The following is a 111,470-nucleotide window of genomic DNA, read 5'->3' as shown; positions in this document are numbered from 1 at the left end:
ATATATTTCATAAAACGCTTATCAATTTTCTGCTTCAATCGATCAACCCAAAAAATCTACTACCAACGTTTGAGCAAGGTACTCGTATTCGAATGGGCCAACACCGGAGGTGGCATTTTCAAGCGCACCGAATACGGCGGCTCATCATTCAGCACCAGCTATGCCCTCGCTTTCGCCCCCCGCCGGGAAGACGGCAGCCTGCATCAAAAAGACTGCCTCTGGGTCGACAGCAACGAACCCACCGAACCCGGCGTCAAGCATGTCGCCGAAGTGTGGGAATACCTGCGCCACTTCATGGACCACGGCCCGGACAAACTCCCCCCGCCCGGTGAACCCAACTGGTGGCACAAGCCACTTCACGCCATCTGCCTGACCCCGGCAGAAGCCTGGCGCCACTATGCCCCCTGGCGAACCGGCGAGCCCGGTGAAATGCAGGGCAAAAAGAACTGGCAATTGCCGTTCTGGGCCGTGCTGTTTCCCTACAACCTCTCCGTCGCCATTTGCTGGTACGGCATCTGCCGCCTGTTCAACGTCCGAGCAGCGCCACCGCCACCCGAAGCATTTGAGGAAGCCCCCATTCAACCCGGCAAAAGGAAGCGCAAATGAAACCCATCGTACTGGTAGGCCATCGTCATAGCTGCCCGCTACATGGCGAAGGCACTGTGGAAACCGGCGCAAGTGCAACATTCGTGGATGGCAAGGCCGTCGCTCGTATGGGCGATCGCATCAGTTGTGGCGCCGTTATCGAAACCGGCGCTGCCTGCACGATCATCGAGGGCCACCCCGCAGCAAGGGAGGGTGACACTACCAGTCATGGAGGGACCTTGATCGAGGGGGACCAGGGTTGGCTCATTGATTGAAAGCCACTCCCGGCCACCGAGCCGGATGCTGAAGCCTGCCTGTCAACAGGTTTGGGCCGTCCAGCGGCCCAAAAGGCGAGCAAAGCCACCTTTCCGGGTGACCCGTTCTCACATCCATGGCGCCAGCCCGCCGACTGCGCCATGTCTGCGTCAATCCAGCACTGGCCGAAGCAACGCCTGTGCCTCATACAGGGTCGGTAAATACCGCAACCGTATCTCATCAATACTCAACCGCGAAGCATGAGTCGTGATGGTCAGCGTCGCTTTCAACTGACCGGCCCGTCCCAGCAATGGCACCCCCAGCACCCGCATACCGATTTCATACTCCTGATCAACGATACAGAACCCCTGCCCCTTCACGCGTAACAGCTCAGCGTCCAGCTGCGCCCGGTCTGTCAGTGTGTAAGGCGTCAACGCCCGCAGCGGCTGACGGGCAAAGTATTCGTCCCGTTCCCCCTCATCCAGCCAGGCCAGCCAGACACGCCCGCCGGCCGTGCAATACATGGGTACCCGCGAGCCCGGCCTGATCGACAAAGACGCCACATGGCTATACCGGCTACGCACCAGATGAATGATCTCATCGCCATCGCGGGTACCCACCGATACGTGCTCCTGGGTCTGCCGCGCCACCTGTTCAACAATCGGCCGCAGCATGCGCGGCAGTTGCGCCGAGTCCACATAGGCCTGGCCGATGCGCAAGGCCTTGGGGGTCAGCCAGTACTCCCGGCTGTCAGTTTCGGCAAAGCCCTCGTGCACCAAGGTCAGCAGAAACCGCCGCACCGCACTGGGCGTAAGGCCAGATAACCTGGCCGCCTGCGGCACACTCAGGCGCGGCTGCTCGGCGCTGAACAGTTGCATCAGCGCCAGGCCTTTCTGCAAGCCCGCGATCAAGTCACGGGGATGGATGGCGGGTGTGTTCATGCATTCGACTCGCTACCAGAGGAACAAAAACAGCCGATTACTGCGATAACCGGATCATGACTGCGATTATCGCATTAAGTGGCCGCTTGACGCATTGTTGCACGCGTCCCTCTGCCTCACCCTTGCCTCCATAACAACGCCAATAAGGAGGTCAGCATGATTCGAGGTTCCACTGAACTGGTCGCCATCGTCGGTTCGCCCATCGCCCAGGTGAAGTCTCCGGAAAACTTCAACACCTGGTTCAACCACAACAACTGCAACCTCGCCATGCTGCCCTTCGACCTGCACGAGGCGGCGCTGGACAGCTTTGCGGATACCCTGCGTGGCTGGCAGAACCTGCGCGGTTGCGTGGTCACCGTGCCTTACAAGCAGGCGCTGGCCAACCGCGTGGACGGCCTGAGCGAGCGCGCAGCTGCCCTGGGTTCGGTCAATGTGATACGTCGCGAGCGCGACGGACGCCTGCTGGGCGACAACGTGGACGGCGTCGGCTTCCTCGGCGCTGCGCACAAGCATGGCTTCGAGCCGGCGGGCAAACGGGCACTGGTGATCGGTTGCGGCGGTGTTGGCAGTGCCATTGCCTATGCACTGGCTGAGGCAGGGATCGCCAGCATTACCCTCAGCGACCCCAGCACAGCACGCATGGATGCTGTATGCGAACTGCTCGGCAACGGCTTCCCCGGGCTCACGGTCAGCACACAGTTCAATGGGCTGGAAGACTTCGACCTGGTGGCCAACGCGTCCCCAGTCGGCATGGGCACCCGCGCAGAGCTGCCGCTGTCCGCCGCCCTGCTGGCTACCCTGCTGCCAGACACCCTGGTCGCCGACGTGGTCACCTCACCCGAGATAACCCCGCTGCTGAACCGCGCGCGGCAAGTAGGTTGCAGGATCCAGACTGGCCCGGAAATGGCCTTCGCCCAACTGGGCCACCTTGGCGCCTTCATGGGCGTCACACCGTTGGAGATCTGAAGCCATGACGACTCTGGAGCACACACACAACAGCTTCGACCTGGTTGTGCTGGGCAGCGGTGCCGGTGGTTTTGCCGCTGCCGCCACCGCGGCCCGCCGCGGGCTGAAGGTGCTGGTGGTGGAAAAGGCCGAACGCTTTGGCGGCACCTCGGCGATTTCTGGCGGCGCGGTGTGGCTGTACGGCACCGACCAAGCCCGTGACGCGGGCGCCAAGGACTCCCCCGAGGCAATGCGCACCTACCTCAAGCAGGTCATCGGCGACGGCTACGATCCCGCCTTGGGCGATGCCTTCATCGAGCATGGCCACCAAGCGCTGCGCTGGCTGGAGCAGAACACCGAACTGCGTTATGCCCTGCGCCCACTCTCGCCCGACTATTACCCGGATGCACCCGGCGCCACTCAGTTCGGCCGGGCGCTGGAAATGGTCGAATACGACGGCAAGCACCTGGGCACACGCTTCAAGGACCTGCAGATGCCACCGCCCGGCATGCTGCTGTTCGGCGGCATGATGGTCAACCGGGTGGATATCCAGCATTTCCTCAGCATTCGCCGCTCACCCAAGTCGCTGTGGCATTGCCTGAAGCTGATGGCGCGTTACGCGCGCGACCGCCTGCAGCACCCACGCGGCACCCGGCTTACCACCGGCAACGCATTGATCGCCCGCCTGGCCACCAGCGCCTTCGCCCACGGCACGCAGTTGTGGTTGCGCAGCGAAGCCGTGGAGCTGATCGCCGAGCACGGCGTGATCACGGGCGTGGTCGTACAGCGCGAGGGCCGCCGTGAGCGGGTAATGGCCCGTGGTGGCGTAGTGTGCGCCATGGGCGGATTCGCAGCAGGCGCAATGGCCGCCGGCTACCGCCCTGCTCAAAAGGCGCCGCACCTGACCATGTCACCACCGGCCAACGACGGAGCCGCCCTGCGCCTTGCCCAGGCCGTGGCAGCAGCCGAGGGCGAGAGCCTGGCGGCCAACTTTTTCTGGGCACCGGTTTCCGAACTACGTCATGCCGATGGTGAACGTGAGCGCTTCCCGCACCTGGTCACCGACCGCGCCAAGCCGGGCGTGATTGCGGTAGACCAAGCCGGGCGGCGCTTCGTCAATGAGTCCGACTCCTACCACCACTTCGTGCACACCATGTTCGCCAACGGCATTGCCAGCTGCTGGCTGGTCTGCGATGCCGAGGCAATGAACCGGTACGGGCTTGGCCTGGCGCGGCCCAAGCCCGTCAACAACCAGGCGTTGATCGACGCAGGCTACCTGTATCGGGCCACCACATCGCAGGCACTGGCCCTGGCCATCGGCGTCGATCCACAGGTGTTTGCGCAAACACTTGCACAGTTCAACAGCGATGCCAGCAATGGCATCGACCGCGCATTTGGCAAAGGCGGCAACAGTTACAACCGCTACATGGGCGACCCGCAACATACGCCCAACCCATGCTTGGCCCCCCTGACCAAGGGGCCGTTCTATGCCATCCGCATTCACACCGGCGACCTCGGTTCAGCCCGTGGCCTGGTGACCAACGCCGATGCCAACGTGCTGAACCGCAGCGGTTTGCCCATTCCCGGGCTCTATGCGGTCGGCAACGACATGAACTCACTGATGAAGGGCACCTACCCCGGCCCCGGCATCACCCTGGGCCCTGCCCTCACCTTCGGCTGGCTTGCTGCCAACCACATCACCGCGCGCCTGCAGGCGCCGGCTACCCCTACGGAGAAACCGGCATGTACTACGAACTGAGAACCTACACCCTCGACCCATTGAAAATGGCCGACTGGCTGGCCCTGTACCAAAGCCACGCACTCGAGGTGCAGAGCGAACACCTGGGCAACCTGGTGGGCTTTTTCACCAGCGAGTTCGGCGACGTCAACCAAGTGGTGCACATCTGGGGCTATGCCAGCCTCGACGACCGCATGGCGCGCCGCGCAGCCATGGCGGCAGACTCGCGCTGGGCGGAATTCTCGCGACGCAACCGCGAGCTGGGCGCGGTACTGCGCCTGCAATCGCGGCTGCTGCGCCCGACCGGTTTCTCACCACTGCAGTAAGCCACACACCACCTCTTCCAACAGCCGAGCGGACCCCTTCCATGCCCCCCCTTGAATGTGACGTACTCGTCATCGGCTCCGGCGCCTCTGGCCTGGCTGCCGCCGTAACCGCCGCGCATCATGGCCTGACAGTGGTCGTCGCGGAAAAAGCCAGCCAGCTGGGCGGCACCAGTGCCTGGTCGGGGGGCTGGTTGTGGATACCGCGCAACCCTCTGGCCATCGCCGAAGGCATCGTCGAAGCCGACGATGCCCCGGAGCGCTATTTGTGTGCGCAAACCCACACCCGCGAGCTGGACCCGCGTCAACGCGCCTTCCTGCGCCATGGTCCGGAAATGGTGGCGTTCTTCCAGCAACACACTGCCGTGCAGTTCCAGTGCGGCAGCCGTATGCCCGACATGCGTGAAGGCGATGGCAGTGCACGCGGTGGTCGCTCGCTGTGTGCATTACCTTACGACGGGCGACGGCTAGGGCCTTGGCTGCACACGTTACGCCCACCGCTGGACATCGTCAGCCTGGCCGGCATGGGCATTGCCGGAGGTGCCGACATGGCTGCCTTCTTCAACGCCACACGCTCGCCGAAGGCAGCGCTGCATGTTGGCAAGCGCCTGTTGCGCCATGGCCGCGACCTGCTGCTGCACCGTCGCGGCCTGCATCTGGTCAATGGCAACGCGCTGGTGGCGCGCCTGCTGCGCAGCGCCCTTGATCGTGGCGTGACATTGCTGACCGAGAAAGCGGCCAGCCGTCTGTTGTTGTGCGAAGAACGGGTCAACGGCGCGCTGTTTGCCGATGGCCAAACGATCTACGCACGGCGTGGTGTGGTGCTGGCCTGCGGTGGCTTCCCACATGATCGCCAGCGTATCTCGCAGCTGATGCCGCACGCGCCGGACGGTGACCAGCATTACTCCGCTGCGCCCAGGGAGAATAGCGGTGATGGTTTGCGCCTGGGCGAACAGGCGGGTGGGCGGGTGTCTGCGGCAGGCGCCCACGGGGGCGCCTGGGCGCCGGTCTCGCAGGTACCGCGCCGCAATGGCCATTTCGGCCATTTCCCACACCTGATCGACCGTGCCAAGCCCGGTTTCATCGCCGTGCGCCGCGATGGTCGGCGCTTCGTCAACGAAGCCGATTGCTACCACGACTTCATGAACGCGCTGTTCGCCGCCACGCCGCAGGCTGAGCAGCCGGAGGCCTGGCTGATCTGCGACCATGCTGCGCAACGGCGCTATGGCATCGGTTGGGCCAAGCCCTTTCCCTTCCCTACCCGCTTCTATCAGCGCCGTGGCTATTTGCACAGCGGCGCTACCCTGGCGCAACTGGCGCAGCGCTGCGGGATCGACGCCGAGCAGTTGCAGCGCACGGTGGAGGGCTTCAACCATCATGCGGCACAAGGTGAAGACCCTACCTTTCTACGTGGCGCGTCGGCCTACAACCGGGCCCAAGGCGACCCGCAGCAGGCACCTAACCCGTCGCTTCGGCCGTTGCTGAAGGGGCCGTTCCATGCGGTGAAACTGCTGCCAGGCAGCCTTGGCACCTTCGCCGGCCTGGACACAGACGCCTCAGCCCGCGTACTGGACCACGCAGGGCAGCCGATACCCGGGTTGTTTGCAGTGGGTAACGACATGCACAGCGTGATGGGTGGGTACTACCCGAGCGGCGGCATTACCCTTGGCCCTGGGATGACCTTCGGGTATCTGGCCGGTAGAGCGTTGAGCGGGAGCTGTGCACATCATTGATGTCGGTGTTGCGCGCATCAGGCAACCAGGGCCAAAGCCTTCTACCCTTCAGTGAGGTGAATACCTGCCGCGCCCGCAGGCCAACGCAACCGTTCGATAACCGAACAGTAGCCCGTCTCTTGAATTGACGCTGCCGTCTTCACTGCTCACCATGCACCGGCCTTGCGTGCCCCCCCTGCCTGGGAAACGGTCACGTACCCGTAGCACCGCAGCTGAATACAATTTCAAGAAACGAGCAGTCTATGAACCACTCCAAGATCCCCCCCGCCGCGCCCCGGATGTCCCAGGGCTCGATCGGCGACAAGCTCCGCGGCGCCTTCGGCGTCGGCAAGACCCGTTGGGGCATGCTGGCCCTGGTGTTCTTCGCCACCACCCTGAACTACATCGACCGCGCCGCCCTCGGCATCATGCAGCCCGTGCTGGCCAAGGAAATGAGCTGGACGGCGATGGACTACGCCAACATCAATTTCTGGTTCCAGGTCGGCTATGCCATCGGCTTTCTGCTGCAAGGCCGGCTGATCGACAAGGTCGGGGTCAAACGGGCCTTCTTCTTCGCTGTACTGCTGTGGAGCCTGGCCACGGGTGCCCACGGCCTGGCCACCTCGGCGGCAGGTTTCATGGTCTGCCGCTTCATCCTCGGCCTGACCGAGGCCGCCAACTACCCGGCCTGCGTCAAGACCGTGCGCCTGTGGTTCCCGGCGGGTGAGCGGGCGATTGCAACGGGGCTGTTCAACGCCGGTACCAACGTTGGTGCCATGGTCACCCCCGCGCTGTTGCCGCTGATCCTGGCTGTGTGGGGCTGGCAGGCTGCGTTCATCGCAATGGGCAGCCTGGGCCTGGTGTGGGTCGTGTTTTGGGTGCTGAAGTACTACAACCCTGAAGACCACCCCCGCGTGCGTCAGAGCGAGGTGCAGTACATCCAGCAGGATGACGAGCCCGAGCCGACCCGCGTGCCGTTCAGCCGTATCCTGCGCCTGCGTGGCACCTGGGCTTTTGCAGTGGCCTATGCGATTACCGCGCCGGTGTTCTGGTTCTACCTGTACTGGCTGCCGCCGTTCCTGAACCAGCAATACAGCCTGGGCATCAACGTGACCCAGATGGGCATCCCGTTGATCATCATCTGGCTGACGGCAGACTTCGGCAGCATCGGGGGTGGCATTCTGTCGTCGTGGCTGATCGGCCGTGGCGTGCGTGCCACGACAGCGCGCTTGGTGTCCATGCTGATCTTTGCCTGCACCATGCTCAGCGTCATCTTTGCCGCCAACGCCAGTGGACTGTGGGTCGCGGTGGCGGCCATCTCGATCGCGGTAGGTGCGCATCAGGCATGGACGGCGAATATCTGGAGCCTGGTGATGGACTACACACCCAAGCATCTGGTGAGCACCGTATTCGGCTTCGGCAGCATGTGTGCGGCAATTGGCGGGATGTTCATGACGCAGATTGTCGGCAGCGTGCTGACCGCTACCAACAACAACTATGCCGTGCTGTTTACCATGATCCCCGCCATGTACTTCCTGGCGTTGGTGTGGATGTATTTCATGGCACCGCGCAAGGTCGAGAGCGCCTGAGAGCGCTAGCTACTTACCTCTACGGGGCCCTTGCGGGCCCTTTTTTTTGGCTTGGTATTTCTTGAGAAACAACAACGACAAGGCAATGTTCGGTGTGGGAGCGGGTTCACTCACGAACGTGACGCAGCCGGCGCCATGCGCCACGTTCGCTCGATCAGACGGTGGCCAACACCGCCTTGGCTTTCTCCAGCGCCATGCGCGCGCGCTGTTCGCCGCTGATGCCCTGCTCCAGCAATTGCCGCGTGGGGATTTCCAGGCTCAGCGGCACGCTCGGCGGCAAGGCGCGCAACAGGCCAATCAGGTCGGCGTCGCCATCACCCGGGAAGCGTCGCTCGTTACGCGCCTGGCGCAGGATCTCGTCCATGTCAGCCGGTACCGGGCCAGCAACGTCACACAGTTGGGCATAGCGCATGCGCTGCGGCGCCAGCTGCGCCAGGTCGTCCAGCGAAGAGCCGGAGCGGTTGAAGTGAAAGGCATCCACCAGTACGCAGCCATTGCCGCGGTCGGCGTTGGCCACCACCCGCATGGCCTGGCGCAGGTCACGTACGTCGGTCCAGGGCATGAACTCCAGGTGAGGGTGAATGCCGTATTGCGCCGCCAGCTCGCACAATGCGGCAAAGCGTTCGGTCAGGCGCGCTTCGTCGGGGTCGTTGCCCGCTACCAGCAATTCAGTGCCACCCAACCCGGCGCCCACCGCCAGGATCGCTTCGAAATCGGCCACACAGGTGGCCGGTTCAAGACGCAGGATCTCCAGGTCGAGCACCTTGATACCCGTGTCGCGCAAGCGCGCCTGGGTTTGCCGGCGCAGTTCGGCATCGGCGACCAACGGGAAATGGCGCTCCTGTTCGGTGGCTGGCACCAGCCGTAGGCCGACATGGCTGTAACCCGCCCGGGCGGCGGCCTCGACCATGTCCGGAGGAGACAGCTCGAGCACCGTCAGGGCCGCGAGGGAAAAAATTCGATCAGTCATTTATCATCACCCGCAATAGTAAGGTTGTATCAGCCAATGTGCTCGGGCGCGCAAGCCCGACCGCTTTGGGCTGCCTGCCTTATCGCTTCGATCAGCGCCAGTGTGCGCCCCCCGTCGGCAGCGTCGATCAGCGGCGCCTGTTCACCCCGGGCAACCCGCACAAAATGTTGCAATTGCAGGGTCAATGCCTCGCCGGCGGGGATGCTTTCCGAGCTTTGCAACAGGGGCGTATGCCAGCCCGAGCCTGCCTCGGCGTAATGCCAGCGCTTGAGCTGGGGAATGCTCAGTGCTCCTTGGGTACCGGCCAGCAGATAGCACGGCTGGCCATCCTGGCGCGGGTACACAGGGCTTTCGCCAGCGTCCAGCTCCCAGCTCCACGGTGCAGCCACCGCGTCGGACCCGGTCAGGCTGCCCAGGGCACCGTTGGCAAACTGCAGCAGCACCGCGGCGCTGTCTTCGTTGGCAAAACCGCGGACATCGTTGCGGGTGAAGGCCTGCACCTGCACCACCTCGCCGCACAGGTAACGCAACAGGTCAAGGTCGTGGATCAGGTTGGTCAGCAAGAAACCGGCCCCTGGCTCGCGGCGCCAGGGCGTTTCGAAATAGCTGTCGGGCTTTTGCAGCTGCCACAGCGCGGTGACGTTGATCAAACGGCCCAGCTTGCCTTCGTTGATCACCTGGTGCGCCTTGGCGATCAGCGGATTGTGTCGGCGATGGTGCCCTACAAGCACCGGCACACCTCGGCGGCGTGAGGCTTCCACCAGAGCACGCACTTCATCCAGGTTCACGCCCACCGGTTTTTCCACCAGCACCGGCACCCCGGCCTCGACACAATCCAGGGCGGTGGCGACATGCAGGTTGTTGGGGTTGGCGACGATCACTGCCTCGGGGCGCACATGCGCCAACATTTGCCGGTGGTCGGCAAAGCAGGGCACACCGCACTCGGCAGCGAAGGCCTCGGCCTGCGGGCCGGGGTCGGCTACCGCACACAGTTGGGCTTGCGGCACATTGCGCAAGTGCTGGTAATGCTGCCGGCCCATGATGCCGGCGCCAATCAAGGCAATACGAAGGGGTGCGTTCAACAGCCTGTCCTCTTGTCATTGTTGTTATGAAATTCTGAAACCGAGTTCCAAAATTCATACTCGACAATCTAGAACCAAGTTCAGCTTTTCAGAAGAACGGGCGCAACAGACTGTGCGGTAATCGACCGGAATATCCTCTCAGGCAAACAGCTCGCTGGCGGGACTGGCCGCCGACAGCTCTTCTGCCGCCGACAGCAATAGCGGTGCCAGCGCTGTAAGGCGGCTCTGTGCCAGCCGCGCGCTGGGCCCGGCGATGCTCAGCACGCCGATTACCTCGTCGCTTTGCGGCCGGCGCACCACTGCGGCCAGGGCTGAGGTGCCGATGGCGGAGGTTTCCTCGACCCAGGCATAACCACGCTCGCGGGCGCGGTGCAGGTAGGCGAGCAGCTCGTCGGTGGAGCGTGGCGCATTCGGGCCGAACTGTTCGGGGTCGGCAATACCTTGGCGCAACACCATCTGCAGCGCCTGCTCATCGTCCAGGCTGGCCAGCCAGGCATGCCCGGAGGCGGTATAGAACAGCGGCGCGTCGCGCCCCATATCCGGGTCGTAGCGCAGCCCGGAGCGGGCCCCCTGAGACTTGGCGATCCAGGTTTGCCGGGCACCGTCGATCACCCCAAGGCGCACCAGCTCACCGCTGTCCTGGGCCAGGCGGTCAAGAATCGGCTGGATGATGTCGGCACCGTTGCTGGCGAGGTAACGAAAGCCCAGCGCTACCAGCTTGGCCGACAGCTGATAGCGGCTGTTTTCCCGGTTCTGGCGCACGTAGCCCAGCCGCACCAGCTCAGTGAGCATGCGGTGGGCAGCGCTTTTGGGAATGTCCAGGCGCTCGGCCAGGGTTTGTAACGGCAGCCCTTGGGGTTCACCGGTAAGGCTTTCTACAAGACTGAAGGCGCGTTCGATCTGACTACCAGCCATGTCACAGGTCCCTGATTTTTTTGCGGATTCTAGAAGATGATTCCACATCGTCGCTAGCCAGCGCAGCTCGGGCCACCTCGAATGTCCGATGATCGCCCAGTTCTTGCCTGACATGACCAACCTGACCTTGCAGGACCACCCGCTGCTGATAAGAATGTGGAACATTGTTCTAATAAAAGCACAGGAAACCCGCAATGCCTTCCGCTCCTCTCGAAACCGAATGCGATGTACTGGTCATAGGTTCTGGCGCCGCCGGGCTGGCGGCGGCCGTCACGGCTGCCTGGCATGGGCAGAAGGTGATCGTGGCGGAGAAAGAGCCGGTGTTTGGCGGTGCCACCGCCTGGTCCGGCGGCTGGGCCTGGGTGCCACGCAACCCGCTGGCGCGCAGGGCCGGCATCGAGGAAGACATCGAACAGCCGCGGACTTATCTGCGCCATGAGCTGGGGGCAAACTACAATGCCGAGCGCGTCGATGCCTTCCTTGAGGCGTGCCCGCACATGGTGGCGTTTTTCGAGAAGTACACGGCGTTGCAGTTTGCCGACGGCAACGGCATCCCGGACATGCATGGCGATACGCCGGGGGCAGCCCTTGGCGGCCACCAGGTGATCGCCGCGCCCTACGATGCCCGCGAGGTTGGCGCCCTGCTGCCACGCTTGCGCAAGACCATGCGCGAAACCTCGTTCATGGGCATGCCGATCATGGCCGGAGCCGACCTTGCCGCCTTCCTCAACATGACCCGCTCACCCAAAGCCCTGCTGCACGTGTGCAAGCGCTTTGGCCGACACCTGTACCACCTGGCCCGCCATGGTCGGCCCATGCACCTGGTCAACGGTGTGGCACTGGTGGCGCGCCTGGCTAAATCGGCACAGGACCTGGGTGTGCACCTGCAAGCGTCGGCGCCGGCCAAACGCCTGCTGATCGAGGGTGGCCAGGTACGCGGGGCGTGGGTCGCGACGCCACAGGGTGAGCAACTGATCCGCGCCAAGGCCGTGGTGCTGGCGGCAGGTGGTTTCCCCAATGACAACGCCCGGCGCCAGCAACTGTTCCCGCGCGATGCCAGCGGCCACGACAACCTGGCGCTGCCGCCCAAGGGGTGTTCTGGCGATGGCCTGCGCCTGGGCGAATCCGCCGGCGGTGTGGTTGCCACCGACCTGAAGTCGCCGGTGGCCTGGGCACCGGTTTCACAGGTGCCGTATCGCGACGGCAGCGTCGGCCACTTCCCGCACATTATCGAGCGCGGCAAACCGGGCGTTATCGGCGTGCTGGCCAACGGCAAGCGTTTCGTCAACGAAGCGCATGGCTATTACGACTATGTGTCGGCCATGGTCGCTGCAGTGCCGGAGGGCCAGGAGGTGTGCTCGTGGCTGGTTTGCGATCATCGCTTCTTGCGCCGCTATGGCCTGGGGCATGCTCGCCCGGCACCGCTGCCGGTAGGGCCGCATGTGCGCAACGGCTACCTGAAACGCGGCGCCACGCTCGAGCAGCTCGCCCAGGCCTGCGGCATTGACCCGTCCGGGCTGCGCGCCACGGTCACTGACTTCAATAACCATGCCCGTAACGGCCAGGACCCGGCGTTTGGCCGTGGTTCCACGCCGTTCAACCGCAAGCAGGGTGACCCACAGCACAAGGGCCCTAACCCTTGCGTGGCGCCCATCGAGCACGGGCCGTTCTATGCGGTGAAAGTAAAGCCCGGCTGTTTTGGCACCTTCGCCGGGTTGCGCACCGACGGCAATGCCCGTGTACTGGATGAGGCCGGGCAACCGATTGCAGGCCTGTACGCAGCAGGTACCGACATGGCCAGCGTGTTTGGTGGCTGGTACCCGTCGGGTGGCATCAACCTGGGGCCGGCGCTGACCTTTGGCTATGTCGCCGGGCGGCACATTGCCGGGGTGCAGGGGTATGAGTGAGCTGACCCACAATACCCGGGTGGTCGGCGCTCTGCAGGAGGACGCAGGGAAAGGCCGTGGCGCTTGAATCGAGCGCCACGCGGTCTGATTTTTCAGCGCTGTCGCCCCTCAGCGCACAGGCCTCGCGGCGCTGCGCTCCTGAAGTTGCGCCAGCCAGTAGGCCACATCCACCTCGTCGATCTGCTCGGTGCGCAGGAAGCGCTCGGCATATTGGCGGTATACCCCGCTGCTGAGGAACAGTTGTAGCAGTTGCCCGTCGACGTGCCCCTCGCGGGCCATGGCCACCAGGATATTCACCGATTCGGACAGCGTCTTCGGGGGTTTGTATGGCCGGTCTGCAGCCGTCAGTGCTTCGAAGATGTCGGCAATCGCCATCACCCGCTCGGCGATGCCCAGATCCTGCCCGCCCAGACGACGCGGATAGCCGCTGCCGTTCATCTTTTCGTGGTGGTTGCCGGCGATGTCGGGTACCCGCTTGAGCTGGCGCGGGAGCGGCAGCGCACTGAGCATGATGATGGTCTGCACGATGTGTTCGTTGATCTTGAAGCGTTCTTCGTCAGTCAGCGTGCCACGGCGGATCGACAGGTTGTACAACTCGCCGTGGTTGCTGGCGTGGCCTGGCAGGTGCATGTCGAACCCCCAGATATTACGCGGGTCATCCTTGACCACCGGCGGCGTGCGGGTGCCCCAGGGCACGCAGTGCTCGGGGCGATCAGCCAGCAATGGCTCCTCTGTCGGCAGTGCAGGCTGCGGCACGCCGACAAGGCGTTCCGCCTCGTCACGGGAGATGCCCAGGCGGTTATCGAAATGGCGCAGCCAGCGGCGCTTGCCGATCACCTGCAAGCGCTGGATATCGGTGTCCTGCATGAACTCGCCGCCGATGTTGGCCTGGGCGACGAAAGCGAAGTCGTCCTGCAGCTCGGCCTGGCTTCGCTGCAGTGCGGCTTTCAGCACCTGCTGGTCGGCGCCACTGGCCAGTCCTTGCCAGTAGGCCAGCTCCGCATCGCGCCACAGCACTTCGAAACGCATGCGGACTTCGTGGATGCGGTTGTACAGGGTCTCCAGCTTGGTCGCCTTGTCCACCACGTACTCGGGGCTGGTGACCTTGCCACAATCGTGCAGCCACGCTGCCACACGGAACTCGTACCGTTCTGCCTCGGTCATGCTGAAGCTGGCGAACGGGCCGCTGTCGGCTGCCACTGCCTGATCCAGCAGCATCTGCGCCAGCTGAGGCACCCGCTCGCAGTGACCACCGGTATAGGGGCTCTTGGCATCGATGGCGTCTGCCAGCAGCTTGATCATGGCGTCCAGCAGGCGTTGCTGGGCTTCGACCAACTGGCGGGTTTCGATAGCCACCGCAGCCACTCCGGACAATTCCTCGACAAAGCGCCGGAATGCCTCGCCCACCCGCTCCTGCGCCTGCTCTTCGTCCATTTGCAGGACCAGGATGCCCAACAGTGCCTGGCTACGGTCATTCAGCACCACGGCCAGACTGCGCTCATGCAGGCCGAGGGCCTGGGTCACTGTTACAGCCAAGTGCTGCCGGGCGCCCTCATCCACTGCCAGCTCGCTTGGGTAGTGTTCACCGCGGCACGAGGCGGCCAGGCGCAGCAAAGCCTGTTCAGCGTCATACAGGTAAACCCCGCCGGCGTCGCCCCCGGCAGCTTCTACCAGATGGTTCAGCACGCCGTCGAGCATGCGCTCCAGGTTTCGCTCACGGCTGAGCGTAAGGGTAATCGCCTGAAAGTGGCGAATGGTACCGGACATGCGGCTCAGCACGCGGCTCAGTTCACGCACCTCGGAAACCCGCGAGTGCACGCCCACCTCACGGCTGAAATCAAAACTGGCCAAGCCTTGAACCTGCTCGCGCAACAGCCGCAGCGGGCGGCCAATGCGCCGGCCAAGCACACCGCCGAGCACCAGCAGCACGGCCATCAGCGCCATGGTCCAGAGCAACTGCTCGTACAAGACTTTGCGCGCCCCCACCAGTAACTCGTGGCCGGGTACGGCAATCAGCACGTACAAGTCGTGCCCGGCCAGGGTGGTCAGATGCACACGAATGCCATACCAGGTCTGGCCATCCACCTGATAAGGCTGAGGCTGGTTGCCCTTGGGCAGGTCAGCGTATAGCCGCGCCAGGCTGGGAGCGCCCAGCTCGGCGACACGCGACAGGCGCACGCCTTGCCCTTCGTGCACGATTGCCCGCTGCGGGTCCGGATAGGCCACAACGTTGCCCTGGTCATCGACCACCACGATCTCGGTACCCGGGGTCATGCGCAGGTCCTGAGTCTCGCTGGCCAAGTCGTTGACCGAGACATCCAGGCCGATCACGGCGCCACCGTCGACGCTACGTTGGGCCATGGTCAAGCCGACCTCGCGGGTGGTGAAGAACACATAAGGGCGAGTCAGCACCGTAGAGGGTTGTACCGTGGCTTCAGCGAACCAGGGGCGCAGGCGTGGATCGTAGCGATAGTCAGATTTGGCCTGGGCCTGCAACAGGTTCAGCGCCCGATCATAAAAACGCCACTCGCCCTGCACCTTGGCGCCCTCGCCATGGCTGACGCTCTGCACCAGAAATGCCGTGCCCGGTGGAGCGGCGAAACGCTGCATCAGCTGCGGGTCATGCAGGCGACGCACCAGCAGGAACTCGCCGCTGGGGTAACCCAGATAGGCGGCGCTGAGCATGCGGTTGGCGTCCAGCATTTCCACCAGCTGTGGCAGCCGATCCAGGCGCTGTGCCTGGGTGTGCACAGTCGGGTTGTGGGCAAGCAGGCGAATGCTGCTTTGCGCCGGCTCGATCAGGCGCCTGGCGCGCTCGTCGATCGTCTTGGCAACCTGCTGGGCGGCATCGCCAGCAGCAGCCACAAGGGTTTGGCGAATACCGCGGTACCCCTGCCAGGCCAGGGCAGCGCCGAGCAGCAGCATGCCCAGCACGATGGCCAGCGCCACCAGCCACTGCAGTGAAATACCACGTCCTCTATTGCCAACGACACGCCCCGTCGACACGCAGCCCATCCCAGGTACTCCATGTGCGGCACATTGCCTTGGCTGATGTCTGCAGCAGTGTAGAGTGCATGTGAGCGTTCTGCCGGGCCGGCAACACGTTTACAGACGATCGTGCAAGGCTTTGTACCGCGACGCAGGCGACGTGGGCCATGATCAGGAGATCAGCCGCGCAACTGGTACCAGGTGGTCTTGAGCTGCGAATACTTGTCGAACGAATGCAGTGACAGATCGCGGCCAAACCCCGACTGCTTGCCCCCACCGAACGGCACCGTCACATCCAGCGCATCGACCGTGTTCACCGATACGGTACCGGCTTTCAACGCACGCGCTACCCGGTGCACCTGGTTGAAGTCGTCGCTCCACACCGAGGCTGCCAGGCCATAGATGCTGTCGTTGGCCAGGCGCACCGCTTCTTCTTCGGTGTCGAAGGCGCTGACCGCCAGCACCGGGCCGAACACCTCCTCCCGCGCCAGGCTCATGCGGCCCTCGACACCGGCAAAAATGGTCGGCTCGATGTAGTTGTCCGAACCTTCGACGGTCAGGCGTCGGCCGCCACACACCAATCGCGCGCCCTCTTGCCCGGCACGCACGATGGCGGCCTCGATGCGGCCGGTCTGCTCGGCATCGACAATGGCCCCGGCGCGGCTCGCCGGATCCAGCGGGTTACCGGGCAGCCACTGGCGAGCCTTGGCCTGCAGGCGCTCGATGAACTCATCGTGGATGGCACGCTGCACGTACAGCCGCGAGTTGGCCGAACACACCTCGCCCTGGTTGAAGAAAATGCCGAAGGCGGCCTTTTCCGCAGCCAGGTCCAGGTCCTGGCAGTTGTCGAACACCAGGTTTGGGCTCTTGCCGCCGCACTCCAGCCACACCTGCTTGAGGTTGGACTGCGCCGAGTACTGCATGAAGTACTTGCCCACCTGGGTGGAGCCGGTGAAGACCAGGCAGTCCACATCCGGGTGCAGGCCCAGCGCCTGCCCGGCCTGCTCGCCCAGGCCCGGCACTACGTTCAGTACGCCTTCCGGCACACCGGCTTCCAGCGCCAGTTGGGCCAGGCGCAGGGCCGAGAACGGTGATTGTTCGGCGGGCTTGAGTACCACGCTGTTACCGGCAGCCAGCGCCGGGGCCAGCTTCCAGGCGGCCATGTCGAGGGGGAAATTCCACGGCACCACAGCCGCGACCACACCGAGTGCTTCGCGGGTGATGGTGGCCAGCGCCGTGGGCGCCGTGGGCGCCACTTGGTCGTACAGCTTGTCCAGCGCTTCGCCGTACCAGCCGAACACATGTGCAGAGCCCGGCACGTCGATGGTGTAGGCGTCCATCACCGGCTTGCCCATGTTCAGCGAGTCCAGCAAGGCCAGTTCTTCACGATGGGCCATGATCAGCTCGGCCAGGCGCAACAGCACCTTCTTGCGCTCGCCCGGCGCCATGCGCGGCCAGGGGCCGTGCTCAAAGGCTCGACGGGCGCTGGCGACGGCCAGGTCGACCTCGGCCTGGCCGCAGGCGGTAACCTGTGCCATTACGTTGTGGGTGGCGGGGTTGATGGCTGCGAAGGTGGCGCCATCCTCTGCGTTGACGGGTTTGCCATTGATCAGCGCTTTGGATGGCAGGTACAGGTCCGAAGCGCGTTGTTGCCAGAATTCGAGGGTATACATGTGTACTCCTGGTAAACATGGGAGCAATCTTTTGGATGGGGGCGTCGTCCCACGGATGAATCGCCGGGGCTGCTTTGCAGCCCAATCGCGACACAAGGCCGCTCCCACAAGAACAGCGTTGCCCCTGCAAGCGACGCGATTGCTGTGGGAGCGGCCTTGCGTCGCGATCGGGGCGCGAAGCGCCCCCAGAAGGCTTAGAGCTTGCCGACCAGCCGCGCCGTGCGGTCTACGGCTATCCGGGTCTTCTCCACCAGCTCATCCAGCTCGCTGTGGTTGGCGATCAAGGCCGGGGCCATGATCATCCGGCCCAGGGTCGAGCGAATGATCACCCCTTCCTCGAAACCAAAGGTGCGGCACTGCCAGGCCAGGTCGTTCTCGTTGGCAAAGCGCTTGCGCGTCGGCTTGTGCTCGGCAAACTGCAGCGCCGCCACCAGCCCGGCCCCTTGCACCTGACCGATCAATGGGTGGTCGGCAAACACTTCCCGCAGAATGCGCTGCAGGTACGGCCCCGTGTCGTCCTTCACCTGGCGCACGATGCCTTCGTCACGCAGCGCCTTCAGGTTGGCGATGGCCACTGCCGCCGCCACCGGGTGGCCGGAATAGGTCAGGCCGTGGGCAAATACCCCGCCGCGCTCCACCAACGCCTCGGCAATGCGCTTGCTCAGCACCAGGCCGCCCATGGGCACATAGCCGCTGGTCAGGCCCTTGGCAATCGACAGGGTGTCGGGCTCGAAGCCGAAGTATTCATGGGCGAACCATTCGCCGGTGCGGCCAAAGCCACCGATCACCTCATCGGCGCACAGCAGCACGTCGTACTGGCGGCAGATACGCTGGATTTCCGGCCAGTAGCTTTCCGGCGGGAAGATCATGCCGCCGGCCCCCTGGAAGGGTTCGGCAATGAAGCCGGCAACGTTCTCGGCACCCAGTTCGAGGATCTTTTCCTCCAGCTGCAGGGCGCAGCGGCGGCCGAACTCGGCCGGGGTCAGTTCACCGCCCTCGGCGTACCAGTAAGGTTCGTCGATGTGTGCCACATCCGGAATCAGCCCGCCCATGTCGTGCATGAACTTCATCCCGCCCAGCGCCGTGGCCGCCAGGGTTGAGCCGTGGTAGCCGTTCCAGCGGCCGATCATGATTTTCTTGCCTGGCTGGCCAACCACCTGCCAATAGCGGCGCACGGTGCGGATCAGTACCTCGTTGGCCTCGGAGCCGGAGTTGGTGTAGATCGCGTGGCTGTAGTGCCCCGGCAGCAGGCTGAACAGCAACTCGGACAGTTCGATCACCGCCGGGTGGGTGGTGTGGAAGAACATGTTGTAGTAGGCCAGCTGATCCATCTGCGTGGCCGCGGCGGCCGTCAGGTCACGACGGCCATAACCGAGCTGGGTGCACCACAGGCCAGACATGCCATCCAGGTAACGCTTGCCCTCGCTGTCCCACAGGTGCAGGCGTTCGCCCCCGACGATCACCCGCGGCCCTTCGGCGTTCAGCGCCTTCTGGTCGAGGAAGGCATGAATGTGGTGGGCGGCATCGGCTGCCTGGTAGTCACGGGTCTGGCGTTGCGGGGCGAAAGGCGCGTTCATTGTTGGTTTTCCTTTGCGGTGGGGTTGCAGGGTAGCTGGCGCTCAGCGCAGCTTGCCCATGTAGCTTTCCAGCGGGTCCTTGCCCAGCACGCCCTGGGCATTGGCCAGTGCGTCGATGAACAGGGAGAACAGTTCGGACTGGGTGCCGATGTCGAGCTTGACGTAGACGTTCTTGCGGTGCGACTTGATGGTGTCTTCCGACACCCCCAGCCGCTCGGCCAGCGACCTGGTCGAGTGACCACGCAGGATCAACTGGGCGATACGGCATTCACGCTCGGTCAGCAGCGAGCTGCCGAAGTTGTTCAGCGCGGCATGGATACGTTGCTCGAGGATGTTCTCGAAGCGGCCTGCGCGGCTGTCCAGCCCGGCAAAATGCTTGCCGAGTACCGCCAGCACCCAAGGCGTGATGAGCCCGAACCGCGTGCGGCTTTGCTCATCCAGCTTGTCGGTGAAGGCCAGCGACACCGCCAGGCTTTGCCCGGGCGCCACCTGCAGGATGTAGTTGAGCTCATCCTCCAGGTGCGAGTGGCGGTAGAACGATTGGTAGTATTCGCTGACCTCGAAGTGATCGGGCGCCACTTCGAACAGGCCGTAGCAGCCGGATTCGACCTGTTCCACACAAGCACCGTAGAACGGGTCAAGCAGGTAGAAACCCGACAGGTAGCGGCTGACATTGCCTTCGGGCTGCCAAGGTGCCTTGTCATCCTGCTCGAACAGCGCACAGGGCATGCCGTCGTGCGGGTACAGGTACACCGTGGTCGCCTGGATCGGCCGTATCACACCCAGTGCAGCAAACAGGCTGGCGGCAAAGCCCGGTCGGCCAATCGCCTCGGTGACCTTGGCCTGGTGCTCGAACCATTGTGCTGAAAGCAATTGATTAGTCACTGTAAGCCTGCCGTTTCTTCTCAGTGGCACCGCCGCCAGTGCGGTGCGTCGTTGAGCAGATACTCCCACGGGCCTGCAGGCACCGGAATCACCCTTTGGGGTGAGCCGGGCAAGGGCAGTGGCCGCTCACCCCAAAGGGTGATTCCGGGTACCTGCAGGGTGTGGGAGCATCAACCCGCCCCAGCGCTGCGAGCTTTCCGCTCGACCTCCTTGCACAGCACCTAACGGTCGCGAGCCTGCTCGCCTGCCGCGGTGTCCTGCATCCCTTTTCAGGAGTTAGCAATGCATACAACAACAAGTACAGCCCATAGCCCCGCCCCGCATGCACCCTCGCAACCCGGCACCAGCACCGGCCGCTTCCGCAAGTCCATGAGCATGACCGCCCTGGTGCTGTTTGGCCTGGCCTACATGGTGCCCCTGGCCGTATTCACCACCTACGGGCTGGTCACCCAGATGACCAAAGGGCACCTGCCCACCGCCTACCTGCTCACGCTCGCCGCCATGCTGCTGACCGCCTACAGTTACGGCCGCATGGTCCAGGCCCACCCCTACTCCGGCTCGGTCTACACCTACACGCGCAAGGCCTTCGGCAGCCATATCGGCTTCATCACCGGTTGGACACTGCTGCTCGACTACATCTTTCTGCCGCTGCTCAGCTACCTGCTGATCGGCATCTACATGTCGGAATACTTCCCGACCATCCATGCCTGGGTGTGGGTGGCGGGCTCCATTGCCCTGGTCACCTTCCTCAACCTGATCGGCATCGAGTCGATCACCCGGGTCAACTGGATCCTGGTGGTGGTGCAATTGGTGTTCATCATCGTCTTCGTCGCCCTGTCCATTCTCAAGCTCAGCGGACAGGCGGAGCCGGTGTCGCTGCTGGCCCCCTTGCACCACGAAGGCTTCAGCGTGCCGTTGATCATGACCGGCGCCGCCGTGCTGTGCCTGTCGTTCCTCGGCTTCGATGCGGTGTCGACCATGGCTGAGGAAACCAGTAACCCGACCTACCGCATTCCCGTGGCGATTCTGGCGGTGTCGTTGATCGGCGGCCTGCTGTTTCTGGTGGTGTCTTATTGCGCACAGATGGTGTTCCCCGATTGGGGCAGCTTCGCCGATCCGGATTCGGCGTCGGTCGACGTGATGCGCCGGGTGGGCGGCGAGCTGCTGGTAACCGCCTTCACCGCGACCTACGTGGCCGGCTGCTTCGCTTCGGCCATGGTGTCCCAAGCCAGCGTGTCGCGCGTACTGTTCGCCATGGGCCGTGACGGCGCATTGCCGCGGGCATTCGGCCAGCTGGTGACGAAAAAGCGCGTGCCGGCCACTGCCATCCTGGTGGTCAGCCTGCTGTCGCTGATCGCCCTGGTGATCACCCTGGATACCGTGGCGAACATGATCAGCTTTGGCGCACTGTTCGCCTTTTCGGCGGTGAACCTGGCGGTGGTCAAGCACTACCTGGTGGACCAGAAACTGCGCGGTTGCCGCAACTGCCTGCTGTACGGCGCCATTCCCAGCCTGGGCTTTCTCAGCACGCTGTGGCTATGGAGCAGCCTGACCAGCCTGTCGTTCACCATCGGCCTGTGCTGGATGGGCCTGGGCCTGTTGGTGCTACTGGGGCTGACCCGGGCGTTGCGCGTGAAGCTGCCAGAGTTGCAGATGGCCGAGTGAGCCCTGACGCCTTGCGTGACCGCTCCTGCCGGGCATCGCGAGAACCCGGGTGATAACTGTTCGTTATCACCCGATCCGGATTAATCATTATTCAGCCCCCCGTTCGCCCCCCTACAGTCCTGACCAACGATTGTCATTGCCAACGGGAAACGAAATGTCCATCGAACACCGCCTGAACCACATCGCCGGCCAGCTCAGTGGCCACGGTGACGTGCTGCTGCACAGCCTCGACGCCCACACCGGTGAAGCACTGCCCTACGCCTTCTACCAGGCGACCGGCAACGAAGTCGAGGCCGCCGCCCAGGCCGCCGAGGCGGCCTACCCGAGCTACCGCAGCACCCGCCCGGACCAGCGCGCTGCTTTTCTCGACGCGATCGCCAGCGAACTGGACGCGTTAGGTGATGACTTCATCCAGGACGTGATGCGCGAAACCGCACTGCCTGAAGCACGCATCCGCGGCGAACGCAGCCGCACCAGCAACCAGCTGCGCCTGTTTGCCGAGGTGGTACGGCGTGGCGACTTTTACGCTGCACGCATCGACCGCGCCCTGCCCCAGCGCACCCCACTGCCGCGCCCGGACCTGCGCCAGTACCGCATCGGCGTGGGCCCGGTGGCCGTGTTCGGCGCCAGCAACTTCCCTCTGGCCTTCTCCACCGCTGGCGGTGACACCGCTTCGGCGCTGGCCGCCGGCTGCCCGGTGGTGTTCAAGGCACACAGCGGGCACATGCTCACTGCGGCCCATGTGGCCGCGGCCATCGACCGTGCAGTGACCGGCAGCGGCATGCCGGCAGGCGTTTTCAACATGATCTACGGTGCCGGTGTGGGCGAAGCGCTGGTCAAGCACCCAGCCATCCAGGCGGTCGGCTTTACCGGCTCGCTGCGCGGTGGCCGCGCCCTGTGCGACATGGCCGCAGCGCGCCCGCAGCCGATCCCTGTATTCGCCGAAATGAGCAGTATCAACCCGGTGATCGTGCTGCCGCAGGCTCTGCAGGCTCGCGGTGAGCAGGTGGCGACCGAGCTGGCCGCCTCGGTGGTGCTGGGCTGTGGGCAGTTCTGCACCAACCCGGGCCTGGTGGTGGGTATCCGGTCGCCACACTTCGAGCATTTCCTGCAAACGCTGGTGGCACGCATGGCCGACCAGAGCCCGCAGACCATGCTCAACGCGGGCACCCTGCGCAGCTACCAGAACGCTGTGCAGCACTTGCTGGCGCACCCGGGTATCCAGCATCTGGCCGGTCAACCGCAAACGGGTAACCAGGCTCAGCCGCAGTTGTTCAAGGCCGACGTGAGCCTGCTGCTCAATGGCGACCCGCTGTTGCAGGAAGAAGTGTTCGGCCCTTGCACCGTGGTGGTTGAAGTGGCCGATGCCCAGCAACTGGCCGAAGCATTGCGTCACCTGCAAGGTCAGCTGACCGCCACCCTGATTGCCGAACCTGACGACCTGCACGCCTTTGCCTCACTGGTGCCGCTGCTGGAACGCAAGGCCGGGCGCTTGCTGCTCAATGGCTACCCGACCGGCGTGGAGGTTTCCGATGCCATGGTGCATGGCGGCCCCTACCCGGCCACCTCCGACGCCCGCGGCACTTCGGTCGGCACCTTGGCCATCGACCGCTTCCTGCGCCCGGTGTGCTTCCAGAACTACCCGGACGCACTGCTGCCGGATGCGTTGAAAAACGCTAACCCGCTGGGGATTGCCCGGTTGCTGGAGGGTGTGAGCAGCCGCGAGGCGGTGTGATCTTTCATGGCTGCAACCCGTGCCGGCCTCTTCGCGGCTCAAGCCGCCAAGAGGCCGGCACGGGTACTTCGAGCTGTATACAATCAGTAAAAAGCTTGCTTACAATACCGAGCGCCTATGACATCGGTAATCGCCGATGCGTATTGCGCAGGCTTGCACCATGTCATCTACAAACCCTGCAAAAACGCTCCTCGTCAAAAACGCCGCACTGCTGGTCACCATGGACGGCGAACGCCGCGAAATCAAGAACGGCGGCCTGTTCATCGAAGACAACCTGATCAAGCAAGTCGGCCCCAGCGAAACCCTCCCGCAGCACGCCGACGTGGTTCTGGACATGGCCGGCAAGGTGGTCATCCCAGGCCTGGTCAACACCCACCACCACATGTACCAGAGCCTCACCCGCGTGGTACCGGCAGCTCAGGACGGCGAGCTGTTCAACTGGTTGACCAACCTGTACCCGATCTGGGCGCGCCTGACCCCCGAGATGATCGCGGTGTCGACCCAGACCGCCATGGCCGAGCTGATCCTGTCCGGCTGCACCACCTCCAGCGACCACCTGTATATCTACCCCAACGGCTGCAAGCTCGACGACAGCATCCACGCGGCGGCCGAGATCGGCATGCGCTTCCATGCCGCGCGCGGCAGCATGAGCGTGGGCCAGAGCCAAGGCGGCCTGCCACCTGACGCGGTGGTGGAAAAGGAAGCCGACATCCTCAAGGAATCGCAACGCCTGATCGAGGACTACCACGATGCCAGCCACGGCTCGATGCGCCGCATCGTGGTCGCGCCATGCTCGCCGTTCTCGGTCAGCCGCGACCTGATGCGCGAAGCTGCCGTGCTGGCGCGCCAGTATGGGGTGTCGCTGCACACCCACCTGGCCGAGAACGTCAACGACATCGCCTACAGCCGCGAGAAGTTCGGCATGACCCCTGCCGAGTACGCCGAAGACCTTGGCTGGGTCGGCCATGATGTATGGCATGCACACTGCGTGCAGCTCGACCAGCACGGCATTGAGCTGTTCGCCCGCACCGGCACCGGCGTCGCCCACTGCCCATGCTCGAACATGCGGCTGGCCTCGGGCATCGCCCCGGTACGCAAGATGCGCGACCACGGCGTACCGGTGGGCCTGGGGGTCGATGGCTCTGCCTCCAACGACGGCGCCAGCATGATCGGTGAAGTGCGCCAGGCCCTGCTGCTGCAACGGGTGGGCTTCGGCCCTGACGCGATGACCGCACGCGAAGCACTGGAGATTGCCACCCTGGGTGGCGCGAAAGTGCTCAACCGCAATGATATCGGCGCCCTGGCCCCGGGCATGGTCGCCGATTTCGTCGCCTTCGACCTGGGCCATGTGGCGTATGCCGGCGGCCACCATGACCCATTGGCGGCACTGGTGTTCTGCACCCCGACCCAGGTGCATACCAGCGTGATCAACGGCCGCGTCGTGGTGAAAGACGGCCAGCTGGCCACCGTCGACCTGCCGCGCGTACTGGAACGCCACAACCAGCTGGCCCATCAGCTGGTCAGTGGCACTTGAGGCCAGGCATCAGTTCGGCATCGCCGGGTTGAATGAAGGTCATGCGCAGCCCTTTGGGCTGCGCTGTCACATAGAGAACAAAGGCAGCAAGCCACCAACGTCAATCAAAGCGTTACCTGTTTTCCCATGAGGAAAGCCGGGTGCGTGGCTAGAAGCTGCGGGTAGCGCACACTACGATTTCACGTTCACTCAAAGGCCCATGACCATCTCATGCCAGGCCATGCCGCCGTGGTCCGACGGCGACGGTTTCACGTATCGGTAGCCCAGCTTCTGGTACAGGGCCACATGCTGCTCCTTGCACATCAGGTGAATGGTCTGCTTGCCCGCCGCATGCATGCGCCCGATGAATTCGTTCATCAACAGTTTGGCGTAGCCTTTGCCCTGGTGGGCCGGGTCTACAACCACCGACATGATCACCACGTTCGCTGCCGCCGGGTCATGGCCGACCAGCTCTTTGAAGGCCTCGTCGGACATCACGACCTCGTGGGCGCAGCCACTGTTGATGAAACCCACGATCTCGCCGTCACTTTCCAGCACCAGGAAGCCTTGTGGGTACTGCGTGATACGCGTGCGGATTTTCTCCAGCGTGGCCGCCTCATCCCCTTCATAGGCGCCAATTTCGATGGCGTAGCAACGCTCGGCATCGGCGGGAACGGGGGTGCGGAACTGAAGGGCGCTCATGGCAAGTATCCTTGGCAATGGTAAAGGCAGCCGCCATGATAAATGAGCCTCGACCTTGCGCTCCATCATTGCGAACTCGGTCAGGTCGGGCGTGTGACGCTTGATGCTTGCCAAGGATGGCAAGCATCATGGGGACCTTGCTCTATTGCCACGGATACGCCGATGACCGCTGTAACTTCCCCCTTCACCGAACCAAGCCGCTGCAAACGCCTGAAAGCGGCCAGCAGCAGGGATCATGACAGCGTCGATCAACTGGTAATGGCAGCGCGGCCCTTCGAGAACCGCGAGCGTTATGGTCGTTTCCTGCAGGTGCAGCACCGCTTTCATGGCAGCCTGCTGGCGTTGTATCAGGATGAACAGCTCAACCAGCAACTGCCGGGGCTGGCGGCGCTGTCACGTTTTGCGGCAGTCGAGGCCGACCTGCGCGACCTGGGCCTGTCGCTGCCAACGTCCACCCAACCGGTCTGTGTCAGCTCGGCCCAGGCCTTGGGATGGCTGTATTGCAGTGAAGGCTCGAACCTGGGGGCGGCGTTTCTCTACAAGCACACGCAACGTCTTGGGCTGGAGGGTGACAAGGGCGCCCGCCACCTGGCCCCCCACCCGGATGGCCGAGCGCTGCATTGGCGCGCATTTGTTGCCAGGCTGGACAGCCTGGTGCTGGGGGAGCAGGAAGAAGCAGAGGTGGTGAAAGGGGCGATTGCTGCGTTCGACAGTTACCGGCGGCATTTGCGTGAGGTGTTTGCAGGCCTATGACTGTCCAGTGGGGCACTCACGGCGGCTACTGCACAGCGCCAACCACCCCGGCAAAGTTCTTCAAGTTGTTGCTGTAGCGAACTTTTTCTTGATTCCCTGTCTATGTGTGAGGCACAGAAAGGTAGCGGAACGCGAGACAAGGTTCGCCCCACACCTGCTGGCCAGATGGCTCATTCGTTATCAGAGGTTGGCTACGCTCATGAAAATACATGTCGCAAGGTTGGTGCTGCTCGGCCTGTTCTCGCTCGCGGCGGTGGGCACGGCATCGGCAACGCAAATGAAAGCCGCCGAACCGGTTTCACCGGCTGTCCAGTCACCGTTAAAGCCAGCCGGCAACCCTTGGTCGAGCGTGGCCAGCGTGGCCGTTGAACAGCCAGCCACCCTCCTGGCGCATGATGACGATCGCTGGCACGACCACCGAAGCGACTGGCGCCGCGAACAGTGGCGGCGTGAACAAGCCCGCCGGGACTGGGAGCGGCGGCGCGACTGGGAACGGCGCCGTGATTGGGAGCGCCGCCATGAGCGCGCCATGCGCCAGCGTCATCATGACGCGCATCATTACTACCGCCGTTGAAGCCCAAGCGATCGGTTTTAGGGGCAGTGTCAGTCGGCCAGCTGCGGAGCCTCCCCCGCCGCCTCTGCCTCCATCTTCAAGCGGTCCGCCTTGCAGATGTACTTGGGCTTGCGTGGCGCCAGTTTGGCACTGGCCTTTTTGGCATGCGCCTGCAATAGCTGCTTGATCTTCTTACGACGGTTCATACTCTACGGGGCCTTTCAGGACGTTTCGCTGCCGCCATCATACCCCGGCAGCCTGGGAAAGCGCAGTGAACAGCCCAGCTTATGCCTGCTACGGCCACGCAGGTCACAGGATTCAACGCGTTGACGTATTTTTCACAGTCCGCAGATTAGCGTCACGCCCTTTCCGGTCACGCGCACAACCGCTGGCCGCCAAGGTACGACGAGGCATACGTGTCAAACACTACATCCCCCGCCGCGCACAAGCGCGTGGACTGGGCCGGGCTCGGCTGGCTCTTGCTGTTCTTCTGGTATTTCTCCGGTGTAACCCAGGCGCTGCTGCTGTTCAGCGGGACGACCGGCTTCGCCGGTTTTCGCGATGCGTTATTCCTCAGCAGCCTATGGCTGGCGCCCGTCCTGTTGCTGCCGCGCTTCACCCGCGCCACCGCGGCAATCATTGGTCTGGTGCTGTGGGCTGCATCGCTGGTGGGCCTGAGCTACTTCGGCATCTATCGCCAGGAATTTTCACAAAGCGTCATCTTTGTGATGTTCGAGTCCAACACCGCCGAGGCTGGTGAGTACTTCAGCCAATACTTCAGCGTGGGGCTGGGCCTGGCACTGGTGCTGTACACGCTGGTCGCGGTAATGCTGTGGCGACGCGTGCGCCCGGTCAGCCTGCCGCTGCGCAGCCGACTGCCGGTGGTCGTGCTATTGCTGGTGGCCAATCTGGTCATGCCGTTCTACAAGCAGATGGTCACCCAGGAGCGCAACTTCGCCGATGCGCTCGAAAAAGTGCAGCAGCGAATGGAGCCGGCCGTCCCTTGGCAGTTGCTGGTCGGCTACCGACAGTACCGCCAGCAACTGGACAACATGCAGAAACTGCTGGCCCAGAATGCCGCACTGCCACCGCTGCAAAACCTGCGAGACAGCAGTGGTACAGCGCCACGCACCCTGGTATTGGTGCTCGGCGAGTCGACCACCCGCGAGCACATGCACCTGTATGGCTATAACCGCGATACCACGCCCAACCTCGACGCGCTGGCCGCCAGCGACAAGGGCCTGACCGTGTTCCGCGACGTGGTATCGCCGCGCCCGTACACCATCGAAGTGATGCAGCAGATTCTCACGTTCGGCGACGAGCAGAACCCGGACCGCTTCCTCAGCGACCCGTCGCTGATCAACCTGCTGAAACAGGCAGGCTACAAGACCTTCTGGATCACCAACCAGCAGACCTTGACCAAGCGCAACACCATGCTCACCACCTTCTCGCAGCAAACAGACGCGCCGGTGTACCTGAACAACCAGCGCAACCAGAATGCCAGCCAGTACGATGACGTGGTGCTGGCACCGTTCGAGAAAGCCCTGCAAGACCCTGCGCCCAACAAGTTCATCATCGTGCACCTGCTGGGCACGCACATGGACTACCGCTACCGCTACCCGGACGACTATGCGCACTTCAACGACAAGCAAGGTGTGCCAGCCAAGCTGACGGCGGACCAGGTAGAAACCTACAACTTCTATGACAACGCGGTGCGCTACAACGACTATGTGGTGTCGACCCTGATCAAGCGTTATGCGGCAGGCAACCCCAACGGGTTCCTGATGTACCTGTCCGATCATGGTGAAGACGTGTACAGCTCCGGTGACCACGACCGCCTGGGGCGCAATGAAGGCGCACCGACCCGGCCGATGTACACCATCCCGTTCCTGCTGTGGACCTCGCCTAGCTGGCAGGCCGAACACCCGCGTGACTTGCAGGCAATGGCCAACCGCCCCTACAGCAGTTCGCATCTGATCCATACCCTGTCAGACCTGGCCGGATTGAGCTACGACCGCTATGAACCGGCCAAGAGCCTGGTGAGCCCACAGTTCGTGGTAGCACCACGCTGGATCGGCGACCCGTACCGCAAGGATGGCTTGCGCGAGTTCGATCAGCTGCCGCAGGACAAGGCCGACGGGGCACAGGAAACAGCCAGCACCCGGCAGTAATAAGGCCGGTTCATGCCCGGCAGCTACCCTGCAGGGCACTCCCCCGCACCGCCTCGGCCAACTTGCGCAGGTTGGCCTGGTGTGCATTCACCAGGCTGGTGATGCTGTTGTCCGCGGCAGTCTGCACAGACGTACGGCAGGTCAGCTCGGCCTGCCCTTGCTGCTTCAGGCGCCACACCGCCTCCAGCGAGGCATAGCGCCCTGGTACCGTGTCGAAGCGCTGCACATCCACCCGCAGCGACGCCTTGCCACCGCCTGCCGGGCCGCCCAACAGGTCCTGCAGGGCGCTGCGGAATTCATCCACCAGGTTGGCGCCCCACCACTCCGTCTCCAGGATGGCCAGGCCGCTCTGCCCTTGCCGCACCACCAACTGTGGGCGGTCGACCTGGGGCGGCACAGCCACCCTGACCACCTGGATGCGCTGGCCGCTGTCACGTACCGGTTCGCTCGGTACCAACGTGTGGTAGTTGTTCGGCGTACTGCTGCAGCCCCCGAGCCACACCAGCAGGCTGGCCACACATACATTGCGCAGTCGTTGCATCGGCTGTCTCCTCAGGGTTCAAGGTCTGCGGGCCCGGCCGCTTTCGGCCGGCCACGAATCAGCGACTCGGGGTGGCGGCCCAGGTAGTCGGCAAGGTCACGTAGCGACCGCGACATGCGCTCCAGCTCGTCCAGTGTTTCGCCCATTCGCTCGCGCTGCGGCGAATCTTCGGAAATGGCCGAGTTGGTCGTGCGCAGGGTCTTGTGCACCTCGTCCAGCGCCACCTTCACCTCCGGCAGCGTCTGGCCATTGAACTGCCTGAGGCTGACGCGCAGCTCACGCAAGCTACCGTCCAGGTTACCGGCGATGCTTTCCAGCGGCAGCTTGGCAATGCGCTCCATCACCCGCTGCAGCTGTTCCTGCAACTGCTCAAGGCTGCCGGGCAGCGTCGGGATCATGATGGGGTTGGCAGCCATGTCGAAGGTCACCTTCGGGGCATCCGGGTAGAAGTCCAGCGAAATGAACATCTGCCCGGTGATCAAGTTGCCGCTACGCGCCTGGGCCCGCAGCCCATGTTCGACAAACGTGCCAATCAGTTTCCGCGCCCCTTCCATATCACCCTCGGTGTGCTTGAACACCGCCAGCATCTTGCGGTGCACCGGCCCTAGCCGCTGCGGGTAAATCACCGCATCGACCACTACCGGGAAGCTCTGCCGCGTAGCATCGTAATCGAGCTGGATCGAGGTGACCCGGCCAAACTCCACCCCCTTGAATTCCACTGGCGCGCCCACCGACAGGCCACGCATGGCCTGGTCGAAGCGCAACTGCAGGTACTGCGCCTGGCCATGCGGAGGCGACAGCGCCATGTCGCGGTCCGCGAATAGCTGGAAGCGGGCCTGGTCGGCAGCAGGCTCGGCTTGCGCGGCGAAATCGGGCGAGCCGAAGGCCAACCCGCCCACCAGAATCGACGACAGCGATTCGGTATCGACCTTCAGGCCATTGGCACCGATCTGCATGTCGATGCCACTGGCATTCCAGAAGCGCGTGTCAGCAGTGACGAACGTGTCGTAGGGCGCCTGCACGAACACGCCAATCTCTACCCCCTTGCCATCGCCCTGGAGGGCAAAGGACACCACTTCGCCCACCGGGATCTTGCGGTAGTAGATCGAAGAGCCGATATCCAGCGAGCCAAGGTCGCTGGCGACAAGAACAAAGCGCTTGCCCTTTTCGTCATAGGTGATCGGCGGTGGCAGCTCCAGGCCGACAAAGGACTTTTCCGGCACCTTCGACTCGCCGGAATCGGCCCCGATGAAACTGCCCGAAAGCAGCGTGTCCACCCCGGAAACCCCGCCCACGCCGATGCGCGGTCGCACCACCCAGAAGCGCGCCCCCTGGGTAGCAAACGAACGGGCATCGTTGGAGAGCTGAACCTTGGCCACCACGCTCTTCTTGTCGTCGGCCAAGTCCACCGTAGTCACTTCGCCAATCACCACGCTGCGGTATTTTACCTGGGTCTTGTGCGCCACCAATCCCTCGCCACTGTGGAAAGAAATGGTAATCACCGGCCCTTGCTGCATCCAGTTGCGCACCACCAGCGAAGCGCCGATCAGGATCGCCAGGATCGGCACGATCCATACCAGCGACACACTCCAACGTCGGGTGCGCACTTCAACCTGCCCAGGGCCCTCGCGCTTGTCAGTCTGTTGCCCCATCAATGCGGCCTCCCCTCGTTGGCATGGCTATCCCAGATCAAGCGTGGATCAAAGCTCATCGCAGAGAACATGGTCAGCACAACCACCATGCCAAAAAACAGAATGCCCACACGCGGCTCGATGGTGCCCAGCCCGCGCAGTTGCACCAGCGCAGCCACCAACGCCACTACCATCACATCGAGCATGGACCAATAGCCGATCAGCTCGACGAAGCGGTACAACTGCGAACGCTGCCGGCAGGCCCAGGAAGAACCACGCTGGGCAGTGAACAGCAGCAGGCCAAGGGAAAAGAACTTGATGGCGGGCACACCCACGCTGGCAATGAAAATGATCAGCGCGATGTCCCAGGCCCCGGCTTCCCAGAACTCCAGCACGCCACCGCCAATGGTGCTTTCTGTACCACTGCCGAGCATTTCGGTGTGCATCACCGGCAGCAGGTTGGCGGGGATGTAGAAAATCAGGGCGGCCAGCAGAAACGCCCAGCCACGGCTGATGGCATTGGCCTTGCGCCGGTGAATGACGGCGCCGCAACGGTTGCAGGTGTGCGCGCCACTGCGCGTGTCGCATGCCTGGCCACAGCCATGGCACAGACACAAGCCAAGGTCGTGCGCCATGGCTGGGACAGTCATACCTGTTCCCACAAATCGCGGATGTCCTTGCCGGCAATGTGGATGATCAACATGCTCAGTGCGGCCAGGGCCAGCAGGCCGATACCGGGGATCACATCGAGCAGCCCCGCCAGCTTGATCACCGCCACCATCGCCCCCAGCAGACACACCTCCAGCATGCTCCAGGGCCGCAGGCTTTCCAGGCCACGCATGCACAGGGCAAAGCCGGGGGCACGCTGACCGGCAAGGGCAAAACTCAACACCCAGCACAACAGGGCAATTTGCAGCAGCGGCGCAAAAATGATCGACAGCGCCATGACCAGGGCGATGAAGGTGATACTGCCGTGACTGAGGATCTGCACGGCGTCCCACAAGGTGGCCGAGTGGGTCAACCCCTGCATGCCGATGGTCATCACCGGGTAATAGTTGGCGAACACCAGCAGGACACCGCCAGTCACACTCAATGCCAGCCGCTGCTCGATGGTCAGTGCCCTGTGCCGGTACAGCACGCCGCCACAGCGCTGGCAAAGGGCACGTTGATGTTTGAGCAGCGGTGCACGGTGGTACACCGTGTCGCAATACTCGCAGATGATCAGATCTTGCGTCTGGCTCATGGTTTGCCCGCAGGTAGCCTTGGATCAGGCCAAGAGGCTAATCGGAACGGCGTCTGATATCCGGTGTAGACCATCTGGGCAAAACTTCCATCACGACCTCAAAGGCGAACTATCCTGTGAGGCGGGCTTTCCGCCCGGTGGAGGTGTGCCATGCGTACGTTCACGTGGAGTTACCTGTTGATGCTGCTGTGCGCAGCATCGGCCGCCCAGGCGCAGTCGGTGGTGCCGCTCAAGGGCCAGAGCAGCCAGCAGATGCAACTGGATATCAACGATTGCAATACCGTCGCCACCAATGCCGCAAACGGCACGGCGACGTCCAGCGACCCCCATGTCGGTGGCCGGGTTCGCGGTGCAGCTGCGGGTGCCGCCGCCGGTGCTGTAGGCGCGCAGGTGCGCGGCAACCAGCATGACGCGTTGTATGACCGGGTGGGTGACGATGCCAAACAGCAATACCGGCAGAACCGTGCTGGCGAAGTGGCCGCCGCCGGAGCCGCGGTCGGTGGCATGCGCCAGCGTCAGGACCGGCGCCAGGACCGGCGCGGCCAGGACGAAGCCAAAACCCAGGCCCATGCCAGTGCCTACAGCGGTTGCCTGCAGGGGCGCGGCTATCAGGTCAGCCCCTGAGCAATGCCACGCCATGCGCCTCCTGCCGGGGTAGCATGGCGTGCTCAGTTCAGAACTTCGCCAGCTCTTCCCGGCAAAACTCCACGAACAACTGCGCCGGCTTGGTCAGCTGGACTCGCTTCAACCACGCCGCAGCCAGCCCCGACAGCGCCACCGGCTCGGCAATGTCGAGCATTGCCAGGCGCTGGCCGTCATAGGTGTATTCCGAGTGCGGACGGGTTACCAGCAACGAAAAACCGAAACCCTGACCGACCATGCCGCGCACCATCTCGATCGACGGCGAACTGAAGACAATGTTCGGTGCCAGGCCCATCTCGTTGAACAAGCTGACGAAGTAGGTGCGGCTAGGGGCCACGTCCAGCAGGATCATCGGCTCGGGGCACAGGTCGCGCAGCGAGACCTGGGCCTGGCTGGCAAAGCGGTGGTTCTCGGGTAGCAGCACATAGGGCTTCTGCGGCGGCATCAGCGGCTCGGCCTCGATGGTGCCATCCAGGTCGTGGTCATAGAGAAATGCCAGGTCGAATGTTCCGGCGGTCAGGCCCTGGATCAGGTCCTGCTGTTCACCGTCGCGCAGGCGAATGTCCACCCCCGGGTAGCGCTGACGAAAACCGGCGATCAGGCGCGGCAGGTAGAGTGGCGCCACGGTTTCGAAACAGCCAATGTCGATTTGCCCGGCGACGGTATCGTTGTCGGCCAGGGCATTCTGTTCGAACTCATGGGCCATCTGCAGCAGCGACTTGGTCTTGGCGTAGAAGCGTTTGCCGCTGGGTGTCAATGACACGCCCTGGGCGTGGTGGCGGATGAACAGCTGCACACCGAAACTTTCCTCCAGGCTCTTGATGGCCGTGGAGATGGACGGCTGGGCGATGTACAGCTGGCGTGACGCTTCGGCCACACTGCCCGCTTCCACGGTGGTGACGAAGTACTTCAGTTGTCGCAAGGTATAGGCAGCCACAGGGTACCTCTCTGACGCGGGTCTGGGCAGGCTGGGATCATGCCTCACACTTTACCCTTGGCTGCCGCTCTGCGGGGGCTGAGCGCTGAAGGATTTACCTATGCCTTGAACAGGTTTTTTGTAGGGTCTGCCAGTACCTCGTCTCACAGGCCTGCGTAAACCGGCGCCGCACCACGCTTGCACCTGTAACGGGCCCCCGTGGCACTGCAACCACTGGTCAAAAACGCCCGAACGTCTTTACTGATAGTCATCGGCCCCAGGTAAACGGTGTGTGCTTATGAAGATCGTGGTCACCAGCATCCTCGTCGACGACCAGGCCAAGGCCCTGGCTTTCTACCACTACGTACTCGGTTTCGAGCCCAGGCACGACATCCCCATGGGCCGGCACCGCTGGTTGACCCTGACTTCGCCCAACGACCCCAATGGCGTCGAACTGCTGCTGGAACCCGACGCGCACCCGGCGGCAAAGGTGTACAAGGCCGCGCTCAAGCAGGATGGCATCCCCGCCACCTCGTTCGGCGTGCGCGATATCCAGGCCGAATATACCCGGCTCTGTGCAGCCGGTGTGCAGTTCATCCGGCCACCCACCCCAATGGGGCCGGTTACCGTGGCGGTGTTCGATGACACGTGCGGCAACTTGATCCAGATTGCCCAGAAGCACTAGCCGGTTGCCCTTATCCCAATGCGCACCCACAAGGAAAAAAGATGCGCCACGAATTCAGCGAAGTGCTCAACGACCTGGTCGACTATTTTCTGCTCGGCGATATCCAGTTGCTCGAACGCTTCAAGCAAGACCATCAACTGCCCGACGACCTGGCCGGTGCGTTCACCCACGGTGACAGCGGTGACCAGGCGGTGCGCGAAGGCATCGTGCTGCCGCTGGCCGGTGTCGACAACCTGCCCTACCGCATCCTGTTCACCCTCGATAACCACACCCCGGCCCTGCGCGAGGCCGGCAGCCGCCTGAAGCACCGGCGCAATGGCTATGTACTGCGGGTCGAGCACGGTGCGCTGATGCTGTACACCTGGCGCATCCTGCAGCACTTCACGCCCAAGACCCTGGGTGACCTGATGGCGCGTTACCAGGTGCCAGGGCGGCCGATCATCGAACTGGACAATGGCTGGTACGACGTGGAGGTGCTGGCGGGGGCACTGGTGCGCGACGGGTTGTACGAGCCGGCATTCGAGTTCGTGCTGAAGAAGCGCTGGAGCCGGGGTGAGGCGACAGCTGTGGATACCGGGTATGCATTCGGGCTTCGTGGCTACTTCGACTGATTGATCGCCTGTGCCGGCCTCTTCGCGGGCAAGCCCGCTCCTACACAGCATTCGAGGCCTGTGTCGGCCTCTTCGCGGGTGAACCCGCTCCTACACAGCGTTCGAGGCCTGTGCCGGCCTCTTCGCGGGTGAACCCGCTCCTACACAGCGTTCGAGGCCTGTGCTGATCATTTCGCGGGTGAACCCGCTCCTGCAGCGAAGGGGCCAGCACAGGCAAACTCGACCTTCAGGTGTGAGTGATATCCCGATCCTTGGTCTCCGGCAGGAAGAAGATCCCCAACACCGCCGTCATCACGGCAATCACGATCGGGTACCACAAGCCGTAATAGATATCCCCGGTCGCTGCCACCATGGCAAACGCCACGGTCGGCAGGAAGCCGCCGAACCAGCCATTCCCGATGTGGTAAGGCAGCGACATCGAGGTGTAGCGGATGCGCGCCGGGAACAGCTCCACCAGCCAAGCGGCAATCGGCCCGTAGACCATGGTCACGTAGATCACCAGAATGGTCAGCAGCAACAGCACCATCGGGTAGTGAATCTTCGCCGGGTCGGCCTTTTCCGGGTAGCCCGCCTCTTTCAATGCACCACTCAGGGTTGCGGTAAACGCTTCGCTTTGCACCTTGAAGTCGGCCGCCGCCAGGCTGCTGCCATCAAAGCTCGGCAATACCCGTTCGCCAATGCGGATCTGTGCCACGCTGCCGGGCTCCGCCGCTTCATTGGTATACGGGATGGCGCGCTTGGCCAGCAGGCTCTTGGCAATGTCGCAGGAGCTGGTGAATTTGGCCTTGCCCACCGGGTCGAACTGGAATGCACATTGGCCCGGGTCGGCCACTACCACCACCGGGTTCTGCTCCTGGGCAACGAATACATCCGGGTTGCCGTACTCGGTCAGCGCCTTGAAGATCGGGAAGTAGGTCAGTGCAGCGATGATGCAGCCGGCCATGATGATCTTCTTGCGGCCAATCCGGTCGGACAGGCTGCCAAAGAAAATGAAGAATGGTGTGCCGATCAACAGTGAACCGGCAATCAGCAGGTTGGCGGTCTGCGGCTCGATCTTGAGCGTCTGCAACAGGAAGAACAACGCGTAGAACTGCCCGGTGTACCACACCACGGCCTGGCCGGCGGTGCCGCCGAGCAGCGACATGATCACCACCTTGAGGTTGTCCCAGCGGGCGAACGATTCGGTCAGGGGCGCCTTGGATGCCTTGCCCTCGGCCTTCATCTTCATGAACACTGGCGACTCGTTCAGCTGCAGGCGGATGTACACCGAAATCGCCAGCAGCAGAATCGACAGCAGGAACGGTATCCGCCAGCCCCAGGCCTCGAACGCTTCCGTCCCCATGGCCGTGCGACAGGCCATGATCACCAGCAGCGACAGGAACAGCCCCAGGGTGGCAGTCGTCTGGATCCAGGCAGTGAAAAAGCCGCGTCGGCCCTTGGGCGCATGCTCGGCCACGTAGGTGGCCGCGCCGCCGTACTCACCGCCCAGCGCCAGCCCCTGCAGCAAGCGCAGGGAGATCAGGATGATCGGCGCGGCCACGCCGATCGTGGCGTAGCCCGGTAGCAGGCCCACCACTGCGGTGGACAGGCCCATGATGACAATGGTGATGAGAAAGGTGTACTTGCGCCCGATCATGTCGCCCAGGCGACCGAACACGATGGCGCCGAACGGTCGGACGGCAAAGCCGGCGGCAAAGGCCAGCAAGGCGAAGATGAACGAAGTGGTTTCATTGACCCCGGCAAAGAAGTGCTTGGCGATGATTGCCGCCAGGGAGCCGTACAGGTAGAAGTCGTACCATTCGAACACCGTGCCCAGGGACGAGGCGAAGATGACCTTGCGCTCCTCCCTGGTGATGCCGCGTTGGGGCGCGCTGCTGCCCGTGGATGCGCTGTCGAGAACCGCCATGGGTTGCCTCCGTCATGTTGTCATGCAGGCCGGAGCACCTCACAACTACTTCACCGTCGCACCCAGGCCCTTGAGCTTGCTTTGTTTGCGCGAAGCACGACGAGGCGGGCCGCCTCGGATCGCAGCAAGGTTCATGAAGCATAATCGGGATTGGCTGGATATCCACCCGCCGGGCCCTGCACGAGAGGGCGGCCTGGACGACACGCCGCACCGGGGTGCTGGGCGATAGCGGGTTGGCTGACGATTTTGGTGGGTGTGGTTTCACCCGCCAGGCACTACCGGCCCCTTCAACTCGACCTGATTACCATCCGGGTCGTAGCAGTACAGCGAAAGCCCCTCGCCTTCGGCACCATACCGCTTCTCGGCAGGCTCCACCTTTACCCCGGCGGCTTCCAGATAGGCCGTCAACGCGGCCTCGTCGAACGGCTCGATGCGCAGGCAGAAATGGTGCAGGTTGCGCCCTTCCACGCCCGGGGCAGCTCCGCCTGGCTGCCCCAGCGGGCCATCCAGGGTCACCAGGTCGATCATCGCCGTGCCCGTGGCCAGGTGCACCATGCCCAAGTCTTCGCGCACGCGGCTGACGGTGCAGCCGAGCAGCTCAGTGTAAAAGGCAACACTGCGCGGCAGGTCGCTGACCCGCAACACAAGGTGGTCGATGTGCTTGATGGTGAAAGGCCGCATGCCGGGCTCCCTGTGGCGTGTTTGCGAATACGTTCGCCACCATAGCGCAGGTTCACGCGGCGTGACCAGAATCAGCTACTCGTTCACCAAGCGTTGCAGAACGCCCCCTTCATGGCGCGTCAGGATACGCAGCAACTGGTCGACCAGCGCCCGGTCCGGCGCATCAAGGTGGAAGTGGTGCCCGCCTGGGTGCCAGGAGACTTTCGCCTGGCTGGGCAAGGCGGCCTGACGCCGGGTAAAGGCCTCGCCGGTGAAGGCCCCCTGGCGGCCGAACAGCAGGTACAACGGGCAGCGGATCTGACTGAGCAGGTCGCAGGCTTCGCGCTCGGTCAGGGGCATGGGTTCGGGCAATACCAGCCGCGGGTCGTGGCGCCAGCAATAGCCATCGTCCAGCTGCAGCAGGTCGCGCAGCGCCAGCAGCCGAGCGGCACCTTCCGACAGTTCGGTGTCCAGCCGCTCGCGGCGTTGTGCCAGGGCGGTGTCCAGGTCGTCGAAGCGACCAACATCCGGCTCGGCAAAACCCGGCAACTGGCTACGCTGTACCATGCGCTTGAGCCGGTAAGCCCGCGCCAGGTGCTGCACGCGGTCATCCTCGGCCACCGTGAACGGTGCCCCCATGCCGTCGAGGAAGGTCATGCTGGCAATGCCACTGGTCATGGCCGCCAGCAGCGACGCTATACCGGTGCCCATCCCATGGGCCAGCACATGAAATTGCGCCAGGCCCAGGCTGTCGGTCACCGCCAACATGTCTTCGGCATGCTCCCACAGGTAATAGCCGCTGTCGTGGCGACGATGCCCAGAACGGCCATGGCCGATCAGGTCGGGGGCCACCACGAAGCAGCCGTCCAGCATCGGTGCCAGGCGCTCGAACGAGGCAGCGTTATCCAGCCAGCCATGCAAGGCCAATATGGGAATACCGTCTTCTGCCCCCCAGGTGCGAACCGCTATTTCAACGCCATCGAGGTCTAGCAGGTGGTCTTTCGGACTGCACAGCGAACGCATTGCGATTCTCCTTGGCTGAAGCCTGCACCATGGCCTGCCTCACCCTCTCGCAGATGCTCCCTCGCTGCCAGCCCCCCACCGACCCGCGCATACGCAGGACCGACTGCTGCCAACAACTATCTACCGCACCCCGGCGCCTTGATCAGCGTGGACTGTCTCCCCCCACAAAAGAGATGGTGACCATGACAACCCCGACACCGTTGCATCAGAACCAGATAACCCGATCGTTACCGAAATGGAGCAAGGCGCTCCAACCCACGCATACGCGCAAAGTGGTGCAGAGCCTGTACAAGGAGTACCTCGATGAAGATGGCACCCCTTACTCGTGGTATGCCACTGCCGATGGGCCAATGCGTGAGCAGTTGCACAACGCGTTGCAAACCCGTAACAAACGGCTGGCGCAGGTCAAGCAGGCGCTAGGCGAGTTCAAGGACATCATCGCGTTCTGCGGCCCTCTGTTGACTGAGCGGTTGAAGCTGAATGTACCCGTAGACAGGGCGCAGTATGTGTTCCAGCCCTTTGAGTCAGAGGCCAACATCTGGGTTGGCGTTCCCGATGTGGAAACGCCTTTGGTCCCGGACGTGGAAGCGGACGTGCTGGCCACCCGCCCCGTCGGCCAGCCGCAAACACGCAGTTTGCTGGAGGCTGCCCTGCACAACTTCGAGGGGCTGGACGAAGTCGGTCCCTACAGCAGGCTCACCGACGCCGCTGGCAGCGACACGCCCCTGGCAGGCCTGACGATGGCGGACTTCGTCAGACATTGTCGGGCATTGGACCTTGGCAAACGCTATCAAGACCATTTGCTTGCGACCCATGAAGGCGCCAATCGCGCTGAAATCCAGCGCCTGTCGATTGCAGCGAACCGTGAGGCCTTGAGGGTCCAGGCATTGATCGCCAAGCTCAAAGGCCTGCTGAGCGAGGCCGGGCTCGATGCGCTTGGGCAACTGTGCGACGGCAAGCCTCACCCCACCTATGAAAACGAGGCGTTGCATTGCTGGCACTTCAACCTGTTCGATACCCCCGTCCACGAAATACTGTTCATCGGGCCAGACAACCCTTACCGCAAGAACCCCTGCATTGTGTATATCCCTGGCGACAGCGAGCACCCGGTAAGGGAGTTCGCTTCTCGTCAGGAAGCGGGCAAGCACCTGCGCAGCCGGCTATTGCAAAGCGAGTTTCGCCGCGCTTTGGTGCATTTAGCCTACAAGGACAGGCAAAAAGAACTCGCCGTAAAGCTGGAAATCGCGCTGTTCGAAGAGGATGAAGCGGGCATACGCAAACCCCGCATCATGCCAGTGATCCCTTTTACGCTCTCGCCCATCAGGACCGACCCTTGGACGTCCTTGTACAACGCACACCTTGCGCGCATGAAGGCCGACGCAAAAACCATTGCTGTGCCTACCGCCGAAGTCGACGCCAACGCCCGCAATGAGCGTCTGAAATACTGGTTCGACCTGGGGATGAACGTGCTGAATGTCGCCGCGTTCTTCGTGCCGGGTTTGAACACGGTCATGCTAGGCGTTTTTGCTTACGACCTGATGAGCTCTGTTTTCACCGGGTTCGAGGCCTGGGAAGAAGGTGATACCCGGCAGGCACTGGCGCAGTTGGAATCGCTGGCCATCAACGCGGGCGTGATTGCCGGCTTTGCAGTGGGCACCAGGATCGTCCAGGCGTCTGGCTTTGTCGATGCACTGAAAAGTGTATGGCATGAAGACAAGGAGGTGCTCTGGCACCCCGACATGAAACCCTATGCGAGCACGGCGGTTATTCCTGAGGGGGCTCAACCCGATTTGCTCGGCCATGTACACGTCGATGGGAAGACCTACCTGAAGCTGGATGGGACCCTGTACGAGGTGTTTCAGGGCACTGATCAGCAATGGCGCGTGCGCCACCCCGATGACGCGCAGGCCTATGCCCCACGCTTGCTGCATCAGGGTAACGCCCGCTGGCAACTGGCCCATGAACAGCCTCTGGAATGGGACCGCGAACAGCTCGCGCGCCGCCTCGGCAGCCATAGTGCAGGCCTGGACGACAGCGAACTGGACCATGCCATGCGCAGTACCGGTACCGATCCAGACGTGCTGCGCCGCACCCAGGCAACGGGCCTGCGTCCACCCGCTTTGTTGATCGACACGCTGCAGCGGTTGCAACTGGACAATCAGACACAGCAAATCATCAACTGCGTACGCCATGGGTTGCCGCTGGCTGCGTACAAGAACTTTGCCTTGCCTGAGTTGCTGCGCCTGCCGGGGTGGCCCGAGGGGAACGTGCTCAAGGTTTACCAAGGGCCAGAACCCTGGGGCGAATCTGTGCGCTACGGCCCCCCTCACACGCTGGGCCAGACAGAAATCGAAATTACCCGTACCGACCTGGACAATGGCCAATTGAGCCAGACCGTGCTGGATCAGATGGATGAAGAAGCCATTGGGCATTTGCTCGGTGACACACCAACCGAGCACCGATCGTCCGCACTGAACAACAAGCTCGCGCAACACCTGGAACAGCACCGCGAAGCGCTGTTCGAGAGCCTGCAACAAAGGCACCGTCCCACACGCCCAGCAACCGCACAAACCCTCGCCCGGCAGTTTCCTGGGCTGCCGGACAGCGCGCTTGAAGCATTGCTTGGCAACATCAGCAACGCCGAACGGGAACGCCTGACCAACGGCCGGGTGCCGCTTCGCATTGCCGAGGAAGCGCGCCTTCTGCAAGCTCGAGCGCGGCTTGACCGCGCCCTCCTCGGCCTGTTCAGGCCTAGCCTGGCCAACGACGACAGTCTACGCATCAAACAGGCGCTGCAAGCCGCGCACCCGCAGGCTGACCCGGCCCGGTTGCTGCAACTTGCCCTTGACGATCGCCAGCACTGCGCCTCACTGATCGGCCAGCAACCCATCAACCCCAGGTTCCGCTCCCCTTTGCGGTTGGCCAACGGCCAGCTGGGCTATCCTCTGAGCGGCCGTGGCCTGCAAGGACGAGCCTTGCCGGCTGCACGTCGACTCCGGGCGCTCTACCCCGAACTCAACAGCGAGCAAATCAGTGGGCTACAAGCCGAACTGGCTCGAGGAGGTGACCTGGGTAGCGCCATCAACCGGCTGGAGGTCGAGCAGCGTACCCTCAACCGGGATCTCAACCGCTGGGTAAGCACCGCCCGCACCCTTGAAGAGCGCTTTGATCGCCAGCAATGCACCGAGCGATTGATGAGTGCTTCCCGCCGTGAAGGCGGCGCGCACGCCAAAACACTGGTACTGGACCGCATGCAGCTCGAAGCGCTACCCGCTTTCACTGCACGCATGCCGCATATCCGCAATCTCAGGCTCGAGGGGCTGCAGATGCGGCGCCTGGAGGGCAGCTTCCTGACGAACTTCCCTAACCTGGAAACCCTGGAAATCGTCGGCAACCCGGACATCGATGCCGAAACATTGTTCGAGGCGCTCAGGTCGGCACCACGGCTACGCGAGCTGGGCCTGACAGACAATGGCTTGACCACCCTTTCACCCACCGCCCAACAGGTCATCGGGGCAATGCCCGGCCTGCGGCTACTCTGGCTCAGCCGCAACCGGCTGCAACTTGACACCAACAGTTTAGGCTTCCTGACGCGCTTGCCCCTGGATGTCCTCGGCCTGGGCCACAATCAGATCACACTTGACGAAAGCCTTGCCGCCCAGTTCCAGGACATGATCCACCCCACTGTACTGCACCTGTCAGGCAACCCACTGCAACTGGCGCCCGACCTGCGCTTCATGGCCCGTCTTGTCCACCTGGAGCTTGAGCGTTGCGAACTGCAGCAGTGGCCCGACAGCCTGACCGTCCTGATGAGCCAGCCCCAGTACCAACTGCGCTACCTGAACCTGTCGTCCAACCGCATTCGTACCCTGCCGGACTTGCCTGGTGTGCTGCGTACCCCGTTTGCCCGCGATGTCGCCGCGCACTTGCCGGAGCGCCGCTGGCTTTTCAACTACAACACCCTGGAAGCCCAGACACGAGCACGCCTGGGCAGTAGCGGCGTCAACGTATTCGAGCACGCAGAAGACGTGCCACTGTGGCAAGGCATTTTCCGTGGCGAGGCGAGCAGTGCCGAGGAGCAACTGTGGAGCGACCTGTTCGACCAAGGTGAAAACGCAGCGCTGCTGGGCGTACTCGAACGTCTTGCCCAATCGGCAGAAGCGCAGCGTGATGGCGAGGCCCTGAGGGCACGCGTCTGGAAGCTGTTGGATGACGCGGCCCGCGACACCGCGCTGCGTGAACGCCTCGCCACCGTGGCCGGCGACTTCCCGCCAACCTGTGGCGACGCAGGTGCCGACGCGTTCAGTGCCTTGGAGATAGAAGTGCTGGCCCACGAAGCGGCAGCCGTCGCCGGTAGTCGACCCGCTGATCTACTGAGCCTGTATGGCAAGTTGTATCGACGCAGTCAGGTCAATCAACTGGCCGATCGCATCAGCTGGAGAAGGTCCTTGCGCAAACAGGCGCTGCTCGACGGGGCCTTCGATGAAAACCTCCCCCCCTACGATGAGCTGGACGACCCCTCAGCCTTTCCAGACAGCGAACTTCAAACGGGGCTGGTGGACGATGTCGAGGTACGTTTGGCCTTGCGCCAGTCGTTGGCCAGCGCGCTGGACTACCCTGAGCCGAGCCGAGGCATGCTGTACCGCAATACGGCCAGAATCAACGACACAATCATCGAAATGGTGAAAGCTGCGGTCCGTTCCCTGGACAAGGATGCCATCGCTCGAGAGCAATGGTTGACCCAGCAGCCTGGCTGGGTCGAGTACTTGAAACGAGAGCATGCGGCACAGTTCAGCCTGATCACCGACTTCTGGCGGCCAGGCCTTGACTACCTCTATTACTGCCTGGATGAAACCGCCGACCCAGTGACATCACTGGACAGCTCTGTGCGACGAGCCTTGGCCAGGGTCATGCCCGAAAGCCCGGTGGATGCTGAGGGCAGGCTGCGGCGCGTCGTGCTCAACGAGCAGCAGTATCGCCAGGGCGTGGACGCGCTGACTGCCGAGCAGCAGCAGGTTGAAACCGGTCTGCTGATCAGCCTCACCCGCCAGACGCAAACAATCGGCCGCTGAACCCCACTCACTGCCCGCGCAGGTCTTCGAAGAAGGCCTGCTTGCCGTCCACCTGGCTGGACGCCCGTGGGGCCGCTGCGGCGTCACCGCTGGCGGTCTCCACGTGCCAATAGCAGTGCTGCACTGCGCGGGTCACCGCCACGTAGGCCAAGCGCTGCACTTCTTCCTTCTGTGCCGAGTCGAACGGTTGGGCATCACCTGCCTTGCCCAACCCGGCCTGACGGTATACCTGGTTCTTGTAGGGTGAGCTGGTCAGGTACTGGCAGTCACCCAGCATGAACACCGCATCGGCCTGCAAACCCTTGGCACTGTGGTAGGTCAGCTGGCGCAGCCGGCGCTGCTCGGCCGGAAGCGCCGCGTCGGCGTGCAACACGCTTTGCAGGTGCTCGTTCATCAAGGCCCGGTCACTGCCCTTGCGGTACAGCATCATGACCGTCTCACCCCGCTGATAGTGCTCGACAAGCGTTTCGCCCAGTGCAGCCTCGTCACGGTCGAACACCTTGACCGGCGAGCCGGGCAACTCAGCCGCCGGGCCACTGGCGCGGGCTTTCTTGCCGGCAATCGCCGGGGTGCCCTTGACCAGGTGCTCGGCCGCATCGATCACCTGTTGCTGGCATCGGTAGTTGTCGACCAGCATCACCCGCGTGTTGGCCGGCGACGGGAACGCCTTGGTGAACTCCATGAAATACTTGGGCGAGCTGCCACGCCAGCCGTAGATCGATTGCCAGTCGTCCCCCACGCACAGCAACGACGAATGCTGGGCATGGCGCCCGGTGTGCATGGCCGGGCCGCGGCGCCGTATTTCGGCGAGGCTGGCACGCAACCAACTAACGATCTGCGGCGACACGTCCTGGAACTCGTCGATCATCAGGTGCGCCAGCGGCCGCAGCAACGGATCGGGCAGCAAGTGCAGGTTTTCTGGGTTGTTCTCGCCAAACAAGGCGAACATGCGGTTGTAGCTCATCACCGGCGGCGACTGGTCCAGCAGGTGCGCTTCCAGGGCTTTCCAGTACAGCGCCAGGGCCTCGAAGAACAGTGCATCGCTATCGCCGGACGGAAAGCTCATCGCCGCCACCGCTTTGTTCACCTCCAACCCAAGGTTTTCGATGAAATTGGCCGCACTGACGAACGCATCCAGCAGCGGCGCCGGGGCCAGTTCGCCCTTGACCTTGTACTCGAAGCCAGGCCCGGCCACGGCATCGCCCGCCAACGATGCCGCCAGGCGCCTGGCCATGGCGTAGTTGTCGAGCCAGATCAGCGGCCTGTCGCAGAACGCCTGCAACAGTGTGCGCTTGACCGCCCACTCGGCACGCACGGTCAGCTTGGCGCCGGGGCGCTGGTACTGCGCGCTTTGTGCGGGGTCGAAGCCCAGCACCACCAAAGGCCCCTGGCCTTCCAGGCGGCCATGCACATGGAAGCGGCTGCCACGGATGTCGACCGTTTCGCGGCAGGGCTCGATGCCCTTGATCGGCCAGACGCCAGCGGCGAACCACAGGTCCTCGATCACGTCGCACAGTTCTTCGTCGCGCTGGGCGGCCAATTGGGTCACCTGTGCGCGCTTCTGCACATCGGGGTTGTTCGGGTCCAGCGGCTTCAGTTGCAAGGCTTCGCTGCGCAACTGGCCGACCAGCTCGGCAAAACGCGGGCTCTCGCCCAGCAAGCTGCTGTAGCACTGGTTCAGCTGCTGGCGCTGGGCATCGTTCAGGCGCAGGTCGAACGGGTTGCTGTCGGCCTCGGCCTCACGCCCGGCAGGCATCTCGTGGCCCAGTGTTTCAAATGCACGCACCTGGCCGAAGCCCGGCAGGCTGCGCACCAGCGGCAGGATGCGCGAATGGAACGTGCGCACCAGCTCGCGGGCCTGCGCAGGCTGCAGGTTGATCTGCCACAGGGCGAACACCTGCAGCAGGCGCTTGATGAAGTCCTTGCGCGACTCGCGGGTGAAGGTGACCACGGTCATCGCATCCAGCTCGTAACCCAGGTAATGACGCAGCAGCAGGATACGCAGCACCAGCGACGTGGACTTGCCTGCCCCGGCGCCTGCCACCACGCAGGTAGACGGGGTGTCACTGAAGATCAGCTTCCATTGCGCGGCGCTGGGCTGGGCTTCGGCGGGCAGGCGCTGGGCGACATCGGCCTTGAAGCGCTTTTTCAACTCGGCCGTCAACGGCAGGCGCCAGTCGTCGAACAAGTTGTCATCCTGGCCTGGCACGGCGGCGCTGTCGGGGCGCGTATCGCGGATCACCAGCACCTGGCGCCCCGCTTCATAGCCCTCCACGCGACCACGCTCGAACCCCTCACGCACACCATCGGCATGGCCAGTGCGCTGGCCTGTGGCGTGGCCGAGGAACCACGAGTCGCGGTGCTGGGCTTGCAGGCGGGTCAGGCCACGCCCCAGCAAGCGGGCGGCCAGGCGGCGAAACCAGGGCAACTGGGCAGGAGGGGTAAGGTCGGCGGGGGCCAAGGGTTGCTCGTGGGCCACGGTCACTCCGTTGAAAATCAAAACAGCAGGCATGTTCGCCGCATCGACGAAAAATCGCCAGCGAATGCTTGCAGATCAGTGGATTAGGCGATGAAGCGAATAAAACGTCACATAAAAAGCATCTATAAAACAGATTGTTTTAAGCCGATATTTACGCTTATTTTCGATGTTTCTTTAGCGCATCATGGCGTCATTCCACTGATTCAAGGAGCACGACCATGCTGCAACTGCGACCCTTCGAAAGCCTCGGCCACGCCAACCATGGCTGGCTCGATGCCCACCACCATTTCTCGTTTGCCGAGTACTACGACCCGGCACGCATGCACTGGGGTAACCTGCGGGTTTGGAACGACGACCTGATCGCGGCCGGCAGCGGCTTCCCACCGCACCCGCACCGCGACATGGAAATCATCACGTATGTGCGTGAAGGCGCGATCAGCCACCAGGACAGCCTGGGCAACAAGGGCCGTACCGAAGCCGGTGATGTTCAGGTCATGAGCGCCGGTACCGGCATTGTGCACAGCGAGTACAACCTGGAAGACATCGATACACGAATTTTCCAGATCTGGATCGTGCCGGAGCGCACCGGTGAAGCACCGCAGTGGGGTAGCCGGCCGTTCCCCAAAGGCGAGCGCGGTGAAGGCTTCGTGACCTTGGCCAGCGGCCGCGCGGGTGACGAGGACAGCCTGCAGATCCGTACCGATGCCCGTCTGGTGGCTGCCACCCTGCGGGCGGGTGAAACCGCCGAGTACCGCTTCGATGCCGCACGCCGGGGTTACCTGGTGCCGGCCAAGGGGCTGGTGGAAATCAACGGGTTGCGGGCCAAGGCGCGCGATGGCGTGGCGATCGAGCAGGAAGCGGTGTTGCGGGTGACCGCCATTGAGGACAGCGAGATCGTGCTTGTGGATGTGGCCTGAAAACCAGGCCTGTGACAATCCATGTCGCAGCGCAAGGCGGCTCCCATGGAACAACCGCTAACCCGTATGGTTAGCAGGGTTTTATGGGGGCACGCTTGCGGTCCTGGACCTGCCCGGCTATCGCAAGGCAGCCTTCAAATGTTGGCGCCATCAGCCAGCCTGCACTAGCGTTGTGCTACCAGCCAGCCCAACGTTCCTGCGGAGCACTCGATCATCATGCCGGACCTGCGCCCGAACCCGACGCTGTGCTTGGAGTACCGTGCCGAACAGCACATTCACCACGCATTCATCCAGCAGGCCAGCCGCTACCCGGCGGCCATTGCCATCATTGGCCAGCACGCAACCTGCAGCTACTCCCAACTGGAGCAGATCAGCGCGGGTATTGCCGCGTTTCTGGTTAAAAACGCCGCCAGCGGCACCGATCGTGTGGTCATCGTCAGCCGCCGCAGCGCCGCCCTGGTATACGCCATGCTCGGCTGCCTGCGTGCCGGCCTGGCCTTCACCGTGGCTGACGCCGCTTACCCAGCCGCGCGTATCGAGCAAATCGTCAACACCTTGAAGCCTGCAGTGATACTGCGCTGTGCCGAGGCAAGCGTCGACGTCGGCCAGCCCATAGTCGTCACGGTGCCTGAAGCCCCCGCTGAAGCGCTGCAGGCCTTCCCTCGCCAACCTGTCGCGCTGCCCGCTGTCAGCCCTGAGCAGCCGGCCTACATCACCTTCACCTCGGGCAGCACCGGTGAACCCAAGGGCATCGTTACCCACCACGCACCGCTGGTGCACTTCATCGACTGGCATGTGCGCCAGCACGGTTTCACTCAGGCCGACACCTTCTCGCTGCTTTCTGGCCTGGGCCACGACCCGGTATACCGCGACGTGTTCACGCCACTGTCGCTTGGCGCGACCATTGCCTGCCCGGCGCAGTCGACCCTGACCGACCCCTCACGGCTGGCGAGCTGGCTTCACCAGTACGGTGTGAGCGTGATCCACCTTACCCCGCCGTTGGGCAAGCTGATCGAAACTGGCGCACACCTGAACGGCCAGGTTCTCGACCACCTGCGCTACCTGTTCTGGGGGGGCGATGCACTCAGCCCGACGCAGTATCAGCAGGTCCGCGCCATCGCACCGAATGCCGTCAATGTGAACTTCTACGGCACCACCGAAACCCCACAGGCCATGGCTTTCCATACCCTCGACCCGGAAGTGGACAATGCCCGGGTGCCCTTGGGCAAAGGCATTGCCGATGCACAATTGCTGGTGATAAACCCGGCCAACCAGCTGGTCAGCGAGGGCGAGACAGGCGAAATCCTGATCCGCAGCCCCTACCTGTCGCGGGGATACTGGGGCGACGCGGGGCTGACCGAAGCCAAATTCATCGCCAACCCGTTCACCGCTGACGCGGCCGACCGCTGTTACCGCACGGGTGACCTGGGCACCTACCTGGCCGATGGCAGCGCCAGTTTTCTGGGGCGCGCTGACAGCCAGGTGAAAATCCGGGGGCATCGCATCGAGCTGGCAGAAATCGAGAACGCCATCTGCCGTCACCCGCACATAGGGCAATGCGTGGTCCTGGCCAACCACGAGGGTGCATCGACCCGGCTGGTGGCCTATTGCGTCGCGCAGCAAGCCATCCGTGTTGACGAACTGCGCCAGGCCCTCAGCGGCCAGCTGCCTGACTATATGGTTCCGGCGCTGTTCGTGTTCCTTGATGCCCTGCCGCTCACCCCCAACGGCAAAGTCGACAAACGCGCGCTGCCTGCTGCATTTGACGACAGTATCAGCCCACCGTTGTCACCCTTGGCCGAAAAGCTGAGTACAGCCTGGGCACGCATCCTCCAGGTACCGCGCCTGGACGCCAGGTTGAGCTTTGTCGAGCTGGGCGGCGACTCGCTGTCGTTCGTGCAGGCTTCGCGCGTGCTCGAAGCACTCATCGGCCACCTGCCTGAACGTTGGGAAACCCTGCCGGTGTGCCAGCTGGCCGAGCTGAGTACGCCGCCCAAAGGCGTATGGCGGGTAATGGAAATGCCGGTGTTCATCCGCATGCTCGCCATCATCCTGATTGTGGTCGGCCACCTGGGTGATTTCGACCACTGGCCGATACTCGGCGAAACCTCGGTGCTGTTCCTGGTCTCCGGCATCGCCCTGGCGCGCTTTCAGCTCAAGGCCATCGAAGCGCGTGGCGATGCACGCACGCTGCTAAGGTCACTGGCAGCCATCGTGGTGCCAACACTGTTGTACACCGCATTGATCCAGCTGGTATTCGACCGGCTGCATTGGCAATCGCTGCTGCTGGTTTCCAACTGGTTCCCCGACAGCGAGGTCAGCCTGTTCAACTATTGGTACATCGAAGTGTTGGTGCAGATGATCGTGATCATTGGCCTGGTGCTGTCGATCAAGCGCGTGCGCCAGGTGCTGGTTGCCGACCCGTTTCGCTGGCTGATCATCGCTGCCTGTGCACTGGTAGCGCTGGATGTGCTCCTCAACCAGTTCGTGTTCGACGCCAGTGCCCTGCTCAACCGGGTACCCCAGCACTTCCTGGCGGTGATGGTGCTGGGCATGGCCGTGCACCATGCCGACACGCCCTCACGCAAATGGGTGGCCAGTGCGGTGGCCGTGCTGGTGGTTGGCGAGCTGGACCTGATGGCGGTTGCCGGTGTTGGCTGGCAAGCGCTCACACACTATGTCGACATCGCCCTGCCAGCGATACTGGCGCTTGTCTGGTTCCGCTCGGTGCCAGTACCCGCCCTGGTTGCACGGGCAGGTGCGGTGATCGCTTCGTCAACCTTGTATATCTACCTGACGCATTTCCAGTTCGAGTCGGTGGCGGAGCATGTTTTCAGGCACCCGCTGTTCGAGGTGGCCCTGGCACTCGCTGGAGGGGTACTGGTGAGCTATTGCTGGAACACCCTGTTGCGCCTGCTGTTTACCCGCAGGCGCAAACAGCACCAGGCGCGTGGAGCCGATCCAGCTGAACGCGTCACCTCTGCCTGAACGAAGATGACCCCGCCGGCGCATGCACTACGCGCGTCCGGCCAGTTCAGCCAGCACCTCGGCCGAGGTAGTGACCTGGCGGAAGTGGTGCTTCCACAGGTCGGTACCCAGCTTGCCCGAACGGTCCAGCGACGACCCTATTGTCATGTCTGTCACCAGCGTGGGCATCAGCCCTGCATCGAACAGGGCAAAGCCGGCGGCCAGCACGCAGGTTTCGGTCTGCAACCCACACACCAGCACCCGCTCTACACCCAATTGCCGGATGTAGTCGATAGCTTCGGCACTTTGCCCATAGCCATGCTTGACGAACACCTGGTCGGCCTCGACCAGGCTTTCGTCCTCGGCCGCCGGGTGCCAACCGAGCTGGCGCTCGAACGGCGTGACCTGTTCATCGTGCAACTCGACCGAGGCTATGGTGGGAATGTTCGCTGACAACCGCCGCAAACCATCGACCAGCCACTCGGGTGGGCTGAAGGTGGACTGAACATCGACGATGAGCAAAACCTGGCGCATGGGCGGATTCCGGCACGGGCAAAAGGCGCGAAGTATAACGCGAAGCAACTGCCGTGGTCGCTGGACAGGCCCGGGGAACCATTCGGCGACTCTTTGCGCGGAAAAAGGGGCTGCTGCGCAGCCCCCCTGTTGTACCCGTAACAGCTAACCCCAGCGCCCCTCAACCGACCAGGATGAAGTCTGCGGCGGTCACCGTGGTTGCATCTGCCACCCCCACCAAACGTATGGAGTCGGCAGCACCGATACTTACCAAGGTGTCCGCACCAACATCTGCGATGGTCACACTGGCGCCAAAGGTGGCTGCGGTAATGTTGAGGGCGGTGATATCCAGCCGGTCCTGGCCACCCGCCGCAATGGCATCAAAATTGATGATCAAGTCGTTGCCAAAGCCTGCAGCGAACTGGAACACATCGTTGCCATCGGTGGCTATCAGGGTGTCGTTACCGGCCCCACCCACCACCGTATCGTTACCTGCCGCACCGTTGAGGAAGTCGTTGCCGGCCCCCCCGATCAGGGTGTCGGTACCCACGTCGCCGAACAATGTGTCGTTACCATCGCCGCCCTGCAGGGTGTCATTGCCGTTGCCGCCATCCAGGCTGTCATCGCCAGCGCCCCCGTTCAGGTTGTCGTTACCGGCCTCCCCCAGCAACGTGTCGTTGCCGCCACCGGCATCGAGGCTGTCGTCCCCCCCTCCACCGCGCAGTTGGTCGTCACCCAGGCCGCCGAACAGCTGGTCGTTCCCGGCGTCGCCGTTGAGGGTGTCGTTGCCGGCATTGCCGTTGAGCACATCGTTACCGCCGTCGCCGCTGAGCGTGTCATTACCTGCCCCACCGTCGATGATGTTGGCCAGCCCGTTACCCGTGCCGGTGAAGTTGCCCACCCCGGTATAGGCCAGGTTCTCGACGTTGGCCGCCGTGGTGTGGCTGGCCAGCGTGGTACGCACAAGGTCCGTACCGGCCCCGGTCGCCTCGACCACTACATCCCCGGCATCATCCACCACATAGGTGTCGTTGCCCACGCCACCCACCAAGCGGTCGGCACCCGCACCGCCGTTGAGCAGGTCGTTGCCGGCCCCCCCCGTGAGGGTGTTGGCCAGCGCGTTACCGGTACCGGTAAAGGCGCTGCTGCCGGTATAGGTCAGGTTCTCGACGTTGGCACCAAGGGTGTAGCTGGCCAGGCTGGTCTGCACCTGGTCCGTGCCACCATTGAGTGCCTCGGTGACCGTATCCCCGGCGTTGTCGACCAGGAAGGTATCGTTGCCGGCACCGCCATTCATGGCATCTGCGCCAAGCCCGCCGTTGAGGGTATCGTTGCCATCCTCGCCATTGAGGAAGTCAGGGTCGTCACCGCCATTGAGGATGTCGTTGCCAATGCCACCGAACAGCTGGTCGCTGCCGCCCAGGCCGTTGAGCGTGTCGTTGCCGCCCAAGCCCGAGATCACGTCATTGCCTGCGCCACCGGTCAGGGTGTTGGCTCCATTGGTACCAACCAGTACAACACCCGGTGGCACGGTGACTGCAGCGGTCGCCGCCGAGGTCAGCGACTCCAGGGTGCCGAAGCCGTCGGTGTAGCGCACGATCACCCGCAGCTGCTGGTTACCCTGGGCGAAGCCAGGGGTGAAGGTGGCCGCCGTAGCCCCGGCGATATCGGCGAAGGTGCCGCCGGTACCTTGCTGCCACTGGAAGCTGAAGGCCCCCAGGCCGTCGATGTCGGCAATTGCGCCGGTGAGCGCGGTCAGCGTCTGGCCCTGGTCGGGCGTGGTGTCGCTGATCAGCAACGCACCGGTCGGCGCATCGTTGACGTTGGCCACCGGGTCGAGAATGTCGGAGGCGACGCTTTCCTGCACGCCAAAGTCATCCACGTAGCTGACCACCACCCGCATGTTCTGCCCCACTTGCGCCTGCGTCAGGACGAACGTGCTGCTGATGGCGCCGGCGATGTTGACCCAACCGACACCCCGGTTGGACTGCCACTGGAAGGTGAACTGAGGGTTGCTCAGGCCGTCGGCATCGACGATGGTGGCCGGGTTGGCGGTGAGCGTCTGATTCTGCACCAGCAGCCCGGTCACGGTCGGCCCGGCGCTCGGCGCGCTGTTCGGCGTCGAATCGACGATTTCCAGCGTGCCCTTGGCATCCTGGTACACCGCACGCACGCGGATGTTCAGGCCGGCGACGTCGTCCGTGACGCGGTAGGTCGTACCGGTGACCCGTGTCGCTTCACCAGCGGCCACAACCGTGATGTCTTCATAAACCCCGGAACCCGGCAGCGCCTCGACTTGCCAGTAGTAGGCCACGGGGCCGTTCACCGCACCGGTTGCATTGGTTGCGCTGACATTGTCCGCGTCATGCACGGCGAGGTTGCTTACCCTCAGCAGCTGGCCACTGACTGGCGTATCGTCGCGCAGGCCGGTGGTAGCATCGAGAATCGCCAGGTGGCCGGTGGGGCCGGCGTTGACTGCCGTACCGACGCCAGAGGCCTGCGAACTGTCAGAGAACTGCAGGCGCTCAATGCCGGTCAGGTGGTCGACGCCATCGCGTCCGGCCACCAGGTCGGTGACGGTCACCGAGTTGCCATCGACCACCACGCTGTAGTCGGTGGACACCCCAGAGTACACCGCCGTGTCGTAGTGGTCGGTGCCGCTGAGGATCTCCCGCACGATCACCAGCTGGCCCGGCTTGTAGGTGCCATTGAGCATGAACGGCACCATCGGCTCCATGCTGTTGAAGCTGGCGATTTCCGGGCCGGTGCCATCAGGGTTGGCGCGTACGCTGATGCGCACGTTCAGCCACTTGTCGCCGTCGAGGATATCGTCGCCACCCCGGCCTTCGAGCAGGTCGCTACCGCTGCCGCCGAGGATGATGTTGCCACCGTCATAGAAGGTCGCCCCGGCCGCCAGCAGGCCGGCCAGGCCGTCGATCAGGCTGATGTTGGTCAACACGCTGCCGTTAGCACCTGCAGTAGGCAGCGAGGTGGCGTCTTCGCTGTCGCCGCGCAGGAAGTCGCCATGCGCCGAGCCCGACAGGCCTTCCATGATGTCGAAGCGCACCAGCGTCGAAGCGCCCGAACCCGGTACCAGCGGCACATCGAAGAAGCGGTCGCTCATGTCGATGGACACGCCTTGGGCCAAGTCCTTGAAGGTTGCCCAGTCATAGCCCGAGCCACCAATGTAACGGTCGCCGAACCCCAGGCTGCCGACCATGATGTCGTCGCCGCCTTCACCGTTGAACTTGTCGTTCTCGTTGCCGCCGACAAATACGTCGTTACCGATGATCGGGTCGTTGCCGAGCGGGTCGAAGTTGTCGCCAGGCGCGCCGTCCGAGGTGCCCTTCTCGATCCAGTCGTCACCTTCGTTGCCCATGTCCTGCTCGTTGGCCTTGCTGCCGAGGATGAAGTCATTGCCCTGACCGCCGATGGCTTCGGAGGCGTCCTCACCAGTGACGATAAAGTCATTGCCGAAACCGCCGATGATCAGGTTGATGCCATTACCGCCGTGCAACACATCGTTGCCGTCGCCGCCCTGGATGTTGTCGTCACCGCCCATGTCGCTGATGATGTCGTCGCCGGCCCCACCGCGCAGCTGGTCGTTGCCGTCACCCCCCTCGATGCGGTCGTTGCCGGCATCACCCCAGACCGTGTCGTCGCCTTCGCTGGAGACCAGAATATCGTCCCCGTTGGTGCCGCCCAGCACGATGTGCTCGGCACCGGCATAGCGGATGTAGTGGGTGTCCGGGCCAGCCGTCAGCGGGCTGTCGCGGAACACCACCTGCTCGCCGTTTTCGCCCAGCGGGTCGGCGCTGCCAAGGCCCTCGTTGTACTGCTTGGTCTGGTCCAGTTCCAGGTAGAAGCCAGGGTCGGAAAACACCAGGCCTGGCAGGTGGGTGGCCGAGCTGTTGGCCATGATCAGCTTGGCGAACGAGTTGCTTTCCAGCTCGGCGTTCATCGACAGGCCCGCGGTGCGCTCCAAATAGTAGAAGCGGTCGCCGTCCTGCAGTTTCTCCATCTGGTTCTCGAATACAAAGTTGAAGGTGCTGCCGAGCATGCCGCCAAATGGCGCTTTTGCTTCCGCCAGGCCGCCGATCCACAGGTCGATGGCATCGACACCGGTCACGGTGACTGCCTTGAGGTCATCGGCAGTACCCAGTACACCGTCCTTGCCGGGCAGGGTCACATTGGCCCAGGCGCCGCTGCTGTTGAGGAAGTCCATGCGGTCGGCGGGTGCGCCATCGCCGCCGAACACCAAGGCCATGGCCGCGGCGCGTTTTTCCAGCAGGGTGGTGGCAGCGGTGATGGTGCTGTGGGTGCCGTAGGCCGCGATGAAGTTGATCAGCGACTCTGGATGCTTCAGGTGTTGCACCAGGTCGACCCAGCTGCTGTACGGTTTGAGCTGGGTATCGCCGGTTTGCCCGTAGATTTCACGGCGCACAGCGTTCAGCGAAGGGATACCGACGTCGCGGCCACGGGCGATGTTGATCGCTGGCAGGTCCAGTGGCAGGCCGAGCAGGTTGTTGCGCAGCGCCTCGGTGACGAACTCGTCGATTTCGTTACCGGCCTGGCGGGTGACCCCGCGCACGATGGCGCTGGTGGCGTCCTCGGGGGTTACGCCACTGGCGGCATAAGCCAGTGGGTTGAGGAAGGCCGCGATCAGCCCCAGTTGCTGGTCGGGGTTGGCGCTGGCCGGGTCCTGGATGACGTTGAAGTCGATGTCGAAGCGGTCGACAGTCTCTGTCAGCATCGAGTGGCCAAAGCGGTACACGGTGTGGGCGAACTCGGCCACGATCGAGGCATCGAGGTCGACGTCGTACACCTGGGTCGGGGCAAAGAACAGGTCGACCCGAGGTTGCACGGTGCGGGCGAACTCCTCGAACACCAGGTGCTGGTACTGCATTTCGGTGCCGAACTTGGCCGCCTGGAACAGCCGCTCGCCATTCCACACCAGGGCATCGATCTCGGCCGGGGTGACTGGCAAGGCGCTGACGGGGTTGAGCAGCCACTCGTTGAGGAAGGCCAGGTCACCCGAGTCGAGCACGGTGTCCATGGTCTGCGCCACCAGCCGGTTGTGCTCGGAGTGGAAAATCGCATGCACGGCGGTCAGGCCGATGTTCTCGTTGACCCGGCCGTCACCGGCGATGTAGTGCGCGTCCAGCAGTTCGTTGTCGTAGGCCAGGTTGGCACCGGTCTGCGGGTTGACCGGCACGGCATTGCCGGCAACGTTGTCGGCATCCGGCGCCAGCACGCCGCCACTGAACACCGGCACGGCATTGTGGGCGATGTCGGCAAGGAACTGGTGCCCGGTACGCACGGCGTTGGTCAGGTCGAGCGGCGCCAGCGGGTTGCCTTCGACCTCCTGGTCATCAGCGGTGCCGGCAATACCGTCCAGGCCTTTCATCACCACCATCGGGTAACCGTTGGGCCCTTTGATGAAGTTGCCGTAGGCGTCGGTGGCCAGCAGCGGCACGTTGTCGACGTCGGCATCGGTCAGGTTGATGCCGAGCAGGTCGCGGGCCTGGGCCTTGACCACCTTCCAGGTGGCCATGCCGCCGATCTCGGTGTCGTCGGCCGTGCCGAACCGCCCATCAGCGCCCAGGTCGCGATTGGTGATCAACCGGCCCGTGGCGACCGGGCCGTCGTCAGTCATGAGATAGGCGCGCAGGAACACCTGGTGCGAGGGATGCGAGCTGTAGGTCTGGTTCTGGTCGACGAACGGCGTGGTGGTGTTGGTGTGTTCGCGGATGTCGTCGGCGTTGCCAAGGATGCCGTCCGGCCCAGGCAGGTTGGTGGCACGGGTTACCACCATGAAGTTGGTGAAGCCACCCTCCACGTACAGCGGGTCATCCGGTTGCAGCGGGATGTAGATGGTACCGGAGCCGCCCTTGGTGACCAGGTCCAGGCCATGGTCGAAAAACTGCCCGAAGAAGGTCATCCAGGCGTTGAACGGCGCAGACAGCCCGGCATCGGCAGCGGTGTTCTCGAACAGGTACACGTCATGGTCGTCGGTGGTGCCGAACTGGCCGTCCATACCTGGGCTGGCGACGATGCGCACGCCATCCTTGAGCACGTCGTCGTTGCCTGCGGCGCCGAAGTTGAGCACGCCATCGGCACCCGGGTCATACGCGGTGGCATAGGCTGCCGGGTTGTTGGAGGTCTGGTCGACAATCAGGTTGCTGATGGTACGTGGCTGCGAATCGAACACCGGCCCGCTGGTCTGCTGGTACGACGACCCCGGGATCGCCGGGGAACCTGGGCCGAAGAAACCGGCTGGCGCACCTTCGGCCGGGTTGAATACCGGGTCGGTCACGCGCGGGAAGACGTTGTCGGCGGCACCGTATTGGGTGTTGTTGTTGCCGTTCAGGTTCATCAGGTTGTTGTTCGAGCCATCCACCGCACGCAGGCCCATGGCTGCGCGGACGTTGGGGATCAGCGAGAGGATGTCCTGCCCGGCGGCATCGGCCTCGGCAATCTTGATTTGCGCGAGGATGAAGTTCAGGTCGGAGCGCACCATGTGCAGGCCGGCACCGCCGTCACTGGCATCCACCACCGGGGTGGCCACTGTCGGCACCACGGGCGCGCCAGGTTGCACCACGGTGGTAGGCTGCGAGTACAGCACTTCGGTGGTGCCATGGGCATCCTGATAGATCGCCTTGACCCGCAGGCTCAGCCCGGCCAGGTCTGGCGACACCTTGAACGAAGTGCCATCGGCGCTCTGGAAGGCCAGGTCACCGGCCGGTAGCAGGATGATGTCCTGGAACACACCGCTGCCCGGGTCGGCCTCGAACTGCCAGTAGTAAGACACCGAACGGTCGGCGAGCGAGCCCGTCGGGTTGCCTGCACTGATGTTGTCGGCGTCGCGCACGGCGGCCACGCTCACCGTCAGCATGTCACCCACGGTAATCGCACCGCCGTTGCTGTCGAGCAGGGTCGGGCTGCCGGTGGGTTGTGCGTTCACCCCCTCCACCAGTACGCGCTGGCTATCGGCAAACTGCAGGCGCTCGATGTGCAACAGGGTATCGACGCCATCGCGGCCGGCCACGGTGTCGGTCACGGTCCAGACGTCATCGGCGACATCGGCGGTGCCCTTGGTGTTCTGGGTCACCACGTACTCGCTCTGTAGCCCAGAGAATATTGCCGTGTCGAAGGCGGCCCCGCCGGTCGAAGTCCCGGGCAGGATTTCGCGCACGGCCTTGAGTTGACCGGGGTTGTAGGTGCGGTCAAGCATGAACGGAATCATGTCGGCCATGCTGTCGAAGCTGGCGATTTCCGGGCCGGTGTGGTCGACGTCGCCAGGGGCGTACACGGCGATGCGCACGTTGAGCCACTTGTCGCCATCGATCAGGTCATCGCCACCCCGGCCTTCGATCAGGTCACTGCCATTGCCGCCGAGCATGATGTTGCCGGTGGCAAAGCCGGTGGTGGGCAGGCCGGCATCCGCCAGGAACTGCTGCAGCCCCCGTATCAGCGCCACGTTGGTCAGCGCACTGCCGGTGGCGCCGCCATGGTTGAGAATGGTCACGGCATCGACGTCGTCGCCCTTGAGCACATCGGCGTAGGCCGAACCGGACACCCCTTCGACCTCGGCGAACCTGTCCAGAATCGATGCCGGCGAAGCGCCCACCGGGTTGAACACGCCAGCGTTCTGGTTAGGCGCGTTGCCATGGGGCTGAGCCAAGGCGGCCAGGCTGAGGTCCACGGTGACACCCACGCGGTCATTCTTGTTGGTGACCCAGTCGAAACCGGACATGCCGTCCATTTTGTCTTGGGCATCGCTGCCGACGAAGATATCGTCGCCGCCCTCACCGATCATTTCGTCAAAGCCGCCGCCCCCGACGAAGATGTCGTTGCCAATGACTTCGTCACCCAGCAAGGGTGCGAAGTTGTCACCAGGTGCGCCGTCCTGGGTGCCCTTCTCGATCCAGTCGTCACCTTCGTTACCGGTAGGTGGCAGGTTGGTCTTGGCGCCGAGGATGAAGTCGTCGCCCTGGCCGCCGAAGGTGGTGCTGATGTCCTCGGTGGTGATGATGAAGTCCTGGCCATCGCCACCCAGGATCAGGTTACCGGCAACCCCCATGCTGCCAGCGACGATCACGTCGTTGCCGGCGTTGCCTTCCAGGCGGTTGTCGCCGAACGAATCGGTGATGATGTCGTCGCCCGCGCCACCCAGCACCGCGTCGTTGCCGGCGCCGCCTTCGAGCAGGTCATCACCGGCATCGCCATAGAGGGTGTCGTCGCCTTCGCTGGAGATGATGATGTCGTTGCCAGCGGTGCCACCCAGCACCACATGGTCTTCACCGGTGTAATGCAGGAAGTTGCCGTCTGGCCCGACAGTATCGGGGTTATCGCGGATCACCAACGGAACGATTTCAACCCCGTTGATCTCGATGCCGCCAGTGGGGTCGGCCTTGCCGTCGGCACCCAACCCGGTGAACTGGTTGGCCTGGTTCACTTCCAGGGTGAACGTGGGCGTGAGGAACACGGTGTTGGACAGGTGGGTGACGTCGGAGTTGGCCATGATCAGCTTGGCGAAGGAGTTGTTTTCCAGCTCCGTACCAAAATTCATGCCCGCCGTGCGCGACAGGTAGTAGAAGCGGTCACCGTTCTGCAGCGCTTCCAGCTGGGTTTCGAAGACAAAGTTGAAGCTGGAACCGAGCATGCCGCCAAACGGCATTTTCTTCTCGGCCAGGCCGCCGACCCAGAAGTCGATGGCGTCGACCCCGGTCACGGTCACCCCGGCAATGTCGTCGGCCGTGCCGGCGATGCCGTCCGCGCCGGCCAGCGTCACGTTGGCATAGGCACCGGTGCCGTTGAGGAAGTCGAGGCGGTCAAGGGGGGCGCCGTCTCCGCCAAGTACCAGTGCCACGGCGGCGGCGCGCTTGGCGGCCTCGGTGGTGGCCCCGGTAATGCTGCTGTGGGTGCCGTAGGCGGCAATGAAGTTGATCAGCGACGCCGGGTGCTTGAGGTGGTCGGCAAAGTCGACCCAGCTGATGTAGGGCTTGAGCTGGCTGTCGCCGGTGGCGGCATAGAACTCGCGGCGGGCCTCGTTCAGGCTGGGGATGCCGGTATCACGACCGCGGGCGATGTTCAGCGCAGGCAGGTCAAGTGGCAGGCCGAGCAGGTTGTTGCGCAGGGCTTCGGTGACGAACTCGTCAATCTCGTTGCCCACCTGGCGGGTAACACCGCGGATGATTGCGCCCGCCGCTTCATCGGCCGTGGCGCCACTACCGGCGAACGCCAGCGGGTTGAGAAACGCGGCAATCAGGCCCAACTGCTGGTCGGGGTTGGCCGGGTCGGCAGAAACCGGGTTGAACGCCGGGTCGTAGCGGTCGACGGTTTCGGTCAGCATCGAGTGGCCGAAGCGGTACACCACATGGGCGAACTCGGCGAGGATGGCCGGATTGATCGAGGTGTCGTAGCCGTTGGGGGCGAGGAACTCATCGATCTGCGGCTGGATGGTGCGGGCGAACTCTTCGAACACCAGGTGCTGGTACTGCATCTCGGTGCCGAACTTGGCAGCCTGGAACAGCCGCTCGCCATCCCACACCAGCGCGGCGATGTCGGCAGGCGCGGTGGGGATAGCGGTGACGTCGTCGATCAGCCACTCATTGAGGAACGCCAGGTCGCCCGCGGCCAGCAGAGTATCCTTGGTCTGCTGCACCAGGCGGTTGTGCTCGGAGTGGAACACATGGTGCACGGCGGTCAGGCCGATGTTCTCGTTCACCCGGCCGTCACCGGCGATGTAGTGCGCGTCGAGCAATTCGTTGTCGTAGGTCAGGTTGTTGCCACCCTGCCCGACCGGCTGTGCGTTGCCCACCAGGGTGTCGGCGTCAGCCTGCAGCACACCCCCAACCACCACGGGCGCGGCATTGTGGGCGATGTCGTCAAGGAAGCCATGCCCGGTGCTCACGGCATTGGCCAGGCTGATCGGTGCGTTGCGGTCGCCCTCGACCAGCTGGGTGACGTCATCGGCGGTGCCAGCAATGCCATCGGCGCCGTTGTTCACGCGCATGACCACCTGCGGCATGCCGTTGGGTCCGCGCAGGAAGTTGCCGTAGGCATCGGTGGCCAGCAGCGGCACGCTATGCACGTCGGCATCGGTCAGGTTGATACCCAGCAAGTCGCGGGCCTGGGCCTTGACCACCGCCCAGGTAGCCATGCCACCGCTTTCGCCGTTGCCATCGTCGGCGGTGCCGAACTTGCCATCGGCGCCCAGATCACGGTTGGTGATCAGGCGCCCGGTAGCCACCGGCTCACCTGCCGCGTTGACCGTGTATTCGCGCAGGAACACCTGGTGCGAGGGGTGCGAGCTGTAGGTCTGGCTCTGGTCGACAAAGGGCGAGGTGGTGTTGGGCTGGCTATCGTCGGCGGTACCCACCACGCCATCGGCGCCGGCGGTGCGCACGGCGCGGGACAGCACCATGAAGTTGGTCGGGCTGCCGGCCACGAACAGGGGGTCGTCCGGGCGCAGCGGGATGAACACGATGTCGGTGCTGCTCTTGCTGACCAGGTCCAGGCCGTGGTCGAAGAACTGACCGAAGAAGGTCATCCAGGCGTTGAAGCCGGCGGTCAGCCCGGCGTCTGGCGACACGTTGGGGATGAAGAACACAGGCTTGTCGTCTGCGGTGCCGAATACGCCATCGATACCAGGGCTCATCACCGGCGCGGCACCGCCGTTGGCCTCGACGGCGGCCGGGTTGTTGGCTGTCTGGTCGACGATCAGGTTGCTGATGGTGCGCGGTTGCGAATCGACGACATTGCCGGTGCCGACATAGTTGGCGCGGTAAGACGCTTCGAGCAGGCGCAGGAACGAGTTGTCGGCTGCGCCGAACTCGCTCTGCCCGGTGACCAGGTTGTTGTAGCTGCCATCCACCGTGCGCAGGCCAAAGGGTACCTGGCTGTTGGGCAACAGGTCGATCAGGCTGGCGCCATCGGCGTGTGCCTCAGCGATGAAGATCTGTTTGAGGATGAATTCAAGGTCCGACTTGCTGAAATTGGCCATTGCAGTTGCCCTCGATCTGTCCGGAGATGACACAGGGCAACAGGGTCCTTCCCGCGCCCAGTCAGTGTTGACGTGCGCAGAATCTGGTTGGGTGTACCGGGCTCAGTAGCCCAGCACTCGTGTGCTGAAACCTCTGGCCTCTTCTTGGCAAGCTGGCACCCCCGTTGCGGGAGGGGCCCTGTAAACCGTGCGCAACAGGTGTAACGCACGTGCATCGATCCCAGCTCGCACAGGGCCCGAATACTTCAGACTAAAGTCGTAGGCCAAAAGCTTGTCAATATTTCGTCAAAAAAATCTCGGCCGATGATAATGCGATGCAACTCACTGTTTTCCTGTGACTTATAAAAAGTTCAAAGTATTTATAGAGCAAAATGATATTACCGAATGTTTCGTTGCAACCTACGCTGCTGCATGTGGGAGCAACGCAGCGTTTTGGCCAATATCGCCATCAGAGCGACCCGCCTGCGAGCCGACCAAGAAGCCACAACTACCGTTTTACGGGGCGCCGCAAGGGCTTCCCGCTTTGTGATGAAGGGAGGCCCCCCGATGGCTAAGCCACCACGCACCCGCTCCGAGCTGGCCGACGTGCTGTTTCGCTTGCGCCGCAGCTTCTACGCCCTAGCCGCCTTCAGCGGCGTGATAAACGTCATGATGTTGACGCCAGCCATCTATATGTTGCAGGTGTACGACCGCGCCCTGGTCAGCCGCAACGTCACGACGTTGGGCATGCTCACCTTGCTGGTGGTCGGGCTGTTCCTGCTGATGTCGGCGCTGGAGATGGTTCGCACCCGGGTGTTGATAAGGGTGGGCAACGGCCTGGACATGAGCCTGAACCGGCGCCTCTTCAGCGCTGCCTTCGAACGCAACCTGAGCCGTGCCGGCGGTAACCCGGCCCAGGCCCTGCAGGACTTGGCGCAGGTTCGGCAGTTTCTCACCGGCAACGGCCTGTTCGCGTTCTTCGACGCCCCCTGGACACCGATCTACCTGCTGGTTTGTTACCTGATCCACCCCTGGCTCGGGCTGGTCACCACGATTGGCTCGCTGATCCTCGTCGGGCTGGCCTACCTCACTGAAAAGGCTACGCAAAAGCCCTTGGCCGAAGCCAACCAGGCAGCCATGTCGTCAGCCAGCTACGCCAACAACAACCTGCGCAACGCCGAAGTGATCGAAGCCATGGGCATGCTGCCGTCAATCGGCAAGCGCTGGTACCAGGGCCACTTGCGCATCCTGCAGATGCAGACCCTGGCCTCCGACCGCGCGGCGCTGATCAGCAGCACCGGGCGCTTCGTGCGCATCACCCTGCAATCGCTGATCCTCGGCACCGGCGCGCTGCTGGCGATCGAGGGGACGATCACCCCCGGCATGATGATCGCCTGCTCGATCCTGACCGGCCGAGCCCTGGGCCCGGTGGAACAGGTAATCGCCGCGTGGAAGCAACTGCTGGGCTGCCGCCTGGCCTGGGGCAGGCTCAATGACCTGCTGCAGGACTACCCGCAACGGCCACCGAGCATGTCGCTGCAGCGGCCAATGGGCATGCTGGCCGTGGAGAACGTGATCGCCGGCGCCCCTGGCAGCAGCACCAGCATCGTACGCGGAGTGAGCTTCAGCCTGGCCCCGGGTGACAGCCTGGGTGTCATCGGCCCTTCGGCCTCGGGCAAGTCCACCCTCGCCCGCCTGCTGGTAGGTGTGTGGCCGGCCCAGGCCGGCAAGGTGCGCCTGGACGGCGCCGATATCTTCACCTGGAACAAGGCTGAACTGGGCCCGTGGCTGGGCTACCTGCCGCAGGACGTGGAGCTGTTCGAAGGCACCATCGCCGAAAACATCGCCCGCTTTGCCGAGGTGGACAGCGACGCGGTGATCCGTGCCGCCCGCAGCAGCGGTGTACACGACATGATCCTGCGCTTCCCGCAGGGTTACGACACCCGCCTGGCCGCCGATGGCAGCCCATTGTCTGGCGGCCAGAAGCAACGCATCGCGCTGGCCCGCGCCCTGTATGGCGAACCCAACCTGGTGGTGCTGGACGAGCCCAACGCCAACCTCGATGACGTGGGTGAAAAAGCCCTGGTCGATGCCCTGGCCGAGCTCAAGGCACGCGGCGCCACGGTGGTGCTGATTTCCCACCGGCCCAATGTGCTGTGCGCAGTCGACCAGATACTGATGCTGCGCGACGGCGGTGTGCACATGCTTGGCAGCCGCGACGAAGTGTTCGCCGCGCTGCGCAAGGCCGCGGTGATTCCGGCAACGGCTGCGGCACCGCTGGCTTCGGTCAAAGTACGGGAGTAACCAACCATGCAGATGACTCAACATGCCGAACTGATCCCCGCCGAGACCAGCCACCTGATCGACCTGGACGCGGGCCGCCCGGTACGCTGGGGCGTATGGCTGGTCATCGCCGGCTTCGGCGGCTTCCTGCTGTGGTCCTGCCTGGCGCCACTGGACGCCGGCGTGGTCGCCACCGGTACGGTCAAGGTCACCAGCAACCGAAAGGCGGTCCAGCACCTGAGCGGTGGCACCGTTGAAGCGATCATGGTGCGCGAAGGTGATGTGGTGAAGAAAGGCCAGGAAGTGGTGCGCCTCGATGCCCTGCGCGCGGTGGCCGAACAAGGCGCTCTCAGCGCCCAGTACATCGTCAGCAAGACCGTGGAAAACCGCCTGGAAGCCGAACGCGATGGCCGCGATACCGTGACGTTCGACCCTGCCCTGCTTGAACACTACGCCAATGACCCACGCCTGCTGGCCGCCATGGACCTGCAACAGCGCCTGCTCGATACCCGCCGCGCGGGCCTTGCCGGTGAACTGAGCATCCTTGAAGAAAACCTGACTGCCTCGGCAGTGCAACTGAAGGGCCTGCAGCAGGTGTACGGCGCCCGCGCCTCGCAGATCGGCTTCCTCAACCAGGAACTGCAAGGCACCCGGGTACTGGCCGCCGAAGGTTATGTACCCCGCAATCGCCTGCTGGAGCTGGAGCGCAGCAATGCCGACCTGTCCGCCGGCCAGGCCGAAAACCTCAATAACATTGCCCGGGCGCGCAGCCAGGCCACCGAGATCAAGCTGCGCATCCTGCAGCGCCAGCACGATTACCTGAAGGAGGTGGAGTCGCAACTGACCGATACTGCCAAGGAAAATACCACCCTGGCCGATCGCTTGCGCGCACTGGACTATGAAGTGACCCACACGGTGATCCGCTCGCCGATCGACGGCATGGTGCAGGGCCTGAGCATCGCCACGGTCGGCGGCATCATCCAGCCCGGGGCCAAGATCATGGAAGTGGTGCCGCTCGACCAGCCGCTGCAGGTCGATGCGATGATCCCGGTGCAGGCGATCGACAAGATGGTCCCAGGCCTTGCCGTGGACATCGCTTTCCCGGCCTTCAACCATGCGCAGACACCGAACATTCCCGGCCGGGTAAAAACCATTTCCGCCGACCGGCTGCTCGACGAAGAAAGCAAGCAGCCGTTCTACCTGGCCCAGGTCGAAGTGACGCCGGCCGGCATGGGCTTGCTGGGCAGCAACCACATCCGCCCCGGCATGCCTGCCACCGTCACCATCAAGACCGGCGAGCGCAACCTGCTCAGCTACCTGCTCAAACCAATGCTCGAACGTGTGGACGCCGCGTTCAAGGAGCAATGACATGAAACGCCCATGCCTGATGGTGTGCCTGCTGGGAGTTGCCGTACAGGCCAGTGCCATGGACCTGAAGCAAGCCTGGGACCTGTTGCAGTACCAGGGCCCGGTCTACCGCGCTGCCGTGCATGAAAAACAAGCCGGTGGCGAAAACCGCGCCATCGGCGAGGCCGGCCTGCTGCCGCAGATCAACGCCTCGGCCTACTTCAACCAGGTCAATGGCAGCCAGCGCCAGAATGGCCAGGACAATGACCTCGACTATGACTCCAAGGGCGCCAACGTGCGCCTGCGCCAGCCGCTGTTCAACAAGCAGAAGATGGCCGAGTACCGCCAGGGCCAGCAACGCGCCGACTACAGCGTGGCGGTGTTCGATGCCAAGAGCCAGGACGCAGCGGTGCGCCTGGCCGACGCTTACTTCGACGTGCTGCTGGCCAGCGAAACCATCACCCTGGCCAAGGCCAAGCTGAGCGCTTTCGAGGAACAGCTGGCATCGGCGAAGCGGCGCAAGGAACTGGGCGCCGGCACCATCACCGACGTCGACGAGTCGGTGGCCCGGCGCGACCTGGCCGAGGCCGACCTGATCGACGCCCAGGACAACCTGGTCAATGCCCGGCGCAAGCTGGAGGAATACATTGGTGAAACCCCGCAGGCGTTGACCACCCTGCAGGCGGGCTTCAGCACCCCGCCGCTGATGCCGGGCAACCTGCAGGAGTGGCTGGTCAAGGCCCAGGCTGACAGCCCGCTGATTCATGCGCGCCGGCACAGCTACGCGCTGGCCGAGGAAGAAGTCAACCGCGCCCGCGCCGGACACTACCCGACCCTGGATTTCGTGGCGGGTTACACCGCGGGCAGCAGCCAGTCGATTTCCGAGCTGAACCAGCGCAACCACTACAGCTCGATCGGGCTGGAGCTGAACATCCCGCTGTACAGCGGTGGCAGCACCCGTGCCCTGACCCGCCAGGCCAGCGCCAACAGCGCCAAGGCCCTGGATGAACTGGACGCCACTCGCCAGGAGGTGATTTCCAACACGACCCGCGAGTACCGTGGCGTGCAGAGTGGCGCCCTGCGCATTCAGGCACTGGAGAAGGCCGTGACCTCCAACGAGCGTTCGCTGACCTCGACCCGCAAGGGCTTCAAGGAAGGTGGCACCAGCACCAACTCGGATGTGCTCAATGCCGAGGAGCTGCTGTATGACGCCCGCCATGATCTGTTCGAGGCCAAGCTCAACTACCTGATGTCGCGCCTGCGGCTGGCCTCGTCGGTGGGCAGCCTGGGGGATGATGATATCGAGCAGATCAATGATTACCTGGGGCCGGAGCTGATAGTCAGCAATTGATAGCGACCTCAAGCTATGAAGTGCCCCTGCACGAGCAGCCTTGTACTGCGAACAGGCCAGCAAGGCCTGACCGGTGGCAACGATCCACGAGACCCACCCCTTTCGATGCGGTCGTTGCCAGTTTCAAGGAAGGGGCACCCGCCCTGCAGGCTGCCGTAGCTGCGACGTATTCCTTCAGGCTATGATCGGTCACCCTGCCGCGGACACCCTGAGCCATGCCCGTAGACCTGCAAGCGTTGTATCCCAGGCTGATCCACCTGATGCTGGACACGGTATTCGTGGTCGACAGGGAAAACCAGATCGTGTTCGTCAGTGATGCCTGCAAGACACTGCTGGGCTACGAGGCCTGCGAACTGATCGGCACGCCGATTACCCGCTACATGCACCCTGACGACCTCGCGGCCACGCGCGCCTCGATCATGCGGGTGATGAACGGCCAGCCGCACTACGACTTTTGCAACCGTTACCTTCGCAAGGATGGCAGCGTGGTGCACATTCTGTGGGCGGCCTGCTGGTCCGAGGAGGCCCAGGCGCGTATCGGCGTGGCGCGGGACGTTACCGCCCAGCGCAAGGCCGAAGACGAACTGCGCTTCCTCGCCCATCATGACCCGCTGACCCGGCTGGCCAACCGCGCCATGTTCAATGAACGGCTGGACACTGCCCTGGCCGCGGCCCGGCGTTACAACCGCAGGCTGGCCTTGCTGTTCCTCGATATCAATGACTTCAAGCAGATCAACGACAACCACGGCCACAGCGTGGGTGACCGGGTCCTGTGCACACTGGCCCGCCGCCTGGAAAGCTGCGTAGGGGCGGCTGGCACGGTAGCGCGGATGGGCGGTGACGAATTCACCGTGTTATTGCCCGATTGCCCGTCGCCGGAGGCCATTGCCACGCACGTGCAGTACATTCTCGCGGTCATGGCTGAACCGCTCGATGCCGAGTTTGCCGGCATCGATGCACCGTCCTGCAGTATTGGCGTGGCCCGCTTTCCCGAAGACGGCAACGATGCCGACATGCTACTGCGCCATGCTGACGGGCACATGTACCGAATCAAGCGCCAACGCGCTGCGACTGGCTGAAAGCAAGGGCACACCGCATGGCTGAACACCTGCAAGCAACTGCCGGGCAAACACCCGCCTCTGTCGGCCTGGCCCAGGCATTGCTGTTCTGGCTGAAGCTGGGTTTCGTCAGTTTCGGCGGCCCGGCCGGGCAGATTGCGATCATGCACCAGGAGCTGGTGGAGCGGCGCGGCTGGATCAGTGAACGGCGTTTCCTGCATGCCCTCAACTACTGCATGTTGCTGCCCGGGCCCGAGGCCCAGCAACTGGCCACCTACATCGGCTGGCTGATGCACCGCACCTGGGGCGGGGTGATGGCCGGCGCTCTGTTCGTGCTCCCGTCGCTGTTCATCCTGATCGGCCTGTCGTGGGTGTACCTGACCTGGAGCGAAGTACCGGTGGTCGCCGGGATTTTCGAAGGGATCAAGCCGGCCGTGACCGCCATCGTCGTGCATGCCGCCCACCGCATTGGCACGCGGGCGCTGAAGAACGGCTGGTTATGGGCCATTGCCGCGGCCTCGTTCGTGGCCATTTTCGCGCTTGACGTCCCCTTCCCGCTGATCGTGCTGGCGGCCGCACTGCTGGGTTATGTCGGCGGCCGGCTGCTGCCGGCACAGTTCGCGCCCGGTGGTGGCCACAGCGCAGCCAGCCCCCGCCAGCGCCCGGCGTTGATCGACGACGATACCCCGATACCCGCGCACGCCCGCTTCAGCTGGGGCCGCCTGGTGACCTTGCTGCTGGCAGTTGCAGCGCTTTGGCTTCTGCCCATGGGCCTGCTGATGGCGGCTTTTGGCTGGCACGGCACACTGACGCAAATGGGCTGGTTCTTCACCAAGGCGGCGCTGCTGACTTTCGGCGGTGCCTATGCGGTGCTGCCCTATGTCTATCAAGGGGCTGTCGGCCACTATGGCTGGCTGTCGCCCACGCAGATGATCGATGGCCTGGCGCTGGGCGAGACCACGCCCGGGCCGCTGATCATGGTGGTGGCCTTTGTCGGTTTCGTCGGCGGCTACATGCAGCCGATGTTCGGCGCCCACCAGGCGTTCCTCGCGGGCGCAGTGGCAGCGAGCCTGGTGACCTGGTTCACCTTCCTGCCCTCGTTCCTGTTCATCCTCGCCGGAGGCCCGTTGGTGGAGTCGACCCACAACGCACTGAAGTTCACCGCCCCACTGACCGGGATCACTGCGGCGGTGGTGGGGGTAATCCTCAACCTTGCGCTGTTCTTCGGCTACCACGTGCTGTGGCCGGCCGGGTTCGATGGCGCGTTCCACTGGTCCTCGGCTGTGATAGCGCTCGCGGCGGCTGTGGCGCTGTTCCGCTACAAGCGCGGGGTGATACACGTGTTGATCGGCTGCGCCGTTGCCGGGCTTGCCCTTCACCTTTTCCGCTGATGGAGCCGATCATGCGCAACCCTGAAGACGCCTTGCTCGACAGTTGGCACCATAACGCCCAAGTCTGGATCGACGCCGTACGCAGCGGCGCCATCGAAAGCCGTCGCCAGGTCACCGACCAGGCCATCCTGCTGGCCATCCTCGGCCGCCAGCCCGAACGGGTGCTCGACCTGGGCTGCGGTGAGGGCTGGCTGCTGCGCGCGCTGGCCAGCCGAGGTATCGAGGCCGTGGGCGTCGACGGCGACAGCTCCCTGGTGGATGCAGCGCAGGCTGCGGGCGCGGGTGAGGTGCACCTGGCCAGCTATGCGCAGCTGGCTGAGGCGAAGGTGCATGTTGGCAAGGACTATGACCTGATCTGCGCCAACTTCGCGCTGTTGCACCAGGACATCATTGAACTGTTGTCGGCCATGCGTACTTTGCTGGTGCCCGGCGGTGCGCTGGTGATCCAGACCCTGCACCCGTGGAGCGTGGCCGGTGGAAATTATCAGGATGGCTGGCGAGAGGAGTCTTTTGCCGGGTTCGCCGGGGATTGGCAACCGATGCCTTGGTATTTCCGCACCCTGGCCAGCTGGCTGAATGCGCTGGACATGGCGGGGTTGAGACTGTTCAGTCTGCAGGAACCGCAGCACCCGCAGAGCGCGGTGCCGCAGTCGTTGTTGATGGTGGCTGAGCGTCACTGAATCGGGCCGTCACGATCCTGTGGAAGCAGGGTTCACCCCGCTCCCACAAGACAGGCCGGTGCAGGCGACTACAGCACCGGCTTGCGCGCCGCTCCGCTTCGAGCCTTGGCCATGGCTGCCAGGCGCACCGCAACGTTGGCAGCGCCGTAACCGGCGTACCCCGCCTTGCGCTGGATGATCTCGAAGAAGAAACGCTCCTCGAACGGCTCGGTATACACGTGGAACAGCTCGCCACCTTGAGCGTCACGGTCGTACAGCACGTTGTAGTACGCCAGTTCGCTGAGGAACTCGTCGTCGAAATCGAAACGCGCCGCCAGGTCGTCGTAATAGTTCAGCGGGATTTCCAGCAGCGGTACCCCTGCCAGCTTGGCCCGCGCCACTTCACGGAAGATGTCGTCACAATCGAAAGCGATGTGATGCACGCCCGAACCACGGTAGCTTGACAGCGCATGGGCGATGGCGGTGTTGCGGTTTTCCGAGATGTTCAGCGGCAGGCGCAAGGTGCCGCACTGGCTGCGCAGGGCGCGGCTCTTGACCAGGCCATACGGGTCGGGCAGCACCACTTCGTCGTCGGCGGCGAAGTCGAACAAGCTCTTGTAGAACAGCACCCAGCTGTCCAGCGACTCGGCCGGCAAGGCCAGCGCCATGTGGTCGATGCGGCGCAGGCCGCCGGTCGCGGTTGCGTTGTTGTCCAGGCTGAAGTCGGTGTCGTACAGGGTGTGGCCGGCAGTGCCCTGCTCTACCAGGTACAGCAGGCTGCCATCGGGCGCACGCACCGCCGGCACTTCGCATTCATTGGGACCGACCAGGCCGCGGAACGGCTGGCCACGGAAGGCGGTGGCCCGCTTCAGGGCCGCTTGCTGGTCCTTGACCCGCAGCGCAGTGGCGCACAGCGACGGGCCATGGGCCTCGAAGAAGTTGTGGCCAAAGGAATACGGTTCGGCGTTCAGCACAATGTTGATATCCCCCTGGCGCAGCAGTTGCACTTCTTTGCTGCGATGCTTGCCGGCTTCGGCAAAGCCCAGGCGCTTCAGCCAGTTGCCCAGGCGCGCGCCGACGGCTTCGTCGACCGCGAACTCCAGGAACTCCACGCCGTCATAAGCGCTGGCCGGCGGCGGGGAGAACAGCACGCCAGGTTCGATCGGCGTGTTTTCCTGCTCCAGGCGCAAGCGGGTCTGCTCTTCGAGGTACAGCAGCGAACGCAAGCCGTCGGCGGCATTCTGCCGGGTCGGTGCGGCGCGGAAGCCGTCGTTGAAGATTTCCAGCGACAGCGGGCCACGGTAACCCGTGGCGAGGATCGGCGCGAGGAAACCGGCCATGTCCATTTCGCCCTGCCCCGGGAAGCAGCGAAAGTGGCGGCTCCACTCCAGCACATCCATGGCCAGGATCGGCGCATCGGCCATTTGCACGAAGAAAATCTTGTCGCCGGGGATGTCGCGGATCGCGCTGGGGTCACCTTTGAGCGACAAGGTGTGGAAGCTGTCGAGGATCACCCCGAGTGCCGGGTGGTCGGCCTGGCGCACCAGGTTCCACACTTGCTGGTAAGTGTTGACGTGGCGGCCCCAGGCCAGCGCTTCGTAACCAATGCGCAGGCCACGCTTGCCGGCATGTTCGCCCAGCAGGCGCAGGTCGTCGACCAACAGTTGCTCGTCACCCAGGGCATCGGCCTGGACGTTGCTGCACACCAGCACCAGGTCGGTACCCAGCTCCTGCATCAGGTCGAACTTGCGTTCGGCGCGGTCGAGGTTTTTCTGCAGGCGGTCACGGCGGCAGCCTTCAAAGTCGCGGAAAGGCTGGAACAAGGTGATGGCAATGCCCAGGTCGGCGCACATCTGGCGCACCTGGCGCGGGCTGCCAGCGTAATAGAGCAGATCGTTCTCGAAGATCTCGACGCCGTCAAAACCGGCGGCGGCGATGGCTTCGAGCTTTTCCGGCAGAGTGCCGCTCAAGGACACGGTAGCGATCGAACGCTGCATGGCGGGAGTTCCTTGTTGTTGGAAGAATACGGTGCCATTCGGGCAAACAACCCCTGTCACAGTTTATGGCACGATCGATTATTCGCAGGTAAAGTCGTCGCTTCAATCTCTTTGTACGGAATGGTTAGTTTTGCGTTCGATTATCGCACAAAACCCGTTTTAGCGAATTGCTAGACCGCGGGCCCGTGGTCAACATGGACCACAGACGCAGGCACACCGACCGTTGCCTCCTGCCTTGGCATAACCTCTGGCGGAACCTGCGCAAACAACAATAACAACGGAGACAACGATGGCTCACTCCAGCTCGCAAGCAAAGAAAGCGACCGCCAGTGGATGGATAGGCTCGGCACTCGAGTACTACGACTTCTTCATCTACGCCCAGGCCGCTGCGCTGATTTTCCCGCAGATTTTCTTCCCTAACACCGACCCGAAAATGGCCATCATTGCCTCGTTGGCCACCTATGGCGTGGGCTACCTGGCACGCCCGATCGGCGCCTTCGTACTGGGCCACTGGGGTGACACCCGCGGTCGCAAGAACGTCCTGCTGCTGTGCATGTTCCTGATGGGCCTGTCGACCATGGCTGTCGGCCTGCTACCCACCTACCACGACATCGGCTACCTCGCACCGGCCTTGCTGGTGGTGTTGCGCCTGATCCAGGGCTTTGCCGTGGCCGGGGAAATTTCCGGTGCCAGCTCGATGATCATGGAGCACGCGCCGTTTGGCCGAAGAGGCTACTACGCCAGTTTCACCCTGCAAGGTGTGCAAGCGGGCCAGGTTCTGGCGGCGGCGGTATTCCTGCCACTGGCTTACTTCATGCCCAGCGAAGCCTTTACCGAATGGGGCTGGCGCATTCCGTTCCTGATGAGCGCCATCGTGCTGATTGCCGGCTTCATCATCCGCAAGGAAGTGCACGAAACCCCAGCGTTCGTCAAAGAAGAGAAACAGGACAAGGTTGCCAAGTCGCCCATCAGCGAGGCATTCCGCCACAGCTGGAAGCACATGGTGCTGGTGATGTTCATGGCCCTGATGAACGTGATCCCGGTCGTGGCCACCATCTTCGGTGCGGCCTACGCGGTGCAGCCGGCGTATGGCATCGGCTTCGACAAGAGCGTGTACCTGTGGATTCCGGTGGTCGGCAACATCGTCGCGGTACTGGTGATCCCGTTCGTGGGCAACCTGTCGGACAAGATCGGCCGTCGCCCGACCATGATCGCTGGCTGCCTGGGCTCTGGCCTGCTGGCCTTCGTCTACCTGTATGCGATCAGCATCCAGAACGTGCCAATGGCGTTCGCCGCCTCGATCGTCATGTGGGGCATGGTCTACCAGGGTTACAACGCGGTGTTCCCAAGCTTCTACCCAGAGCTGTTCCACACCCGCTACCGCGTTACCGCCATGGCCATCGCGCAGAACATCGGCACCATGCTGACCGCCATGCTGCCCGCGCTGTTCGCAATGGTTGCCCCACCCGGCTCGGACAACATTCCGCTGGTAGTCGGTGGGCTGGCCTTCTTCATCACCGGCGTGTGCGCCCTGGCGGCCTACATTGCCCCGGAAACCCACCGCCTGGCAATGGACGACCTGGGCAACCCAGACGCCAAGCCGATGGAAAAGGCTGCCTATGAAGCCAGCCGTAAAGGTAGCTTTCAGGCGGTGAGCCACTGATAGATTGCAGGGGCTGCCTTGCAGCCCCTTCGCGGGCAAGCCCGCTCACACAGGTACCGTACAGGCTTCAACCCTGATGCGATCCCTAGAGAGCGGGCTTGCCCGCGAAGGCTTCAGCCCTTGATCACGTCCTGCAGACGTGCCCACAGCCGCTGCACATCCCCCCGCTCGGTCGGCAGCGCACCAATCGAAACCCGCACCATCCACCGCCCGTCCAGTGTAGCCGGCGTCACATAAGCATCGCCGGATGCATTCAGCCGCTCGGCCCAACCCTTGGTATGCGCATCCAGCGCCTCCCCTTCAAGCCCCGCCGGTCGATGGCGAATGCACAAGGTTTGCAGCTGTACTGGCGCCAACACTTCCCACTCCGCTGCCGCCTCGACCTGCCCCGCCAGCCACTGGGCATTATCCAGGTCACGCCGCAGCCGCGCCTGCAATGCATCGACACCCTCGCTGCGCAACATGAACCACAGCTTCAACGCACGGAACCGACGGCCCAGCGGAATGCCCCAGTCGCGCAGGTTCTTCACCTCGCCATCCACCGCCGACTGCAGGTAGCTGGGATTGGTGCTCATCACGCGAATCAGGTGCTGCGGATCGCGCACGTAGTAGATCGAGCAATCGAAGGCCACACCCAGCCATTTGTGCGCGTTGACCACCACCGAATCGGCCAGCTCGATGCCGTCCCACATCCAGCGGCACTCGGGCAGGATCATCGCCGAGCCGGCCATGGCCGAATCAACGTGCAACCACAGCCCATTGGCCTGGGCGATTTCGCCCACCGCGCGCAGCGGGTCGAGGGCAGTGGTCGTCGTGGTGCCGGTGGTGGCAACCACGGCGCACGGCTGGTTGCCGGCAGCCAGGTCCTGTTCGATCGCCGCCTGCAGTGCTTCTGGGCGAAGGGCGTAGCGGTCGTCGGTGGGGATCAGGCGGATATTGTCGCGGCCAAAACCTGCCAGCAGTGCAGCCTTGTCCACCGAGCTGTGGGCGTGGGCGCTGACATACACGATCAAAGGCTTGGGCTCGGCCTGCAGGCCACCACGTACCAAGGCGTAGTCAGTGGCGCGTTCACGGGCACTGATCAGCGCCACCAGGGTGCTGGTCGAGGCAGTGTCCTGGATCACCCCACTCCACTGGCCAGACAGGCCAAGCAACTGGCGCAGCCAGTCGAGGGTGGTTTCTTCCAGTTCGCTCAGGGCCGGGCTGGATTGCCAGGACAGGCCCAGCACGCCCAGACCGGTACTGAGGAAGTCCCCCAACACCGAGGACAGGGTGCCATTGGAAGGGAAATAGCCATAGAAATCCGGGTGCTGCCAATGGGACAGGCCGGGCATGACCAGGTTATTGACGTCGTCGAGAATGGCCGCGAAAGGTTCGCCTTGTTGAGGGGCAGTTGCGGGCAAGGCGGCCTTGAGATAGCCAGGTTCGACCTGGGCCATGACCGGGCGTTCGCCCACGGTCTGGCGGTAGTCGGCAATCAGGTCGATCAGTTGGTGGCCGTACTGGCGGAATTGTTCGGGGGTCACGCTAGCTCTCCTGGGGTTATCCATTGCCTGTGCTGGCCCTTTCGCGGGTAAACCCGCGCCTACAGCCGCGAAGAAGCCGCACAATCAACACAATGCCCCAGTCTAGGCACCTATCCCCAGCCGAATAACCCCCGCTTCACGCATAGCTGCTATGGCAAACCCGCATGCCCACCCTGCACCCCGAACTGCGACTGACGCCACAGCTCGAACACCCGGTTGCGCAACCAGCGGTGCTCGGCCGAAGCCTGCAGGCGCTGATGCCACACCACCCAATAGCGCTGGCTGTGGTCAATGAAGCCCAGTGGCCGCCAGGCCAGGTGATGTAAACGGCACAACTGCCGGGCAATATGCTCGGGGACCGTGGCCACTGCCTGACTGTTGGCAATCACTTGTACCGTGGCGCAGAAGAACGGCACTTCCAGGCTGACCCGTCGCTGCAGGCCCTGTGCACGCAAGTGCCGGTCGATGAAGCTGTCCTTGTCGCCACCGCCCGAAATGCGCACATGCTTGTACGCCAGGTAGTCGGCCTGGCTGAGCGCGGCCTGCGCGGCCAACGGATGATCCTGGCGCATCAGGCATACCGCGCGGTCCTCACCCAGCAGCCGTCCGTGCAGGTTGGGCGGCGACTCGTCGAACAAGGTGGTCGCCAGGTCGATTTCTCCGCTGGCCAGCAAGGCGTACTGGCCGGCCTGCCAGGTGCGGTACTCCAGCGACACACCTGGCGCTTCGCGCTCCAGCGCCGCCACCAGCAGCGGCAGCATGTGCTCGGCCACATAGTCCGAAGCGGCCAGGCAGAACCGCCGCTCGCAACGCGCCGGGTCGAAGATGGCGGGCTGGCGCAGCGCGTGCAGTTCTTCGAGCACCTGGCGCAAAGGCTCGACCAGGGCTTCGGCGTGTTCGCTAAGCACGTAACCACGCCCTTGGCGCACCAGCAATGGATCATCGAAGGCTTCGCGCAGGTGGGCCAACTGGCGGCTCAGGGCCGATTGGCTGACACCCAGGCGCTCGGCCGCGTGGCTGAGGTTTTTAAGCTGCAACAGGTGGTCGAGGGTACGCAGGTGGGCGAGGCTGAGGGAGGCGAAGGTGGGGTTCATGCAGGCTCCCTGCGGTGGAATTCAAGGGCCCTCTCGCGGGCAAGCCCGCTCTCACAGGGTTCTCACATCGTTCAGCATCGTGAAAAACCTGCGGGAGCGGGCTTGCCCGCGAACAGGCCGCAACGCGGCCCCGACGATTACTCGGTCAGGCCAACATAGACGTTCTGCACGTCATCGTGCTCGTCGATCGCCTCGAGGAACGCTTCGACCTCGGCCAACGCTTCAGCACTCAGGCTGGCCGCGCTTACCGGGTTTTTAGGGGTGTAGCCGATTTTTGCTGCGGTCACGGTGAAACCATGCTCTGGCAGGGCCTTCTGCACCGCGTCCAGGTCGGTGGTGTCGGTGATGAACAGGGTCGAGCCCTCTTCTTCACCTTCCTCGAAGTCCTGGGCACCGGCTTCGATCGCGGCCATTTCCGGATCAGCGTCAGCGCTCGCAGGCGTGGCTTCGATCAGGCCGACATGGTTGAAGTCCCACGCTACCGAACCGCTGGCACCCAGCTGGCCCTTGCGGAACAGCACGCGGATCTGCGCGACGGTGCGGTTGATGTTGTCGGTCAGGCACTCGACGATCAGCGGTACCTGGTGCGGTGCGAAACCTTCATAGCTCACCGCATGGTATTGCACGGCATCACCGTCCAGGCCAGCGCCCTTGCGGATTGCCCGATCCAGGGTCTCGCGAGTCATTGAAGCTTTCTTGGCTTGCACGATGGCCAGGCGCAGGCGCGGGTTCATGTCGGGATCGGCACCCGACTTGGCCGCGATCTGGATTTCCTTGGACAGCTTGCCCATGATCTTGCCTTTGGCATTGGCCGCTGTTTCTCTATGTTTGGCTTTCCACTGTGCGCCCATGTCGACTCTCTTGTTTCAGCGGCCGGTTCAGGAAGCGACCGGCCAAAAGTGGGTGCATTTTATACGCCCTCGAGCATGGGATCGACAAGAAATCTCATCAGCCTTTATCGGCCTTGCCCGCCGCTGCGGCAAACCGCGCCAACCGCACGTCCAGCCTTCGCGGGCGCACACCACGATCTTCGGCCTGCTCCTTGCGGCGGATGGCATTGCGCACCATCAGCGAGCCCAGGTAGCGGATCGGCTCGGGCGGGAACAGCCCCAGCGGCCCTTTGACCAGCGGCGACCGGGTCCACGGGTTGTCCAGCCCCAGCGCCAGCGACGAAAGAATCTGCCCGCCCATGTGGCACGGGCCAACACCGCTGCCGGAGTAACCAAAGCCATAGAACACGTTGCCCTGCCCGTCCAACCGACCAAAGAACGGCAGCCCGGTTACCGAGCGATCCGACGGCCCGTTCCAGCTGGCCGCCAGTGGCACCTCGGCCAAGGCCGGGAAAAAGCCGCCAAGGCTTTCGCGCAGCAACCGCCGATACGGCGACGGCTGGTCGAACACCGGCAACATGCGCCCGCCGTAGGCAAACGTGTTGCCGCCCTTGCCGAGCATCAGCCGGCCATCGGAGGTGTTGTGGTAGTAGTGCACAAAAATGCGCGAGTCGAGCACGCTGATGCCGCTGTCCAGGCCGATCTGGCGCAGCAGCTCGGGGCACGGTTCGGTAATGACCATGTCGCTGGAAACGATCGCCACACTGCGCTCGAACTGCGGGAAGACGCGCGCCATCCAGGCATTGAGGCCCAGCACTACACGGTCGGCGCGCAGCGTGCCGTGGGCCGTGCGTACCTGCACCGGGGCGCCGTGTTCCAGGCCGGTCATGGCGGTGCCTTCGTAGAGGCGCACGCCGCGCTGCAAGGCCACGCGGCGCAGGCCGCGCACCAGTTTGCCAGGCTGCACGGTGGCGGCGGCCGGCGAGAACCAGCCCTCCAGGTGCCGTGCTGAACCGGCCAGGCGCTGCACCTGCTCCAGCGGCAAGCGGCGGAACGAGTTGATGCCCTTGTGCTCCAGCGCGGCGATCACCGCGTCGGTGGCACCGACCTGCGCTGCGTTGGTGGCCGTGTACAGCGTGCCGTCCAGGCGGTAGTCGCAGTCGATGCCATTGGCCGCGCAGAACACACCGATGTCTGCGATGCTGCGCTCTGACTCGCGCACCAGCCGCACCGCCTCCGCCGCCCCGAACAGGCGTTCGAGGGTGAAGTACTTGGCCGACCAGGACAACGCACACCCCCCATTGCGGCCGCTGGCACCGGCACCACAGATGTCGGCCTCGATCAGCACCACATCCAGGGCCGGTACCGCTTCCTTGAGCATCAGTGCCGTCCACAGGCCGGTGTAGCCGCCGCCGACAATGCACACATCGCAACGGGTATCGCCTTGCAGCGGCGGGCATACCGCCTCCTGCGCCGAATCCAGGGCCTGTTGCAGCCAGAAGGGTCTCATTCGCTCGCTTTCCTTTAAGTACGCAGTGGCTTGATTGCCATGCTGGTGTTCGGTGCCACGTCGGTGCCTTGCGCGCTGCTGGCCGGGCGGCTGTTCCAGTGCGGCAGCAACACCAGCGCCGAGAACAGCGCACAGCCCGCGAACACGATGAACACCGTGACGCCGTCGAAGTAACCCGGCAGCAGCCCACCCAGCACCGCGCCCACCGAGCCACAGCCGTTGACGAAACCTGCTGCGGTGGCGCCGGCCTTGGCGGTGCCGAAGTCGATGGCTGCAGCGCCGCTGATCATCGAGTCCGGCCCGTACAGGGTCAGGCCCATGACGAACAGCAGCGCCACCACCAGCAGCACGCTGCCGGTGTGCATGGCCGCCATGAACGCCGCCAGTGTCACGGTCAGCAGCACCAGGCTGATCACGCAGGCCGGCATGCGCCGGGCGCCAAACAGTTTGTCGGAGGCCAGGCCGATCATGATCGGGCCAAGCAGCCCGGCCAGTTCGAAAGCAGTCGGGATGATTGCCGCGCCCACTTTGCCCACCGAGGGCATCTGCTCGAAGACGATCACAGGGCCCCACAGCAAGATGGCGTAGCGCGCCGGCTTCAGCAGGAAATACGCCAGGCCCAGGGTCAACACCGTGCGGTTGCGCAAGATTTCCCGCAGGGGTGCCCACACGCTGCACAGGTTGTCGGCCGGGGCCATGCTTTGCGGCTCGGGCTCAACCGCCGGCAAGCCGACGTCCTCGGGTTTGTTGCGCTGCAGGAAGAAGAACAGCACCGCCACCAGCGCCACCACGACCGCGCTGGAGAAGAACGCCGCATGCCAGGTGCCCACCAGGGTGTAGGCCCACCAGCCCGCGAACGGCGAGGCCACCAGGCCGCCGAAGGCATAGCAGGAACTCCACAGGCCCAGCACCCGCCCGCGCTGCGAAGCCGGGAAGAAGCTGCCGATGTTCTTGCACAAGCCGGCCCAGCCGGTGGATTGCGCCAGGCCCTGTACCAGCATGCAGGTGGCGAAGATCGGGAAGGTTGCGTAACTGCCCATCACCACTGCCGCCGCCGCAGAAATCAGCAACCCGCCCAGCACGACCACGCGCGGCCCGAAGCGGTCGGCAAGCATGCCCCAGGTGAATTGGCCCACGGCATAGGCGGCCAGGTAGATGGCATCCAGGTTGGCCATGGCGGCCTTGTCGAGCATGAAGCCTGGGTCTTCGGCGATGCCCAGTTTGGCCACCGAGAAGGCTTTGCGGGTGAAGTAGAAGGCGGCGTAAGCCAGCCAGGTGATGGCGAAAATCTGGATGCGCCAGCGTTTGAACGCGGCTAGGGATTGATTCATGTAAGTCTGACCTCTTGCTCAAGTGTGCCGGCAGAATGTGAAGAAACGCCTGTCTTGTTCTTGTGTTACGCACAGCGATGACGAGGCTGTCATCGGGTCAGGTGGCGCCGTGTGAGCGCCATGGCCCTGGCGGCATTCGTGGTGCCAGCGTCGGGCTGAAATCCATGGAAACAGTTGCTGTAAGATAAATAAAATCGATTTATCGTATTACACACATAAGCCCAGCTTGTTACTGAGGTCGTCATGTCGGTTTCCCACGCTCAACTCAAGGCTTTCCACGCGGTGGCCGTGCACGGCAGCTTTACCCGCGCCGCTGAAAGGCTGTTTCTTACCCAGCCTGCGGTGTCCGATCAGGTGCGCAAACTGGAGGAGCGCTTCGGCGTATTGCTGTTCCACCGCAACAAACGCTCGGTGCAGCTCACCGACCTTGGCGAGCGGCTACTGGGCATCAGCCAGCGCCTGTTCGCCTGCGAGGCCGAGGCACAAGAGCTGCTGCACGACTCGCGTGCGCTGCACACCGGCAGCCTGGTGCTGGCAGTGGATGCGCCGGTGCACGTGCTGCCGCAGATCGCCCGCTTCTGCCAGCGTTATCCGGGTATCCAGGTGAAGATCGAAACGGGCAATACCGACGAATCGCTGGCGCGGCTGTTCAGCTATCAGGCCGACCTGGCCCTGCTGGGGCGGGATGTCGACGATGAGCGCCTGCATTGCCTGCCGCTGCGTCGTGACCCGATGGTGGCGTTCGTTTCCCACCACCACCCATGGGCCAGCCGTGGCTCGATCAGCCTGGCCGACCTGGACGACACGCCACTGGTGCTGCGCGAGCCCGGCTCGGTAACGCGGCAAACGCTGGAAGAAGAGATGCAACGTGCCGGCCTGCGGATACGCGCAGCGATCCAGGTGGAGGGCCGGGAGGCGGCGCGTGAAGCGGTGGTGGTAGGGATTGGTGTGGGCGTGGTGTCGGCGGCGGAGTTCGGTGCCGATGCGCGGGTGTGTGCGTTGCCGATTGTCGATTGCCAGCGGCATTTGACCGAGACCCTGGTGTGCCTGAGCGAGCAGCGTACACGCCGGGTGGTGGCGACTTTCCTGCAGATGGTCGAGGAAGGGGTGTAGGCCTGTGCTGGCCCCTTCGCGGGCTCGCCCGCTCCCNGAAGGGGCCAGATCAGGCCACCCAACTATGCTGGGATAACCTCTATTCGTGGGCACCCCACCCATGCTCTACCGCCTTGCCGCCGACACCCTGGTGCTGCTGCACCTGGCCTTCATCCTGCTGGTGCTGTTCGGCGGGCTGCTGGTGCTGCGCTGGCGCCCTGCCCTGTTGCTGCACTTGCCGGCCCTGGCCTGGGGCCTGGCGGTGGAGTGCCTGCACCTGGGCTGCCCGCTCACCACCTGGGAAAACCGCATGCGCAATGCCGCCGGTGACGCCGGTTACCAGGGCAGCTTCGTCGAGCACTACGTCTGGCCACTGATCTACCCCACCGGCCTGACCCCGCAGATCCAACTGCTGCTGGGCACACTCGTGCTGGCGCTGAACCTCGGCATCTACAGCTACGTGGCCTGGCGCTGGCGCCGCCCTAGCGGGTAGCGATCACGAACAACCGCGGGAAGGGCAACAGGACCTTGCCATCAGAGGCCGGCGGATAATCGCGCTGCATGGCCTGCAGGTACATCTGCAGGAAGTCGGCCTGCTCCTGCTCATCAAGCCTGGCCAGATAAGGCCGCAACGCCGAGCCCTTGAACCATTCCACTACCGCTTCGGCGCCCCCCATCAACGGGTGATGATAGGTGGTGCGCCACACATCCACCCGTGCGCACAGCGGGCTGAGCAAGTCGTAGTAGAACGCCGCGTTGTGCCGTGGCGGCAGCTGCAAGTCGGCGAATTTCGCCGCCCAGGGGCCTTGGCTTGCGATCTCGCGCAACTGCCGGTGGGCCGGCTCGTCGAGGTTGTCCGGGGTCTGCACGGCCAGGCTGGCGCCTTCGCTGAGCTGGCGCACCAGGTGCGGATACAGCAAGGCGTGGTCAGGTACCCATTGCAGCGAGGCATTGGCCAGGATCAGGTCCTGCGGCTCGGGGGCAGCCCAGCCGGCAATGTCGGCAATGACCGTGCGCACACGCGGGATGCACAGCCGCTTGCGCTCACGGGCCTTGTCGATCATGTCCGGGTCGCTGTCCAGCGCCGTCACCTGGGCATCGGGGTAACGTTGCAGCAGCACTTCGGTCGAGTTACCGGGGCCGCACCCCAGGTCGGTGGCGTGGCGCACCGGCCGTGGCGGGATGGCGGCAATCAGGTCGCGTACGGCGCGTGTGCGTTCGTCTTCGAACAGGGAATACTGGTTGGCGGACCAGGCCATGTGCGGCTCCTTTGGGCGGGCAATGTGCCTAGCATATGCCATCTGTCGCCCGGCGGGACGGTTGCGAACGGATTACCCCGGAACTGATCACCTCTGCTTGAAGTCAGTCCTTGCATGCGCACGCCCTTGAAGACCTACATCGCCCTCGCCATCCTGGCCCTGATCGCTGCGGCCGCCCTGCTCGGTTCACCGTGGATGAACCAGCGTTTCCACATGCCTGCAGAAAAAGCCCAGGCCCAACAACGCGAAACGGCCGGGTCCCCAAGGGAGCCGGCCGTTTCCAGACGCGAGTGACGCTTAGTGCTGCTTGCTACCAGAGCGGATCTGGTGCACCACACCCATCGCCACCACGACCGCCGCAGCGATACCGGTGGAAATGACCAGAATCTGGTAGTCAGGCATGAAGGCCATGGTGACCAGGGCAGCCACGATGAACGCGATCACCAGGTAGGTCAGCCACGGGAACAGCCACATCTTCAGGCGTACTTCCTTGCCCTCGGCAATCAGCTTGCGGCGCATGCGCAGCTGCGAGAAGGCGATGACCAGGTACACCAGCAGGGCGATCATGCCGGTGGTGTTCATCAGGGTGTCCAGCACGTCTTTCGGGCGCAGGGTCTCGCTGAAGTTGATCAATGCACACACCACGGCCACGGCGCACGAGCCCATGATCGCGTACACCGGTACACCGGTACCGGCGCGGGTGATCTTGAAGAACGACGGCGCATCGCCACGCTGGGCCAGGGAGAACAGCATGCGCGAAGCGGTGTAGTGGCCCGAGATCAGGCAGCTGCTCACCGAAGTCAGCACCACGAAGTTCATCAGCAGCTCGGCATACGGCACGCCCAGCAGTTCCAGGGTACGGCGATAGGCGCCATAGCCAGAAACACCCAGGTGCGGGTCGTTCCACGGTACCAGGCAGACGATCAGGAAGATCGAGCCGACGTAGAACAGGCACACACGCCAGACCACCGAGTTGGTCGCCTTGACGATCTGCGCAGCCGGGTCTTTGGCTTCGGAAGCGGCGATGGTGACGATTTCGGCGCCGAGGAAGGCGAACATCACCCCGAGCAAGGCACCGATCACAGTGGTGATGCCATTGGGCATGAAGCCTTCGGCGGTGAGGTGGCTGATGCCGCGCACTTCACCGAACTGCCAGATGTTCATCACGGCAGCGGTACACACGATCAGGAAGCAGACGATCGCAATCACCTTGATCAAGGCGAACCAGAACTCGAACTCACCGTAGTGCTTGACGTTGAAGAAGTTGACGGTGATCAGCAACAGGGTCGTGGCCAGCACGAACACGTTGACGCTGACGTCGGGGAAGAAGCCATGCAGGATCTTGCCCGCCACATAGGCTTCCCAGGCCATGAGGATGACCCAGTACCACCAGTACAGCCAGCCGATGGTGAAACCGGCCCAACGGCCAATGGCGCGGTCGGCGTAGGTTGAGAACGAGCCGGTGTCAGGCGAGGAAGTCGCCATTTCACCCAGCATGCGCATGATCAGCACCACCAGGATGCCGCCTGCCAGGTAGGCCAGGACAGCGGCTGGGCCGGCACTGTGGATTACGCTGCCGGAACCGACGAACAAGGCGCCGCCAATAACCCCGGCGATCGACATCATCGTCAGGTGGCGCGACTTCAGCGAGGCACTGAGCTTGCTCTCGTGCCTGCTTTTCGCGGTGGTGGTTGTGGATGTTGCGTCCATCAGTTGTGTACCCCGTGCTTCTTTTTATCCAAGGAAAACTGTGAAACCCCGATGGCTGGCGATTTCACCTGTACATCAGTGCTAATGCGGGCAGGATGGTGTGAACTTACACACGCAGGCCTTCCATGGCGGCCTGCTGACGCGCCCCAGGGCGACTGCCTGAGGCGAACTGAACATGCTTTATGTGGCGATATCCGACACCTAATGTAAAAATGTCCAACGCAGAGAGCCATGCACAGTGGCATGAATCTCGCACTGCACTGTATAGGTCGCCCATGCAGTACACCCTGCAGACGCCAGGCGATACGCACCCTGAAGGCCCCGAATGTTCGAATTACATCCAGACTCCTCTACCCCGCTGGTCAACCAGATCATCGATGGGCTGCGCGAGCTGATCGACAACCAAACCCTCAAGCCAGGCGCCAAGGTCCCGTCGATCCGCGCCTTTGCCGCCAGCTATTCGGTGAGTACCTTCACCGTGGTCGAGGCCTACGACCGCCTGGTCGCCCAGGGGCTGCTGGTGAGCCGTGGCAATGCGGGGTTCTTCGTCAACCGTGCGGCGGGCGAACTGCTGGAGCAGCACAACACCGAGGCCGACACCAGTCGACCAACGTTCAACTCCGAGTGGTACCTGCAGCAGATTTTCGAAATCCGCCAGTTGCCGTACAAACCGGGGTGCGGCTGGCTGCCCAACGACTGGATGTACGAAGACGGCCTGCGCCGCGGCCTGCGCCAGGTGGCCGGCAGCCCGCTGGAGTTGTCGGGGTACGGCGACCCCATGGGCCTGATGGAGCTGCGTGCGCTGACCGCCCAGAACCTGCAACAAGAGCTGTCGATCGTCGCCAACCCAGCACAGCTGATGCTCACCCACGGCGCCAGCCAGGCCCTGGACCTGGCCGCACGCACACTGGTACGCCCGGGCGATGTGGTGCTGGTGGACGACCCCGGCTACCCGAACCTCATGAGCATCCTGCGCACCCAAGGCGCAACCCTGGTAGGCGTGCCGCGCACCCCGGCCGGCTACGACCTGAACCAGCTGGAGCAATTGCTCACCCACCACCGCCCGACGGCGTTCTTCACCCAGCCGCACCTGCACAGCCCGACGTGCTCGCGCACCCCGCTGCCGCAGTTGCACCGCCTGCTGCAGCTTGCCAGCCAGCATGGCTTCCGCCTGGTGGAGAACAACCTGTACGCCGACATGGTCGCCGAGCCGCAGCCATGCCTGGCCAGCCTCGATCACCTGCAGCAGGTGGTGTACGTGGGCAGCTACTCGAAGAGCATCTCGCCCAACGTGCGGGTCGGCTACATGCTGGCCAATCCTGAGCTGATGCAGAAACTGCTGCACCTGAAAATGCGTTCGGGCCTGACCACTTCGCAGGTGATGGAGCGCGTGGTGTACGCCGCGATCATCGACGGCCGCTGGCGTAAGCACCTCAAGCGCCTGCGCCAGCGGCTGGCCGAGGCGCACCAGGAAGTTGGCCGGCATCTGCATCGATTAGGCTTCGAACTGTTTACCGAATCGGATGAAGGCATGTACATCTGGACCCGCCACCCGGCCATTCCCGACAGTGCCGCGTTGCTGGATGATGCGCTGGAGAAAGGCATCATGCTTGGGCCTGGGCAGTTGTTCATGGTCGACGCCAAGGCGACCGGGTGGATGCGCTTCAACGTGGCGTTCAGTACGGACCCGGCGATGTGGGAGTTGTTGGAGAAGGTCTTCGTCAAGCATGTGCGCCGGAGTGGGATGTAGTTCGCCACGACATCCGCACCGCCTGTGGGATTGAGCGCCGCCCGCGCGCCACGACATCTCACAGACGTTGAAGATGTTGTGGCCTGCACTTATTGGCTCCATCACCCCCTTCGCGCTTGCTCCTCTCGCCCCCAAATATTCCTGGCGCGTTAGAGCCTGTGACTACAAGGAGCAGGTGCAGGAAAGTGACTGGGGCAGGGAGCAGGTTTGAACTGTGTGATCAAAGAAGTTAAGAAGAAGTGTTGCGCCTCATGAGCCACCGAATTATAAAGACTGCATCTACTGCTTCCCGCCAGAGTCAGGCCTACCGCCACTGTATGTGGTTTTCAATTCTCCCTATCCCGGCGTGAGAATTATAGGGGCTTACAGCTGACACCCCTACAACCTGGACAAAGCCGGGGGGCCCAATCGAACGAATGGATTGGAGAGAGGCCCGGATCACAGCAGGCGGCGTCGAGTTAGTCAAATTACAAACAAGTCGACTTCTGCCGTCAGGCGCGAACAAAATGATGATAGATAGACTCGAAAAAAATCTACAGCGCACACTACAAGCAACCGACATCGACAAGCGATTTTTCATACATGAAATAAGGGGGCTTGAGCACCTCCGCGCCCTTGGCATTGCTGATAAAATTCTACCAACTGATGGCGGCGAGACTTGGAACAATATTCACGCAGCCACTTTTGAAGACTATCAGCCTGAATCAGACGCCGAGCTATTATATACAGCGCAAGCGCTAGAAGCAGAGGTAATCCAGCTTGAGCGGGAAAACCATGGATACCATTCACGATGTAATTAAAAACGAATCTCCTACGAATGTAATTTTATTTTTCACCAGAGGCACTGGCATCTCCCACCCGCAACTAGACAGGCTTTACACCCAGAACTATTGGATTCACTTAGGTGACTGCATTGGCCTCATCGAACTGATCAGAAAAATGACGAGCGACGGCTTGATTGAGCAAAAAGCCGGTGGATATGTGAAAGGTCCAAAATGGACTGCACCAAAATTCATGCTCGAAAATAAGTACACTTTCAATCAAAGTTGACAGCACACCAGCGGGCGTTGGCCGGCGTACCCGGTGCGGTGCAGTTCGTCGGCGACACTGACGCCATCGGCATCGCGAATGGCCAGCGCCTCGGCCAGCGCGAGGCTGCCAGTGAACACCGCCGAGCCGAACAGGGCCGGGATGAAGCGCGCGCCCTCCTCGTTGGTCCATACGGCAATGTCCAGTGGCTTGCGGGTTTGGATGTCCAGGTCGCTCAGGCGCCGCACCACTTGACCGAGGCCTGATGCCACAACTTGGATCCCATCTTGTGACAAGGTATGCTAGGCAATAGCTAAACGCCACTACCCAGGCAGGCTTGGTGCCTGTCTTCAAGGATGAGCCCTTTGCCCAGCCACCCGACCCGCCACACCATCGCCCGCCAGTGGCAACTGCTCAAGTTACTGCCCGGCCGCCACCCAGGCATGAGCTCCACCCAGTTGCAGGCTGCCCTGACAACCGTGGGCCATTCCACCAGCAAACGCACCGTCGAGCGCGACCTGGTGGAGCTCGCCGCACTGTTCCCGCTACAGTGCAACAGTAAAGGCATGCCTTATGGCTGGTACTGGCAACCGGGCTTGAGCCTGGGCGAAGCGCAGCAGCTGCAACCCGACGCACTTACCCCCCCGACACACGTTGTACTGTATGCCTGGGTCGATGACGCGCTGGCCCGCCGCCTGGAACAGTCACCCCTGTCCGTCGATATGCAACTGACGCCGCAGGCTGGCGGCGGCGCCGCGCTGGTGGCCACCGTCGACGACAACCGCGCGCTGATGGGCTGGCTGCTGTCCCAGGCGGGTTCGATCCGCATCCAGGCGCCGCAGGCGCTACGTGCGGCCATGATTGAACAATTGCGCCAGAGCCTGGCGCTGCATGAGGGCGAAGGCGGCTGCAAGCAATAGCGCCAACGGCGTCAGTAGGTTCCTGGATACGCCCCGCCATCGATCAGCAGGTTCTGCCCGGTGATGTACCCGGCATGCGCACTGCACAGAAATGCGCAATACGCGCCAAACTCCGCGGCTTCGCCAAAACGCGACGCCGGAATGGCCTTGCGCCGTGCCTGGGCAGTGACTTCCACATCACCACCCGCCGCCTTCAAGGTCTTTTGCAGGCGCGCCGTGTCGAACGCCCCAGGCAACAGGTTGTTGAGTGTCACATTGCGGCCCGCCAGGCGCTGCTGCCGGGCCAGGCCGGCAATGAATCCGGTCAGGCCACTGCGGGCACCGTTGGATAAACCCAGCATGTCGATCGGTGCCTTCACCGCGCCGGAGGTGATGTTCACCACCCGGCCAAAACCCCGTTCGGCCATGCCATCGACCACCGCCTTGATCAGCTCGATGGGCGTGAGCATGTTGGCGTCCAGCGCCTTCAGCCAGTCATCACGCTCCCAATCACGGAAGTCCCCCGGTGGCGGGCCACCGGCGTTGTTGACCAGAATGTCGACCTGCGGGCAGGCCGCCAACAGCGCCAGGCGCACCTTGGGATCGGCCACATCACCTGCCACGGTATGGACCTCGATGCCCGGGCAGGCCCTGCGCAACTCGCTGGCGGTCTGCTCCAGGGTGGCCTGGGTACGGGCATTGATGACCAGGTTGACGCCTTCTTTGCCCAGCGCTTCGGCGCAGCCTTTGCCAAGGCCTTGGCTGGCCGCGCAGACGATGGCCCAGCGGCCGGTGATGCCTAGATCCATTGGTTTGCTCCTAGATGCAATCAGGGTTACAGGGTGACTGACAGGCACTGCCGGGGGGCAATCTAGAGCACAGGACAGGGCCACCGATAATGAAAAGAACTGATCCACCGATAACCGCCGCTTATCCCAACCAGCGCTTCGACAACGGGCTGGGAATAGAGGGGTAGCGTCACACTTCACCCGCCGTCAGTTCCTCCACCAGCAATCGTGCCGCAGGCGATAACGGCGCCGCGACCCGGTGCACGATGCCGAACGGCTCGCTCAGCGCCCGTAGCGGCACCGCCAGCGACACCAGCAACCCGCGCTGCTCGGCAAAGGCCGCCACTGCACGGGGAATGACCGCCACCAATGTCGGGTCATCTTCAAGCAGCATGAAGGTGGCGAAGGTGGAGAAGGTCTCCAGCGGATAACGCGACACCGCCACCCCAGCCTCGCTCAACTCGCGTTCCAGCGCTTGGCGCATGGGCATGTTAGCCGGATAAACCACCCAGCGATAATGGCTAAGGTCGCTGATCTTGAGTGCCGCCACCCCGGCCAGCGGATGCTGCGGATGCGCGACCACCGCCAGCGGCTCCTGGGCCAGTTCGACAAAGCCATATTCCGCCGCGTTGCGGCCCAGCCCTGGCCGGCAGATAGCCAAGTCCAGGCGCCCTTCGTCCAGCTGGACGAGCAGGTTGGCGCTGGTATTCTCGGCGATTTCCACTGCCAGTTGCGGCTGTTTGCGGCGCAAGCGCCCGAGGGCGCTGACCAGTGTGGGCATAGCCCCCATGATACTGCCCACCGCCAGCCGCCCGCCCTGGCCTTGGACGATGCCCAACACCTCTTCGCGCAGATGCCCCAGGTCACTGTGGATCAGCCGCGCGTAGCGCACCACGCAGCGGCCCACGTCGTTGGCAACCAGGCCGCTGGGCATTCGCTGGAACAACGGTACGCCCAGCACCTCCTCGACCTCGCGCAGGGCCTTGGTGGCACCGGGCTGGGAAATGGCCATGGCTTCAGCTGCCTTGTGCAGCGAGCCGCAGCGGTCCAGCTCGATCAGCAAACGCAACTGGCGCAGGCGCAGGCGAGAAAAAATGGCGTCCAGAGAAGGGATCATCAGGCAGGCTCGGCAGGGGGTTCGTCATGCCGAGCACTATAGAGGGTCGTCTGCGGGGGCGTGTTGCGTTTTCAGCAAATGACCCTTGATCGCAGAACACATGCACGCATCTTTCTGCAGGCTGTTTTACCGCGGGCCACGACGTGCCAGGCAGGCATAGGCCAAGCCCAGTACGCTGGCCGCCAGTATGCCAAGCAGCATCATCAGCTCACGGCTGTAACGGGCAACCATGGCCGGAAAACCGATGACCTCGCGGTACACCTGCACATTGGCCTCACCATCGGCATGGCTGATACTGACCCCACCATGGCGGATCTGCGAGTAGTCGGCATCGAAATACACCCACACCTTGCAGGTGCCACCAGGCTCGATAGCCGGGATATCAACCTGGGCAATGGCGGTTTCCAGCAGCGTGTCGTTGCCGGCAGCATCGCGCACCTGCACCAGGCCCTTGGCTGGCAGGCGGATTTTCACCTGCCGGACCTGCGCATCACCACTGTTGTGCAGTTCGATCAGCAGGCCGGTACGGTGGTCGACCAGCCCGGCCTCGAAAGGCTTGGCGAACAGCTGGGCATAAGGGGCCTGCGCCATTTCGATGAGCCGCTCGACCTGATCATGGCCCAGCTGGCCTTGAACGATACCGTTGATTTGCCCCTGCAACTGCTCGTACTTCAGTTGTTCGCTGGCCTTGCTGATCCGCTCGCTGAACTGGCTGGGGTAAGTGAGGTAGGCATAGGTCAGTGACGCCTCAAGGCGCGGATTGCCCCTGAGCAACGCGTAGGCGGCCAACAGGACCATCAGGCCGATCAGCACGGCGACGAGAAGCTTCCCCACCTTGTCCCAGCTCAATGCATGCTTCCTTCTGTCGTGTTACAGACGATTAAACCGCCCAAGGGTGCCAAGTTCGCGCCCCCCAGGCAAGCCTGGCTAGGCTTCGCCCCCGCCTTCGCGCGCCTGACGTATCTGCAGCAGCTGGCCGTCGATCAGTGACTTGGCCATCCCCGCCAGGTAGTACGTGGCCTTCATCATCACCTGGCGGTCGTCAGGCCTGTCGATGGCCCTGCGGGTGATCTCGGTGATGCAGCCCATGATGCCCGAAGCTTCCATCAGTGCGGTGCGTATTGGCAGTTGCGGTTTCATTTGCACCAGTTCGGCATCGCTGTTGCCAAAGCGGCTCGCGGCTTGCACGACATAGGGCTTGCTGCTGTTTTTCGGCGTTTCGCTGTCCATGTCCATTCCTCAAGGTTAGGCGCTTGCCGAGGCTAGGCCGCTGCCTACCCCATTACAATGACAAAGGGGTGGAAAGGGTCACTTTAGGAAATGGACTACAAGAACCCTGCACAGGGAGCGCCGAGCCCCCGCTCAGCCCCCTTGACCCGCCCCCGGCAGTGGCGGACGATCAACCTCCCCCACACAAGGACGAACACCATGCTGCGGATACTGGGAAGAGCCTCTTCCATCAATGTGCGAAAAGTCCTGTGGGCCTGCGCCGAATTCGAGATCGCGTTCGAGCGCGAAGACTGGGGTTCTGGCTTCAAGGCCACTGACAGCACCGAGTTCCTCGCGCTGAACCCCAACGCCATGATTCCGGTAATCCAGGACGGCGACTTCACCTTGTGGGAATCCAATAGCATCATCCGCTACCTGGCCAGCCGCTACGGCGCCACCGCGTTCTATCCCGGCGAGGCCCAGGCGCGGGCGAGGATCGACCAGTGGATCGACTGGCAGGCCTCGGACCTTAACCGCTCTTGGAGCTACGCGTTCATGTCGCTGGTCAGGCATTCGCCCGCTCACCAGGACCCGCAAGCACTGGCTGCCGGTTGTGCCGAGTGGTCACGCTACATGCGCATCCTCGACCGCCAGCTGGCCAGCACCGGTGCCTATGTGGCCGGCAGCCAGTTCACCCTGGCCGACATCCCGATCGGCCTGTCGGTCAACCGCTGGTTCGAAACGCCGTTCGAGCACCCGCACCTGCCCGCGGTGCGCGATTATTACGAGCGCCTGAGCGAGCGCCCTGCCTATCACCTGCATGGCCGAAACGGTACCCCGTAGTACCCGCAAGGACGTGTATCCAGGGGCGCAAAGCGCCCCAAGGTTCTGGCCTGTTACAGCGCAACCTGCCGCCCGGCTACCACCCCTCGCCCACGCCAGGCAAGCAGCAGCACCAGCACCAGCCCCAGCGCCGCCATCGCAGCCCCCGCCAGGGAAATCGCCGGGTAGCCCAGCCCCGCGTTGATCACCGCGCCGCCCAGCGCCGCACCGATCGCATTGCCCAGGTTGAACGCGCCAATGTTCACCGCCGAGGCCAGGTTGGGCGCATCCTTGGCCGCTTCCATGACCCGCATTTGCAGCGGCGGCACCAGGGCAAAGCTGGCCGCCCCCCAAACCAGGATCGCCAGGGCAGTCGGCAGCGGCCAGTCCAGTACCAGCGGAAACACCAGCAGCACGGCAATCAGCCCAGCCAGTGACAGGATCAGGGTACGATCGATCGAGCGGTCCGCCGCCTTGCCGCCCCACACGTTGCCCAAGGTCAGGCCGACACCGAACAGCACCAGCATGGCCGTCACGAAAGGGGTGGACGCCGCCGCTTCATGCTGCAGGATCGGCGCAATGTAGGTGAACACCGTGAACATGGCGCTGGAACCCACCACGGTCAGCAACAAGGCCGCCAGTACCGGCCTGCGGCCCAGCACTCGGATCTCGGCCAGGGCACCCTCGCCCTTGGGCGACGCAACATTGGGCAGTGCGTACCAGAGCGTGGTCATCGCCACCAGGCCAAGCCCGGCAATCCCCCAGAACGCCGTGCGCCAACCCAGCATTTCACCCAACCAGGTCGCCAACGGCACGCCGCCGATGGTGGCCAGGGTCAACCCCATGAACATTGCAGCCACGGCCCCGGCGCGCTTCGCCGGCGGCACCACACTGGCCGCGACGATCGAGCCGATGCCAAAGAAGGCGCCGTGGTTGAGTGAAGTGACCACGCGGGCCACCAGCAGGCTGGCGTAGTCGCTGGCCAGGGCCGACATCAGGTTGCCCAAGGTGAAAATGGCCATCAGCCCGATCAACAGGTAACGGCGCGGGATCTTCACCGTGGCCAGGGTCATCAGCGGCGCGCCGATCAGCACGCCGATGGCATAGGCACTGACCAGCAGCCCGGCAGCAGGGATGGAAACGCCAAGGTCGGTAGCGATACTGGGCAACATGCCCATGGGGGCGAACTCTGTAACGCCGATGCCGAAGGCACCGATGGCGAGTGCGATAAGCGGTGGATTGATACGCATGGCAAGCTCCTTATCTATGCCGCAAATGCTACGATCCGTTTAAAATGCGCACTAGACTGCATTTTTGCGAACCACCTTTGCTTGAGAGGCACAAATGGACTTCAGTGGCAGATCCGGCGAGATGGAGATTTTTGTCAAGGTGGCGCAAGCGGGCAGCCTGTCTGCTGCCGCCCGAGCGCTAGGCCTGACGCCCTCGGCGGTCAGCCGCATTCTCGCCCGCACCGAACAGCGCCTGGGTACCCGCCTGCTGCTGCGCACGACCCGGGCGCTCACCCTCACCCCCGAGGGAGAGGCCTACCTGCGCGGCGCACGGCGGGTGCTGGCGGACATGCTGGAAGTGGAAGAAGCCATCACTGACCAAGGCGTGCCACGCGGGCGCTTGCGGGTCAGCGCTGCGCTGGGCCATGCCCGGTTGACCGTAGTGCCGCTGCTGGCGGCCTTCAGCGCACGCTACCCGCAAGTGCTGGTTGACCTGACCCTCAGCGACGAGGTGGCTGACATTCTCGGCGGCCAGGCCGACGTGGCACTGCGCTTCGGTCACCTGCCGGACAGCTCGTTGAGCGCTCGCGCCATTGGCGAGACCGGCCAGGTAGTGGTGGCCTCGCCCGATTACCTGCAACGCCACGGTACCCCGCTTGAACCTGAAGACCTGGCCCGGCACAACTGCCTGCGCTTCAACTTCCGCCGCGCGATGCCCGACTGGCCGTTTCACCGCGACGGGCATACATTCTCACTGAAGGTTAAAGGGAATATCGAATGCAGCAGCGGCGAAGCGCTGGCGCAGCTGGCCAGGCTGGGCGCCGGCGTGGCGCGTATCGGCACCTTTACCGTGGCCGATGACCTGGCCAGCGGGCAACTGGTGCCGTTGCTGGAGGCTTACAACCCGGGTGATCGGGAACCGATTCATGCGGTGTTCGTCGGCGGCCCGGCGATGCCGGCGCGGGTGCGGGTGTTTGTGGATTTTCTGGTGGAGCAGCTATCTGGCGGCCTGTAGGGTCGGCCTCATGTCGCGACAGGGCCGCCCACGCGCGCCCTGATCAGTCTCATCGCGCTTGCATGCCGGCCAGGATAAAGCCCATGAACCGCCGCACATCCGCCCGGTGTGCCGTCATGTCCAGCGGCTCGCGGCTGCAAAGGCGCAGCAACTGAAGGTGCCCGTAATCGTTGATCAGGAACGCCGCATAGCCCACGTCCAGCCCAGCCGCCAGCCTGCCGCTGTCGCACAAGTCCTGTAGCAGGCATTTCAACTCGTTGACCAACGCGTCGTTGACGCGCCTGTAGGCATCCGGCACGCCCTGCTGCTCAGCCCCCAGCAACGGCAGCAACGGCGGCAATATCTCGCGCCAGAGCGGTGCAGGCAGCACCTCGAATGCGTAATCGGTCAAGTGCGCTTCGTAGCAGCACAGGGCCTCCAGCGCATCGTCGAATTCCGGCAGGCGCCGCCGGGCTTCGGTCACCGCCCGGTGGTCGGCCTCGCGGAGCTTCTCCAGCAAAATTTCCTGCTTGCTGCCGAAATAAGCAAACACCGTGGGCACCGACACTGCGGCCAAGCGCGCGATCTGCTCCATGGTGGTGGTCTGGTAACCCTGCGTTTCAAACAGGCCTAGCGCCGTTCGGCTGATGGTTTCACGACGCATCGCCTTCTGCTGCTCGCGCAGTCCGCTCACATTCACACCTTTTTCGAATCGTACACGTCGGCGCACAGCATAACGCAAAGCTGCGCCGTAAAAATATTTTATTGACTAAAAGTTTTAATGAACTCAAAACTAATGCTCCATTCTGACCTGGGAGTTGCCATGTCCACCGCCGCAGACCTCATTATTCACAATGCCCGCATCTACACGGTCGACCCGCACAGGCCTTGGGCTGAGGCGGTGGCCATCTGCGGCGAACGCATCGTTTGCGTGGGCGACCACGGCAGCGTCATGGCATACGCCGGCCCTGCCACACGCCTGCTGGATGCCGGCGGCAAACTGGTGCTGCCGGGCTTCGTCGAGTCTCACTGGCATTTTTCCTCTACCGCCTTTGCCTTTCAGGCGCTGGTCAACCATACCGACCCGCTACAGGTGCTGGCCCTGCTCCAGGCCTACGTCGAGGCCAACCCCTGTGAAAAAGCCATTACCGGCATGGGCTGGATCCAGCCATTGATGCCTGGGCATATGTTGCGCCGCGAAGTACTGGATGCCATCTGTGCGGACAAGCCCGTGTGCCTGCTGTCCACCGACTATCACACCATGTGGGTCAACAGCTTCGCCCTGAACGCTGCCGGCATCGACCGCAACACCCCGCCAGTAGAAGAGGGCGCCAGCTGGTTCGAAAAGGACCCGATCACCGGCGAGCCCACGGGTGTGATCATTGACTGCGCCGCCTATTCGCTGCTGATGCAACGTCTGAGCGAAGCCGGCTACCTACCGACAGGCATCGACCTGTACCTGCGCTCGATTCCTTTTTGGCAAGAGAAACTGGTGGCGGCCGGGATTACCACGGTATTCGATGCCGGGTTCCTCGACCCCGCTGGCGACCAGTCGCTGCTGTATGAAACCCTGCAGCAACTGGAGCGTGAGGAGCGCCTGAAACTGCGGGTGGTCGGCAGCTACATCAACATGGGCACCGAGGACGATCCGGTCACGCGGCTGCAGGCCATGCGCGAACGCTACGACTCGCCGCTGGTCAAGGCGCAGACCCTCAAGCTGATGCTGGACGGGACCGAGCTGAACCACACCGCGTTCCTGCTCGAGCCCTATTGCGACAAGCCACACAGCTGCGGGTCGACGACCATGCCCGAGGAAGTGTTCGAGGGCCATGTGCGCAAGGCCGACGCCCTCGGTATCGACGTGATGGTGCATGCAGTGGGCGATGCCGCCGTGCGCATGGCGCTGGACGTGTTCGAGCGCACGTTCTCCAGCAATCCGCCCCGCGACCGTCGTCACGTCATCACTCACGCCTTTCTCACCCACCCCGACGACATACCGCGCTTTCGCCGTATCGGCGTCATGGCCAACACCCAGTTGCAGTGGGGCGTGGTCGATGCCTACGCCGAGGCCATCCAGCAGACCTATGGCTACCCACGCTGGGCGTCGATGTATAAATTCCGCAGCTTCATCGACCAAGGTGTGACCGTGTCCATCGGCATGGACGGCCTGGTGTGCCAATGCCGATGCCAGCACAAGCCGGTGGAACACATCGAATCGGGCCACACCCGCCAGCTTAGTGGCGAACCCGATGCCCCTGTGATGCCCGATGCCGACGAGCGCCTGAGTATCCCGCAACTGATCGCCGCCTATACCCTCAACGGTGCATACCAACTGGGCCTGGAACGGGAAATCGGTTCGATCACCGTTGGCAAGCGTGCCGACATCATCGTGCTGGAGCAGGACCTGTTCGAACTGGACCGCTACCAGATCGGCAATACCGAAGTAGCGCTGACCGTAATGAACGGCCGCATCACCCACGACGCAGGTACCCTGCCCCGCGCCTGACCCCGGACCCGACCATGCACAACAATAACAACACCCTGCTTCTGCGTGCTGCGCTGATCTACATCGCCGCCACGGCCTTGATCATCATTGGCGTACAACCCATCTTCATCGGCCTGCTGGCCGAGCGGTTGCATCTGGACCTTAGCCAACAGGGCTGGGTACTTTCCAGTGAAATGAGCGGAACACTGCTCGGCTGCCTGCTGCTATCAATACCAAGGCGTCATCCAAGTGGCCGTGGGCTGTACCTGGCGGCAGCCTTTGCAGCGCTGATGTTGAACCTCCTCAGCGCTGCGCTGGACACTTTGACGAACCTGATTCTGTGCCGTTTTGCCTGTGGTATCGCTGCGGGCCTGCTGTATGCCGGGTCGATCAGCGGGCTTGGCCGGCTGCCGGGCCAGGATCGCTCGTACGGCCTGTCGCTGCTGATTCAAACCGCTGTCTTTGCCCTGTACGCGACCTGTCTGCCACAACTGGCAGAGCAGTTCGGTCACCGCACGGCGATTGCATCACTGGGTTTCTGGTTCGTGCTGGTCGCTATGGCTGCGTTGTTCATTCCGGTACGGCTGCAGCGTGTAACCCCCGTGCGCCTGGCGCAGCCAGGCGGCGGCTCAGCGATTATCGGGCGCTACGCCCTGCTGGGGATGCTGTGCCTGCAGTTGGCGATCTATTCGTTGTGGGGGTTTGTCGAACAGTTGGCGCGCGAACGTGGCATCGAGGCGGTGGATGTGGGCTGGGCGTTCGGGCTGGGGATACTGGGTGGCTTGCCTGGCGGCGCCCTGCCCAGCCTGCTGGGCGCACGGGTGAGCCGCGGCCCGATGATCGGCCTGGGCTCGCTGGTAGTGCTTGTGTCAATCACCCTGCTGGCGCGCTATACACATGATGCCGATCAGCTGTGCATGGCACTGTTTCTGATGAACTTCGGCTGGGTGCTGGCGCTAACCTACTACATGGGGGCAATTGCCACCAATGACCCACGCGGCACGTTGACACCCTGGGTCAGTGCGCTGCAACTGGGGGCCGCGGCGGCAGCGCCGGCGTTAGTGGCGTTGCAGCAACAGAGTGCCGGGCGGGAAATGATCTTTGCCAGTGCAGGGACGGCGGTGGTGTTGGGGTGCGTGCTGAAGAGCGTGGCCGGCGTGGTTCATCGGCGGGCAGTTCGTGAAGCTGCTTGATGGCGCGCATGAGCCGGTGATGGTGTGCGACGACTGCAGCCCGATCTGACACCGAAACCGCCCGTTAGGTTATCTTCGACACTTCACTGTACCGACCGGGTCAGACCAACATGCGTATTGTCATTCCCGACGACTACCAGGATGTAATCCGTACGCTCGATTGCTTCGGCAAGCTGAGCGGGCATGCTGTCAGCGTCCTTCATGAGCTCCCGCCTGCCACGCTGGAACAACTTGCCGCACGTTTTGCCGATGCCGACGCCCTGGTACTCACCCGCGAACGCACACGCATCGACGCTGCCTTGCTCGACCGCCTGCCCAACCTCAAGCTGATCAGCCAGACCGGCAAGGTGTCCAGCCACCTTGACCTGGCTGCCTGCACTGCGCGCGGCATTGCCGTGACCGAGGGGCGCGGATCGCCGGTAGCGCCTGCCGAACTGGCCTGGGCGCTGATCCTCAATGCCCGCCGGCAACTGGTGCCGGCCATTGATGCCTTCCGCCAAGGCCAATGGCAGGTCAACCTGGGCCAGGCGCTGGCCGGGCAGACGCTGGGCATCTGGGGCTATGGCAAGATCGGCCAGCGCCTGGCGCGTTATGCGCAGGCTTTCGACATGCCCGTGCTGGTGTGGGGCAGCGACAGCAGCCGCGCTCCAGCTCCTGCGCAGCGCCCAGTGCAGAAAGGTGACGCACCTGGGCCCGGGTCAGCGCCAGCAGGTCTTCGCCAACCAGGGGGTACTCGACGGCGCGCACCACGCCCGGCGCGAACTCGGCCATCAGCGCTGCCCACGCTTGCAGGTCCGCTGCTTGCGGCGGTATGGCAACCAGACGGCCATCGGCCCGGCGCTGCACAGCCTTGCAATGCACATAGCGCACCCAACGGCCTAGCTGTCTTGCAGCTTGCGGCGCAGGCTCGCCCTGCCACTGCCAGTTACCGATATCGAACGTCATGCCCACGCGCAGCCCAAGCGGGTCGACACGCTGGAAAAACTGCAGCATCGGTTCGATCCTGCCACCTTGTGCGGTCTGATCGTTTTCCACCAGCAACAGAGGCCCATGCGCAGGCAACAGCGACGCCAGGGCCGTCACATCGCAGTGCTCATCGAAGTGTCCCAAGGAAACCTTCAGCGCCACCGCGCCAAGCGCCCGGGCAATTTCCAGCTTCTGCACCAGCAGCGGGTCGGGCACGCCTTGCGCGGTCCACAGTTCAAGGGGGGTGGAGTACAGGCATTCCAGGCGCAGCGCGGCAATGACCCTGCCCAGCGCAGCTGCGTCCGGTGCACTGGTGAACAATTCTTCGCGCAATTCGACGCGACTGACGCCAGCGGCTGCCAGCAGGTCCAGAAACTGCTCCTGGCCACGTTGGCGCACAACATCAGCGCCGTAGCTGGAGAGACTGATGGAAACGGGGTTCGCTTGCATTGTTCTTGTCCTTATGAAACCGGTTTCATTTTTGATCAACAGCAGGCGCAAGCCTGCCGTTTTCTTACTGGGGTTGGGTTGAACCGCGGATGATCAGGTTGGCCTTGAAGTCGATGCGCCGGGCTGCGCCGCTGTCGCCGCGCAAGCGACCGAGCAGGCTTTCGAATGCCGCCACACCGATACGCTCGGTGGGCTGGGCCAGCGCGGTGATGCCTTTGCCGACCAAGGGGTACCAGTCGAGGTCGTCGAGGGCGATCAGCCCGACATCGGCAACCAGGTTGCGCCCGGCCTCGAGCAGCGCCCGGGTCACCGCCAAGGTGGCAACGCCGTTGAAGGTGAAGATGGCTTGCGGACCATGACCACTGTGGGCAAGAAACGAAGCCAATTGGCCCGGCAGCCCGGCGCCGATTTCGAGTACCTGCTGACGCATGCCTGGCCGACGGCTGATCGACGCGCCGAATGCCTGCACCCGCTCCAGGCGTGAACTGGTGCCATCGAGGGGTTCGCTGACCGCCAGGATGTCGCGGTAGCCCTGGGCCTGCAGGTGGTCCAGGGCCTGCTCGACTGCGTCAGCATTGTCCAGGCCGACAAGGTCCACATTCAGCTCGGGCAATTGGCGGTCGACCAGCACCATGGGGATGTCGCGCTGCAGGTTGAGCAGTTCGCCGGGGTGGTGACCGAGCGTGTTCACGATCAACCCTTCGACGTTGTAGCTCTGCAGGGCCACCAGGTGGTGACGCTCCTGCTCGTCGTCGCGGTTGGTGTTGCACACCACCAGGCTGTAACCATGCTGACGGCAGGCGGTTTCCACGCCGTGCATCACGGCCACTGAATAGGGGTTGAGGATATCGGCCACCAGCATGCCGATCAGCCGCGTCTGGCCGCGCTTGAGGCCGCGAGCCATCTGGTTGGGGCGATAGCCGAGGCGTTCGATGACCTCTTCCAGCCGCTTGGCCGTGGCTTCGGCCAGCAATTGGCGGTCGCCACCGATGTAACGGGAGACGGTGGCTTTGGAAACGCCAGCAACACGCGCCACTTCGCTGATGGTGACCCGTTCGCGGGTATGGGCAGGCGCGTCGGTCATGGGTTTTCCTTATGATTGTTTTAATAGTGATGAAACCGGTTTCAATACAGCAAAAATGCGCGGATTCGTCAACAGGCCGTTGGTCGGGCACGAAGACAGGAAATGTTAAATCGCATTTAGAATATTGCATAGGTCATTGATATTAATAGATTTATATCTACGGGATCGGGGTTGGGGATGGCACAGGCTTCGCCCGTGTTCGCGGGTAAACCCGCTCCTACGGGCGAGGGCGCAGAAAAACACGTCAGCGAAGCGACTTCACATCACCGGCGGTGACGGCACTGCCCTGGTTCCCCCAGCTGCTGCGAATGAAATTCACCACCTCGGCAACCTCCTGGTCACTCAGGCGCCAGCCGAAAGCCGGCATGGTGAAGTTCGACGGCGCACTGTGCGTTGCCGGTACCGTGCCACCGGCGAGCACCACATGGATCAACGACGTGGCATCCGCAGTCTGCACCACCGGGTTGCCGGCCAAAGCCGGGAACACGCGGGTGTAGCCCTGCCCGTCGGTGCGGTGGCAGGCCGCGCAGTTGTCGATGTACACCGCCGCCCCAGGCTTGCTGTCGTCACCCTTCCATAGCGCATCCGCGACCTGCTTGTCGTAAACATGCGGCTGGTCATTCGGATTACTCGGCGGCAGGGTTTTCAGGTAGCGGGCGATAGCGGTCAGGTCGGCATCACTCATGTGCTGCATGCTGTGCTCGACCACATCGCTCATGCCGCCGAACACGGCGCTGCGATCACTGCGCCCAGTCTTGAGAAACTGCACCAACTGCGCTTCGCTCCAGCTGCCCAGGCCGTCTTTGTGATCACCACGCAGGTTCTTGGCAATCCAGCCTTCCAGCGGTGCGCTGCCGGCCAGAAACTGCTCGCCATCGGCCGCGCTCAGGGCCTTCTCCTGCATGGTCAGCGCCCGCGGCGTATGACAAGCGCCACAATGCCCAAGGCCCTCGACCAGGTACGCACCGCGGTTCACCACAGGGTCAGCTGTCGCCGATACCTGCCAGGGCTTGGCCTCTGGTGCGAACAGGCCGCGCCAGATTGCCAGTGGCCAGCGCATGCTCAGCGGCCAGGGAATGTCAGAGGCCTTGTTCGCCTGCTCGACAGGCGCCACGCCCTTCATGAAATAGGCGTACAGCGCCTGCATGTCCTGCTCGCTGACCCGCGCATACGACGGGTATGGCATGGCCGGATAGAGCGTACTGCCATCTTTGCCAATACCCCTGCGCACGGCCTGGTCGAAGTCTTCGAAGCTGTACTGGCCAATGCCACTGACCGCCGGGGTGATGTTGGTGGAGTACACCGTGCCAATCGGCGTTTCCATCGGCAACCCGCCGGCAAAGGGTTTGCCGTCTTTGGCGGTATGGCAGGCCACGCAGTCACCGGCGCGGGCCAGGTACTCGCCCAGGCGCACCTGCGCATCGTCATTCGCTACGGCCTGTGCAGCCGCACCGGCCCCCAGCACCAGGGTGGCGATCAACAGTGTCTTCATGCTCATCGCTCCTCAAGCCTGGACCAACGGACCGGGGTTTTTCAGGTACTGCTCACGGATGGCGCGGGCCGACCAGTAGGTGAGCGCAGCCACCAGCCCGGTCGGGTTGTAACCCAGCCCCTGCGGGAACGCCGAAGCGCCCGGAACGAACACGTTGTGTACGTCCCAGCTTTGCAGGTAGCGGTTCAGTGCACTGGTCTTGGGGTCGGTGCCCATGATCGCCCCGCCGTTCAGGTGGGTGGTCTGGTAACTGGCGGTGTTGAAGTGGTCCTTGACCTGCTTGCCCAGCACGGCAATGGCCTTGGGGTTCATCGCTTGGGCGATCTTGCTCAGCTTGTCGACCATGAACTGGTTCATCTTGATGTCGTTTTCCTGCCAGTCGAACGTCATGCGCAGCAGCGGCTGACCGTAGGCATCGCGGTAGGTGGGGTCCAGGTCCAGGTAATTGCCACGGTAGGACTGATGGGCGCCGTGGGCGTCCATCGACACCTGGTGGGTGTAGTAGTCGGCCGTGGCTTTCTTCCAGGCACTGCCCCAGGCCGGCGTGCCCGGCGGGTTGGAGGTACCGGCAATCGGCCGGCTACCGGCCTGGTTCACCCACATTGGCGAACCGCCGACGAAGCCGTGCGGGCCATGGTCGAAGTTGTCGGCGTTGAAATCGTCGATGGCAATGCCATTGCCACCCGCGCCGATGAAGTTGTTGGTGTAGGTGTCCTTGTCGAAGAACGCCTTGACTGTCCCCATGTTCTGATAGGCGAAGTTACGCCCGACCACACCTTCGTTCTTCACCGGATCGTAAGGTTTGCCAATGCCGGAAAGCAGCATCAGACGCACGTTGTTGAACTGGAAAGCCGCCAGAATCACCAGCTCTGCCGGTTGCTCCACCTCGCGCCCCTGGGCATCGATGTAGGTCACGCCGGTGGCCTTGCGCTTGCGGTCGTCCAGGTTCACCCGCAGCACATGGGCATTGGGCCGCAACTCGAAGTTGGGCACCTGGCGCAGCGCCGGCAGGATATTCACGTTGGGCGAGGCCTTGGAGTACATGTAACACACGTAGCCGCTGCAGAAACCGCAGAAGTTGCACGGCCCCATCTGCGCACCGTAGGGGTTGGTGTATGGCCCGGAGGTGTTGGCCGACGGCAGGTTGTAGGGTTTGTAGCCCAGGCGGGTGGCAGCCTTTTCGAACAGCCTTGCCGATACAACGTTCTTCTGCGCGGGCAGCGGGAACGGGTTGGAACGGTCCGGCGCATAGGGGTTGCCGCCCTTCCCTTCACCGACCACCTGGCCTTTGACGGTCCAGGCCTGGCCCGAAGTGCCAAAGACCTTTTCGGCAAAGTCAAAATAGGGCTCCAGCTCTTCGTAACTGACACCGAAGTCCTGGATAGTCATGCCTTCGGGAATGAACGTGCGCCCGTAGCGCTCTTCATAGTGGCTGCGCAGGCGCAACTCGACGGGGTCGACCCGGAAGTGCACACCCGACCAGTGCAGGCCCGCGCCCCCCACGCCCTTGCCCGGCAGGAATGCACCCAGCTGGCGATTGGGCAATGCCACATCATTCACGCTATGGCGGACAGTGACGGTTTCTTTCGATACATCGACGAACAGCTTCTTGCGCACGCTGTAGGTCAGCTCATCGATCACCTGCGGGTAGCTGCCTTCGGGGTAGGTATCCTGCATCGGCCCCCGCTCCAGGGCTACCACGTGCAGCCCGGCCTCGGTCAGCTCTTTGGCCATGATCGCACCGGCCCAGCCGAAGCCGACGATCACCGCATCCACTTTGTTCAACACAGTCGCCATGCCTCAGGCCCTCTCACCACGGATCGACACAGCCGGGAACGGGTAAGGCTCATTGCGCTCGACCCAGTCCATGAAGTCGGCGCGGGCGCCGGGGAAGCCGATCTGGGTCCAGCCGACCATGCCTTTGTTGCCGCCATGAATCGGGTCGCAGAAGAACCCTTCGCGCGTGTTTTGCACCAGCAGGCTGAAGAACACCTTGGCCGGAACGGTTTCGAAAACCAGCTCTCCTGCCTCCAACTTGCTGAGAATGCGGTCCCGGGTAGCGCTATCTTGCGCAGCAAAAACCTGTCCGCCATTGGCCTTGCACCAGCCGTCCACGGCAGCGATGCCCAGGCGGTAGATTTGTTGCGGGCTGAGCTGCAGCTGGTAGCCCAGCTCGGGCGGGGCGTCGGCGTTGAAGGGCCCTTGCATGTACCACTGTGCGCCAGTCGCGTAGGGGGTGTTCATTTGCCGGTCGATAAATTCGGCGGCGCCAGCTTCCAGTGCCCCTGGGCCAAGCTCATCGGCCGGGATGATGCGCGACACGGCGGCTTGTACAAAAGCCCATTCTTCGGCGCTGAAGAATGTCGGTTGATAATTGCCCGCAGGCGGCGTGGCCGGCACTTTCGGTTGCTGATGCGGTTGCGGGGCCGCAAGCAGCTGGCTGGCGCCCACGCCAAGCCCTGTACTGGCCACTGTAACGACAGGGATCAGGGTCAAGGTCTTGCGCAGAAAATCCCTGCGCGGGTTGTCTGGGGCATGCTCAGGCATTGCGAATCCTCATCGGCTGTGGGGGTGGCCTTGATAAGCGCCATCTGATTTTCAATAAAGAGGTGATCTTGATAGGCCATCAAGAAGACAGCCGAATAATCTAGCGCGTTCAGACAGGTTTTGAAACCGGTTTCATTTTTACCCTCTCATCCGGCTTGACCTCCACCGCACGCCCATCAGCGCAAGGCTTTTTTCACACCCGCCTCACCCTCTGCCGACATTCCACTGCCTACAGTGCCGACGCTCTCGCATGGAGCAGACTGACTGGAGTGGCAAAGATGCTGCACGACGTGATCGACGACGCCCCCGTTTCACGGCTTGCGCCGATATACCAATGGCCTTGGGGCACGGCGCAATGGGTGGTGTTGTGCCTGCTGCTCTTGTTCGGCGTAGCGCAAGCCTGGGCGCAGCAGCGCGCGGCCATCCCCAACCTGGGCAATCCCCATCACCTGCAGCACAGTGGGCTGTATACCGATTGGGCGAAAGGCTCGGTGATTGTCGTATTGCGCCATGCCGAACGCTGCGACCGCTCTAGTGAGGCGTGCCTGAATGACCCCAGCGGCATCACCGTCGCGGGCAGGCAGGCGGCCACCGATGTAGGCCTCGGGTTGCAACACCTTGGCCTGGGCGCAGTTGATGCCTGGACCAGCCCAGAGGTGCGAACCCGGCAGACCGCACAAGCCATGTTCGGTAAAACCATTGCCACACAAGACTGGCTTAATCAGTGTGACGGCCACTTTGCCGAAAATGCCTTTGCCCTCAAGCGAAAAGGCCACAACCTCGTGCTGGTCAGCCACAGCGGCTGCATGGAACAACTGGAGCAGGCACTCAAAGCGCCTTCTAGCGCAACAGCGAACAGCTATGCCAGCGCCCTGTTCATCACGCGTGGCAACGATGGCAAGACGAAGGTGCTGGGCCAAATGGCGGCCAGTGAATGGCACACTCTCATTGATGCCAAGGAACTCTGAACATGCCCTCCCGCGCCACCTTCTACCGCAACAACCTGCTGCTGCCGCTATTGCTGGCCGCCATTGTGTTCATGGCCTTCGACCTCACAGACTTCGATCGCTGGATCAGCAACCTGCTGCTTGACCCGGCCACTGGCCAGTTCCCGCTGCTGCACAACCCGTTATTCGAGAAAGTCACTCACAAATGGCCACGCATCCTGCCGGACTGGACCGGTGAACTGGCCGTCATAGGCAGCTTGCTGTCGTTCATCTGGCCGCGCTTGGCCAACCGCCCCCAACTGGGCCTTGCCCGGGCGCTGGAAAAGGTCCGTATTGCACCGGTGCTGCGCTTTACCACCCAACACCGACGCGACCTGTTGTTCGTGGTGGTAGCGTTCGCGCTGAGCACCACCGTGATTCACTACCTGAAAAGCCATACCAGCGTGTATTGCCCTGTGGAAACCACGCTGTATGGCGGTTCGCAGCCCCGGGTCGAATGGTTCGAAAACTTCTCTTTATGGGGCAAACCCGGCGATGGCCGTTGCTGGCCGGGTGGCCATGCATCCAGCGGGTTTACGCTGTTGGCGCTGTATTTCGTGGCCCTGCGCCATCGGTGGGCACATGCTCGCAAGTTGTTGGTGGCCATTCTGCTGATCGGGTTCGTGTACGGCACTACCCGAGTATTACAGGGCTGGCACTATATGTCTCATACGTTCTGGGCCGGGATCTTTGTCTGGCTTACAACCTGGGCAACAGCATTGCTCTTCTATGGACGCATCGCGCTGCAGGCGACTGAACTCAGCCCAGTCCTATCTGATGCTGCGCCGCAGCACTTGCAGACGTGGCCAGAATAGTCATGAGAAAAATCAGCCCTCTATAAAACATCACTCATTTCTTGACAGCAATAATCAGACAACAACTTCCAAAGAAACTTCCTACAATGCTTTAGGAAGTTTCAATCTCCCACAAAAATTGATTCCTAGTTACTCTTCAGGCTTTCGCAACTGCTAATGCCCGACCGCATGGACGCGGGGGGCCACCGCGAGTGTTTGAGCTGCCAAGAGACGAGGATCAAGGATGCCCAAAGAGTCCGACCGCACTGGCAAACCAGTGCCCACCCCCCAAAAGCCAATCCTGCTCGAAGACCTAAACGAAACCCCACCGCCTCCTGACGGCGCGGGTCCTGAATACGCAACCGATCTACCCGGCTACCCGGCCGATCCAGACTTTCAGCTACGCGGCGGCTACGACAACCTCATGCTCGACGCGGCAAGCCAGCTGTTCGGCCTGGTCATTCGCCTACGCACGCTGGATGACCTGCCCAACATCCAGTTCGTGCACAAGACCGTGCAAACACAGGTCAGTACTATTCGCGAAGAAATGCGACAGCACGGCTATTGCGCGGTCCATCAGGAAGTCTATTCCTACGCCCTGTGCCTGCACCTGGACGAGGCCGTGATGACCCGCCCCTGGGGCCAGAACTCGTGCTGGAGCCACGAACCGCTGCTGAGCATCTTCCACGACGAAACCCAGGGCGGCGAAAAGATCTTCGTGCTGCTCGAGCGCATCATGCAATCGCCAAAGGAATTCCAGGATGTGCTGGAGTTCCTGTACTTCTGCTTTTGCCTGGGCCTGCAAGGCAAATACGCCCTTGACCCCAAGGGCGATGAAATCCTCAGCGCGCTGATCAGCCGGATGCACAAGGTCATTCGCCAACTGCGTGGCCCCACGCCGCAAACAGTGAGCGACCCCTATAGCAACGTCGTCCATTGCCCCCACCGTATGCGCCGCTGGCAGTGGCCCTGGTGGACCCCGCTGGTCATTTCGGTCATCGCCATGGTCTGCGCGTACAGCTACTACAGCTACCGCCTCGACCTGCTAACCGCCGAAGTCCTCGAATCGCTCAACGCCATTCTGTAACAGTAACGGGGGACGCCACATGCCCAGCCAATCCGATTTGCGCTTCACTTTCCAGCCGCTGGTTGGCCGAAGCGAGTTTGAGGTGGTGTCGTTCGAGCTGGACGAAGCCATCAGCTCACCGTTCCGGCTGCAGCTGGAGCTGATCAGCTTCGAAGACGATGTCGACTTCGGCCAGCTGCTCGACAAACCGGTGCTGTTTACCCTCTGGCAGGGTGAGCGCCCGTTGCGCTACGTGCACGGCCTGGTCAGCACCTTCAGCCAGGGTGAAACAGGCTTCCATCGCACCCGTTACCGCGCACTGGTCGAGCCCATGCTGGCCCGCGCCGGGCTGCGCTCGAACTGGCGCATCTTCCAGCAGAAAACCGTGCCGCAGATTCTCGAGATCATGCTCAAACGCCAAGGCGTGAATGCCTACGAGCTGAAGTGTCTCGACCCGCATCAGGTGCGCGAATTTTGCGTGCAGGCCGGTGAAACAGACCTCGACTTCATGGCCCGCCTGGCCGCCGAGGAAGGCATTGTCTACCGCTTCGAACACACGCCGAAACAGCACTTGCTGGTCATCACTGACCGGCTGCTGGCGCTGGGCCAGATCAGCCGGGGGGCCATCAAGACCCATGATGAGGATGAAGGGTTTCGCGAAGACGACGTGGGCCCCGATCAGGTGCTGTACCGATCCGTTGGAGGCGGCGATCAGGCCAGGCCTTGCCTGCGGCGCTTGCGTTACAGCGAACAGGTGCGAACAGCGCAGCAGGTGCAACGGGACTACACCTTCACTCATCCGCAATACCGTCAGGAACACAGGGCGTACGACAATAGCAACACCCATCAATCGCTGAACTATGAGCGCTTCGACTACCCCGGCCGATACAAGCGTGATGCGGTCGGGGGTTCCGTTCACTGCCACCCGCCTTACGGCCCTGCGCCATGATGCGCGCATTGCCGAAGTGGAAGGCGACGATGTGCGCCTACAACCGGGGCTGAGCTTCACCCTCATCGAGCACCCGCGTGAAGACCTCAACGTGCACTGGCGCACGGTCAGCGTGCATCACGAAGGCACCCAGTTCACCAGCCTGCAGGAAGAGGCCGCCGGCTCGCAGCAAGGCACCCGCTACAAACAGGACGCATTGCTGGTTCCCGGCAGGGCCGAATGGCGCCCGGCCCCCCTGCCCAAGCCACGCATTGACGGCCCGCACATGGCGACGGTGGTCGGGCCCAAGGGCGAGGAAATCTATTGCGACCAATGGGGCCGGGTGAAAGTGAGCTTTCCTTGGGACCGGGAAAGCGAAAACAACGAGTTCAGCTCCTGCTGGGTGCGCGTGTCGCAAGGTTGGGCGGGGGGCAGCTGGGGTTCGATGGCCATCCCGCGCATCGGCCAGGATGTGATCATCCAGTACGTCAACGCCGACCCGGACCAGCCGATGATCACCGGGCGCACCTATTGCGGTAACCAGTTGCCGCCCTATGACCTGCCCGAGCACAAGACGCGCATGACCATCAAGAGCCAGACCCATAAAGGCGAAGGCTTCAACGAGCTGCGCTTCGAGGATGAACTGGGTCGGCAGGAGGTGTTCATTCATGCCGAGCGGGACCAGAACAACATCGTCAAGCACGACGAAACCACACGCGTGGGTAACGACCGTACCGAACGCGTCGAACGAGACGAGACGATTTCGATCGGTCAGGACCGTCGCGAAGACATCGCCCGTGACGAATCTGTTGGCATCGGCCAGAACCGGGTACACGAAATCGGCAACGACGACAGCCTGAGCATCGGCCGCAACCACAGGATCACCACAGGCAAGGATCGAATCGAACAGGTAGGGAACCACCGGCAGGACATCACCAAGGCAAACCACACAGTAGAAATCGGCGGCCACCTCGAACAGGTCGTTGCCGGTCACAGCACGTTGCAAACGGGCGAAGCCATCCGGCACACCACCAAGGTTTATGACATCCAGGTCAGCGAAAGCCTGACGATCCGCAGCCCCGCGGGGCTTCTGAGAGTCGACGGCGCCGGTATCACGCTGGACGGCCTGGCGCTGGCCTTCAAAGGGCCTGTCAGCCAGCAGGCTACGGGTAGCAATCGCGTCACTTCAACGTCTGGCGTACCGGCGCCGGGCGAACCCATTTGCCTCAGCTGCCTGCTCAAAGCGATCGCCGACGGCCACACCATCATTCGCATGGAAGGAGCAAGCTGATGCCCAGCCCATTTGTCAGAGCAATGGTCGATGTGCTGCGGGCATCCGATCACTATCGCCTCAGCGCCATCGTGGAAATGGCCAACTTGACACCCAAGGTGCAGGAACAACTGACCGGGCACTACACGGGCCGCTGCTGGCCACTGCTGCAGCAAGCCCAGTTCAGCAACCTGCGGACAGCAGGCCCTTGGTTGTTCGGTTCGCGCCTCGGTTCCGATGTCTCGGCCCAGTACGACTTCCAATGGCAACTTGAACAAGGTGCTGCTGGCGCCGTGTGCGGCTGGATAGTCAGCGCGCTTCCCGCTGCCCGGCTCGCCGGACACCTGAGCCACGCCAACATCGTCACGGGCACGGACGGCCACTCGTACCTGTTGCGCTTCCACACCGCCGCGGCTCTGCTAGTGCTGGACAGGCACCGTGAGCTGCCTGGGGTTAGCGAATGGCTGGCCCCCATCCATCACTGGTGGGCACCCGTGGCACACCCGAGCAAGCGGTTGTGGATGCAGATATCCGGCGGTAATCAGCCTCAATCCACGCACTGTCCGCCAATCACGTTGAACGAAGCGTGTTGGGCCGAACTGGCGGGTGACCCGCTGAGCTATCAACTTGCCGAGTTGCTCAAGAACGAGCGGTCCTGCCCGACCTTGCACACTGCCTGCCACGGCACACGGGTTGGCTTGATTCAGCACTATCTGGATCAGGCGCGCGCGCAAGGCCTGGGGCGTGAAGAAGACCTTATCAGCTATGTGCTGATGCTGGCTCGCGGTGGCGAACAGCTCAGTAGCTCGCCAGCCTGGCAGGAGGCGATTGCCGCCACGCGCGAGCAGCAGACATCCCTGATGGACAACGTGCAGCGCTGCCTGCGCACCAAGGACTGAGGCACAACACAACCATGGACTCACTCAGCGAAACCCTCGAACTGTGCAGGCGCATCACCTCCGGCTACCGCCCGGCCCTGCGCAACAGCCCCGTCGCCGACTGCACCCGCCGCTTCGAACTGCTGCCCCTGCGCTACGCCGCCGTCGGCGGCAACCCGGCACAACGTGCCCGCCTGCCCAAATTGCCGGGCTATCTCAGCCCGTTCCAGGAGGTCGGCGAGCTGACCCACTCCAGCTACGCCATCCGCCCTTTGCGTGAGGGCTTTCTCTACCTGCTGATCAAGCGCCATAGCGCACCGGCCTACGAATGGCACAGCCAGTACCGCGTGGCGCCCAATGGCTCGCTGCTGTACATCAGCAGCGACGCCCCCTGGGCGCCTGCCCCCAGCGCCGGCAATCTGGATGAGATCCTTCGCGGTTTCGGCTGGACCATCACCCTCTACGACCTGGATGACATCCAGGAGCTGCGCCCATTGTTCAGCCCTTCCCCGCTGACCCCGCGCATGCTCGACAACTACCGCCTGCTCGACGAGGAATACCGCAGCAGCCTGCCCACGATCGATATCGCCCGCTTCATCCAGCCTTCCGACGCCCCGCCACAGCCCCACGTCCTCAAGCATGACCAACTGAACTGGGTGGCCGACTTCAAGGCCCAAAACGATGCAGACCTGCAGGCACTGCTGGACCTGCAGCCGTTCAACAACGACCAGATCGTCTCGCCGCACGCATCACGCCAAGCGCTGGCACCGCTGGTGAACCACAGCAAACCCCGTGGCGCCGCCATCGTCATCGAAGACGCCATCGGGATCACCCAGGAGCTCAACGCCTGGCGCAACGCCGCTGTCGAGGATGTGAAGACCCAGTGGCTGGCGCGTACCGTGGAACCCGGGGTGGACAACGAACGCAAGCTGCTGGTCGCGCAGTCGTTCCTGGAAATCGAAAAACTCTACCCGCAGATGGTGGCCGAGCAGATCGTCAAGCGCGAAGTCATGGCCGAAAAAGTCCGCAACCAGCCCCACCTGCATCCCGAGATCTACTTGTTCTCCGAACGGGCCAGTCAACAGGCCGATGCCCATGATGAACGCATGAAGCCCCACCTGGCGCAGTTCGAGCGCGAGGTCCGCAGCAAAGTCCAGGCCCGCCAGGATGCCGGCGAGTTCCGCAAGCGGTTCGACCAGAAATACGGCCACCTGGTCGACCGCCAGGCCATGCACGATCAGCTCGACGGTTTCGAGCAGGCCATGCAACACGCCCAGCAAGCCGCCGAAGACCGCGCCAACGACCATACCCGCTGGGTGGTCAGCGAACGGTTGTTGCAGGCGCTGGACCGCTACGACAACGCCGACCTCATCAACGGCCTGGCCTTTGCCGAACAGACCGGCCAGTGCGTGATCGGCATGGA

General features: G+C 63.3%; 82 protein-coding genes and 3 pseudogenes. 45 read left to right on the top strand and 40 right to left on the bottom strand.

Translation table 11 applies throughout. From position 1 onward, the window contains the following. Both ACTJJN_RS20000 and ACTJJN_RS19995 read left to right on the top strand, forming a co-directional pair. A partial coding sequence (locus ACTJJN_RS20000; protein ID WP_440781553.1) for a DUF6708 domain-containing protein occupies positions 1 to 606 on the top strand: 606 nt, incomplete at its 5' end. Then, positions 603 to 860 carry a PAAR domain-containing protein gene (locus ACTJJN_RS19995; RefSeq protein ID WP_012052799.1) on the top strand — a complete coding sequence of 86 codons (258 nt, stop codon included), beginning with the start codon at positions 603 to 605 and terminating at the stop codon, positions 858 to 860. The genes ACTJJN_RS20000 and ACTJJN_RS19995, both read left to right, overlap by 4 nt. Before the next feature lie 150 nt (positions 861 to 1,010). Here the strand turns inward: ACTJJN_RS19995 and ACTJJN_RS19990 are convergent, their stop codons facing one another. Continuing rightward, positions 1,011 to 1,781 (bottom strand): IclR family transcriptional regulator, encoded by a 771-nt coding sequence (locus tag ACTJJN_RS19990; protein ID WP_003250869.1) that lies wholly within the window; start codon positions 1,779 to 1,781, stop codon positions 1,011 to 1,013. A gap of 156 nt (positions 1,782 to 1,937) precedes the next feature. Here ACTJJN_RS19990 and ACTJJN_RS19985 point away from each other — a divergent pair, with 156 nt between their 5' ends. The 5 genes from ACTJJN_RS19985 (at position 1,938) to ACTJJN_RS19965 (ending at position 8,088) form a co-directional block, all read left to right on the top strand. After that, entirely contained in the window at positions 1,938 to 2,747 is an 810-nt protein-coding gene (locus tag ACTJJN_RS19985; protein WP_012052800.1) for a shikimate dehydrogenase family protein, read from the top strand. Between the two features lie 4 nt (positions 2,748 to 2,751). Continuing rightward, positions 2,752 to 4,485 (top strand): FAD-dependent oxidoreductase, encoded by a 1,734-nt coding sequence (locus tag ACTJJN_RS19980; protein ID WP_003250865.1) that lies wholly within the window; start codon positions 2,752 to 2,754, stop codon positions 4,483 to 4,485. Next, the gene (locus tag ACTJJN_RS19975; protein WP_003250862.1) at positions 4,470 to 4,790 is read left to right on the top strand and encodes an NIPSNAP family protein; all 321 of its coding nucleotides are present in this window, start codon (positions 4,470 to 4,472) and stop codon (positions 4,788 to 4,790) included. The genes ACTJJN_RS19980 and ACTJJN_RS19975 overlap by 16 nt, the downstream gene beginning before the upstream one ends. 41 nt (positions 4,791 to 4,831) lie before the next feature. Beyond that, on the top strand, positions 4,832 to 6,520 hold the full coding sequence (locus ACTJJN_RS19970) for an FAD-dependent oxidoreductase (RefSeq protein ID WP_221100175.1): 1,689 nt from the start codon (positions 4,832 to 4,834) through the stop codon (positions 6,518 to 6,520). Between the two features lie 242 nt (positions 6,521 to 6,762). Next, complete coding sequence (locus ACTJJN_RS19965) at positions 6,763 to 8,088, top strand: MFS transporter (RefSeq protein WP_012052802.1); 1,326 nt, start codon at positions 6,763 to 6,765, stop codon at positions 8,086 to 8,088. Between the two features lie 154 nt (positions 8,089 to 8,242). Here ACTJJN_RS19965 and ACTJJN_RS19960 read toward each other — a convergent pair whose 3' ends face one another. The 3 genes from ACTJJN_RS19960 to ACTJJN_RS19950 all read right to left on the bottom strand — a co-directional run bounded on the left by ACTJJN_RS19960 (position 8,243) and on the right by ACTJJN_RS19950 (position 11,055). Further along, complete coding sequence (locus tag ACTJJN_RS19960; protein ID WP_221100176.1) at positions 8,243 to 9,058, bottom strand: sugar phosphate isomerase/epimerase family protein; 816 nt, start codon at positions 9,056 to 9,058, stop codon at positions 8,243 to 8,245. A gap of 29 nt (positions 9,059 to 9,087) precedes the next feature. Continuing rightward, a complete protein-coding gene (locus tag ACTJJN_RS19955) occupies positions 9,088 to 10,140 on the bottom strand; it encodes a Gfo/Idh/MocA family protein (RefSeq protein WP_221100177.1) in 1,053 nt (350 codons plus the stop codon). 138 nt (positions 10,141 to 10,278) lie between these two features. After that, a complete protein-coding gene (locus ACTJJN_RS19950; protein ID WP_012052805.1) occupies positions 10,279 to 11,055 on the bottom strand; it encodes an IclR family transcriptional regulator in 777 nt (258 codons plus the stop codon). Between the two features lie 194 nt (positions 11,056 to 11,249). Here ACTJJN_RS19950 and ACTJJN_RS19945 point away from each other — a divergent pair, with 194 nt between their 5' ends. Continuing rightward, a complete protein-coding gene (locus tag ACTJJN_RS19945) occupies positions 11,250 to 12,962 on the top strand; it encodes an FAD-dependent oxidoreductase (RefSeq protein ID WP_440781552.1) in 1,713 nt (570 codons plus the stop codon). A 108-nt stretch (positions 12,963 to 13,070) separates the two neighbouring features. Here ACTJJN_RS19945 and ACTJJN_RS19940 read toward each other — a convergent pair whose 3' ends face one another. From ACTJJN_RS19940 to ACTJJN_RS19925, 4 genes are all read right to left on the bottom strand, one after another. After that, entirely contained in the window at positions 13,071 to 15,977 is a 2,907-nt protein-coding gene (locus ACTJJN_RS19940; protein ID WP_440781551.1) for an HD domain-containing phosphohydrolase, read from the bottom strand. A 152-nt stretch (positions 15,978 to 16,129) separates the two neighbouring features. Next, complete coding sequence (locus ACTJJN_RS19935; RefSeq protein ID WP_014753497.1) at positions 16,130 to 17,623, bottom strand: aldehyde dehydrogenase; 1,494 nt, start codon at positions 17,621 to 17,623, stop codon at positions 16,130 to 16,132. Between the two features lie 194 nt (positions 17,624 to 17,817). Further along, positions 17,818 to 19,200: an aspartate aminotransferase family protein gene (locus ACTJJN_RS19930; RefSeq protein ID WP_003250846.1), complete on the bottom strand. Its 1,383-nt coding sequence runs from the start codon at positions 19,198 to 19,200 to the stop codon at positions 17,818 to 17,820. A gap of 42 nt (positions 19,201 to 19,242) precedes the next feature. Next, entirely contained in the window at positions 19,243 to 20,085 is an 843-nt protein-coding gene (locus ACTJJN_RS19925; protein ID WP_221100181.1) for a helix-turn-helix domain-containing protein, read from the bottom strand. A gap of 282 nt (positions 20,086 to 20,367) precedes the next feature. Here ACTJJN_RS19925 and ACTJJN_RS19920 point away from each other — a divergent pair, with 282 nt between their 5' ends. The 3 genes from ACTJJN_RS19920 to ACTJJN_RS19910 all read left to right on the top strand — a co-directional run bounded on the left by ACTJJN_RS19920 (position 20,368) and on the right by ACTJJN_RS19910 (position 25,019). Next, positions 20,368 to 21,750: an APC family permease gene (locus ACTJJN_RS19920; protein WP_440781549.1), complete on the top strand. Its 1,383-nt coding sequence runs from the start codon at positions 20,368 to 20,370 to the stop codon at positions 21,748 to 21,750. Positions 21,751 to 21,904: 154 nt separating this feature from the next. Beyond that, positions 21,905 to 23,485, top strand: a complete 1,581-nt coding sequence (locus ACTJJN_RS19915; RefSeq protein ID WP_221100182.1) for an aldehyde dehydrogenase (NADP(+)) — start codon at positions 21,905 to 21,907, stop codon at positions 23,483 to 23,485. 160 nt (positions 23,486 to 23,645) lie between these two features. Beyond that, complete coding sequence (locus ACTJJN_RS19910; protein ID WP_221100183.1) at positions 23,646 to 25,019, top strand: 8-oxoguanine deaminase; 1,374 nt, start codon at positions 23,646 to 23,648, stop codon at positions 25,017 to 25,019. Between the two features lie 189 nt (positions 25,020 to 25,208). On the opposite strand, the gene ACTJJN_RS19905 is transcribed toward ACTJJN_RS19910, so the two are convergent. Further along, positions 25,209 to 25,700, bottom strand: coding sequence for a GNAT family N-acetyltransferase (locus ACTJJN_RS19905; protein ID WP_012052813.1), 492 nt, complete (start codon positions 25,698 to 25,700; stop codon positions 25,209 to 25,211). 162 nt (positions 25,701 to 25,862) lie between these two features. Here ACTJJN_RS19905 and ACTJJN_RS19900 point away from each other — a divergent pair, with 162 nt between their 5' ends. Then, the gene (locus ACTJJN_RS19900; protein WP_070095728.1) at positions 25,863 to 26,453 is read left to right on the top strand and encodes a biliverdin-producing heme oxygenase; all 591 of its coding nucleotides are present in this window, start codon (positions 25,863 to 25,865) and stop codon (positions 26,451 to 26,453) included. Positions 26,454 to 26,652: 199 nt separating this feature from the next. Next, positions 26,653 to 27,027 carry a hypothetical protein gene (locus tag ACTJJN_RS19895; RefSeq protein ID WP_014860835.1) on the top strand — a complete coding sequence of 125 codons (375 nt, stop codon included), beginning with the start codon at positions 26,653 to 26,655 and terminating at the stop codon, positions 27,025 to 27,027. A 29-nt stretch (positions 27,028 to 27,056) separates the two neighbouring features. Here the strand turns inward: ACTJJN_RS19895 and ACTJJN_RS19890 are convergent, their stop codons facing one another. Beyond that, positions 27,057 to 27,212, bottom strand: a complete 156-nt coding sequence (locus ACTJJN_RS19890; protein ID WP_003250831.1) for a DUF2986 domain-containing protein — start codon at positions 27,210 to 27,212, stop codon at positions 27,057 to 27,059. A 210-nt stretch (positions 27,213 to 27,422) separates the two neighbouring features. On the opposite strand from ACTJJN_RS19890, the gene ACTJJN_RS19885 reads away from it, so the two are divergent. Further along, positions 27,423 to 29,177 (top strand): phosphoethanolamine transferase CptA, encoded by a 1,755-nt coding sequence (locus tag ACTJJN_RS19885; RefSeq protein ID WP_221100184.1) that lies wholly within the window; start codon positions 27,423 to 27,425, stop codon positions 29,175 to 29,177. A gap of 10 nt (positions 29,178 to 29,187) precedes the next feature. Here the strand turns inward: ACTJJN_RS19885 and ACTJJN_RS19880 are convergent, their stop codons facing one another. Genes ACTJJN_RS19880 through ACTJJN_RS19865 form a run of 4 tightly spaced genes read right to left on the bottom strand, consistent with a single transcriptional unit; the run spans position 29,188 to position 32,592 of the window. Continuing rightward, positions 29,188 to 29,718 carry a PqiC family protein gene (locus tag ACTJJN_RS19880; protein WP_004575415.1) on the bottom strand — a complete coding sequence of 177 codons (531 nt, stop codon included), beginning with the start codon at positions 29,716 to 29,718 and terminating at the stop codon, positions 29,188 to 29,190. A gap of 11 nt (positions 29,719 to 29,729) precedes the next feature. Further along, complete coding sequence (locus ACTJJN_RS19875) at positions 29,730 to 31,370, bottom strand: PqiB family protein (RefSeq protein WP_440781548.1); 1,641 nt, start codon at positions 31,368 to 31,370, stop codon at positions 29,730 to 29,732. Then, the gene (locus ACTJJN_RS19870) at positions 31,370 to 31,999 is read right to left on the bottom strand and encodes a paraquat-inducible protein A (protein WP_012052818.1); all 630 of its coding nucleotides are present in this window, start codon (positions 31,997 to 31,999) and stop codon (positions 31,370 to 31,372) included. The genes ACTJJN_RS19875 and ACTJJN_RS19870 overlap by 1 nt, the downstream gene beginning before the upstream one ends. After that, on the bottom strand, positions 31,996 to 32,592 hold the full coding sequence (locus ACTJJN_RS19865) for a paraquat-inducible protein A (RefSeq protein ID WP_440781547.1): 597 nt from the start codon (positions 32,590 to 32,592) through the stop codon (positions 31,996 to 31,998). Before ACTJJN_RS19865 ends, ACTJJN_RS19870 begins: the two co-directional genes overlap by 4 nt. A gap of 150 nt (positions 32,593 to 32,742) precedes the next feature. Between ACTJJN_RS19865 and ACTJJN_RS19860 the strand changes: the two genes are divergently transcribed. Beyond that, positions 32,743 to 33,216: a YMGG-like glycine zipper-containing protein gene (locus ACTJJN_RS19860; RefSeq protein ID WP_003250819.1), complete on the top strand. Its 474-nt coding sequence runs from the start codon at positions 32,743 to 32,745 to the stop codon at positions 33,214 to 33,216. A 49-nt stretch (positions 33,217 to 33,265) separates the two neighbouring features. Here the strand turns inward: ACTJJN_RS19860 and ACTJJN_RS19855 are convergent, their stop codons facing one another. Then, entirely contained in the window at positions 33,266 to 34,171 is a 906-nt protein-coding gene (locus ACTJJN_RS19855) for a LysR family transcriptional regulator (protein ID WP_014753507.1), read from the bottom strand. Positions 34,172 to 34,448: 277 nt separating this feature from the next. Here ACTJJN_RS19855 and ACTJJN_RS19850 point away from each other — a divergent pair, with 277 nt between their 5' ends. Then, positions 34,449 to 34,835, top strand: a complete 387-nt coding sequence (locus ACTJJN_RS19850) for a VOC family protein (protein WP_003250815.1) — start codon at positions 34,449 to 34,451, stop codon at positions 34,833 to 34,835. A 41-nt stretch (positions 34,836 to 34,876) separates the two neighbouring features. Continuing rightward, on the top strand, positions 34,877 to 35,446 hold the full coding sequence (locus ACTJJN_RS19845; RefSeq protein WP_003250813.1) for a hypothetical protein: 570 nt from the start codon (positions 34,877 to 34,879) through the stop codon (positions 35,444 to 35,446). Positions 35,447 to 35,672: 226 nt separating this feature from the next. Here the strand turns inward: ACTJJN_RS19845 and ACTJJN_RS19840 are convergent, their stop codons facing one another. The 3 genes from ACTJJN_RS19840 to ACTJJN_RS19830 all read right to left on the bottom strand — a co-directional run bounded on the left by ACTJJN_RS19840 (position 35,673) and on the right by ACTJJN_RS19830 (position 39,035). Further along, positions 35,673 to 37,352, bottom strand: coding sequence for an MFS transporter (locus ACTJJN_RS19840; protein ID WP_014753508.1), 1,680 nt, complete (start codon positions 37,350 to 37,352; stop codon positions 35,673 to 35,675). Positions 37,353 to 37,613: 261 nt separating this feature from the next. Then, positions 37,614 to 38,033, bottom strand: a complete 420-nt coding sequence (locus tag ACTJJN_RS19835) for a VOC family protein (protein WP_003250810.1) — start codon at positions 38,031 to 38,033, stop codon at positions 37,614 to 37,616. A 75-nt stretch (positions 38,034 to 38,108) separates the two neighbouring features. Further along, positions 38,109 to 39,035, bottom strand: a complete 927-nt coding sequence (locus ACTJJN_RS19830; RefSeq protein ID WP_003250808.1) for an alpha/beta fold hydrolase — start codon at positions 39,033 to 39,035, stop codon at positions 38,109 to 38,111. A gap of 182 nt (positions 39,036 to 39,217) precedes the next feature. On the opposite strand from ACTJJN_RS19830, the gene ACTJJN_RS19825 reads away from it, so the two are divergent. Continuing rightward, on the top strand, positions 39,218 to 44,107 hold the full coding sequence (locus ACTJJN_RS19825; protein WP_440781545.1) for an NEL-type E3 ubiquitin ligase domain-containing protein: 4,890 nt from the start codon (positions 39,218 to 39,220) through the stop codon (positions 44,105 to 44,107). 7 nt (positions 44,108 to 44,114) lie between these two features. Here the strand turns inward: ACTJJN_RS19825 and ACTJJN_RS19820 are convergent, their stop codons facing one another. Next, positions 44,115 to 46,619 carry a UvrD-helicase domain-containing protein gene (locus tag ACTJJN_RS19820; RefSeq protein ID WP_017147714.1) on the bottom strand — a complete coding sequence of 835 codons (2,505 nt, stop codon included), beginning with the start codon at positions 46,617 to 46,619 and terminating at the stop codon, positions 44,115 to 44,117. Positions 46,620 to 46,804: 185 nt separating this feature from the next. Here ACTJJN_RS19820 and ACTJJN_RS19815 point away from each other — a divergent pair, with 185 nt between their 5' ends. After that, a complete protein-coding gene (locus ACTJJN_RS19815) occupies positions 46,805 to 47,503 on the top strand; it encodes a pirin family protein (protein WP_014753512.1) in 699 nt (232 codons plus the stop codon). A 216-nt stretch (positions 47,504 to 47,719) separates the two neighbouring features. After that, positions 47,720 to 50,491, top strand: coding sequence for an amino acid adenylation domain-containing protein (locus ACTJJN_RS19810; RefSeq protein WP_014753513.1), 2,772 nt, complete (start codon positions 47,720 to 47,722; stop codon positions 50,489 to 50,491). A 27-nt stretch (positions 50,492 to 50,518) separates the two neighbouring features. Here ACTJJN_RS19810 and ACTJJN_RS19805 read toward each other — a convergent pair whose 3' ends face one another. Together ACTJJN_RS19805 and ACTJJN_RS19800 are read right to left on the bottom strand one after the other, a co-directional pair. Next, positions 50,519 to 51,004 carry an isochorismatase family protein gene (locus ACTJJN_RS19805; RefSeq protein ID WP_003250798.1) on the bottom strand — a complete coding sequence of 162 codons (486 nt, stop codon included), beginning with the start codon at positions 51,002 to 51,004 and terminating at the stop codon, positions 50,519 to 50,521. Between the two features lie 160 nt (positions 51,005 to 51,164). Continuing rightward, positions 51,165 to 61,991 (bottom strand): peroxidase family protein, encoded by a 10,827-nt coding sequence (locus ACTJJN_RS19800; RefSeq protein ID WP_440781544.1) that lies wholly within the window; start codon positions 61,989 to 61,991, stop codon positions 51,165 to 51,167. Between the two features lie 546 nt (positions 61,992 to 62,537). On the opposite strand from ACTJJN_RS19800, the gene ACTJJN_RS19795 reads away from it, so the two are divergent. From ACTJJN_RS19795 to ACTJJN_RS19770, 6 genes are all read left to right on the top strand, one after another. After that, the gene (locus ACTJJN_RS19795; protein WP_014753516.1) at positions 62,538 to 64,274 is read left to right on the top strand and encodes a type I secretion system permease/ATPase; all 1,737 of its coding nucleotides are present in this window, start codon (positions 62,538 to 62,540) and stop codon (positions 64,272 to 64,274) included. A gap of 6 nt (positions 64,275 to 64,280) precedes the next feature. Next, positions 64,281 to 65,621, top strand: a complete 1,341-nt coding sequence (locus ACTJJN_RS19790) for an HlyD family type I secretion periplasmic adaptor subunit (protein ID WP_012052828.1) — start codon at positions 64,281 to 64,283, stop codon at positions 65,619 to 65,621. A 1-nt stretch (position 65,622) separates the two neighbouring features. Further along, positions 65,623 to 66,951 carry a TolC family outer membrane protein gene (locus ACTJJN_RS19785; RefSeq protein WP_014753517.1) on the top strand — a complete coding sequence of 443 codons (1,329 nt, stop codon included), beginning with the start codon at positions 65,623 to 65,625 and terminating at the stop codon, positions 66,949 to 66,951. Positions 66,952 to 67,166: 215 nt separating this feature from the next. Further along, a complete protein-coding gene (locus ACTJJN_RS19780) occupies positions 67,167 to 68,030 on the top strand; it encodes a sensor domain-containing diguanylate cyclase (protein WP_014753518.1) in 864 nt (287 codons plus the stop codon). 17 nt (positions 68,031 to 68,047) lie between these two features. After that, positions 68,048 to 69,400 carry a chromate efflux transporter gene (gene chrA, locus ACTJJN_RS19775; RefSeq protein WP_440781543.1) on the top strand — a complete coding sequence of 451 codons (1,353 nt, stop codon included), beginning with the start codon at positions 68,048 to 68,050 and terminating at the stop codon, positions 69,398 to 69,400. 11 nt (positions 69,401 to 69,411) lie between these two features. Beyond that, complete coding sequence (locus ACTJJN_RS19770; protein ID WP_017147715.1) at positions 69,412 to 70,080, top strand: class I SAM-dependent methyltransferase; 669 nt, start codon at positions 69,412 to 69,414, stop codon at positions 70,078 to 70,080. A 68-nt stretch (positions 70,081 to 70,148) separates the two neighbouring features. Here ACTJJN_RS19770 and quiC read toward each other — a convergent pair whose 3' ends face one another. Continuing rightward, the gene (gene quiC, locus ACTJJN_RS19765) at positions 70,149 to 72,056 is read right to left on the bottom strand and encodes a 3-dehydroshikimate dehydratase QuiC (RefSeq protein ID WP_003250790.1); all 1,908 of its coding nucleotides are present in this window, start codon (positions 72,054 to 72,056) and stop codon (positions 70,149 to 70,151) included. Positions 72,057 to 72,345: 289 nt separating this feature from the next. Here quiC and ACTJJN_RS19760 point away from each other — a divergent pair, with 289 nt between their 5' ends. Next, entirely contained in the window at positions 72,346 to 73,719 is a 1,374-nt protein-coding gene (locus ACTJJN_RS19760; RefSeq protein WP_014591486.1) for an MFS transporter, read from the top strand. 113 nt (positions 73,720 to 73,832) lie between these two features. Here ACTJJN_RS19760 and ACTJJN_RS19755 read toward each other — a convergent pair whose 3' ends face one another. The 5 genes from ACTJJN_RS19755 to ACTJJN_RS19735 form a co-directional block, all read right to left on the bottom strand. Further along, on the bottom strand, positions 73,833 to 75,245 hold the full coding sequence (locus ACTJJN_RS19755; protein WP_003250785.1) for a DOPA decarboxylase: 1,413 nt from the start codon (positions 75,243 to 75,245) through the stop codon (positions 73,833 to 73,835). A gap of 149 nt (positions 75,246 to 75,394) precedes the next feature. Further along, positions 75,395 to 76,339, bottom strand: coding sequence for a LysR family transcriptional regulator (locus tag ACTJJN_RS19750; protein WP_003250783.1), 945 nt, complete (start codon positions 76,337 to 76,339; stop codon positions 75,395 to 75,397). A 137-nt stretch (positions 76,340 to 76,476) separates the two neighbouring features. After that, positions 76,477 to 77,190, bottom strand: coding sequence for a YebC/PmpR family DNA-binding transcriptional regulator (locus tag ACTJJN_RS19745; protein WP_004575404.1), 714 nt, complete (start codon positions 77,188 to 77,190; stop codon positions 76,477 to 76,479). A 97-nt stretch (positions 77,191 to 77,287) separates the two neighbouring features. Further along, the gene (locus ACTJJN_RS19740; RefSeq protein WP_012052836.1) at positions 77,288 to 78,679 is read right to left on the bottom strand and encodes an FAD-dependent oxidoreductase; all 1,392 of its coding nucleotides are present in this window, start codon (positions 78,677 to 78,679) and stop codon (positions 77,288 to 77,290) included. 14 nt (positions 78,680 to 78,693) lie between these two features. Next, positions 78,694 to 80,010, bottom strand: coding sequence for an MFS transporter (locus tag ACTJJN_RS19735; protein WP_019751922.1), 1,317 nt, complete (start codon positions 80,008 to 80,010; stop codon positions 78,694 to 78,696). Positions 80,011 to 80,253: 243 nt separating this feature from the next. Between ACTJJN_RS19735 and ACTJJN_RS19730 the strand changes: the two genes are divergently transcribed. Together ACTJJN_RS19730 and ACTJJN_RS19725 are read left to right on the top strand one after the other, a co-directional pair. Then, entirely contained in the window at positions 80,254 to 81,123 is an 870-nt protein-coding gene (locus ACTJJN_RS19730; RefSeq protein WP_003250776.1) for a LysR substrate-binding domain-containing protein, read from the top strand. A 100-nt stretch (positions 81,124 to 81,223) separates the two neighbouring features. After that, a complete protein-coding gene (locus ACTJJN_RS19725; RefSeq protein ID WP_047603951.1) occupies positions 81,224 to 81,595 on the top strand; it encodes a DUF2784 domain-containing protein in 372 nt (123 codons plus the stop codon). Here the strand turns inward: ACTJJN_RS19725 and tam are convergent. Further along, a complete protein-coding gene (tam, locus tag ACTJJN_RS19720; protein WP_003250773.1) occupies positions 81,585 to 82,361 on the bottom strand; it encodes a trans-aconitate 2-methyltransferase in 777 nt (258 codons plus the stop codon). The genes ACTJJN_RS19725 and tam overlap by 11 nt on opposite strands. Before the next feature lie 114 nt (positions 82,362 to 82,475). Here tam and ACTJJN_RS19715 point away from each other — a divergent pair, with 114 nt between their 5' ends. Beyond that, the gene (locus ACTJJN_RS19715; RefSeq protein WP_003250772.1) at positions 82,476 to 82,655 is read left to right on the top strand and encodes a hypothetical protein; all 180 of its coding nucleotides are present in this window, start codon (positions 82,476 to 82,478) and stop codon (positions 82,653 to 82,655) included. A gap of 3 nt (positions 82,656 to 82,658) precedes the next feature. On the opposite strand, the gene ACTJJN_RS19710 is transcribed toward ACTJJN_RS19715, so the two are convergent. Continuing rightward, complete coding sequence (locus ACTJJN_RS19710) at positions 82,659 to 84,071, bottom strand: amino acid permease (RefSeq protein WP_440781542.1); 1,413 nt, start codon at positions 84,069 to 84,071, stop codon at positions 82,659 to 82,661. A gap of 325 nt (positions 84,072 to 84,396) precedes the next feature. On the opposite strand from ACTJJN_RS19710, the gene ACTJJN_RS19705 reads away from it, so the two are divergent. The 3 genes and pseudogenes from ACTJJN_RS19705 to ACTJJN_RS19695 all read left to right on the top strand — a co-directional run bounded on the left by ACTJJN_RS19705 (position 84,397) and on the right by ACTJJN_RS19695 (position 86,871). Then, positions 84,397 to 85,821, top strand: coding sequence for an aminotransferase-like domain-containing protein (locus ACTJJN_RS19705; RefSeq protein WP_012052839.1), 1,425 nt, complete (start codon positions 84,397 to 84,399; stop codon positions 85,819 to 85,821). A 259-nt stretch (positions 85,822 to 86,080) separates the two neighbouring features. Next, positions 86,081 to 86,194, top strand: a pseudogene (locus ACTJJN_RS19700) (S-type pyocin domain-containing protein); the annotation flags it as partial. A 401-nt stretch (positions 86,195 to 86,595) separates the two neighbouring features. Then, positions 86,596 to 86,871: a hypothetical protein gene (locus ACTJJN_RS19695; RefSeq protein ID WP_440781541.1), complete on the top strand. Its 276-nt coding sequence runs from the start codon at positions 86,596 to 86,598 to the stop codon at positions 86,869 to 86,871. Between the two features lie 8 nt (positions 86,872 to 86,879). On the opposite strand, the pseudogene ACTJJN_RS19690 reads toward ACTJJN_RS19695, so the two are convergent. Further along, positions 86,880 to 87,122: pseudogene (locus ACTJJN_RS19690) on the bottom strand (Zn-dependent hydrolase); the annotation flags it as partial. A 93-nt stretch (positions 87,123 to 87,215) separates the two neighbouring features. Between ACTJJN_RS19690 and ACTJJN_RS19685 the strand changes: the two are divergent. After that, a complete protein-coding gene (locus ACTJJN_RS19685) occupies positions 87,216 to 87,770 on the top strand; it encodes a WYL domain-containing protein (RefSeq protein WP_014860861.1) in 555 nt (184 codons plus the stop codon). Between the two features lie 11 nt (positions 87,771 to 87,781). Here the strand turns inward: ACTJJN_RS19685 and ACTJJN_RS19680 are convergent, their stop codons facing one another. From ACTJJN_RS19680 to ACTJJN_RS19665, 4 genes are all read right to left on the bottom strand, one after another. Beyond that, on the bottom strand, positions 87,782 to 88,558 hold the full coding sequence (locus ACTJJN_RS19680) for an SDR family oxidoreductase (RefSeq protein ID WP_012052842.1): 777 nt from the start codon (positions 88,556 to 88,558) through the stop codon (positions 87,782 to 87,784). A gap of 169 nt (positions 88,559 to 88,727) precedes the next feature. Beyond that, positions 88,728 to 89,654 carry a LysR family transcriptional regulator gene (locus ACTJJN_RS19675; RefSeq protein ID WP_440781539.1) on the bottom strand — a complete coding sequence of 309 codons (927 nt, stop codon included), beginning with the start codon at positions 89,652 to 89,654 and terminating at the stop codon, positions 88,728 to 88,730. A 126-nt stretch (positions 89,655 to 89,780) separates the two neighbouring features. Then, positions 89,781 to 90,503, bottom strand: a complete 723-nt coding sequence (locus ACTJJN_RS19670) for a hypothetical protein (protein WP_088512766.1) — start codon at positions 90,501 to 90,503, stop codon at positions 89,781 to 89,783. Positions 90,504 to 90,581: 78 nt separating this feature from the next. Further along, entirely contained in the window at positions 90,582 to 90,884 is a 303-nt protein-coding gene (locus ACTJJN_RS19665) for a DUF3077 domain-containing protein (protein WP_161773940.1), read from the bottom strand. Positions 90,885 to 91,082: 198 nt separating this feature from the next. On the opposite strand from ACTJJN_RS19665, the gene ACTJJN_RS19660 reads away from it, so the two are divergent. After that, positions 91,083 to 91,706, top strand: coding sequence for a glutathione S-transferase family protein (locus tag ACTJJN_RS19660; RefSeq protein ID WP_010953466.1), 624 nt, complete (start codon positions 91,083 to 91,085; stop codon positions 91,704 to 91,706). A 53-nt stretch (positions 91,707 to 91,759) separates the two neighbouring features. Here the strand turns inward: ACTJJN_RS19660 and ACTJJN_RS19655 are convergent, their stop codons facing one another. Further along, positions 91,760 to 92,935 (bottom strand): MFS transporter, encoded by a 1,176-nt coding sequence (locus ACTJJN_RS19655; protein WP_012052846.1) that lies wholly within the window; start codon positions 92,933 to 92,935, stop codon positions 91,760 to 91,762. 94 nt (positions 92,936 to 93,029) lie between these two features. Between ACTJJN_RS19655 and ACTJJN_RS19650 the strand changes: the two genes are divergently transcribed. Next, on the top strand, positions 93,030 to 93,929 hold the full coding sequence (locus ACTJJN_RS19650; RefSeq protein ID WP_012052847.1) for a LysR substrate-binding domain-containing protein: 900 nt from the start codon (positions 93,030 to 93,032) through the stop codon (positions 93,927 to 93,929). Positions 93,930 to 93,978: 49 nt separating this feature from the next. Here the strand turns inward: ACTJJN_RS19650 and ACTJJN_RS19645 are convergent, their stop codons facing one another. Continuing rightward, positions 93,979 to 94,602, bottom strand: a complete 624-nt coding sequence (locus ACTJJN_RS19645) for a TetR/AcrR family transcriptional regulator (protein ID WP_012052848.1) — start codon at positions 94,600 to 94,602, stop codon at positions 93,979 to 93,981. Positions 94,603 to 94,731: 129 nt separating this feature from the next. On the opposite strand from ACTJJN_RS19645, the gene ACTJJN_RS19640 reads away from it, so the two are divergent. From ACTJJN_RS19640 to ACTJJN_RS19630, 3 genes are all read left to right on the top strand, one after another. Next, positions 94,732 to 96,414: an amidohydrolase gene (locus ACTJJN_RS19640; protein WP_014860867.1), complete on the top strand. Its 1,683-nt coding sequence runs from the start codon at positions 94,732 to 94,734 to the stop codon at positions 96,412 to 96,414. A gap of 14 nt (positions 96,415 to 96,428) precedes the next feature. Further along, on the top strand, positions 96,429 to 97,586 hold the full coding sequence (locus tag ACTJJN_RS19635; RefSeq protein WP_012052850.1) for a YbfB/YjiJ family MFS transporter: 1,158 nt from the start codon (positions 96,429 to 96,431) through the stop codon (positions 97,584 to 97,586). Between the two features lie 110 nt (positions 97,587 to 97,696). Beyond that, positions 97,697 to 98,833 carry an NAD(P)-dependent oxidoreductase gene (locus ACTJJN_RS19630; RefSeq protein ID WP_440781538.1) on the top strand — a complete coding sequence of 379 codons (1,137 nt, stop codon included), beginning with the start codon at positions 97,697 to 97,699 and terminating at the stop codon, positions 98,831 to 98,833. A gap of 233 nt (positions 98,834 to 99,066) precedes the next feature. Here ACTJJN_RS19630 and ptxS read toward each other — a convergent pair whose 3' ends face one another. From ptxS to ACTJJN_RS19610, 4 genes are all read right to left on the bottom strand, one after another. After that, complete coding sequence (ptxS, locus tag ACTJJN_RS19625) at positions 99,067 to 100,086, bottom strand: transcriptional regulator PtxS (RefSeq protein ID WP_012052214.1); 1,020 nt, start codon at positions 100,084 to 100,086, stop codon at positions 99,067 to 99,069. Between the two features lie 244 nt (positions 100,087 to 100,330). Then, positions 100,331 to 101,578: a c-type cytochrome gene (locus ACTJJN_RS19620; protein ID WP_440781537.1), complete on the bottom strand. Its 1,248-nt coding sequence runs from the start codon at positions 101,576 to 101,578 to the stop codon at positions 100,331 to 100,333. A gap of 12 nt (positions 101,579 to 101,590) precedes the next feature. After that, on the bottom strand, positions 101,591 to 103,375 hold the full coding sequence (locus ACTJJN_RS19615; protein WP_004374955.1) for a GMC family oxidoreductase: 1,785 nt from the start codon (positions 103,373 to 103,375) through the stop codon (positions 101,591 to 101,593). 3 nt (positions 103,376 to 103,378) lie between these two features. Continuing rightward, a complete protein-coding gene (locus tag ACTJJN_RS19610) occupies positions 103,379 to 104,125 on the bottom strand; it encodes a gluconate 2-dehydrogenase subunit 3 family protein (RefSeq protein ID WP_004374959.1) in 747 nt (248 codons plus the stop codon). 278 nt (positions 104,126 to 104,403) lie between these two features. Between ACTJJN_RS19610 and ACTJJN_RS19605 the strand changes: the two genes are divergently transcribed. From ACTJJN_RS19605 to ACTJJN_RS19580, 6 genes and pseudogenes are all read left to right on the top strand, one after another. Then, positions 104,404 to 105,093 (top strand): histidine phosphatase family protein, encoded by a 690-nt coding sequence (locus tag ACTJJN_RS19605; RefSeq protein ID WP_440781536.1) that lies wholly within the window; start codon positions 104,404 to 104,406, stop codon positions 105,091 to 105,093. A 2-nt stretch (positions 105,094 to 105,095) separates the two neighbouring features. After that, the gene (locus tag ACTJJN_RS19600) at positions 105,096 to 105,926 is read left to right on the top strand and encodes a phosphatase PAP2 family protein (protein ID WP_324737611.1); all 831 of its coding nucleotides are present in this window, start codon (positions 105,096 to 105,098) and stop codon (positions 105,924 to 105,926) included. Between the two features lie 223 nt (positions 105,927 to 106,149). After that, complete coding sequence (gene icmH / locus ACTJJN_RS19595; protein ID WP_440781535.1) at positions 106,150 to 106,992, top strand: type IVB secretion system protein IcmH/DotU; 843 nt, start codon at positions 106,150 to 106,152, stop codon at positions 106,990 to 106,992. Between the two features lie 19 nt (positions 106,993 to 107,011). Continuing rightward, positions 107,012 to 109,190: pseudogene (locus ACTJJN_RS19590) on the top strand (type VI secretion system Vgr family protein). Then, positions 109,190 to 110,068, top strand: a complete 879-nt coding sequence (locus ACTJJN_RS19585) for a DUF4123 domain-containing protein (RefSeq protein ID WP_440781534.1) — start codon at positions 109,190 to 109,192, stop codon at positions 110,066 to 110,068. Before ACTJJN_RS19590 ends, ACTJJN_RS19585 begins: the two are co-directional and overlap by 1 nt. Before the next feature lie 14 nt (positions 110,069 to 110,082). After that, positions 110,083 to 111,470, top strand: a 1,388-nt coding sequence (locus ACTJJN_RS19580) for a T6SS effector BTH_I2691 family protein (RefSeq protein ID WP_440781533.1), incomplete at its 3' end; no start/stop codon positions are given.

Origin of the sequence: Pseudomonas sp. 22515 (genome assembly GCF_052044625.1) — a bacterium.
GTDB classification, from domain to species: domain Bacteria; phylum Pseudomonadota; class Gammaproteobacteria; order Pseudomonadales; family Pseudomonadaceae; genus Aquipseudomonas; species Aquipseudomonas alloputida.
The sequence above is the reverse complement of the archived record's forward strand: the minus strand, read 5'-3'. Positions and strand labels throughout refer to the sequence as shown.

Excerpts from the sequence above, each read along its gene's own strand:
- ACTJJN_RS19840 (WP_014753508.1), bottom strand. The coding sequence starts at position 37,352 with ATGGCGGTTCTCGACAGCGCATCCACGGGCAGCAGCGCGCCCCAACGC.
- ACTJJN_RS19780 (WP_014753518.1), top strand. The coding sequence starts at position 67,167 with ATGCCCGTAGACCTGCAAGCGTTGTATCCCAGGCTGATCCACCTGATG.
- ptxS (WP_012052214.1), bottom strand. The coding sequence starts at position 100,086 with ATGACCGACGCGCCTGCCCATACCCGCGAACGGGTCACCATCAGCGAA.
- ACTJJN_RS19860 (WP_003250819.1), top strand. The coding sequence starts at position 32,743 with ATGCGTACGTTCACGTGGAGTTACCTGTTGATGCTGCTGTGCGCAGCA.
- ACTJJN_RS19695 (WP_440781541.1), top strand. The coding sequence starts at position 86,596 with ATGGATACCATTCACGATGTAATTAAAAACGAATCTCCTACGAATGTA.
- ACTJJN_RS19980 (WP_003250865.1), top strand. The coding sequence starts at position 2,752 with ATGACGACTCTGGAGCACACACACAACAGCTTCGACCTGGTTGTGCTG.
- ACTJJN_RS19790 (WP_012052828.1), top strand. The coding sequence starts at position 64,281 with ATGCAGATGACTCAACATGCCGAACTGATCCCCGCCGAGACCAGCCAC.
- ACTJJN_RS19770 (WP_017147715.1), top strand. The coding sequence starts at position 69,412 with ATGCGCAACCCTGAAGACGCCTTGCTCGACAGTTGGCACCATAACGCC.
- ACTJJN_RS19850 (WP_003250815.1), top strand. The coding sequence starts at position 34,449 with ATGAAGATCGTGGTCACCAGCATCCTCGTCGACGACCAGGCCAAGGCC.
- ACTJJN_RS19705 (WP_012052839.1), top strand. The coding sequence starts at position 84,397 with ATGTTCGAATTACATCCAGACTCCTCTACCCCGCTGGTCAACCAGATC.
- ACTJJN_RS19915 (WP_221100182.1), top strand. The coding sequence starts at position 21,905 with ATGTCCATCGAACACCGCCTGAACCACATCGCCGGCCAGCTCAGTGGC.
- ACTJJN_RS19830 (WP_003250808.1), bottom strand. The coding sequence starts at position 39,035 with ATGCGTTCGCTGTGCAGTCCGAAAGACCACCTGCTAGACCTCGATGGC.
- ACTJJN_RS19785 (WP_014753517.1), top strand. The coding sequence starts at position 65,623 with ATGAAACGCCCATGCCTGATGGTGTGCCTGCTGGGAGTTGCCGTACAG.
- ACTJJN_RS19935 (WP_014753497.1), bottom strand. The coding sequence starts at position 17,623 with ATGTATACCCTCGAATTCTGGCAACAACGCGCTTCGGACCTGTACCTG.
- ACTJJN_RS19995 (WP_012052799.1), top strand. The coding sequence starts at position 603 with ATGAAACCCATCGTACTGGTAGGCCATCGTCATAGCTGCCCGCTACAT.
- ACTJJN_RS19815 (WP_014753512.1), top strand. The coding sequence starts at position 46,805 with ATGCTGCAACTGCGACCCTTCGAAAGCCTCGGCCACGCCAACCATGGC.
- ACTJJN_RS19895 (WP_014860835.1), top strand. The coding sequence starts at position 26,653 with ATGAAAATACATGTCGCAAGGTTGGTGCTGCTCGGCCTGTTCTCGCTC.
- ACTJJN_RS19600 (WP_324737611.1), top strand. The coding sequence starts at position 105,096 with ATGCCCTCCCGCGCCACCTTCTACCGCAACAACCTGCTGCTGCCGCTA.
- ACTJJN_RS19890 (WP_003250831.1), bottom strand. The coding sequence starts at position 27,212 with ATGAACCGTCGTAAGAAGATCAAGCAGCTATTGCAGGCGCATGCCAAA.
- ACTJJN_RS19985 (WP_012052800.1), top strand. The coding sequence starts at position 1,938 with ATGATTCGAGGTTCCACTGAACTGGTCGCCATCGTCGGTTCGCCCATC.
- ACTJJN_RS19735 (WP_019751922.1), bottom strand. The coding sequence starts at position 80,010 with ATGAATCAATCCCTAGCCGCGTTCAAACGCTGGCGCATCCAGATTTTC.
- ACTJJN_RS19725 (WP_047603951.1), top strand. The coding sequence starts at position 81,224 with ATGCTCTACCGCCTTGCCGCCGACACCCTGGTGCTGCTGCACCTGGCC.
- tam (WP_003250773.1), bottom strand. The coding sequence starts at position 82,361 with ATGGCCTGGTCCGCCAACCAGTATTCCCTGTTCGAAGACGAACGCACA.
- ACTJJN_RS19710 (WP_440781542.1), bottom strand. The coding sequence starts at position 84,071 with ATGGACGCAACATCCACAACCACCACCGCGAAAAGCAGGCACGAGAGC.
- ACTJJN_RS19640 (WP_014860867.1), top strand. The coding sequence starts at position 94,732 with ATGTCCACCGCCGCAGACCTCATTATTCACAATGCCCGCATCTACACG.
- ACTJJN_RS19880 (WP_004575415.1), bottom strand. The coding sequence starts at position 29,718 with ATGCAACGACTGCGCAATGTATGTGTGGCCAGCCTGCTGGTGTGGCTC.
- ACTJJN_RS19760 (WP_014591486.1), top strand. The coding sequence starts at position 72,346 with ATGGCTCACTCCAGCTCGCAAGCAAAGAAAGCGACCGCCAGTGGATGG.
- ACTJJN_RS19715 (WP_003250772.1), top strand. The coding sequence starts at position 82,476 with ATGCGCACGCCCTTGAAGACCTACATCGCCCTCGCCATCCTGGCCCTG.
- quiC (WP_003250790.1), bottom strand. The coding sequence starts at position 72,056 with ATGCAGCGTTCGATCGCTACCGTGTCCTTGAGCGGCACTCTGCCGGAA.
- ACTJJN_RS19965 (WP_012052802.1), top strand. The coding sequence starts at position 6,763 with ATGAACCACTCCAAGATCCCCCCCGCCGCGCCCCGGATGTCCCAGGGC.
- ACTJJN_RS19630 (WP_440781538.1), top strand. The coding sequence starts at position 97,697 with ATGCGTATTGTCATTCCCGACGACTACCAGGATGTAATCCGTACGCTC.
- ACTJJN_RS19620 (WP_440781537.1), bottom strand. The coding sequence starts at position 101,578 with ATGAAGACACTGTTGATCGCCACCCTGGTGCTGGGGGCCGGTGCGGCT.
- ACTJJN_RS19875 (WP_440781548.1), bottom strand. The coding sequence starts at position 31,370 with ATGGGGCAACAGACTGACAAGCGCGAGGGCCCTGGGCAGGTTGAAGTG.
- ACTJJN_RS19675 (WP_440781539.1), bottom strand. The coding sequence starts at position 89,654 with ATGATCCCTTCTCTGGACGCCATTTTTTCTCGCCTGCGCCTGCGCCAG.
- ACTJJN_RS19740 (WP_012052836.1), bottom strand. The coding sequence starts at position 78,679 with ATGAGACCCTTCTGGCTGCAACAGGCCCTGGATTCGGCGCAGGAGGCG.
- ACTJJN_RS19865 (WP_440781547.1), bottom strand. The coding sequence starts at position 32,592 with ATGAGCCAGACGCAAGATCTGATCATCTGCGAGTATTGCGACACGGTG.
- ACTJJN_RS19795 (WP_014753516.1), top strand. The coding sequence starts at position 62,538 with ATGGCTAAGCCACCACGCACCCGCTCCGAGCTGGCCGACGTGCTGTTT.
- ACTJJN_RS19810 (WP_014753513.1), top strand. The coding sequence starts at position 47,720 with ATGCCGGACCTGCGCCCGAACCCGACGCTGTGCTTGGAGTACCGTGCC.
- ACTJJN_RS19615 (WP_004374955.1), bottom strand. The coding sequence starts at position 103,375 with ATGGCGACTGTGTTGAACAAAGTGGATGCGGTGATCGTCGGCTTCGGC.
- ACTJJN_RS19950 (WP_012052805.1), bottom strand. The coding sequence starts at position 11,055 with ATGGCTGGTAGTCAGATCGAACGCGCCTTCAGTCTTGTAGAAAGCCTT.
- ACTJJN_RS19940 (WP_440781551.1), bottom strand. The coding sequence starts at position 15,977 with ATGGGCTGCGTGTCGACGGGGCGTGTCGTTGGCAATAGAGGACGTGGT.
- ACTJJN_RS19920 (WP_440781549.1), top strand. The coding sequence starts at position 20,368 with ATGCATACAACAACAAGTACAGCCCATAGCCCCGCCCCGCATGCACCC.
- ACTJJN_RS19905 (WP_012052813.1), bottom strand. The coding sequence starts at position 25,700 with ATGAGCGCCCTTCAGTTCCGCACCCCCGTTCCCGCCGATGCCGAGCGT.
- ACTJJN_RS19805 (WP_003250798.1), bottom strand. The coding sequence starts at position 51,004 with ATGCGCCAGGTTTTGCTCATCGTCGATGTTCAGTCCACCTTCAGCCCA.
- chrA (WP_440781543.1), top strand. The coding sequence starts at position 68,048 with ATGGCTGAACACCTGCAAGCAACTGCCGGGCAAACACCCGCCTCTGTC.
- ACTJJN_RS19835 (WP_003250810.1), bottom strand. The coding sequence starts at position 38,033 with ATGCGGCCTTTCACCATCAAGCACATCGACCACCTTGTGTTGCGGGTC.
- ACTJJN_RS19990 (WP_003250869.1), bottom strand. The coding sequence starts at position 1,781 with ATGAACACACCCGCCATCCATCCCCGTGACTTGATCGCGGGCTTGCAG.
- ACTJJN_RS19800 (WP_440781544.1), bottom strand. The coding sequence starts at position 61,991 with ATGGCCAATTTCAGCAAGTCGGACCTTGAATTCATCCTCAAACAGATC.
- ACTJJN_RS19585 (WP_440781534.1), top strand. The coding sequence starts at position 109,190 with ATGCCCAGCCCATTTGTCAGAGCAATGGTCGATGTGCTGCGGGCATCC.
- ACTJJN_RS19820 (WP_017147714.1), bottom strand. The coding sequence starts at position 46,619 with ATGCCTGCTGTTTTGATTTTCAACGGAGTGACCGTGGCCCACGAGCAA.
- ACTJJN_RS19870 (WP_012052818.1), bottom strand. The coding sequence starts at position 31,999 with ATGACTGTCCCAGCCATGGCGCACGACCTTGGCTTGTGTCTGTGCCAT.
- ACTJJN_RS19745 (WP_004575404.1), bottom strand. The coding sequence starts at position 77,190 with ATGGGCGCACAGTGGAAAGCCAAACATAGAGAAACAGCGGCCAATGCC.
- ACTJJN_RS19945 (WP_440781552.1), top strand. The coding sequence starts at position 11,250 with ATGCCTTCCGCTCCTCTCGAAACCGAATGCGATGTACTGGTCATAGGT.
- ACTJJN_RS19610 (WP_004374959.1), bottom strand. The coding sequence starts at position 104,125 with ATGCCTGAGCATGCCCCAGACAACCCGCGCAGGGATTTTCTGCGCAAG.
- ACTJJN_RS19655 (WP_012052846.1), bottom strand. The coding sequence starts at position 92,935 with ATGCGTATCAATCCACCGCTTATCGCACTCGCCATCGGTGCCTTCGGC.
- ACTJJN_RS19900 (WP_070095728.1), top strand. The coding sequence starts at position 25,863 with ATGACCGCTGTAACTTCCCCCTTCACCGAACCAAGCCGCTGCAAACGC.
- ACTJJN_RS19635 (WP_012052850.1), top strand. The coding sequence starts at position 96,429 with ATGCACAACAATAACAACACCCTGCTTCTGCGTGCTGCGCTGATCTAC.
- ACTJJN_RS19845 (WP_003250813.1), top strand. The coding sequence starts at position 34,877 with ATGCGCCACGAATTCAGCGAAGTGCTCAACGACCTGGTCGACTATTTT.
- ACTJJN_RS19660 (WP_010953466.1), top strand. The coding sequence starts at position 91,083 with ATGCTGCGGATACTGGGAAGAGCCTCTTCCATCAATGTGCGAAAAGTC.
- icmH (WP_440781535.1), top strand. The coding sequence starts at position 106,150 with ATGCCCAAAGAGTCCGACCGCACTGGCAAACCAGTGCCCACCCCCCAA.
- ACTJJN_RS19970 (WP_221100175.1), top strand. The coding sequence starts at position 4,832 with ATGCCCCCCCTTGAATGTGACGTACTCGTCATCGGCTCCGGCGCCTCT.
- ACTJJN_RS19930 (WP_003250846.1), bottom strand. The coding sequence starts at position 19,200 with ATGAACGCGCCTTTCGCCCCGCAACGCCAGACCCGTGACTACCAGGCA.
- ACTJJN_RS19960 (WP_221100176.1), bottom strand. The coding sequence starts at position 9,058 with ATGACTGATCGAATTTTTTCCCTCGCGGCCCTGACGGTGCTCGAGCTG.
- ACTJJN_RS19680 (WP_012052842.1), bottom strand. The coding sequence starts at position 88,558 with ATGGATCTAGGCATCACCGGCCGCTGGGCCATCGTCTGCGCGGCCAGC.
- ACTJJN_RS19750 (WP_003250783.1), bottom strand. The coding sequence starts at position 76,339 with ATGAACCCCACCTTCGCCTCCCTCAGCCTCGCCCACCTGCGTACCCTC.
- ACTJJN_RS19730 (WP_003250776.1), top strand. The coding sequence starts at position 80,254 with ATGTCGGTTTCCCACGCTCAACTCAAGGCTTTCCACGCGGTGGCCGTG.
- ACTJJN_RS19665 (WP_161773940.1), bottom strand. The coding sequence starts at position 90,884 with ATGGACAGCGAAACGCCGAAAAACAGCAGCAAGCCCTATGTCGTGCAA.
- ACTJJN_RS19650 (WP_012052847.1), top strand. The coding sequence starts at position 93,030 with ATGGACTTCAGTGGCAGATCCGGCGAGATGGAGATTTTTGTCAAGGTG.
- ACTJJN_RS19605 (WP_440781536.1), top strand. The coding sequence starts at position 104,404 with ATGCTGCACGACGTGATCGACGACGCCCCCGTTTCACGGCTTGCGCCG.
- ACTJJN_RS19825 (WP_440781545.1), top strand. The coding sequence starts at position 39,218 with ATGACAACCCCGACACCGTTGCATCAGAACCAGATAACCCGATCGTTA.
- ACTJJN_RS19975 (WP_003250862.1), top strand. The coding sequence starts at position 4,470 with ATGTACTACGAACTGAGAACCTACACCCTCGACCCATTGAAAATGGCC.
- ACTJJN_RS19910 (WP_221100183.1), top strand. The coding sequence starts at position 23,646 with ATGTCATCTACAAACCCTGCAAAAACGCTCCTCGTCAAAAACGCCGCA.